Genomic DNA, 115,343 nt, shown 5'->3' on the forward strand with positions numbered 1-115,343 from the left:
AGGGCGCGCACCAGCCGGGGCCCCATCGTCAGCAGCGAGCTGTGGAACAGGTCGTCGGTCCACCCCTCCCACGTCGGCGCGTACAGCACGGTCCGGTACGGCACCGCGCCCTCGGAGTGCGGGCTGGTGCGCAGCACCTTCGCGAGCTGGGGGCGGCCCACCTCCACGATCGCCTCGTCCCGTACGCCGACCTGGGCCCGCAGGTACCGGTCGCGCCCGGCCGGCCCGGCCACCCACACCTCGTCGTACACCTTGGTGTACGGGTTGAAGGAGGCCTCCTTGTCGCTGTCGCCGTGGCCGATGAACACGCTCCTGATCCCCGGCACCCGCAGCATGTGGATGTTGTTGCCGACGTTGGCGGGGAACAGCGCCACTCGGGCCGAGCCGAGGCCACCGAAGTTCATCAGGTCCACCGACGACGGGATGCACACCACCGGCAGCGTCGTCGGCCCGAGGGCGGCGAGCAGCGCCCGCTCCCGCAGCACCACGAGGGTCGTCGGCGCGATGGCCTCCAGCGTGCCGAGCCACATGGTGGCCTGGTAGGCCGCCGTACGCGGGCCGGAGAAGTACAGCACGACCTGCGGCGCGAGGGCGCGGACGGCCTCGTCGACGGCCGCGACGACCAGAGAGCGGTCCAGCAGATGGGCGGCCCGGCGGACGTGGACCAGCAGGACGGCGGCGGCAGCCGCCTGCGCCGCGAGCACGGCGGCGGCGCCCGCGCTGCCCGCCCAGCCGGCGGACGCCGGGGCCGCGGCCAGCCCGACGGGCAGCGCGTCCAGGTAGAGCAGGCGCAGGCCCCGCCACGCCAGCAGCGTGCGCGGCGGCGCGGGCGGTATGCGCAGGGCCGGCAGGTCGAGGTTGCGCGTGGTGACCGGCATCTGGTGGTGGCAGCGGTCGAGCCGCGCGGCCAGCCAGGTCTGCGCGGCGCGGGCGCCGTGCATCAGGAAGAACCCCGCCGCGAGCAGCGCGTACCACCGGGGCTCGGCCGGGGCCGCCCGCGCGAGCAGCAGGACGGCGGCCGTCTCCCGGGTCAGGAACCGCAGCGTCGCGCCCAGGTGCGCCCTGGCGAGGGCGTCCGCCGCCTTGGCGGGCAGCGCGACCTCGGCGGCGTACGACAGCGGCACCAGGATCGCGAAGACCCACGGCAGCGGCCACAGCGCGGCGGCGAGCAGCGCCGGGTACGACGCGAGCAGCAGCGCGGTGAGCAGGGCGGCGCGCCCCCTGATCGACACCCTCATCCCCGTACGGCTCCCTTCACCGAGGAAGCCGCACGTCGACGACCTGACCGGTCAGCCGGGACAGCAGCACGTCGAGGCTGGTCCGGGCGACGGCGCCGGGGGACAGCAGCGTCCCCGCCGGTTCGTCGCCGAACGCGCGAAGCCGCATCGGCGTGGCGGTCCGCTCCGGGTTCACGCAGTTGACCCGCACGCCGTGGCAGGCCCATTCGTCGGCGAGGGCCTGCGTCAGGTTGACGACGGCGGCCTTGGAGGAGGAGTAGAGGCTGTAGTCCGCCCGGCCGCGCGTGTACGACGAGGAGGTGTAGAGCAGCAGGTGGCCGCGGGTCTCCATGAGGTACTTGATCGACGCGCGGGCGATGTTGACCGGTCCGAGGTAGTTGACGCCGATGGTCTCCTCGATGGTGTGCTGCCCAGACTCGCCCAGCTTGCCCATATGGAGCACCGCTGCGGTGTTGATGACGTAGTCGATCCGGCCCGTCTCGGCGTACGCGCGGGCCAGGGCGTCCTCCACGGCCGCGATGTCCTCGACGCGTACACCGTTCTGGCTGCGGGAGAAGGAGTGGACGGACGCGCCGTAGCCCCTGGCCAGCTCGACGACGTCGGCCCCGATGCCGTAGCTGCCGCCGAAGACCACGAGCGTCTTCCCGCGCAGGCCTTCCCGGTAGGCCTCCTCGGTGTGCGCGGGCGCGGCGCTCTCCGCGAGCTGGAACAGCTTGTCGGCGATGAAGACGTCGACCGGGTGGGTCACCTTCATGTTGTGCTCGCTGCCGGGCACGATGTAAATCGGCACGTCGGGCAGGTAGCGAAGCACCACGCCGCAGTCGTCGGTCGTGGGCAGCGCCGGGAAGCCCGGATCGGCGAAGGCCCGCTCGTAGGCCGAGCGGATCACCGACAGGCGGAAGCACTGGGGCGTCTGCCCGCGCCGTAGCCGCGAGCGGTCCGGGATGTCCCGGATGATCTCCCCGCGCGGTCCGGGCGCCGCCACCACGATGGTGTCGGCGGACGGGATCGCCACCTCCACCGCCTCGTACCGGCCGAGCGCGGCCACGCATTCGCTGATGATGCGCGGCTCCACAAGCGGCCGCACCGCGTCGTGCAGCAGGACGTCGCACTCCTGCTCGCCCAGGGCGGCCAGCGCCCGCCAGGTCGACTCGGTACGGCTCGCGCCTCCTTCGAGCACCCGGGTGACCTTGGTGTAGCCGTTCCTCCGCACCAGTTCCTCGGCGTCGGCGACGAAGCCGGGCGCCATCAGCACGACGACCTCGTCGATCTCCGGATGCCCGTCGAACACGTCGAGCGTGTGCTCCAGGATCGTCTTGCCGGCGATCTTCAAGAGCTGCTTCGGGGTGTTGAGGCCGACGCGCTGGCCGACGCCGCCGGCGAGCACCACCCCTACCCTGCGCAGACGCGATTCCGCGATCATGATCTCCTCCCCGCCACCGACCATACCTGTGCGGGAAGCCGGTGAAGGTGATTGCCACCATGTGATCACTCGGTTACGTTGCGAGGTGAGAACCGCGTGGCCGACGTGAAGCGGGATTCCATGGGGGCGGAGCCGAGCAAGCCCGGCGCAGTACGAGACACCGACACGGTGGTGGTGGTCCTGGCGACCTCGCCGTCGGCGGGTCTGCCGTGCCCCGGAGGAAGCCTCCTGGAGCGGCTGACCGCCCAGCTCGTCACGCTCCCCGTTCGCGAGCTGCACGTCGTGGCCCGCGGTGAGGGCCTGACCGGCGGATACGCCGCCTGGCGCGTCAGCGCCCCAGAGGAGCGGCGCGCCGACGGCCCCCCGCGCGACGTGCCGGACGCCTGGGCGCTTCCCTTGGTGGACGGCATGCGGCACACCCTGAGCACGAGCGACGGGCTCGCCGAGGACCTGCGGATCGTGGCGAAGTCCGCCCGGGCGTCCACGTCCGCCGTCGCGGTGCTGGCCGCCGACGTCGTCGCGCACACCGAGGCCCTCGCCACGCTGTTCGAGCATCCTTCGCGGCCGACGGGCGCCGTCGTCGCCGGCGGCGATCCCGGGCCGCTGCGCCCCCCCGTGCGCACCGAGTGGGGACGCGTCGTGTCGGCGGGCAACTCCTTCCACGAGGTCGAGTGGCCCAACGGCACCTTCCGCGGCGTCCTCCAGGTGGGGGAGGCCCACCTCGCGACGCTCGCCGACGTCGCCGAGGAGCTGGCCGACCTCGCGCAGCGCCGCGGCCTCGGGCGGGTGAGCGACACCGAGGTGCCCGACCTGCTCCTCACCGGGCTGGTCCGCGCCGGTGTGCCGGTCCAGGCCGCCGCGATCGGCTCACTGCACTGCTCCCGCGTGGCGGGCCGCACGGCGGCGGAGGACGCCGTACGCGACCTCGCCCGGGTGAACGAGCCGCAGGCCCGGCTGGAGGCGGCGGTCAAGAGCGGCGACGGCTTCTTCGCCACCTACGCCGTCAGCTCGTGGTCGCGCCACGTCGTACGGCTGGCGGCGCGCATGGGGCTGACCCCCAACGCGGTGACCGGCTTCTCGGTCGGCCTGGCCGCGATCGCGGCGATCTGGTTCTCCGACGGGCACCGGACGGCGATGGTCGTCGGGGCCGCCGCCCTCTACCTGTCGTTCGTGCTCGACTGCGTGGACGGCCAGCTCGCCCGGTATACCCGCCGGTTCTCGCCGCTGGGCGGCTGGCTCGACGCGATCTGCGACCGGCTCAAGGAGTACGTCGTCTATGTCGGGCTGGCCCTCGGTTACGCCCCCGGCGCGTCTGTGTGGCCGCTGGCCGTGTCGGCGATGATCCTGCAGAGCCTGCGGCACATGGTGGACTTCTCGTACGCCGGATGGGTGGCCGACGCCGCGCGCAGGGACGCCGGGCGGGTCCGGCCGCTCCGGTTGCTGGACGTGCCGTGGGACGACCCGCCGCGGCAGCAGAAGGCCGGGACGGTGCTCGCGCTGTCGCGGCGGCTCGACAAGGGCGCGGCGTACTGGCTCAAGAAGATCGTCGTGCTGCCCATCGGGGAGCGGATGGCGCTCATCGCGGTGACGGCCGCCGTGTCCGACGCCCGGGTGACGTTCCTCGCGCTGCTCGGCTGGGGCGGCGTCGCGCTCGCCTACACCACGGCCGGCCGGATGGCGAGGTCCTTCGCATGATCTCCGTGCACATGACGCCGGTCCCGCGCAGCGCGGTCGTGGCCTACCGCGACGACGGCACGCTGTCGAAGGGGATGGGCCTGCTGGTCTCCGGACAGCTCCCGCCGCTGCCGCCGGCGCTGGCGGGGGCCTTCGTGACCGCGGTCCTGCTGGGCCTGGGCGCGGCCGGCGCGGACGACTTCGCGGTCTTCGCCCCGGCCGTGGCCCTTCTGCTCGCCGGGGCGGGCAGCTCGCACCCGCACGACGGGCGGCTCGACTGGCTCGTGCCGCCGATCCTGCGGCTCACCGAGTACGGCTTCATCGCCTCGGCCGGCTTCGCCAGGGACGTCCCGCCCGTGCTCGTCTTCGCCCTGCTCGGCGCGATGGCCTTCCACCACTACGACACCGTCTACCGGTTGCGGCAGCATGTCTACGCGCCGCCCTGGCTGGCGCCGGCCGGGCTCGGCTGGGACGGCAGGATGCTCGTCGTCGCGCTGGGCGGCCTGCTCGGCCTGGTGGCCCCGGTGTTCGTGCTGCTCGCCGTCTACCTGTGGTGCCTGTTCGGCTGGGAGAGCCTGACCTGCTGGCTGGCCGCGCCACGCGCGGCGGGGGAGGCCGCCGAGGCCGGAGCGCCCGAGTGAAACGGCCGCAGTTAACATCCGGCCAACTCCGGATTACCCAACTGGGGCTAAAAGCCAACTAACCTTTGAGGTTATCGTCTGACGCTCGACCTCAAGGAGTGCGGGAAATTGCTCGGAATGGTGCTGGCCGCCGGAGCCGGACGCCGGCTGCGGCCGTACACCGACACGCTGCCCAAGGCGCTGGTGCCTGTCGACGGTGAGACCACGATCCTCGACATCGCGCTGCGCAACCTCGCGGCGGTGGACCTCCGCGAGGTCGTCGTGATCGTCGGCTATCAGGCGCAGGCCGTGCGCGAGCGCCAGGCGGACCTGGAGCGCCGGCACGGCGTCCAGCTGACGCTGGTGTTCAACGACAAGGCCGAGGAGTGGAACAACGCGTACTCGCTGTGGTGCGCCCGCGACCACTTCGGCCAGGGCGCGCTGCTGGTGAACGGCGACACCGTCCACCCGGTGTCGGTGGAGCGGACCCTGCTGTCCTCCGAGGACGGGGCCGACATCCTGCTCGCCGTCGACGACGTGAAGTCGCTGGCGGACGAGGAGATGAAGGTCACGCTCCAGGACGGCCGGCTGAAGAGGATCACCAAGCTGATGGACCCGGTGGAGGCCTACGGGGAGTACATCGGCGCGACGCTGATCCGTCCCGGCGCCGCCGAGCGGCTCGCCGACGCCCTGCGCGCGACGTTCGAGCGGGATCCGCAGCTCTACTACGAGGACGGCTACCAGGAGATGGTGGAGCGCGGGGAGAAGATCGCCGTGGCGCCCATCGGCAAGGTCGACTGGGTCGAGGTCGACAACCACGACGACCTGTCGAAGGCCCGTGAGATCGCATGCCGCTACTGACCCCCCTGTGCCGGACGGCCGCCCCCTCCGTCCGCCCCATCGCCGGGCCCCGCGCCGGCGCCGCCTGAGGAGTTCTGATGCCGATTTTGGCAAGGATGCTCCCCGCCCCCCTCACGATCGAGGTACGGCGGGGCGCGATCGCGCAGCTCGGCTCGCTGCTCGCCGACAGCCGGGTCGCCACCTCGGGCCGGGTCGCCGTGGCCGTCGGTGTGGGCCAGGGCGACCGGATCGCCGAGGTCATCTCCCCGTCGCTGGGGGAGGCCAAGGTGTTCCGCGTCCCCGACGGGACGGTCGACGCGGCCGTCTCCCTCGGCGCCGACCTCCGCAAGGGGAACTACGAGGCCGTGATCGGCGTCGGCGGCGGCAGGACCATCGACGCGACCAAGTACGCGGCGTCGCTCGCCGGCATCCCGATGGTCGCGGTGGCCACCAACCTGTCGCACGACGGCATCTGCTCGCCCGTGGCGTCGCTCGTCCACGAGGGGGGCAAGGGCTCGTTCGGCGTCCCCATGCCGCTCGCCATCATGGTGGACCTCGACTTCGTCCACGACGCGCCGGAGTCCCTCGTACGGGCCGGCATCGGCGACGTGATCAGCAATCTGTCCGCGATCGACGACTGGCAGCTCGGCAACGTCGAGCGCGGGGAGCCGATCGACGGGCTGGCGATCGCCATGGCCCGTACGGCGGCGGAGGCCGTGCTCGGGCGGCCGGACTCGATCGAGTCGGACCCTTTCCTGACCGTCCTGGCGGAATCTTTGATTCTTTCCGGTCTCTCTATGGTCATCGCGGGGTCAAGCCGTCCGGCGAGTGGCGGCGATCATGAGATCCTTCATGCCGTGGATCAGCTTTTCCCCGGAACGTCCAACCACGGCGAGCTCGCCGGCATCGGCGCGGCGTTCTGCTTCTTCCTCCGGGAGGACGAGCAGCGGCTCGCCCAGGTGACCGGCTCCCTGGGGCGTCACGGACTGCCCGTCACCCCGGGAGACGTCGGTCTCACGGCCGGCCAGTTCACCGAGGCCGTCATGCTGGCCCCCAGCACGCGGCCCGGCCGCTACACCATCCTTGAGCACCTCCGGCTGTCGGAGTCCGAGGTCCGGGCGAGAGTTGAGGATTATGTCCGCGCCGTCGGTAGCTGAACTTCGCGCGGTCGCCCAGCCGCAGACCACCATGGACCGCCGAAGCGGCGAGCACTGGGCCGGCCTGCTGTACATGCGGCGGCTGTCCATCTACGCCACCTGGGTGCTGGTCAAGACGCCCCTGTCGCCCAACCAGGTCACCGGCCTGATGATCGTGTCGGGGCTGGCCGCGGGAGCCGTACTGGCCATTCCAGGGATCTGGGCCGCGGTGGGCGCCGCCCTGCTGATCCAGCTCTACCTGCTGCTGGACTGCTCCGACGGCGAGCTGGCCCGGTGGACCGGCCGCACGTCGATCACTGGCGTCTACCTCGACCGGGTGGGGCACTACTTCGCCGAGGCGGCCCTGCTGATCGGCCTCGGCTTCCGGGCCTCCGAGGTGCTTCCCGACTGGTACACGGTGCTCGGCTTCGCCGCGGCCCTGGGCGCGATCCTCATCAAGTCGGAGACCGACCTGGTGGACGTCGCACGCGCCCGCTCCGGGCTGGTCGCGGCCACGGAGTCGTCGGCGGCGCAGTTCGCGTCCAGCCGGGTGGCCCTCGCCCGCCGGGTGGTCGGAGCCCTGCGGTTCCACCGGCTGATCCAGGCCGTCGAGCTGTCGCTGATCGTGGTGGTCGCCGCCGTGCTCGACCTGTGGTTTCCCGCCACGCGGGTGCTGGTCGTCGCCTGCGCCGTCGTGGCCGTCGTCCAGCTCGTGCTGCACCTGGTGAGCATCCTGGCGTCGCGGCGGCTGTCATGACGGCCCCCGGCCTGATGCCGTCGTCCCCGCTGGGGCGGTACATCACCCCTCGGCACATGCGCCGTTGGGTGGGGGTTTGCTGGCAGTTCCGATACCCTTATTTCACAGTAAACCAGGCAGACGTCGGATTGCCCCGCCATACAGACTCGGTGATCATGAAATCGTGTGTAGTGCGCCCCACGTCGAGGCGATGACGCGGTGAAGATTTCATGTGTCATCCTCACGATGGGCAACAGGCTCGCCGAGCTCGACCGGGCCGTCGAGTCGGCCCTGACACAGACGGACGGCGACGTCGAGGTGGTGATCGTCGGTAACGGCGCCGACGTGCCCCCGCTCGCGGCCGAACCGCTGCCGGGCTCCTCTGCCTCCATCAAGACCGTACGGCTCACGCACAACGCCGGCATCCCCGAGGGGCGGAACCGCGGCGTCCAGGAGTGCTCCGGCGACATCGTCCTGTTCCTGGACGACGACGGGTGGTACGCCAACTCGAAGGTCGCGGCGCACGTGCGCGACCGGTTCGCCCACGAGCCCGACCTCGCGGTCATCTCCTTCCGCGTCATGGACCCCGAGGGCGGCCTGGTGCAGCGGCGGCACGTGCCCCGGCTGCGCGCGGGCGACCCGGAGCGCTCCTCGCCGGTGACGACGTTCCTCGGCGGCGCCTGCGCCGTCAGGAAGTCCGCCTTCCTCCAGGTCGGCGGCCTCCCCGAGCGGTTCTTCTACGCCCACGAGGAGACCGACCTCGCCTGGCGGCTGCTGGGCGAGGGCTACCGCATCGAGTACGACGCCGAGACCGTGATGTACCACCCGCTCGTGCTGCCGAGCCGGCACACCGAGTTCTACCGGCTCAACGCGCGCAACCGGGTGTGGCTGGCCCGCCGCAACCTGCCCTGGCCCCTCGCCGGGCTGTACCTGCTGAACTGGGTCTTCCTCACGCTCGCCCGCGAGCGGTCGGCGGCATCGCTGCGGGCCTGGTTCCGCGGCTTCTCCGAGGGCCTGCGCGAGTCGGCTGGCGAGCGCCGTCCGATGGCCTGGCGCACCGCCTGGCGCATGCTCCGCCTCGGCCGCCCCCCCGTCATCTAGCGCTCTATCAGGCGTGTCCACGGGCGCGTGCCGACGGATTCGGTACGCAGCCGGGACCGTGCGTCCATGCGCGTCGAGTCACATGTCCAGTTGCGCGCGGATAAGCGTGTCGAGTCGCCGCCACGCCGGGGACGAGGCGTTGACCGCGCCCTGGATGAGGGCGGGGATCTCGGAGGCCGCATCCAGTTCGGTCACTTCGCCGGCTCCGTAGCGTTCCCGGGTCGCCTCGGTGATCCGGCGCGCGAGGTCGTAGACGCGGGGGTCGTCGGCGTCGAGATCGTACGCGTGGTCGTAGTCGAGGAAGAGCTGCCGTAGCGCCGGATCGGCCAGGATCTCGGCCTGGTCGTGAAACAGTGTGATCGCGCGGTCCGGGTGGGTGGCGAACACCAGGATCCACAGGTCACGTTGCAGGTCCACCCAGCGCGGGGTGAATCCCCAGCCGGCCAGGCGCTCCAGATGGGCGCCGACCTCGACGGGCAGCGGCGTCAGGTCCCCGGTGGCGAGCCGACGCAGACGGCGCTGCGCCGCCCGCAGGCCGCGGATGCGGGTGGTGAGCTCGTCGTCGATCTCGCGCAGCGCCCGCTGGAACTCTTCGCCGGTCGCTGTCCTCAGGTCCCGGATGCGGGCCAGGGGAACGCCGGCTTCGGCCAGTGTCCTGATCTTGATCAGGTCGATGGCGTCGTTCGCGCCGTACTGCCGGTAACCGGACGCGTCGCGGCCGGGCTCGGGGAGCAGCCCCTTGTCGTGGTAGACCCGGATGGTCTTGATCGACACGCCGACGTACCTGGCCAGCTGACCGATGGATATCACCAGGTCATCGTCCCACTTGACCTTTCCCCTGGGGCAAGGGTGCACCATGGCGTCATGGCGAACGTGAACATCGATCGGGATACCCTGCGCGAGCTGGCAGATCAGGGCAACGAGACCGCTCTGGACCGGTTGGCCGACCTCGCCGACGCGGCCGGCGACCTCGAAGAGCTGAGCGAGCTGTTGGACGAGGGGTCCATGCACGCCGGGTTCCTGCTCACCCGGCGCGCGGCCGCGAGCGGTGACGCGCGTGAGCTGCAACGCATCTGCGACGCAGGGTACGACGAGGCCGGGAGGGAGCTGGACCGGCTACTGAAGGCGCCTGCCGACTCATAGCCCGACAGTGACGACATCGTTTCTGTATACGGAAAGTCATCGACTAGTGACATATAGTGCGTGATTGCCTCTACGCTCTGGGCAGAGAAGCTGCGGGCTGTCGCCTGAGTCAGCTCGCGACCGGCGGGCCTCACTCGACGACGCGGGTCGTCCAGGCACGCTCGTCCCTGCCGAGCAGGGTGACCCGGTCCAGCAGCCCCAGCGGCCCGCCGATCGCGTCGAGTGAGGCGGACGTCCCGCCCTCCACCAGCACGCACAGCGTGAGGCCCTCCGCCTTTTCGCACTTGCTCTTCGGCAGCTTCGGAGCCGATCCCGGGGGTCCGACGGCGAACGTGACACGTGATCCGCCGACCGAGGCGAACATCTGGAGCTCCCATGCGCCGGTGCCACGTAGCGGTGGCCGCCAGAACTGCACCTCGTCGACGCGGAAGCCGGAGGGCAGGCCGCTGAGGCGCAGAGGCAGCGGCACCGCCCGGTCGCCGATGGTGACGCCGGCCGCGACGCGGAGAAGGACGTCCTGGGGATCGTCGACGTTCAGGTAGTAGGCGTGCAGCTCGGCCCATGGGCCCTGGGCGGTCCGCCAGCGCAAGTACGTGTCTCCCCCGTTCAGGGGGTCGTCGGCGTCATGGGTGATCCAGTACGCCGGGCGCCCGTCGACCGGCGGGGCGGGGACGGCGATCTCGTCACCGCCGTCGGCGAACGATTTCAGCACCGGCTCCGCGCTTGACGCGTAGAGGCTCAAGATGATGCGCGTGCCGAGGTCTCCGGCGCCGCGTGCCAGCATCTGCTTACTGTGAGCCCCCGCCTGGTAGCCGACTCCGTCGACGCCGGACGGCAGCCAGCCGAACGACGCGTGTGCGACCAGGAGGTCCGGGCCGGTGGACAGCGCCACGGTGGACATCGTCATGGGCGGGCCGGTGAAAAAAGGCCCGATCGAGGGAACCGCCAGGCCCAGAGCCAGGGCGACGGCGGCGGACGCGCCGGCGACGGTGAACCTCCGCCGGCGCAGCCGGCGCCGTCCGACCTCCCGGGCGGCTGTGATGTTCAGCCTCATGGGCGGGCCGGGCGCCCGCGAGAGCTCCTCGAGGCGGGCGGCCAGGGTGGGGATGTCGCCGGTCATGGTTCGCACCCTTCTGGCGAGGAGACGGCGTGGCGGGTCTGGAGCATCCGGCGCAACGTGTCGATGCCCCGCGCGGTCTGGCTCTTGACGTTGCCCGGGGAGCACCCCAGCGTCTGAGCCGCCTCGGCTACCGACAGGTCGCAGAAGTAGCGCAGCACCACGGTGGCCCGCTGTCCCGGCGGAAGCGCGGCGAGAGCCGTTCGCAGGTCGAGTGTGGCCTCGACGTCGCCATCCCGAGCCGGCGCCGTGTCCTGGGCGCCGCGTAACACCACCCATCGCGCCCACGGTGATCGCTGTTCGGCCAGGAAGGTGTTGACGAGCGTCGTCCGGGCGTAGCCGTCGATGTTGTCGGCCCGGACGGCGCGGTGCCAGTTGACGTAGAGCTTGGTGATGGCGGCCTGCACGAGATCGTCTGCGCCGTGCCAGTCTCCGCACAGGAGGTAGGCGACTTTGCGCAGCCACAGGGCCTTCGCCGTCACATACTCGGTGAACTCGGCGTCGCGCACGGGATCTGCCGCCATGGGCGTAGGCCTCCCTCCGGGTCGCCGGGCTCTACGTGCCGTCCGCCTCTCTGATGCGCGGATCACCGGTGGGGTTGCATGGCGAGTCGAATTCCGGAACGTCGGCGCCCGGAGTGGCGATCATTCGGCGGCCTCAGGCGTCCCGGGCCTCTTCGAAGGTCATGGAAACGCGGTCGGCGGAGGCCGTCATCAGGGCTCGCTTGGGGAGGCCCAGCTCGCTCAGCTCCTTGGCGATCGGATGGTTCCCCAGCCGGACGAGCGCGCCCCCCGGCCGCCAGCGCACCGCGCGGGGGCGGGTCGTCCACGGGATGCGCCGGGTGACCCCGTCGAGGTGTGAGTAGGCGTCCGGGATCACGCCGATCCCGCGACGGCCGCCGAACGGCAGGGCGACCCCCGGCGCCGGTATGCCGGGCCGGATCAGCAGGTCCACGACGAGCCGGCCGTCCTTGCGCAGCACGCACCGCTTGTACGGCGAGCTCAGCCGCAGGTCGATGTCGGCCAGCTCCTTGGGGAAGCCCCAGATGTCCCGGCCGGCCTCCAGCGTGAACGCCTGGTCGACCGGCAGCCAGTGGACGAAGGCCCCCGCCCCCCACCGGCGCAGGTCCTTCAGACCGGCCGTCGGGCCGCGGCGCGGCGGCGGGCCGGACTCGGGAGGCCTGACCAGGAACGCCACCCCGAACTCGTCGTACGCGCCGAGATCGGTGTCGCGATACCGGAGGAACACCAGAGTGCAGACGGCCTTGCCGGGCACCACCTCGGTCACGTCCATCCCCGAGTACGCCAGGACCGCCCGGGCCGCGTCGGCCCGGACGAGGTAGGTGGCGGCGCACAGCGAGGCGTCACGGACCTCCACCGGCAGCTCGACGCGGCGTCCCTGGATGAGATGGCGTGCCATGTCTCAAGTACAGCAAGCCGGAGCGCCGGACGACAGCCGTACCGGGGGCAAGGTTGTCTCCGGAGCCCGCCGCGGGCGGTCAGGCCCGGTCGGAGACGCCCAGGGCCCGGTGCAGGCGCCGCAGGGGAGCGGGGGCCCACCAGCTGGCCGGTCCTGCCAGGCGCATGACGGCCGGCAGGAGCACGCCGCGGATGAGCGTCGCGTCGACGGCGATCGTGAGAGCCATGCCGATCCCGAGCTGCTGGAGGAACACGACCCGTCCTGTGGCGTACGCGGCGAACGAGACGGCCAGGATGGCGGCGGCCGCGGTCACCAGGGGCGCGCTGCGGGCGATGCCGGCCGGCACGGACAGCACGGCGTCGTCCGTCCGGTCGTACTCCTCCTTGATCCGGGCGAGCAGGAAGACCTCGTAGTCCATCGACAGGCCGTAGGCCACGCAGAACATGAGGATCGGGACGCTCGGCTCGATCGACCCCGTCGGGGTGAAGCCGAGCAGGCCGGACAGGTGACCGTCCTGGAAGACGAACACCAGGGCGCCGAACATCACCGACAGGCTCAGCAGGTTGAGCGCCGACGCCTTCAGCGGCGCGACCACGCTGCCCGTCATGAGGAACAGGACGACGAACGTCACCAGCACGATCAGCAGGCCGATCAGCGGCAGGCGCGCGGTCACGCCGTCCCGGTAGTCGGCCAGCTCGGCCGGGTAGCCGCCCACCTCGACCGCGAACGGAGCCGGGAGCGCCCGCACCTGCCGCACCAGCTCGACCGCGCCGGAGTCGAGCCGGTCGCTCGAAGCCACCACCGAGACCCACGTGCCGCTGCCGGAAGCTCCTCCGGCCAGGGAACCGGAGGTGAAGTGGACCCCCTGCGGAGCCGGGACCGGCCCGCCGTGCGCGTAGGACCCGGCGGCCGAGTCCACCCGCACCACCCCGTCGATCCGCGACAGCGCGGCGGCGTACGGACCCGCCTGGGCGGGGCTGCCCTCCGGCGCGACCACATGGACGGCGTCGGCCTCCTCCTGCGCGAAGCCGGCCCGGATCTGGTCGTACATCTGCCGCACCGGGGCCGAGGACGGCAGCACGCGGTCGTCGGGCAGCCCGAAGCGGACGCCCAGGAAGGGTGATCCGAGCAGCAGCACGACCGCCAGCGCGGCGCCGCCGAACGCCCACGGCCGCCGCACGACCCGCAGGGCGACGCCGTGCCAGAAGCCCGGCGTCACCTCGCGCACCGGCCCGCGCCGCTCGACCCGACGGCCCAGCAGGACCAGCGCCGCCGGGAGCATGACGGTCGCGCCGGTCACGGCGGCGAGCACGACCGCGACCCCGGCGTACGCGAACGAGCGCAGGAACGGGAACGGGAAGGCGAACAGCGCCGACAGCGAGGCGGCGACGGTGACGCCGCTGAACAGCACCGTGCGGCCGGCCGTCCGCATCGTGCGGGTCACGGCCTCCGGCGCCGCCAGGCCGCGCCGCAGCTCCTCGCGGAAGCGGAAGATCATGAACAGGCCGTAGTCGACCCCGAGCCCGACGCCCATGACCAGCGCGATGTTCGAGGCGAACGTCGAGACCTCGGTGAACAGCACGACCCCCCGCAGCAGCGCCAGCGACCCGGCCACGGCGAACAGCCCTACGCCGAGCGTCACCAGGGCGGCGGGCAGCCGCCGGTACACCAGCCACAGCAGCAGCAGGGCCATCGGCAGGACGACCAGCTCGGCGCGGACGAAATCCCGGCGGGCCTGCTCCATGACCATGCGGAACACCTCGTCGGAGCCTCCTGCCCGCACGTCGATGACGGCGTCGCTCCGGGTGAAGCGCGGTGTCAGCGCCGGCAGCACCTCACGGCGCACCTTGTCGGCGTCGCCCGGCACCCAGGCGAGCACCATCGCCCGCCGTCCGTCGTCGGAGCGCAGTGTGACCGGCCCGCTCGCGGTCCCGCCACGTGTCCAGTACGACCAGGCGTCGCCAACGCCGGGGTGGGCCGCCAGCTCGCGGGTCAGCGCCCGCCCGGCGGCGGCGACCCGGGGGGTGTCGGCCGTGCCTTCCCGGGCCGTGACCAGCAGCGCCACGTTGGGGCTCCCGGTGCCGAAGAGCCGGGCGAGGTCGTCGCGCGCCCGCATCGACTCCGAGCCCGGCGCCTCGAAGCGGTTGAGGGACAGCGCGCTGATCGTCCCTGCGCCGACGACGGCGGCGAGCACCGTGACGAGCACGCTCACCGCGACCAGCCACCCCGCTCTCCGGACGACGAGTCTCCCCAGCATGAGCACCCCTGATAGTTTTACGAGTCATCAGTCGTGTTTAGATCGCAGACAATACGAGCAATCACTTGTATTTGCAATGGGGAGGTCCGGTGACGGTCGAGGAGACGCGGCCCCGGCGGCGGCAGGCACGCGGCGAGCGGCGGATGAGCGAGATCCTCGACGCGGCGGCGGAGGTGTTCGCCGACCTCGGCTACGAGAAGGCCACCACGAACGCCATCGCCGCGGCGGCCGGGATCTCCCCCGGTTCGCTCTACCAGTTCTTCCGCAGCAAGGAGGCCGTCGCGCAGGCGCTCGCCGACCGGTTCACCGCCCAGATGCGCGGCGCGCACGGGGAGGCGTTCGCCCCGGCCGATCTCGCCGCGGTGGACCTCGACGAGGTGATCGACCGCGTCGTCGACCCGCTGGTGGCGTTCAACGTCGCCAACCCCGGGTTCAAGGCGCTGTTCGCCCGCCCGGACATGCCGGCGGGCCTCGCCGCGGCGGCGGCGCCGATCCAGTCAGCGCTGCTCGGGAGGGTCGAGGCGATCCTCGCCGTGCGGGCGCCGGACCTGCCCCCGCCGGACCGGGCCCGCAGCGCGCGGGTCCTCGTGCAGATCTTCCAGGCGATGACGCCGGTCGTCGTGGCCGCCCCCGAGGAGGAGCGGGAGGCCGAGGTGCGTGAGCTCAAGAAGGTCCTGCGCGGCTACCTCGCCCCGCTCGAGGACTGACTTCCCCGCCTTCCCCGCGCTGACCCCCGCGCGGGGTCAGCGCGCGTGCAGGTGCCGTACGCCCGGTGTGACGACGGATGCGGAGACGGCGGCCGCCGGCTGCGCGGCGGTCACGGGGCTGGGCGCCCCGGCCCACCGCTCCAGCCGGGCGACGAACTGCTCGGCCGCCGTCGGCCAGTTGTAGTGGTTCAGGGCCTCTTCGTGGCCGCGGGCGCCCATCGAGGCCCGCCCCTCCCGGTCGTCCCGCAGGCGCAGCACCGCCTGCACCACCGCGCCTGCCACCTCGTCCACCTCCCCGAACGGCACGACCGTCCCGCAGCCGGCCCGGCCGACCAGCGTGGCGGCCCTGGGCAGCGGGGTGGTGACGACGGGGATCCCGTGCGCCATGTACTCGATGATCTTCGTCGGCGTGGAGTCGCGGTAGTTCGGGACGTCGTGCAGGAGCGACAGCCCGGCGAGCGCGCCCTCGGCCATCCGGAGGGCGTGGCGGTTCGGCACGTAGCCGAACCAGTCGAGCAGGCCCTCCCGCTGCGCGTCGCGCAGCATCGGCCGCACGGACGCGTCGGCCGGGCCGATCAGGTCCAGGCGGATGCCGTGCGGCTTGAGCCGGCGCGCCGCCTCGATCATCTCGGCCGCGCCGCGCGCCTCGGAGATGTGGCCCACGTACACCACGCGGTTGTCCCCGGGCGGCGGGGGCGGTGCCGCGGGCACGTACGTGTGGTTGGGTACGACGGGGTGGTCGCCCTTGAAACGGTCGCGGTAGGACTCCTCGGCCAGGATGAGGTGCAGCCGGCGCTCGGCGCGGTCCTCGACGGCGCGGATCAGCGGCGGCAGCACGCCGCGCAGCGCGTCCGGCAGGTACGCCTTGACCTCCAGGGCGCCCGCCGTGTCCTCGTGGACGTCCCAGACGGTCGGCGGCCTCTTGCGCGGCAGCGCCAGCAGCAGCTCGATGTCGTGGACGAGCAGCAGGTCGGCGTCCTTGACGCCCCTGCGCAGCGCCGCGTGGGCGGCCTTGATCGCCTTGCCACGGTGCAGGCCCGCGGCCCGGGGGACGTCGATGGCCCGGATCCCCTGCTGCGGCGTCACGTTGCAGTGGGTGAACGGCGCGAGGAAGGTCACCTCGTGTCCTGCCTCGAGCAGCGCCCGGATCTGCCGGTGCGTGATGCGCGCGTCCTCTGGATGATGGACGATCGTGGCGACACATACCCTCATAGAGGGAGGCTGACCTCCCGGTCCGAAATGACCGGATGCCCTGGGTGAATGCCCCCCGAATTGCCGCTGAACATCGGGTGGGCGGCTTCCCCTAGGACTGCTGAACCGGCTCGCGCGGCCTGCGGTAGAGCCAGGTGAGGCGCGGTTCGAGCAGCCACTTGAACACCGTCCTGGTGAACGGCATGCACAGCACGATCGCCAGGGCGAAGCAGGCGCTCGCGATGGCGGCCACACCCAGCGGGCCGTACAGCCAGGGCACGGACAGCCAGCCCATCTCCTTGGCGATCAGCACCGGAACGCCGTGCAGCAGGTAGCAGTACAGGGTGCGGGTGCCGAGGTCGGAGAACCACGTCTCCTTCCTGGGGATCAGCGACATCACGGCCGCCGACATGGCGAGCGCCGCGCACAGCAGGGCCGCCCGCATCGCCATGCCCTTCCACCAGATCAGGTGCAGGTCCTTGTAGCTGTTCTTGTAGTAGAACGGCCCGAGCTTGATGGAGTAGGTCTTGACGAGGTAGACGGCCGTGACCGCCGCGCCGGCCAGCACGAGCACCGACAGCGCCATCACCCAGCGGCGCTTGAGGAAGTCGAACAGCCCGGGCTTGATGACCAGGCCGATGACGAAGAACGGCATCAGGCCGAAGAACCGGTCCATGCTGAAGTCGCCGCTGAGCTCGGAGAAGCCCGCGAACATGTAGACGACCACCGCGATGACCGCCGGGTAGCGCATGCGCTTCCAGACGGGTGTGGAAAGCCGCCAGAACAGCAGCGCGAGCAGGTACCAGTTCAGCCAGGCCGGGTCGGTGATCGTGATGCTCAGCTTGTGCCCGAGGGCGACGCGGAGGACCGCGTATCCCACCTCGACGATCACGTACGGCACGAGGAACGTGTCGACCAGCTTGTTCGTCTTGGCGTTGGAGTTCCAGAAGTTCCTGGACAGGTAACCGCTGATGATCGTGAAGAGCGGCATGTGGAAGACGTAGATGTACACGTACGCCGCCCGGGACGAGTCGGCGGCCAGCGTCGGCACCAGCGAGTGCCCGGTCGCCACGAGGGCGATCAGGATGAACTTCACGTTGTCCAGGTACGGCTCCCGCGGCGGCTTGGGACGCGGCGCGGGCTCCGGCTCCTCATCCGGCGCCTCCCAACCGGCGTACCCCGCTTGGGCGGGCTGGCGGGACAGGTGCGCCCCGAACGGGTCGACGGCCGGGAGCATCTCCGCGGGAGCCGGCACCCAGGCGGGCACCGGCGGCGGCCCGCCGCCGATCCGCTCGATGGGCCCGGTCTCGTCGAGCGCCTGCGGGGAGCCGCCCTCCGGGCGTCTGCGCCGCCATGCGTCCCAGCCCCCCGTCGGCGCGCCGCCCTCGTCTGGCTCGGCCGCCGGGACGTCGCGGGGGCCGAGCGCGGACCGCGGGGACGCCATGGAGTCCGCCTGGGACCACGCGGCCTGAGGATGGCCGCCGGGCCGGGTCTCCGGCCGGCCAGGGGACGGCGGCGCGAAGGGGGCGGCGGGAGGGGCGTCCTGGGGCCGGGCCGGTGCGTCGCCACGGGCGGCGGAGAAGTAGTCGAACCCCTCCGTCCCGGAGGCGGCCGGCGCGGTCCCTGCGCCTCTGCGGGGGCCGGCCATGCCCGGCCTGCGCGGCTGGCGCACCGGCAGGGGCTGCTTGTCGTACGGCGTCCGCTGACCGTCATGCGGCGTCCGTTGACCGTCGTGCGGCGCGGCGGCGTCACCGGCCATGCCGGATGACATGCCGGATGACATGCCGGATGCCGTGTCCGCGGTGCCCGGGGTCGGCGCGCCCAAGGGCGCCGAGGCCGCCCAAGGCTCCGGGGCGGCCAGGCGATCAGTGGCGTCCTGGGGATCCCGGCCGGCGGGGCTCTGCCCGGCCTCGGGGAGGGCACCCGGCGCGGGATCGGTGGTTCCGGCGTCGCCGGCCGGTTTCTGCTGCGCGTTCTCCGGCGGGGGCCACTCTCCGGTGACCCGGCCGATCACGCCGGTGGGGGCTTCCTCGGCATCAGGCGTGGCGCCTGGCCGCGAGACGGGAACCGGAGGGTGACGGCGGGTGTCGCTCACGAGAGAAACGCTCTGCTATCTGTCTGGGTTCGGGGGTGGCCGCGTCCGGCGAATCCTCAAGACCCGCCCGCGTCCAGTTCGGACACTAGCGAAGGCGCCCCGGCGCATCAGCCCGAACGGGCGAACAGGGCGCGTTCGCCAGATCACCCACCCTAACGTTTTCAAGAACAACTGTCGCCTCAAGGACGAAACGTGACCGACGTGACACCTGTCGGGATCTCCGGTCAACTCCCGGGACGAAGGACGGGCCGGCGGCCCCCAAAGGTGCCACCGGCCCGCGAAACGCCGGTCAGCTGGCGCAGATGTCGGTGTCGGCGGTCACCGCGTTGTCGCCGACCTCCAGCGGGACGCGGACGCCCTTCCAGTCGGCGCCGACCACGAGCTGGATCACCGGCCCGGGGACCTTGCCCACCGGCGCGTCCGGCGGGGGAGAGGCGGGGGTGAACGGCGTGACCGGGCCGCCCGCCACCTTGCCGGTCTCGGGGGCCACCGTCGTCAGCAGCTTGCCGGTGAGGATCTTCGAGTAGTCCCAGCCCGGCCCGGTGTAGCGGACCAGCGTCTTGGGCTGGTCGGTGCCGTCCGGCTTGCGTGCGTCGCCGACTCCGACCACCTTGAAGCCGAGGCCGGCGAGCTGCTCGGCGACCTCCTTGCCCTTGCCCTGGGTGTTGGTGCCGTTGAAAACCTGGATCTTGACCTGCTGCGGCTTGGTGATCACCGGGCCGGTGGGCTTCGCCGCCGCGCCGGACGCGGAGGCGCTCGGCGACGGGGTGGCGGTTACCTCGGTGTCGCTCCTGACGGCGTTGAACAGGTTGCCCGCGTCCGGCTGCTTCCACACGACCCGTGCCTTGGGGTTGGCAGGATCGGGGATCCACGGCACCGTCGTGGCCTTGAAGCCCTTGGCGGTGAGCTTCTTGGCGCTCTGCGCGATCTGGAGCAGGGCCTCGGCGTTCAGCGCGTCGTCCATGGTCACCGACCGGGCGGCGGCGTCGATGAAGGCGTTGAGCCTGCCCACGTCGGTGAGCAGGGCACTGCTCGTCGCCTTCTTCACGACCTGGCTGATGAAGACCTGCTGCCGCCTGATCCGCCCGATGTCGCTGCCGTCGCCGATGCCGTGGCGCAGGCGGACATAGGCGAGCGCCTGCTCGCCCTTCACCACCTGCTTGCCGGCGGGCAGGTTCAGCTTGGACTGGCGGTCGTTGACGGCCTGGGGCAGGCAGATCTGGATGCCGTTCAGGGCGTTGACGATGTTCTTGAAGCCGGTGAAGTCGACCTTTACGTAGTGGTCGATGTGGATCTGGGTGAGCGTCTCGATGGTGCGTCGCGTGCAGATCATCCCGCCATCGGAGAACGCCGAGTTGATCATCCCCAGGTGTGGGGGCACGACGGCCTTGCTCTGGAGGTTGCGGCACTGGGGGATCATCACCATGGAGTCCCGGGGAAAGCTGAGCAGCGTCGCTCCGTCGCGGTTCGGCGACACGTGCAGCAGCATGATGGTGTCCGTGCGCTCGCCGTCGTTGACCAGGTGCTGACCGTACTTCTTGTTGTCCCCGGCACGGGTGTCGGAGCCGACGAGCAGCACGTTGATTGCCCCGGTCGCGTTCACGGGACGGCTCTTGTCCAGGTCGTCGGTTGAGGCGCCCCGGACGATGAGGTCGTACGCGTTTCGGTAGACCTTGTACGCGGTGAGCGTGCCGATCACGAGCACGGCGGTCAGCCCGACGCTGATCCAGCCCAGCACGCCGAGGCCGCGACGGCCGCCGCCTCCGCTCCGGCGGCGCTTGGACCCCTCGGTGGGCGGCCCGTCTCCGTCACCGTCCGGTATTGCCCGGGGAGCCGTAGGGCCGGTGTAGTCGTCCGCGTAGGGGGCGCCGGTCCCGTCGTGGCCTGGCTCGGCGCCGCCGCGCCTGCGACGGCTCGCCCGGGTCGGAGGGCCGTCGGCGTACAGGTCGACGTCGCCCGGAATGTGGGGGTAGGCGCCGGACGGCTCGTCGGCGGGCCGCCCGCTGCCGCGGCGCCCGCGTGAGCCCGCGTAGTCACCGGCCGGGTCGAAGCCCGACGGCTCCCCGCCCTCCCAGCCGGGGGTGGGCGGCCGCCGGCCGTCGCGGACCGGCGCGTAGCCGTTCCCGCCCGCGTCGTAGCCGTTCCTGGCGGGGGCCGGGCCGTTCACGCCTCGGCCGTAGCCGTCGAGGCCGGTTTCCGGCTCGTTCATGCCGGGTGCGTAGCCGTCACGGCCGGAGGATGCCCTGCGCCGCCCGCCGGGGAGCCCGCTGGGCTCGGCGGCGCCGTAGGGGAGGGGGGTGTCGGCCGGGCTCCAGACCTTCTGGTCGGTGGGGAGGGGGGCGGCGTCCTGGCCGCGGTCGGTGCCACGTCGGCGCGCGCTCACCTGCCACTCCTTCTCGCCCGGGCCGGGAGGAGGGCCCCGCCTGCGGACCTGCGGTGTGTGGGGTTACCGCCGCGCTCGCACACCTGTCCTCCTTGCCTGGCGATCACACGTCGCGCTCACGAGATTAGGTCACGGAAGCGCGTCGAGGCGCCGCGATTGCGTGGATCCCCGGCGCGACGCCGACGCGTCCGCCCTGCGATCCAGCGGCCGAGCATACCCAAACTCGGACATATCACGGTATGCCCATTACATGAGCTTTACATGCTCTTCACGAAAGAGGTCATACGCGCACGTCACACGGGCTCCTCCCGGTCGTCTCCCCGGCGTACGGCGAGGGCGGCGGCGAGGCATGCGAGCGGCACCACGGGCAGCGTGTAGCGGTAGTCGAACTCGGCCGTCGCCGGGGGGATGAGCAGCAGCGTCCAGGCCGCCACCCATGGCAGGGCCCACGGCCAGTGCCCGGAGGCCCCGGCCTCGTACGCCCGCCGCGAGCGGGCCCGCAGCGCCCACAGCCAGTGCCGGGACGCCCCCGGCCCCGACGAGCGCCTGGACCTGGCTCCCAGCGCCCACGCGACCGGCGGCGTCAGCAGGATGACCAGCAGCAGAGCTCCCGGCAGGTACGCCGGGCCCTGGTAGGCCCGGATCCAGCCGGCGTACGGCTCGGTGATCCGCAGCGTGATCGGCCCCTGCTCGTACCGCTGGGCGAGCTGGTTCCCCAGGATCGCCGGATGCCGTCCCGGCGGGGGCGGGACGCCGGCCGGGAACTCGTAGTAGCCGTAGGTCTCGGGGTCGGGGTAGACCGGCCGATTCCACGCGAACGACCGCATGAGCTCGCTCAGCGTCGTGGACAGGTAGTCGAGCGGCTGGCTGCGGATCGCGAGCGAGGCGAACCGCCCGGCGAGCGTGTCGGTGGCCTGGGTGAACGTGATCCCCGGCAACCGGACAATGGGGGCGTCGACCCCCCACACGTACTCCTGTGGCGCCGGCCGTTGTGAGGGGGGCCGCGGGTCGCACAGCACCGCCAGGTCGGCCGGCGGCCGCATCACCGCGCAGTCGGCGAACGCCATCGTCCGCGCGTAGAGGAAGACGCCGTTGGAGCCGATGAGCCCCACGCGGTCGTAGGTGGCCTGGAACCAGCCCGCGTACGCCGCGAGCGGCAGGAACGCGGCCACGAGGAACGGCCCGGTGAGCCGCGCGACCGTGCGCAACGGCGGCGCCGCTCCCGCCCGGCGGACGCCGTACGCGAGCACGAACAGCGCGAAGACGGCGATCAGCGGAAGCCCGACGGTCCTGGTGAGCGTGGCCGCGGCGAGCAGGAGCCCGAGGCCCGCGGTGGCGCGTGGGGTCAGGGGACGCCGCAGCGCGAGGCAGACCGCCGCCACGACGAGGAACGCGAACAGCGAGTCGGAGACGAGCAGGTGCTCCAGCTCGATCTGGTAGGCGTCCAGCAGGACGGGGGCGGAGGCGAGCGCCCCGGCCCAGGCCCGCCCGCCGCGGCGCAGCACGGCCAGGTAGACCATGACGCCGACGAGCAGCCCGAGAAGGTGCTGGACCAGCGCGACCGCCGCGAAGCTGTGGAACGGCTCCAGCGCCCGGAGGAACAGCGAGTAGCCCGCCGGGCGGACGAGATCCGGTCGCGGGCGCATGGCGGTCACGACGTACGTGTAGGAGTCGGGGAACCACAGCACCGGCCGGTAGCCCAGCATCGCGACGATCCGCAGCGCGGCTCCCACCCCGGCCACCGCGAGGAACCACCCGTGCCGCCGGAGCCCGCGCGGCGACCGGCTCTCAGACCGGATGTGGGGCCGGTTCAGGAACGGTTTCCCGATGCCCCGCCGAGGCTCCGGACGACCGGCCCACGGCGCGGCGTCCCGGATCTCCACCACTGCGCTCCCCCCTGCCCGCTCCCGGCGTACGCTACCGGCTTCCCGAGGTCCGGCCGGACTGTCCGGCCCGGGCTGGGGATAACCGCCTGACCGGCCCGGTCGGCGCGGGGATCGGCGCCGTGGGCGCTACGCTCGGCTCATTCCAGCGAACCGACTCCACCGCTCCCTGTGGCGAGCCCATGTGCCGTCGGCGGGCAGGGTGCTCGCCGTCGTGTCCGCCGTGCCCGCGCTCGCCCTCGCCGGGTGGCTGCTCGCCGGGCTGCCCCTGCTGCTGCTCGGCTGGTTCCGCCCGCTGCCCGCCGCGCTGCTGGGCGGCGGCCTCGCCGTCGTGCTGTGCGTCTTCGGCGTGCGGCGGCTCCCGGAGGCGTTCGAGTCGACGGCCTGGCGGACGGCCGGCGTGGTCGGCGTGGCCCTGGCCTCCGGAGTGTTCAACCTGCTGCTGCACGGTGAGCAGCTGATCGTCCGGCGGGATCCGTCGACCTACGCCCAGTACGCCGTCTGGCTGGCCGGGCACGGCTCGCTGCCGATCCCCAGGGGAGACCTCGGCGGCCCCGATCCCGCCCTGCGGTTCGACAGCATGGGCTTCTACGGGGTCGGGGACGCGATCGTCCCGCAGTTCATGCCGGGCCCTCCGATGATCCACGCGATCGGCCACTGGCTGGGGGGCGTCTCCGGGATGCTGCTGGTGCCGCCGGTCCTGGGGGCGCTGGCCGTGCTGGTCTTCGGCGGGACCGTGGCGCGGCTGGCCGGCTCCCGCTGGGCGCCTCTCGCGTCGCTCGTCTTCGCGGTGAGCCTGCCGATCCTCTACACGTCCCGGACGACGTTCAGCGAGATCCCGTCCCTGATCCTCGTCTTCGGCGGCCTGAACCTGCTGGCGGACGCCCGGCTCCGCCTGCGGGCGGGCGGCACGCCGTGGACGGCGGCGCCGGCGGGGCTGGCGTTCGGCCTCGCCCTGCTCGTCCGCGTCGACGGGTTGCGCGACGTGCTGCCCGTGCTCGCCTTCGCCGGGGTGCTCATCGCGCTGCACCGGCTTCCGCGGGCCTTCCCCGAGGGGCGGCTCGGAGTGCCCTTACTGGCCGGCTTCGCGACCGGGGCCGCCTGGGGGCTCGTCGGCGGCTACGTCCTCGCCCGGCCGTATCTCGCGTACCTGTCCGGCTCGCTCAAGCCGCTGTACGCGATCTGCGTCGCCGTCCTGCTGCTCACCGTCGCCGGCACGGCTCTCGCCCCCTGGATCGCCCGCCGCGCCGGTGGGCGTACGCGTCTGCCGCGATGGTCGCCCGACGCGGCCGCCGTCTTGGTGGTGCTGGTCATGACCGCCCTCGCCGTACGGCCGTGGGTGCAGACCGTGCGCCGCCCCGCGCTGACGCCGGAGGACAGGCTGACGGCGAGCTTCATCAAGGCCACCCAGACCGCCAATCATTTGCCGGTCGACCCGAATCGGCTCTACTACGAGAGCTCGCTGCACTGGGTGTTCTGGTACGTCGGCGTGCCCGTGGTCGTGCTGGCCACGCTCGCCGCGGCCGTGCTCGTGCGCCGGATGGGCCGGGGGAGGGAGTTCGGCTGGCTGCTGCCCCTGGCCGTCATCGGCTGGACGACCGTGACGACGCTCGTGCGCCCCGGGATCACCGCCGACCACCCCTGGGCCTCCCGCCGGCTCGTGCCGATCGTCATCCCGGGGCTGGTGCTGCTGGCCGTATGGGGCCTGGGATGGCTCCTTGGGCGGATTCCCGAGCGGTTCCGCCGGCCGGGGCGCCGCTCCCGGCTGCTGGCGGCGGCCGGAGCGGCGCTGCTCCTGGTCCCGGCGGCGATCACCTCGATCGGCACCGCGTTCACACCGGTGAACCGGGGCGAGGCGGCGGCGGTGGCGGGCCTGTGCGCGGCCATTCCCAGGGACGCCTCGGTGCTGATCGTCGAGAGGGTGACGGGCGACCGCTTCACCCAGGTGGTGCGGGGGGAGTGCGGCGTACCGACGGCCCGTGTGGTGTACCCGCGCGGCCGCGACGTGCCGGCCCCCGCCGACGTCAAGCGGCTGGTCGACGCCGTCAGGCGCACCGGCCGCCGTCCCGTGCTGCTCGCCGCCCAGGCCTCGCAGCTCCTGCCGTACGGCCCGGCGAGGCAGGTGCTGAAGCTGCGCAGCCGCCAGGACGAGCGCTCGCTGGTCGACGCGCCCGACGGCACCTGGTCGCTCAGCATCGACGTATGGATGGCCGTGCTCTGATCGCGGGGTTAATGTCGCGATTGTGTATGGGCCTACCGAAACGCCGGAGAGCGAGGAGCTGTCCTTCGAGGGACCGGAGCGGTGGTCGCGCTGGGCCGCGTGGGTGCGTGCGCATACGCGGCTCGCCGCCGCGGTCGGGGCCTCGATCGCCGTCCTGGCCGTCATCGCGGGCGGGCGGCTGCTGTACGAACGGTCCCGCCAGCCGCTCCCGCCCCCCGAGGGCTCCTCGCCGCAAACGGGCCACCTGTCGGTCTACCTCTGCGCGACCGAGCCCTTCTGGGAGAAGTGCCGCGGGCCCGCGACGGCCGCCGACAGGCGGAAGATCGAGGCCGCGCTCAGGAGCATTCCGGAGATCCAGAGCTTCCGTTTCGAGACGAGGGAGCAGTCGCTGGCGAATCTGCGCAAGACCGTGGTGCGCGCGTCGAACCCGGAGGGTCTGCCGGACCTGTTCGGCAGCCTGCGTCCCGAGGACGTGCCGGAGTCCTACTACGCCGCGCTGCGCCCCGGGGACTGGCCGGGCGTGCGCCAGCGGGTGGAGGCCCTTCCCGGCGTCTCCTACGTCCGGACCTTCCGCGACGACATGTGGTGGGGAAAGGCCGACGTGGCGATCACACTGTGTCCCAGAGCCTCAAGCCTGGAGAAGCGGTGCGCGCGCCGTGGCGCCGCCACCGAGGCGGAGAAGGCGGCGGTCCTGGACCGGATCCATTCGCTTCCCGGCATCGAGACGGTCTACTTCGAGGACAGGACGCACGCGGTGAAGGCGCTCGGCGACGTCTCGCGGCAGGGGCTGGACGCGAACGGAGACCTTCCCGGCCTGTCCGAGGTCTTCTACCTCAAGCTCGATCGGCCGGTGACGAAGGACCTCAGCCCCTCCTTCTCGGATCTGCCGGGTGTCGCCGGTGTCCGCCCCGTTTCAACGCCGTAGCCCGGCGGCTCGGTTAGTGTCCCGTTCATGGACGGGCGTCAGGAAGCTCCGGAAAGGGAGGAACTGTCCTTCGAGGGTCCGGAGCGGACGTCTCGGCGGGCGGGGTGGCTGCGGGCACACGCGCGGCTCGTGACCGCGCTGACGGTCTCGTTCGCCGTCCTCGCCGTCCTCGGCGCGGGTGAATGGTTCCTCCACGAACGCTCCCGGCAGCCGCTGCCGCCGCCCGACGGTCCCTGGCCGCAGACCGGGCACCTGGGGGTCTACCTCTGCGGGGAGAGCACCGACCAGTGGGAGCACTGCCGCGGCCGGGGAACCGTCACGGCGGTGGAACGGCGGCGGATCGAGGCGGCGCTGCGGGAAGTCCCCGAGGTCGCCGGTTTCCGGTTCGAGACCCGCGAGCAGGCACTCGCCGCATTCCGCGAGGGGGAGCCGCCGAACGCGCTGGAGCCCGGCCGCTCGGAGGCCCTGTTGAGGCTGACGCGGGCGGAGGACATGCCGGAGTCGTACGACGTCGTCCTGCGGCCGGGGGACTGGGCCGGGGTCCGGCGGCGGATCGAGCCGCTGGCGGGAGTGTCCAACGTCTACATCTTCCGCGACGCCTTCTGGTGGGGGAAGGCCGACGTGGTGATCAGGCTGTGCCCCAGGTCCAACCTGGCGAAGCGGTGCGCGAGCCGGGGAGCGGCCACGGAGGCGGAGAAGGAGGCGGTGCTCGACCGCATCCACTCCGTTCCGGGCGTCGAGGCGGTCTACTTCGAGGACCGGCCGCACGCGTTGAAGGTGCTCCGCCATGTGTGGTGGGAGGGGATCGACCTCGGCGGGGACCTGCCGGCGCTGAACGAGTCCTTCTACCTCAAGCTGGACCGGCCGCCGGTGATGCGCGACCTCGTCCCCTTCTTCACCGACCTCACGGGGGTGGAGGGGCTGAGCCGGGTCTCGAATGTGAGGTCGTGATTTGGCGGGGCAGAGTAACCTTGCCGGACGTGTCCACGCCTGAGACGACTGGAAGCGCCGTGACTCCCGCAGAAAACCCTTACGTCACGATTGTCCTGCCCTGTTACAACGAGCAGGATCACGTGATCGACGAGGTCGAGCGCATCTGCGCGGCCATGGACGCGAGCGGGTACAGCTACGAGCTGCTGGCCGTGGACGACTGCTCCACCGACGAGACGCTGGCGCGCCTGCAGGAGGCGGCGCCGCGCTACCCGAACATGCGGATCAGGGCGTTCCACCGCAATGGCGGCTCGGGCACTGTACGCAGGATCGGCAGCCAGGAGGCCCGCGGCGAGATCGTCGTGTGGACCGACGCCGACATGAGCTATCCGAACGAGCGCATCCCCGAGCTGGTCCAGATCCTGGAGAAGGACCAGACGATCGACCAGGTCGTGGGCGCCCGGACCACCGAGGAGGGCTCGCACAAGCTGCTTCGGGTGCCGGCGAAGTGGTTCATCCGCAAGGTCGCCGAGCGCCTCGCCGGGCAGAAGATCCCCGACCTCAACTCGGGCCTGCGGGCCTTCCGCAAGTCGGTCGCCAAGCCGTACCTGCGGCTGCTGCCCCCCGGCTTCTCCTGCGTCACGACGATCACGCTGGCGTTCATGTCGAACCAGCACGACGTCTACTACCTGCCGATCGAGTACGCGAAGCGGGCCGGGAAGTCGAAGTTCAACTTCGTCTCCGACGCCTACCGCTACATCCTGCAGGTGCTGCGGATGGTCATGTACTTCAACCCGCTCAAGGTGCTCATGCCGCCCGCGCTCTGGCTCATCGGGATCGGCCTGGTCAAGGGCGTGTACGACATGATCAGCCACCTGGCCTTCTACCTCACCAGCAACACCGTCGTGACCTTCCTGTCCGGGCTGCTGATCGGCTCGCTGGCCCTGCTGGCCGACCTGATCGTCCGGTCCAGGGCCGAGTAGTGCGGATCGCGATCGTCGGCCCGACCTACCCCTACAAGGGCGGCGGGGCCCACCACACGACCGAGCTGGCGCGCCGCCTGCGAGGGCAGGGGCACGACGTCGTCATCGAGTCCTGGCGGGCGCAGTACCCGGCGTTCCTCTACCCCGGGCAGCAGACGATCGACAGCCCTGAGGGCGAGCCGTACCCGCAGACCCGCCGCGAGCTCGACTGGCGGCGTCCGGACGGATGGTTCCGGTGCGGCCGGCGGCTCCGCGAGGCCGACCTCGTCGTCCTCGCCGTGCTGAGCCCGGTGCAGGTGCCCGCCTACCTCGGCATCCTGGCCGGCCTGCGCCGCCGGACCCCGGTCGTGGCGCTGTGTCACAACGTGCTACCGCACGAGCGGAAGCCGTACGACCGGCCGTTGATGAAGGCCCTGCTCACGCGGGTCGACGCGGTGCTGGCGCACTCGGAGGAGCAGTCGGCCCTCGCGCGGACGCTGACGGACGCGCCGGTGCGGGTCGCCGCGCTCGCGCCGCACCTGCCGTCCCGCGGCGCGGTGGCCTCCCGGGAGGCCGAGCCGTACGGCAGGCTGCTGTTCTTCGGGATCGTCCGCCCCTACAAGGGCCTCGACCTCCTCCTGCGGGCTCTCGCCCAGGTGCCGGACGTGAAGCTGACCGTGGCCGGCGAGTTCTGGGGCGGGCTGGAGGAGACGAAAGCCCTGATGGCGGAGCTGGGGCTGGCCGGCCGCGTCCACCTGCGGCCGGGGTACGTGGCGGCCGGCGAGGTGCCGGGGCTGTTCGCCGAGGTGGACGCGCTGGTCCTGCCGTACCGTTCGGCGACGGCGAGCCAGAACGTCTGGCTGGGCCACGAGCACGGCGTGCCGGTGATCGCCACCCGCGTCGGAGCGCTGGCCGACGCCGTTCGCGACGGCGTCGACGGGCTGCTGGCGGAGCCCGGGTCCGCCGGGGCGCTCGCGGAGGCGCTCAAGCGCTTCTACGAGCCCGGCGAGCCGGAACGGCTCCGGGCCGGGGTCGCACCCGTCGACCCCGAGCCCCACTGGGCCGCCTACCTGGAAACGCTGCTCGCCGGTTAGGCGGGCTCGCTCGCGGGTGGGCGGCGCGGGCCGGGGCGCTCGGGGTGTCCAGCACGGGGGCGAGCGTGATGACCAGCGCGCCCTCCCGCACGCCGATCCCCGCCGGCGCCACGACGGCCAGGGTGCGTGCCGCATCCGGAGACGGGAGTGCGGCGGGCGAAGGTACTGTTGGGCACCGTGGAACGGAACCCAGGCATGCCGGCGGTGATCGCCCGGTGAGCGTCCAGCGGGCCGCGCAGCTCGAGTACTCCGAGCTCCAGGCGGCGATGCTCGACGAGGGCAAGCGCCGCCGGAAGGCCGCCAAGATCATTGCTGTCCTCGCGCACTTCCTCGGCAGGGACGCCGCCGAGCCCGGCGACGTCCTTTCCGGGCTCACCGTGGCCGACGTCGGGTGCTCGGCCGGCTTCATCGCCGACGAGCTGGCCGCGGCGGGCGCGAGCCGTACGCTCGGGGTCGACATCGACGTCCCCGGGCTGAGGAAGGCGGCGGAGCGCTTCGGCTCCCGCGTCGGCTTCGTCTGCTCGGACGGCGGGGCGCTGCCCTTCCCGGACGGCTCGGTCGACGTGCTGGTCTTCAACCACATCTACGAGCACGTGGTGGACCCGGACGCGGTCATCGCGGACATGCACCGGGTGCTGTCCGACGACGGCGTGCTCTACCTGGGCCTCGGCAACAAGCTCGGCGTGATGGAGCCGCACTACAAGTTGCCGTTCCTGTCCTACCTGCCGCCCGCCGCGGCGGACCGGTACGTCCGGGCGTTCGGCCGTGCCGACAACTACTACGAGCGCTTCCGCACCCGCGCGGGCCTGCGCCGGATGCTCGCGGACTTCCACGTATGGGACTACACCTTCCCCGTGCTCGCCTCGCCGGAGCGGTTCGCCGGGGGGGAGCTGTTTCCCGGGCCGGCCGGCCGCGCCGCGAAGGGCGCCCTTGAGCGCACCCCGCGCCCCGCGCTCAAGGCGCTCCTGCCGGTGGTCCCCACCTACCTCTGGGTCGCCACCAAGACGCCCCGGCGCCCGCTCGGCGCCGGTCTCCCGCAGCCGCCGGAAGCCGTCCCCACCCCATGAGCACCTCCCTGAGCACCTCCCTGAGCCCCGCGTGAACCGGCGCAAGGCCGTCCGCACCCTGTTCCTGCTCGTCGCGCTCGGCTTCGGCGTGTGGGCGGTGGCCGGTCAGTGGTCGAAGGTCTCCGCCGGTCTCACCCGGCTGACCTGGCCCGAGCTGACCGGTTCGCTGGTCGCCGTGCTGGCGGCGCTGTCCGCGGGGATGATGATGTGGCGGGCGCTCCTGGCCGATCTCGGCTCACCGCTGGCCCTCCCCGACGCGGCGAAGATCTTCTTCGTCGGGCAGCTCGGCAAGTACATCCCCGGGTCGCTGTGGCCGGTCCTCGCGCAGATGGAGATGGGCCGCGACCACGGCATCCCCCGGTCGCGCAGCGCCGCCGCGTTCTTCCTGACCTACCCCATCTACCTGGGCAGCGGCCTGCTGGTGGCCGTCTTCACGCTGCCCGTGCTCGCCGGGCAGTCCGTCGCGCGGTACGCCTGGCTGCTGCTGCTCGTCCCCGTGCTCGCAGTGGCCCTGCACCCCCGTGTGGTCAACGCCGCGATCGGCTTCGGATTGAGGCGGCTGCGCAAGCCTCCGCTCGAACGGCCGCTGAGCCGCCGCGGCGTGCTGACCGCGCTGGGCTGGGCGCTCGCGGGCTGGGCGGCGTACGGCGCGCACCTGGCCCTCATCGTGCACGGGCTAGGGGCCACCGGGGCCGACGCCGTGATCTTGAGCTTCGGCGCCTTCTCGCTGGCCTGGTGCCTGGGCTTCCTCGTGGTCATCGCCCCGGCGGGCGCGGGCGTCCGGGAGGTCGCCATGTACGCCGCGCTGGCCCCCGTGCTCGACCAGTCGTCGGCCGTCGCCGCGGCCCTGTGCTCCCGGCTCGTCGTCTCGGTCGGCGACCTGGTCTGCGCCGGCCTGGCCGGGCTCGCGTCCCGCCGCGTGGTGGACTCCGAAAGGGAGCCCGCGGCGAAGGGCTGACTTTTCCGGCTAAACGGAAGATCATGCAAACATCTGGTGATAGTCCGCGATTACGTGGAATAGCCGCGAAATTCGCAGTGGCGACATGGTCGTACATGTGACTTCCCTCACTTTTGCGGGGAAGTCCGCAATAGAGTGAAGGTGGAGGGTGCCCGGGGGAGGACGTCCGTTCACGGGCGCGCGCCCCCAGGAGAGCCCTCGCAGGACGACAACGGGACGACCGAGTCCACGCGAGCGCGGCACCACCGCCGGCGGGGCTCACCGAGGGGAGCGATCAACTTGACACCCCGAGTGCTCATCGACGCCGCCGCCGTCCCCGCCGACCGCGGGGCCCTGATCAGGTACGTCGATGGACTGGTCGCCGCCCTTCACGAGGCGGGCGCGGACCTCGCGGTCGTCTGCCAGCGGGCGGACGCGGAGCGGTACGGCAAGATGGCCCCCTCGGCGACGATCCTGTCGGGCCCGGCCACCCTCACCAACCGGAGCAAGCGCCTCGTCTGGGAGCAGACCGGGCTGCCTCTCCTGGCCCGGCAGGCCGGCGCCGAAGTGATCCACGCTCCCTACTACTCGATCCCCCTGCGGTCGGGCCTGCCCACCGTGGCCACCGTGCACGACCTCACCTCCTTCACCGACCCCGACCAGCACGACCCCGCCAGGGCCTCGTTCTTCCGCTCCGCCACCCGTACGGCCGTGCGGTACGCCAACCGGGTGATCGTGCCGTCCAAGGCGACGAGGGAGGAGCTGGTCCGGGTGCTGGGGGCCGATCCCACCCGGATCGACGTGGCCTACCACGGCGTCGACCCCGCGCTGTTCCACCCGCCGTCGGACCGGGAGGTGCGGCGGGTCGCCGACCGCGTCGGCCTGCACGGCCACCCGTACGTCGCGTATCTCGGCCTGCTGGAGCCGCGCAAGAACGTGGCGAACCTGATCCGCGGCTTCGGCGGCGCGGTGGCGCACCTCGCGTCACCACCGGCGCTGGTCCTGGCCGGCGGTCCGGCGTGGGACGAGGAGGTGAACGCCGCGTTGGCCGCGCTGCCGCCGAAGGCCAAGGTGCTACGCCCCGGCTACCTGCCCTTCTCCGACCTGCGGGGTTTCCTCGGAGGCGCGCTCGTCGTCGCGCTCCCGTCCCGGGGCGAGGGGTTCGGGCTGCCCGTGCTGGAGGCGATGGCCTGCGGCGCGCCGGTGCTGACCACCCACCGGTCCTCGCTGCCCGAGGTGGGAGGCGAAGCGGTGGCGTACACCGAGCCGGACATCGACGGCATCGCGGCGGCGCTGCGCGCGCTGCTGGAGTCGCCGGACCGGCGCGCGGCGCTGTCGGAGGCCGGTGTCGACCGGGCCCAGGAGTTCACCTGGCAGCGCTCGGCCGAGGCCCATCTCGTGTCATATCAGCGGGCGGTGGGCGGGTAGCGCTAACCTCTCGCTGTGAGGGACAGTTCATTGCGTTCGTCCGAGGGACTCGAGGCGATCCTGCTTGTGGGAGGCCAGGGCACTCGCTTGCGACCCCTGACGCTTCACACGCCGAAACCACTGCTGCCGACGGCGGGGGTTCCCTTCCTCGCGCACCAGCTCGCGAAGGCCCACTCCTACGGCGTACGACGCGTTGTCTTCGCCACCTCCTACCGGGCCTCGATGTTCGCCGATGCGTTCGGCGACGGGTCCGCTTTCGGCCTCGAGATCGTCTACATGATCGAGGACAGCCCGCTCGGCACCGGCGGCGCCATCCGCCACGCCGCCGACGCGCTGACCTGCCCGCCCGGCGCCCCCGTGCTCGTGCTGAACGGCGACATCCTGTCCGGCCACGACATCGCCGCGCAGGTGGACCTGCACGTCTCCCGTGGCGCCGCGGTGACCCTCCACCTCACCGAGGTCGAGGACGCGTCGAGGTTCGGGTGCGTCCCGACCGGCGAGGACGGCCGGGTGACGGCGTTCCTGGAGAAGATGCCCCACCCTGTCACCAACCGGATCAACGCCGGCTGCTACGTGTTCCAGCGCTCCGTCATCGACTCGATTCCCTGCGGGACGGTCGTCTCGGTGGAGCGGGAGACCTTCCCCGGCCTCATCGAGGCGGGCGAGCCGGTGCTGGGCTACGCCGACACGTCCTACTGGCTCGACGTCGGCACTCCGGCGGCGTTCGTCCAGGGCTCCGCCGACCTGGTCCTCGGCAGGCTCGACTCGCCCGCCCTCCCCGGGCCGGCGGGGGAGTTCCTCCTGCTCGACGGCGCCGTCGTGTCACCCGAGGCCAAGGTCACCGGTGGCACGGTCGTCGGCCGCCGCGCGGTGGTGGAGGCCGGAGCCAGCGTCCGGGGCAGCGTCCTCGCCGACGACTCGGTGGTGGCGTCCGGCGCCGTCGTCGTGAACTCCGTGGTGGGCAGCGGCGCCCAGGTGGCCGGCGGCTCCGTGCTGCGCGAGGTGGTCGTCGGTGACGGCGCCCGCATCGGGCCAGGCAACGAGCTCACCTCCGGCATGCGCGTCTGGCCGGGCGTCGTCCTGCCCGAGTGCTCCGTCCGCTTCTCCAGCGACGCCTGACCCGGTCCGTACGGCTCCCACGTCGCGGCAGACTTGGTGGGTCGCGGCAGACTGGTGGGGGAGGCGAGCACGATGCCACTGGGCGGGAACGGCGCAGGAGCCACGCCGCGCGAGCGCGGGTGGCGGCCCGCCACGCCGGTGGACGCGGCGCTGACGCTGTCGCCCCACCGCCGCGGCGGCGGCGATCCCGCGTGGCGGCGCACGCCCGACGGCGCCATCTGGCGCACGTGCCGCACACCCGAGGGCTCGGGCACCTTACGGGTCGTGACGGCCGGGGCCGAGGTCCGCGCCCAGGCGTGGGGGCCCGGCGCGCAATGGCTGCTGGAGACGCTGCCGCGCCTGCTGGGGGCGGACGACGACGTGGCGGGCTTCGCCGCCCTGCTGGCCGAGCTCGCGGGAGCCGCCCGCCGCGACCCCGGGGCGGCGCGGGCCGCCGCGTTCGTGGCCGGCCTCGCCGCTCGCCATCCCGGGCTGCGGATCGGCAGCTCGCTGCGGGTCTTCGAGGCTCTCGTGCCCGCCGTTCTGGAGCAGAAGGTCGTCGGCCGGGAGGCCTGGCGCGCCTGGCGGTGGCTGATGCGCAAGTACGGCGAGCCGGCTCCCGGGCCGGCGCCGGAGGGGATGGCCGTCGCGCCGCCCCCCGAGGTGTGGCGGGCGATCCCGTCGTGGGACTGGCATCGGGCCGGAGCGGAGGCCGTACGGGCTCGCACGATCGTCAACGCCGCCCGGCACGCCGGCAAGCTGGAGACGACCGCCGGGTCCGGCGAGGCGGACCGGCTGCTGCGCGCCCTGCCGGGAGTCGGCGTGTGGACCTCCGCCGAGGTGCGGCAGCGGGCCCACGGCGACCCGGACGCGCCCAGCGTGGGCGACTTCCACCTGCCCTCCATCGTGGGGTGGGCGCTCACGGGCCGGAAGACGGACGACGCCGGGATGCTCGAACTCCTGGAGCCGTTCCGGGGGCACCGCCACCGCGTGGTCCGGTTGATCGAGCTCAGCGGCGTCCGGCCCCCCGCTCGCGGCCCCCGGATGGCGGCCCGGGACTACCGTTCCTTCTGATCCCGCCCCGATCCCGGCGTCTCCCGGCCTGATCCGGCGCCTCCCCCGGCGATCATGAAAACGTGACCGCGGGGGCTGGGCGCGCCTGCCGTACCCACGGGTCGTAGGGTGCGCCTATGACGGCAGACCAGGCCCCCGACGGCAGCAGCGCCGGTCACAGCGGCGACTTCGCCCCCCGTAACAGCTCTGATCATGCCGCCGGCACCGGCGGTGATCGCGATACTCCGAGGGCCGCCGCGTCCGGTTCCGGTGCTCCGAGCGCGGACAGCGGGACGCGCCGCGCCCTCGCCAGAGCGAGGGACGGCAAGACGCTCGACGTGGCCGAGGCCGCGATCCTTCTGCGGGCCCGCGGCGACGACCTGGAGACCTTGCTCGCCCACGCCTCCCGGGTCCGGGACGCGGGGATCGCCGCCGCCGGGCGGCCGGGCGTCATCACCTACAGCCGCAAGGTCTTCATCCCGCTGACCAGGCTGTGCCGGGACCGCTGCGGCTACTGCACGTTCGCCACCGCGCCGCACCGGCTCCCCGCGGCGTACCTGTCGCCCGACGAGGTGCTCCAGATCGCCCGCGACGGCGCGGCGATGGGCTGCAAGGAGGCCCTGTTCACGCTCGGCGACCGGCCCGAGGACCGCTGGCACCAGGCGCGGGAGTGGCTGGACGCGCACGGCTACGACGACACGCTGTCGTACGTCCGGGCCATGGCGATCCGCGTGCTGGAGGAGACCGGCCTGCTGCCGCACCTCAACCCGGGGGTGCTGACCTGGCGCGACCTCCAGCGGCTCAAGCCGGTCGCGCCGTCGATGGGCATGATGCTGGAGACCACGTCCGAGCGGCTGTTCACCGAGAAGGGGCAGCCTCACCACGGCTCGCCGGACAAGGACCCGGCCGTACGGCTGCGCGTGCTTGAGGACGCCGGGCGGTCGAACGTGCCGTTCACCACCGGCATCTTGATCGGCATCGGGGAGACGATCGAGGACCGCGCCGAGTCGATCTTCGCGATCCGGCGGGTGGCCAGGGAGTACGGCGGCGTCCAGGAGGTCATCGTCCAGAACTTCCGCGCCAAGCCTGACACGGCGATGCGCGGCATGCCCGACGCCGACCTGCATGAGCTGGCCGCGACCATCGCGGTGACCCGGCTCGTGCTCGGGCCGAAGGTGCGCGTCCAGGCCCCGCCGAACCTGATCGGCGACGAGTTCGCCCTGATGCTGCGGGCCGGCATCGACGACTGGGGAGGCGTCTCCCCGCTCACCCCCGACCACGTCAACCCCGAGCGCCCCTGGCCGCAGATCGACGACCTGGCCGCCCGCACCGCGGCGTCCGGGTTCGACCTGCGGGAGCGCCTCACGATCTACCCCGAGTACGTCCTGGCGGGGGAGCCGTGGCTGGACCCCCGGCTGCGCGACCACGTGGCGGCCCTCGCCGACCCGGAGACCGGGCTGGCGCGGGAGGACGCGACGCCCAAGGGCCTGCCCTGGCAGGAGCCGGACGGCGGTTTCGGGGCCGGGCTCCGGACGACCGGCCGGGCCGACCTGCACACCGCCGTCGACACCGAGGGCCGTACGGCCGACCGGCGTGACGACTTCGACAACGTCTACGGCGACTGGGAGGCCCTCCGGGACCGCCTGCCGCGCGAGAGCCGTACGGTCCGCGGCGGTGTTGCCGGCGGTGTTGCCGGCGGTTTTGGCGGCGGCCTTGGCGGCAGGATCGACGGCACGGTGCGCGCGGCCCTCAAGCAGGCGGAGAGCGACCCCGCCCGGTTGAGCGACGATCAGGCGCTCGCGCTGCTCGACCTCGCGGGCGACCCGTCCGGCGCCGGAGCCGATGACGCCGGGCTGGACGAGCTGTGCCGGATCGCGGACGGCCTGCGCCGGGAGGTAGCGGGTGACGACGTCACCTACGTGGTCAACCGGAACATCAACTTCACCAACGTCTGCTACACCGGCTGCCGGTTCTGCGCGTTCGCCCAGCGGCGCACCGACGCGGACGCGTACACGCTGTCGCTGTCGGAGGTGGCCGACCGCGCCGACGAGGCGTGGGAGGCCGGCGCGACCGAGGTGTGCATGCAGGGCGGCATCCACCCGGACCTGCCGGGAACGGCCTACTTCGACATCGCGAGGGCGGTCAAGCAGCGACGGCCCGAGATGCACGTCCACGCGTTCTCCCCGATGGAGGTCATCAACGGCGCGAGCCGGACGAACCTGTCCATCGCGGACTGGCTGCAGGCCGCCCGGGAGGCGGGAGTCGACTCGCTGCCGGGCACGGCGGCGGAGATCCTCGACGACGACGTCCGGTGGGTGCTGACCAAGGGCAAGCTTCCCACCCGGGAATGGGTCGAGGTGATCACCACGGCTCACCGGGTGGGCCTGCCCACCACCTCCACGATGATGTACGGCCATGTGGACACCCACGAGCACTGGGTGAAGCACATCCGGCTGATCCGTTCGATCCAGGAGGAGACCGGCGGGTTCAGCGAGTTCGTCCTGCTGCCGTTCGTCCACCACAGCGCGCCCATCTATCTCGCCGGCGTGGCCCGCCCCGGGCCGACCGCCCGGGAGAACCGGGCCGTCCACGCTCTGGCCCGGATCCTGCTCCACGGGGCGATCGGGAACATCCAGTGTTCGTGGGTCAAGCTCCAGGACGGCCTGTGCCGCGACGTCCTCGACGGCGGCGTCAACGACCTCGGCGGGACGCTGATGGAGGAGACCATCAGCCGGATGGCCGGGTCCGAGAACGGGTCGTACAAGACGATCAGTGAGATCGCCGCGATGGTCGCGCCGACCGGCCGGCCGCTGCGGCAGCGCACGACGGAGTACGGCAAGCCCTCGGCGGAGCGGGTGGCGGCGGCGGCCGCGAGCGACGGCGTCTGCCGGAGCGTGCGCAGGAGCATCCCCCTGACCTCGCACTGACGGCGCGGGGCCCTCCCGCCGCCTCACCGCGGCGGGTGGCCTCGGGCTTGTCGGAGCAGGCTGCCAGACTCGTCGGCATGACTGACTCGGATCCGAAAGCGGATCTTCATCGATATTTGAGAACCGCCCGCGAAGCCCTGCTGCGGAAGCTGGAGGGGCTCTCCGAGTACGACGCCCGGCGGCCGCTCACGCCAACCGGCACCAACCTTCTGGGGCTGGTCAAGCATGTGGCCAGCGTTGAGCTCGGCTACCTTGGCGATGTCTTCGGCCGGCCCTCCGGCGAGCCGTTGCCCTGGTTCGACGAGGGTGCGGAGCCCAACGCCGACATGTGGGCGACTCCCGACGAGTCGCGCGAGCAGATCATCGCGCTCTACCACCGGGCCTGGGCCCATTCGGACGCCACCATCGAAGCCCTGGAGCTGGACGCGATCGGCCAGGTGCCGTGGTGGCCCGAAGAGCGGCGGCAGGTGACCCTGCACCGCATCCTCGTGCACATGCTCTCGGAGACCGAGCGGCACGCCGGGCACGCCGACATCGTGCGAGAGCTGATCGACGGCTCCGTCGGCCTCAGCTCAGAAGGTGACAACCTCCCCGAGATCGATCAGGGCTCGTGGGAGGCCTATCGCGAGCGCCTGGAGAACGCCGCGCGCGAAGCGGCCGGCGCACCCTGACGCGTGTTCTTTTGGATCTCCTCGCCTGATGCGGTCACCCAGGTGGCGCCTCGCCGCATTGCCGCCCCGTAGTGAGTTCGTGATCTCCGCCGGGGCCGGGGTGCTCGCCGGTGGAACGTGCTGTGGGTGCGTAGTTCCTGTGCTTCAGGTAGACCAACCGGCGAGATACCTCACTGGTCCCGCTCACGCCTCCCGGTTGCCGCTCCGCGCTCCGCCGGGACGCGTGAGCACCCAGGGCAGCGAACGTGCCTATGCCGCTCGCCTCGCAGGGGATCAGCGATGCGACTCGTCGAACCGGCTCGTGTTCGTGCCGAAGTGGCGGCGTTTGGGGTGGTGGAGGAGGGTCCAGGTGCCGTCGGGGTTGCGGTGGGTGGTGTAGCGGTGGGGGTGGTGGAATTTGTCGCGGTTGTGGTGGGTGCAGGCGGGGGCGAGCAGGTCGAGGTCGGTGGTGCCGTCGTCGATCCAGCCGTGGACGTGGTCGACTTCGGTCATGTCGGCGGGGATGGGGCAGCCTTGGCAGTAGCAGGTGGTGTAGCGGGCCAGCAGGGCGCGTCGTTGGGCGGGGGTGGCCAGGCGGGTGGTGCGGCCCATGTCGAGGACTTGTCCTTGGGCATTGATGACCAGACGGGTCAGGCGTGAGGTGCGGGCCAGCCGGTGGATGTCGCTGATCGGCAGCAGATGCCCGGTGGCGATCAGCAACCCAGGCGCGAGCCGATCCGGGGCATGCCCACACGTCCGACACGCATCCGCAGACGCCCCGGCATCCGCGGACGCCCCGGTACCCGCTTGGGTGCCCCGGTCTGCGCGTCCCCCGCTGCCCGCACCGGTGCCCATGTCCATGCGCGAGCCTGCGCCTGTGCGCATGCCGGTGTCCGCGCCCACACCCGCGCCCGTGTCTGTGCGCGGGCCGGTGCGCGTGCTGGCGCCCACGCCGGTGCCGGTGCCCGCGCGTGTGCTTGTGTCCGGTTGTGGGTGATGGTGGCCGGGCGGGGATGTCCCGCTGGGTGGGGCCTGCTGGCGGGAGTGCTCCTTGGGTGGCCGGGGGTGTCCGTGTTCGGGTTGGTGGGGTGTGGTGTCCGGCTGGAAGGTCGGGGTGGGGATCGGTTCGGCGGGCTGGCCGGGTTCGGCGGAGCGGGTGGGGTCGGCGGGTCCGGTGGCCGGGTCGCGGGGGCCGGTGGCCGAGTTGGGGGTGGTCGGGTCGGGGGTGGCAGTGGTCGGCTCGTCCGGGGTGTGGGCGTTGCAGGCAGTCTCCTGCCGGAGGTCGGCGGCCCGTCGGAGGCCGTCGTCCTGCCAAGTGCCGTCCTCGTCCTGCTGTTGGGGGGCGTCCTCATCCTGCCGGGGGTCGGTGTCGCTGCTGTTGTCCGTGTCGGGTGCGGCAGGTACGTCAGCGGGCATGGATTCGGCGCGGACCAGGACGAGGAGTTCGGTGGAGACCTTCTTGGTGAGCAGGGCGGCGAAGGCGTCGGCTTGGCGGACTCGCAATGGGCGGTCGTCGTCTTTGTCTTTGGGGCGGGCGTAGGCGGTCATGAACTCCACCAGCGCGGCGGCCGCCTCCCGCGGCAGGCGGAACTCTCCCTCGACTCCGCCGGTGTGGGACTGGCGGAGCTGCAGGAACCGGGCGGCGTAGTCGTCGTCGCATTCCTTGTCCAGCGTCCCCGGGTTCAGCAGCTCCCGCAGATACCGGCCGGCCTTGGCCACCTCGGCCGGTGAGGCGGTGTCGGCCAGCTCCGCCAAGATCGGCTCGGCCTGCGCGGCATGTTCGTCGCTCAACTTGGCGGTGACCGCCGTGATCGCCTCCACCGACCCCTCCGACAACAAGCCGGCGGCGAACCGCTCCCGCACCAAAGGCAGACGACCCAACTCCATGGCGATCCGCTTCATCCGAGCCGCACCAGCCCTGGTCATCCCCGGACCGACCCTCCCGACCCGGACTCCACCAGGACCCGCCGCATAGAGACCGCCTTCCTCAGGGCCGACCCCAGAGGAGTCGGCCGCAGGAGAGCCGACTGTGTCACTCGGGTCGGTCGCCCCAGAATCGGCGGTCGCCGGGTCGGTGGTTCCCGGGTCGGTGGTGGCCGCCGGGGGTGAGGTGGTTTGCCACCGTAGCCAGGTGCTGGTGGAGGCATGGCCATGCGCCTTGACCTCACCGGTGACATGCACCCGCTCCACCCGAGCGGCCAACGCGCAGGTCACCAGATCCCGCGCCCGCACCAACATCTCCGCCTCATCCAGACACACCGCAGCACTGTCAGGCAACACAGCGACCGCCAACCGAGCGGCGATCGCCAGCAACTCACCCGCCAACACACCCGACACATCGGCGGTAGCGCCATCGCTGTGCATGCGCCCCATATGGTCGTCATCCGACGGGTCGCCACTGGGGACCTCGCCACCGGAAACATCGTCGCTGACGACATGCCGCCGCGACCGGGTGGCATCCGGATCGAGCGGGGTGCCTCTGAGCAACTCAGGAACGGCGGCGCCGAAGGCGCGAGCGCCCCCGGTGATAGGGAAGGGCGGCAGGCTCGGGCGTTCCCCAGCCGAAGACTCGTCGACAAGAAAAGCCGCCACTGGAACCACCCCTTTCACCTGCCGTCAAGCGATCCAACTCCCCTCACGTTAATGGCCGCCACCGACAAAAACGGGTGGCGAACTTCTCATAACCCCAGCTCAGCGGGCTGAGATAAAGATCTACCTTAGGGGCTGGACTGATTGCGCCGACAAATTCCGACGCTCCCATGAGGTTCGGTGGAAGAGGCGTCGTAGCCGCATCTGGGCGCCGGTATGACCCGTTCGAGTGAGGCGGGAAAAGGCCTTCAGCCACGCAGGAAGGCGACCACCGCGAGGACACGGCGGTGGTCGTCCTCATCGGGGGGCAGGTCCAGCTTGGTGAGGATGTTCCCGATGTGCTTGCCGACGGCGGCCTCCGACACCATGAGAGCCCGGGCGATCGCCGTGTTCGACCTGCCCTCGGCCATGAGGGCGAGGACCTCTCCCTCTCTTGGGCTGAGGCGCCGCAGCGGGTCACGGCGGCGGCGCAGCAACTGCCGCACCACCTCGGGATCGACGACGGTCCCGCCGCCCGCGATGCCGGTCAGGGCGGTCATGAACTCCTCGACATCGCCGATCCGGTCCTTGAGGAGATAGCCGACCCCGGTGCCGTCGCCCGAGTCGAGGAGCTCGCTCGCGTAGGTCTGCTCGACGTACTGGCTGAGGACCAGGACGCTGAGGCGGGGGTGCGCTTCGCGCAGCGCGACCGCCGCGCGCAGGCCCTCGTCGGAGAAGCCGGGCGGCATCCGCACATCCGTCACGACGATGTCGGGGACGTCCCGCCCGACCGCGGCCGCCAGCGCCGTCGCGTCGCCCACAGAGGCGACCACCTCGTGGCCGAATCGGGTCAGCAGCGTGGACAGCCCCTCGCGCAGCAGCACGCTGTCCTCGGCGATGACCACTCTCAGCGGACGGTCGACGGGCACGCGATCTCCACACGTAGCAGGGTCGGGCCGCCGGCAGGGCTCGACAGCATCAGTCTGCCGTCGACCACCGAGACCCGGTCGGCCAGCCCGGCGAGCCCCGTCCCGGCCGAGGCGTCGGCGCCGCCCACGCCGTCGTCCCTGATCTCCACCGTGAGCAGCCGGCCGTCGAGGCGGCCGTTCACCCACGCGTGCTCGGCCTCGCTGTGCTTGGCCACGTTCGCCAGGCCCTCGCTCACGACGAAGTAGGCGACAGACTCCAGGACCTCGGGCAGCCGGCGGGGAATGTCCACACTGACCTCGACGGGCACCGGCGACCGGTCGGCGAGCTCCGCGACCGCGGCGGGCAGCCCGCGGTCGACGAGGATGCGCGGATGGATGCCGCGGATGAGGTCGCGGATCTCCGCCAGCGCGAGCTTCGCCTCCGCGTGCGCCCTGGAGACCAGCTCGTCTGCCTCCTCGCCCTGGGAGACCTTCGCCAGGCCCAGTGTCATGGTCAGCGCGACCAGCCGCTGCTGGGCGCCGTCGTGCAGGTCGCGCTCGATGCGCCGCCGTTCGACCTCGAACGCCTCGACCAGGCGGGTGCGCGAGCGGGTCAGCTCGGCGAGCCGTTCGCCGGATTCGGCCCGCGTGGGAGCGAGGAGCATGCGCGCCAGCGTGGCGTGTCCCAGCGCGAGGGCGGTCAGCGGGTAGGCCGCCAGGACGAGGATCACGACCCCGAGGGCCGCCGCCGCGAAGGCCTCGGGAAACGTCTCCAGCGGCCAGAACTTCAGCAGCGTGACGTCTCCGGTCTCCGCCATGCTCAGCGGGGCGCAGATCATGACGAGGGGCACGACGAGTCCGTACGTCACGGCGATCAGCTCGACGGGGCCCAGCACGGTGGCCAGCAGACCCGTGTAGGCCAGGGCCCGCCACGTCGCCTGCTCGCGGAGACGGGTCAGGGCCCATGCGCGCGGCCCCGGCCCGGCCGGGCGGTGCGGGGTGGCGACCGGCTCCGGATCGACGATCCGCAGTCGCCTGCGTTCGAGCGCGCCCACCGGGAGGCCGGCGAGCGCCACGGCCGCCAGCAGCGGGACGCCCACCAGGACGAGGGTGAGCACCGCCGACGTCACGAGCGCGGCCACCAGCAGCACCAGCACGACCGCGCCGATGCCCGCGCCCGTCACCAGGTAGGCCAGGGCGCGCCAGGGCAGGGAGGTCGCCGGCAGGTCGCGTCGCAACACGGCCTGCCAGGCGTTCTGTGGACGCACCCGACGACCCTACGGGGGTGCGGACGGACGCCTGAAGACGGCCCGGCATACCTCCTGGGGTAGGGCCAGGCATACCCCCTGACGTATGCCGTGTCTCCTGGTGGCCCGGGTCCCCACGGCGGTCTGATGGGGGTCATGAACGAGACACTGCACCTCAGCCCGGGGCGAAGCACCCGGGATGTCACCGACCTGCGGGCGTTCGCGGCCGTCGCGCTGCGCAGGCAGGGGGTCGTCGGGGCGGTGGCGCCGAGCTCGCCCGCCCTGGCGAGGGCGCTCACCGCCGTGGTGCCCACGACCGGCAGTCCGGTGGTCGTGGAGCTGGGCCCGGGCACCGGCTCGATCAGCGAGGCCATCCGGAGCAGGCTCGCACCAGGTGGCCGCCATCTGGCCGTCGAGATCGACTCCGGGATGGTGGCGCACCTTCGCCGGGCCCGGCCCTGGCTGAGCGTCATCCATGGCGACGCGGCCGACCTCGGCGTGATCCTGGCCGGGCAGGGGATCGACCGGGTCGACGCGGTCGTCAGCACGCTGCCGTGGTCGCTCTTCCCGGCGGAACGGCAGGAACTGATCCTCGGCGAGATCGGGCGGGTGCTCCGCGTCACGGGGGCGTTCACGACGGTGACCTATCTCCACGCCGTGCCGCTGGCGCGGGCGAGGGCCTTCCGGCGCCGCCTGCGGGGCACCTTCGACGAGGTGCTGACGACGGGGCCGGTGTGGCGCAACATGCCGCCGGGCCTCGCGTACGTCTGCCGCAGGCCGGTGGGCGATGTCTGAGCTGCTCGGACAGCTCCCGCCGCCGCTTCTGCTGGCCGTCGCCTGGCTGCTCATCGTGGCCGAGGCCGGGACCATGATCGGTGTCGTGCTGCCGGGGACCAGCGCGCTGGTGGCACTCGGCTACTTCACCCACCTCGGCGTGCTGCCGCTGGGCGGCACCGCCGCAGTGGCCGCCTCGGCCGCGGTGGCCGGGACCCACCTGTCCTACCTGTGGGGACGCAGGCGCAGGGGCGCCGCCTCCATCCACCGCCTCGCCGGCAGGATCGGGCCCGGAGCCTGGCGGCGCGGACGCCGGATGGTGGCGAGGCGGGGTGTGTGGGCGGTGGCGGCCGGCCAGTGGATCGGCAGCGCCCGCACGCTGGTCCCCCGGCTCTCCGGCTGGTCGGGCATGCCGTACCGGAGGTTCGCGATCGCGAGTGTGCCCACCGCCGCCGCATGGGCGGTCACGCTCGTGACACTCAGCCACCACCTGGCCCCTGAAGTCATCGGGCAGGTGACCGCCCACATCGGCGCGGCGGGGCCGGTCGTCGTGGGGGCCGCCCTGGCCGTCGCGTACGCGCGCCATCGCGGCCGCGGGCCGCGGGACGGCTCGCCGCCCGCGACGGTCTCGCTCCAGGGCACCTGCGCACGGTTATAACAAGTTCTATATGTTCTCCCGGGGCCCGATCCTCGTGGACGTGGCGTCCGCCGTGGACATCGCGCCGCCCGTGATGGAGGCCGCCGAGCGGTTCAACGCGAGTGGCGCCGGCGCGGCGGGCAGGTGCGTGAAGGTCCAGGTGGTCGAGCAGCCGCCGGCTCCGGTGCTGCGTACGCTGCGGGACAGATCATCGACGTCTCCTGCCCGACCTCGCCAAGCGCCTGTGCCACCCCACCTGCCCTCGTGCGTGAGCGCGTGTGTTCAGCGGACGACGAGGAAGTCCGCCGGGTCCCTCGGCGGCCGCTCCCTCGGCGGCGCGGCGGGGTGGCCGACGGCGACGGCGCCCATAGGGTCCCAGCCGTCCGGCAGGTCGAGCACCTTGCGCACCACGTCCCGGCAGAACATGGTGGACGACACCCAGGCCGAGCCCAGGCCCTCGACGGCGAGCTGGACCAGCAGGTTCTGCACGCCGGCGCCGGTCGCCACCACGAACATCTCCCGCTCGGACGCGTTCCTGCGCTCGTCGCGGTAGGTGTGCGAGCCGTCCATCACCATGCAGGGAACGACCAGGTAGGGCGCTTCGCGCAGCACGTCACCCCGCCGGACCCGCCGGGCGATCGACTCCTCAGAGAAGCCGTCGGACCGCAGGTCCTCCACCCAGGCGTCCCGCATGGCGTCGAGCAGCGCCGTACGCGCCGGAGCCGTCTCCAGCAGCACGAACCGCCAGGGAGTCGTGTGATGAGGGGCCGGAGCCGCGATCGCCGCCGCCACCGCCCGACGTACCGCGCCGGAGTCCACCGCCTCGCGGGAGAACTCCCGGATCGTACGGCGGGCGAAGACGACGTCGGCGGAGCCGTACCGGAACATGTCCTCGTCGGCGGGCCTGACCAGCACGCGGGCGCCGGGCCCGTCCTCGGCCGTCACCAGGTCGCCCAGCCCGCGTACGACGGCCACGGGAACGCCCGACAGCTTGCCCTTGGCCAGCTCGGCCGCCCCCGCGATCTCGTCGAGCAGCGCGGTGACGGTCGCGCTCAGCGGGTTGCCGTACGGGTCGGACCTGCCGCGGAAGTCGTCGAGCGGCCGGACGCCGGCCGCGCCGATCGCCACATCGGTCAGCCCGTGCCGCCAGGGACGCCCGAACGTGTCCGAGACGATCACCCCGACCTGGACGCCCAGCCGGGTCCGCAGACCCCGGCGGATCTCGCGGGCCGAACGGTCCGGGTCCTCGGGGAGCAGCAGGACGGTCCCCGGGGAGGTGTTCGAGGCGTCGACCCCGGCGGCCGCCATCACGAAGCCGTGCCGCGTCTGCGCGATCACCGTCTCGCCGCGGCGCGCGACGACGCGCGCCGTCTCCTCCTCGATCGCCGCCGTACGGCTGTCGCCGGCCCGGACGCGGCCCTCCGCTTTGCTCACGATCTTCGAGGTGACGACGAGGACGTCGCCGTCCTCCAGGCCGGGCGCGGCCAGGGCCAGCAGGCCGGCGAGGTCGTCACCGGGTTGGATCTCCGGCATTCCGGGCACGCCGGTGATGGTGATGTGGGGCACGGGAGTCGTCGTCACTGGTGAGCCGTCCTTACGGGGCAACGGGGCCCGACAGGGCCTGGGCGAGCGCGACCGCCGCCGCCGCGATGTCGGCGGTGGCCTCGGGGGAGCTCATCAGGAGCGGGCGGGCCTCCACGGTGACGCCGTCGAGAGCCACGTCCTTGTCCTCCTCCGCCACGAGCCATCCGTCGATCAGGCGGGAGCCGTACAGCTCAAGGACGGCCTGGGCGCTGGTCTCCACGCCGATGGCGGTCAGGCAGGCGTCGGCCATGCCGCGTACGGGGGCGCCGCCGATGATCGGCGAGACGCCGACGACGGTCTTGCCCTCCACCGCCTCCCGGATGCCGGGGATCTGGAGGATCGTGCCGATGCTGACCACCGGGTTCGACGGCGGGAGGATCACGAAGTCGGCCTCCTGGACGGCCTCCAGGACGCCAGGCGCCGGGGCCGCCTCGTCGGCGCCGACGAGGGCGATCTGCTCGGCGGGCACCGAGGCCCTCAGCCGGACCCACCACTCCTGGAAGTGGATCGCCCGCCGCCCGTCGGCGTCCGAGACCACGACGTGGGTCTCGGTGCGGTCGTCCGACATGGGCAGCAGCCGCACGCCAGGCCGCCACCGCTCGCACAGGGCCTCGGTCACCTCGGAGAGGGGATAGCCGGCCGCCAGCATCTGCGTCCGGATGATGTGCGTGGCGAAGTCACGGTCGCCGAGACCGAACCACTGCGGCTCCATGCCGTGGGCGGCCAGCTCCTCCTTGACCGTGAAAGTTTCACGGGCCCTTCCCCACCCCTGCTCCTCGTTGATGCCGCCCCCGAGGGTGTACATCACGGTGTCGAGATCGGGGCAGACACGGAGGCCGAAAAGCGTGATGTCGTCTCCGGTGTTGCCGATCACGGTGATCTCGGAACCGGGGGCCGCCGCCTTGAGACCTCGGAGGAATCGGGCGCCGCCGATTCCGCCGGCGAGGGACACGATGCGCATGCCGCCAGTCTTCCACCGGTCCTTGACCGCTCCGCCGGTGGGCCGCCAGGGGTTCATCTGATGTCGGTGTTATTCGTACTTACATACGAGGTTGAAGATTCTACGGTTCAAGGCTGTGCCAACACCCAAGTCGGGCATGTGCGAAACTTCCCCGAGTGCCGATTGGTCCGATGGGGGTAATTGTGATCAAGGTCGATACCGCGCGGCTGCGGGAGCCGGCCGCGTGGATCATGCTCGCGGTGGTGTCCACCGGCATTCTCGTCGGCGTGGCACGGCTGCTCATCGGCCCGGCCTCAGGGGGCGATCTCGCCTTCGGGGTCCGCGCGGTCTCCGGTCTGCGCACGTTCGTTTCGCCGTTGTCCACCGTGCTCGCCGTGATCGCGGTGCTGCTGGTGACGAAGGCGGGCGAGCCGACCCGGCGGGCCCGCCTCGTCGCGCTCGGCTCCGCGGGAGCGCTCGCCCTCGGCGTCGTCTTCGGCGTCGTCAGCGTCCTGGGCGTTCTCATCGGCGACACGCTGACCTTCCGCGACAAGTTCGAATCCCTCATCATCGGCCTTCCGGTGCTTGCCCTGGCCGCTCTGGGCGCCGTCTACTCGCTGAACGTCGCCCTGTCTCTCCAATCACGGCCCCTCCAGTCACGCCGCGAGCCCGCCCGCAGCGGCGAGGGCTTCTTCGGCGGGCCGCAGGGTGAGGCCCACCCGCCGCAGGGCTACGCCCCCGCCCTCCCGCAGGGGTACGGCGACCCGCAGTCGCCGATGGGACAGACGCCGATGGGACAGAACGGCCAGGCGGGCGGCCAGCACGCCGCCTCCGGTGTCAACGGAATGGACGGCGGCAACGGCTTCACGGGTCAGCCCGCCCTCCCGGGTCAGCACGGCCTGCCCGGTCAGAACGGCGTGCCGACCCAGAACGGCGTGCCGACCCAGAACGGCCTGCCGGGCACCGGCCAGCACAGCCTTCCAGCCCAGCACAGCCTTTCCGGCCAGAACGGGCAGGGCGCGGGGGAGGGGCAGCCGGGGGCCCCGGTCAACGGCTCCACGTACCCGCAGCTCCCGGCCCCTGTGGAGCGCCAGTTCGACCAGGAGCGCTCCGGCGCGTACGGCCAGAGCGCCGACCAGGGCACGTTCGGCCAGGACGGGGGACAGGCGGCCTTCGGCCAAGGGTCCTTCGGACAGGAGAGCGGCCAGCCGTCCTTCGGCCAGGGCGCCTTCACGCAGAACGGCGCCGCCGGCCAGGGCGCCTTCGCGCAGAACGGCGGCCAGAACGCTTCCCCCCAGGATCGGCCGCAGGACCCGTTCGGCCAGGATCGCGGTCAGGGGGCTTTCGGCACTCAGGACCTCGGTCAGGGGCCTTTCGGCCAGGACCATTCCCGCGAGCCGTACGGGACGGCGCCCGGTCAGGGCGACGCCTATCCCGGGCAGCCGTCCTTCCCCTCCCAGGCCGGAACCGCGCCCCAGCACGCGGCGCCCCCGTCCTCCCCGCACACTCCCCAGCACGGGGCGCCCCAGCCGCTCGCGCCGGCGCAGCCCTGGCCCGGCGAGCAGCAGCAGGGCGCGGGGCACGCCCAGCCCTACGGCCAGAGCCCGCCGCCCCAGGGCCGGCCGGGGCCGCAGGAGTTCCAGACCGGGGCCTACTACACCGACCCGTACGCGGCGCCCGGGAACCCGGCCGACCGGCCGCAGGGGTTCGGCGCCGAGCCGGGCGCGGACTCGTTCGGCCGGCAGCCGGACTCCGCCTCCGGCGCGCACCCGGGGCACCGGGCCGGCTCGCAGCCCGACGCGTACTCCAAGCTGCCGCAGGGCCCGGTGTTCAACCGGTACGGCTACGCGGGCCAGCAGCCGGAGGCCACCGACCACGGCCGCTCGTCCTACATCGCCCCGCCCGACGTTCCCGCCTTCCCCCCGCCGTCCGTGGCCGAAGGGCTCGGCCAGGGCTCCTTCGGCGGGCCCGCCTCCCCGCCCGCGGAAGGAACCCCCGCGGCCGGGCCGTACGACCAGCAGAGCTCGCCGTTCGCCGGCTACTCGGGCTCGCAGTTCGCCCGGCACGCCGCCGAGCAGCCGATGGACGAGTCCCCGTCCTACGAGGGCTCGGCCGACCCGAGGGAGCAGCAGCTCGCGCAGGCCTACCAGCAGGCGCAGAGCTACCAGATGACGGTCAGGCCCGCCGAGGTCCCGACCGGCCCGCAGGACTTCCCGGAGTATTACGACAACCCGCTGGGCCACCCGCAGAGGCCCGCGTCCTCCCCGTACCAGCCGTCCGCCGTGGAGCCCACCGCGGACCAGACCCTGCGCTTCGACCCCGCCTCCTACCCGGGTGACCCGCTGAGCGACCCCCGGAGGCAGGAGCCGCTGGACCCCACCGCGATCTACACGCCCGAAAGGTCGCAGGCAAAGTATGAGGAAGGTTCCGCCCCTGATCAGGCAGGCCGCGGAAACGACCCCGATCTCCCTTGGTATGGTTCCGAACGCTGACAAGGACCGAAGATCGGGGCAATGCGAACCGGGGCGAGCAGGTCTTTCCCCGGGTATCGTTATGCCGCTTGACGCCACACGCGCCACGCGCGTGTAATTACACACATGTTGTTACGCCTTCCCGAGGGCGGGTAGAGGGCAGGCGTTTTTATGGGGGGCTCCATTGTGGGCGGGCGAGCGACAGGGAGGTGTGCAATGACCGATCCGGTCATGGCACAGGCGCTCGATGGGGAAGATCTTGGGTGGCAGGAACGCGCGTTGTGCGCGCAGACCGACCCGGAGGCGTTCTTTCCGGAGAAAGGCGGCTCCACACGGGAGGCCAAGAAAGTCTGCCGTTCGTGTGAAGTGCGCGCCGAGTGCCTTGAATACGCGCTGGAGCACGACGAGCGCTTCGGCATCTGGGGTGGGCTGTCGGAGCGTGAACGGCGCAAGATGAAGCGCCAGGCCGGCTGAGCCTGGGGCGGGGCGCGCCCCACGCGGCCCGCCCTCCGGTGCGGGCCGTCGCCTGCCTGACCATATTGTCTGGCCAGACTGCCTGATCAGACTGCCTGTTCAGGGGTGTCCTCCCGTGGCTGTCCACCCGTTTCGTCTGGGTGTGATCGAGCGCGTCCGGTGTGCCGTATCGTGGTCGGCGCTCAGCCGGACGACCCACCAAGGACTCGACGTTGCACTCGGTCACCGCGATCGTCGTCGCTCATGACGGCGCCCGCTGGCTCAAAGAGACGCTGACGGCGGTGCTGCGCCAGACGCGGCCCCTCGACCGTCTCGTCGGCGTCGACAACGGCAGCCGGGACGGCGGCGGACGGATGCTGTCCGAGGCGTTCGGCTCGGGCAACGTCTTGACCCTGAACCGCTCCACCGGGTTCGGCGAGGCCGTGCACGAGGCGCTGCGCCGCCTGCCGGCCGCGTCCGGGCAGGAGTGGGTCTGGCTGCTGCACGACGACTCCGCCCCGGACACGGGCGCGCTGCAGGCTCTGCTCTGGGCGGCCGACCAGGATCCGAAGGCCGCGATCCTCGGGCCGAAACTGCTCGACTGGCTCGACCGGCGCGTGCTGCTGGAGCTGGGCGTCACGGTCGGCAGGTCGGGGCGGCGCGACACCGGCCTCGAACCGAGGGAGTACGACCAGGGCCAGCACGACGGGATCCACGACGTGCTGTCGGTCTCCACGGCGGGCATGCTGATCCGGCGGGACGTTTGGGATGAGCTGTCCGGGCTCGACCCGGATCTCCCGCTGTTCCGCGACGACCTCGACCTGTGCTGGCGTGCCAGGGTGGCCGGGCATCGCGTGATCAGCGTGACCGACGCCGTCGCCTGGCACGCCGAGGCGTCGGCCCGGCGACGCCGGCGGATCTCCACGAGCGACGACCATCCCCGCAGGCTCGACCGGCGCAACGCGCTGTTCGTCATCATGGCGAACCTGCCGTTCTGGGCACTGGTCCGCTCGATCGTGCGCAACGTCTGCGGGTCTCTGGTCAGGACGCTGCTGTTCCTGCTGGCCAAGCAGCCGGCGAACGCGCTGGACGAGGTGGCCGCGCTCGGCTCGGTCCTCCGCCATCCCCTGCGGCTGCGGCGGGCCCGCAAGGCACGCAGGAACGGCAGGAAGCAGGGCTATCCGGCGGTCGCGCGCCTGCTGACCCCGCCGGGCGCGGCCATGCGCCGGCTGGCCGACATGGTGCAGAGCTTCCTGGCCGGGGAGGGCCCCGTCGACTCGGCGGGCCGCCACCACGCGGCGGCGGAAGGCGCGTCGGAGGACGACGGCGACGAGCTGCTCGCCGACTCCGGCGTCTTCCAGAGGGTCTTCTCCAGACCGGGTGTGCTGCTCTGCCTCGCCCTGGCCGCCGTCACCGCCGTCGCGGAGCGGTCGCTGCTGGCCGGAGACCTTCTGGGCGGTGGCGCCCTGGTGCCGGTCACCGGCGGCGCGGCCGACCTGTGGCGGCTCTACACGGAAGGCCACCACGTCACCGGGCTCGGCTCGGACACCTGGGCGCCGCCGTACGTCGCCGTACTGGCGGGGCTGTCGGCGCTCTCGTTCGGCAAGACCTGGGCCGCCGTCTCCGTGCTGCTGCTCGGGTGCGTGCCGCTCGCGGGGCTGTCCGCGTACATCTCGACCAGGAGGATCATCCGGTACGGACCCGCCCGGGTGTGGCTGGCCGCCACGTACGCGCTGCTGCCGGTCGCGACCGGCGCGGTGGCGGGCGGCCGGTTCGGCACCGCCATCGTGCTGGTCCTGCTGCCCGTGTACGCGGCGCTGGCCACCCGCGTGATCGCCGGATCCCGCCGGGCGGCCTGGGGCCTCGGCCTGCTGCTCGCGGTCGGCACGGCGTTCGTCCCCCTCGTCTACCCGCTGGTCGCGATCCTGGGCGGCCTCGCCGCCGTGTCCTTCGCCGGCGTACGCCGGGGGGTGGGCCTGTCGCTGGCGATCGGCCTCGGCACCCCGATCCTGCTGCTGTTCCCCTGGCTGGCGGAGCTCGCCAGGGACCCGGGGCGGATCCTGCTGGAGGCGGGCCTTCAGGACGTCGCGCTCGCCGACCCCCGCCTGGGGGCGGAGTCCCTCCTCATGCTGAGCCCGGGCGGACCCGGCGTGCCCCCCGTGTGGGCCACGGCCGGGCTGGTCGCCGTCGCGCTGGCCGCGCTGCTGCTGCGCCGCCACCAGATGATGGTGGCGATCGGCTGGGGCGTGATGCTGTTCGGCGTGCTCGTCGCCATCGTGGTCAGCAGGATCACGGTGCACGCCGGTGAGGCCTCCGTCCCGGTCTGGCCCGGGGTTCCGCTGGCGTTCGCCGCGACCGGCCTGCTCGTCGCGGCGGCGCATCCCGCCCACCGGATCACGCAGTTCCGCGCGGCGGGGGGCCTGCGGCGCGCCGCCACCCTGCTGGTCGTCGCCGTCGCCTTCGCCACCCCCGTGGCGGCGGCGGCCATGTGGGTCGTGGCCGGCGCGGACGGACCGCTCAAGCGCGGTGTCCCCGACCCCGTGCCGATGCTGGCCGCGCTCGGGACCTCGGGCGGCGACGGCACGCTGCTGCTGCGGGCGAAGGACGGCCGTGTCGTCTACACGGTCCTCCACCGTGAGGCCCCGCTGATCGGGGAGTCCGACCTGCGGTCGCCGGAGGACGCCCGGAAGCGGTTCGGCGCCGCGGTGGCGGGGCTCGCCTCCGGCCGCGGCGGGGTCTACGCCCAGACGCTGGCCTCTCTCGGCGTGCAGTTCGTGACCGCGCCGGGGCCGCTCGACGCCGGCCTGCGGCGCGCGCTCGACTCCGACCCGGCACTGGTCCGGATGAGCCTGTCGGAGGCGGGCGGGTTGTGGCGGATGGCCGGGCCTGTCACGCCTCCCACCCCGCCGCGCGGCACCGATTCCCCGCACACCTGGTGGCTGTGGGCGCAGGGAGTCCTTGTCGTGCTCGTGCTCATCCTGGCCGCGCCGGGTGCCCGTACGCCGGGTGCGGAGGAGGAGTACGCGGACGCCGTGGTGGAGGAGGCCCCGCGAGGGCGCCGCCGCGCCAGGGGAGACAACCGGGGGGACAGGGTGCCCGCGTGAAGGGACTGATCGAGAACCGGTTCGGACTGCTCGCCCTGGTGATGGTCGCGGTGGCCGCGTTGTACGGCGTGGCGTTCGCCACCCGCCCGGCGCCGGTGACCGTCAGGCCGCCCCAGGCGGTGAAGGCGCCGGTGGAGTCGGTGTCCGCCGTATGCCCGGCCCCCGGCGGCACGCGGCTCAGCGTCGTGACGCCGCCCGGCGGCCAGGGCCCCGGCTCGGCCGTCGTCGCCGGGCTCGCCGGCGCGGAGGGCGGCGACGGGAAGGGCGGTAACGGGAAGGGCGACGGGAAGGACGCGCGGCCCGTGTCCACCGTCGACCAGCCCGGCCTGCTGTGGCAGAAGGAGATCCCGGCCGGCGGCATCCCGCTGGCGGTCGACGCCACGGGGTCGATGGCCGCGGGGCTGGAGAGCGCGCAGACCGCCAGGGAGACCTCCGGCCCGCAGCGGGGGCTCGCGGGAGTGCGCTGCGTCGAGCCGGGGGCGGACGCGTGGTTCGTCGGCCCCGGCCCCGCCTCCGCCGACGTCACGCTCTACCTCGCCAACGCCGACGGGGCAGCCGCCGACGTGTCCATCTCGATGTACTCGGGCGAGGGCCCCGTGCTCAGCGAGCGGGGGAGCGGCATGATCCTCCAGCCGGGCGAGCACCGGGCGATCCAGCTTCGCGATCTCGCGCCGTCACCGCTGGTGATGGGCCTGGAGGTGAGCACCGCCACCGGACGGGTGGCCGCCGCCATCAGGACCGTCTTCGGCAAGGGGAGGGGCGTCGACTGGCTGCCCGTCGCCACCGCCCCCGCGACCAGCGTGGTCGTCCCGGGCATCCCCGGCACGGCCGGCCAGCGCGAGCTCTACGTCACCGCCCCCGGCGAGCAGGACACGGTGGTCAACGTCAAGGCCGTGCTCAAGGATGGCTCGTACGCGTTGAAGAACAAGGAGACCCTCGACGTGCCGGCGGGGTCCACGGCCGTGCTCGACCTGTCCACGGGCATCGGCGGCCAGCCGGCGGCCCTCGTGCTGACCTCGGACGTGCCGGTGACGGCCGGGCTGAAGATCACGGGTACGGGGTCCAGCCAGGACGTCGCCTTCACGGCCGGCGCCCCGTCCATCGACCTCGGCAGCGTGGTGGCGGACGGCCGCGCGGCCCGTAAGCAGACCTCGCGCCTGGTGCTGTCCGCCCCCTTCGCGCAGGCCGCGGTGAAGGTCCAGCTCCTGCCCAAGGAGGGGACGGCGCCTCCGCCGGTCGAGGTGCGGCTGCCTGCCGGCCGTACGAGGGAGATGAAACTGACCCCTCCGCCGGGCGGCGGGACGGGGTTCAGCGTGGTCGTGCAGCCCGAGCCCGGTTCCGGGCCCGTGTACGGCGGGCGCGTGCTCGACGAGACGACCACGGACGGCCAGATGGTCACCGCCCAGCCGCTGGCCCTGGCGCGGACCTGGGCCCTGGTCCCCCCGACGGCCGACTCCCCGAGCGCGGTCCTTCCGTAGACGCCGCTCAGTGGCGGTCGTCGTACCCGGGGTCGATGGTCTCGGGGGTCAGCCCGAGGAGGCTGGCCACCTGCTCGACGACCACGTCGAAGACGAGCGCGCCCAGCTGTTCGCGATCCCGCGACCTGGCCTCCAGCGGCCGGCGGTACACGATGACCGCCGCCGGATCCTCTCCGGCCGCGGACTCCGCCCGCCCCAGCGGGATCGGCTCGGAGGCGAGCCGGGCCGGGCCGTCCGTCAGCTCGCTCGCCGGGGGCACCTCCTCGACGGCGAACTCCACCGAGGCGAGCTGGGTGCCCCAGCGGGGCTTGAGCCGGTCCACCGCGTCGAGCACCAGGTCGTCGAAGCGCTCACCGCGCGACTTGGCGATGGGGACGTGGGAGGGCGCCAGCGGCCCGCGCATCCCGCGGCCGTGCCGGTCCCGACGGCGCACCCGCCGCCTCGGGGGTTCCGGCCTGTCGCCGTGCTGGCTCCGCTCGCTCACGCAGCCAGCTTAGAGCGCCTCCCGTGACCACGGTGGACCCCGCGCGGACTGTCCGGAATGTGGCGACACGATCGATAAGAGTGGCGGGGTGGTGGCAATGTGAACGCGGACCGGATACGGTCCCTCCGTGAGCCCCGTCCGCAGCTGTTCCCGTACCGCCTGCAGGCAGCCTGCCGTCTTCACACTCACGTATGTCTACGCCGACTCGACCGCAGTTCTGGGCCCTCTGGCGACGTACGTCGAGCCGCACTGTTACGACCTGTGCGCGGAGCACGCGGAACGGCTCACCGCGCCGAGGGGCTGGGAGGTCGTCCGCCTTCCGTCGGAGGCGGTCTCGCCCAGCGGGGACGACCTGGAGGCGCTCGCCAACGCGGTCCGCGAGGCGGCCCGTCCCGCCCCCGTCGCCGGGGAGCCGGTCGGCCAGGCGGTCGAGGTCGGCAGGCGGGGCCACCTGAGGGTGCTCAAGTCCGCCCAGCCCAACCGGGAGCGGTGAGTCCGGCCGCACCGCGTTCGAGGGCCGTCGGCCAGGGCAACCAGGCGCTATAGGCTCAGGTGCGAAGACAACGACTTTATTAGGGGCTGCAGTGGCCGACCTCACCAGGATCTTCAAGGCGTACGACGTGCGCGGCGTCGTCCCGGACGAGCTCAACGAGGAGATCGCCGAGGCCGTCGGGGCCGCCTTCGTGGAGGTGACCGGAGCGGAGTCGGTGGTGATGGCGCATGACATGCGCACGTCGTCCGGCCCGCTGGCCGCGGCGTTCGCCCGTGGCGCGACCTCCCGCGGAGCCGACGTGATCAACGCGGGGCTCGGCTCGACGGACCTTCTCTACTACGCCAGCGGCAGCCTGAACCTGCCCGGCGTGATGTTCACCGCCAGCCACAACCCCGCCCAGTACAACGGCATGAAGATGTGCCGGGCCGGGGCCGTCCCCGTGGGGACCGACACCGGGCTGCTGGACATCCGCGACCGCGCGTTCGCGCTGCTCGACAGCGGGCTGGGCGGCACTCCCGGCGCGGGCAAGGTGACCGAGCGGAACCTGCTGGAGGGCTACGCCACGCACCTCAAGACACTGGTCGACCTGTCGGGGATCCGGCCGCTCAAGGTCGTGGTCGACGCCGGCAACGGCATGGGCGGCTACACCGTGCCCGAGGTGTTCAAGGGCCTGCCGATCGAGCTGACCGCGCTCTACTTCGAGCTGGACGGCAGCTTCCCCAACCACGAGGCCAACCCGATCGAGCCGGAGAACCTGCGCGACCTGCAGAAGGCGGTCGTCGAGCAGGGTGCCGACATCGGCATCGCGTTCGACGGCGACGCCGACCGGTGCTGGGTGATCGACGAGCGGGGCGAGTCGGTTCCGCCGTCCACGATCGCCGCCCTGGTCGCCGTACGGGAGCTGGTCAAGCACCCGGGCGCCTCGATCATCCACAACCTGATCACCTCCAGGGGCGTGCCGGAGATCGTCGCGGAGAACGGCGGCGTACCGGTCCGCACGCGCGTCGGCCACTCCTACATCAAGGCGGAGATGGCCCGCACCGGCGCGGTGTTCGGGGGCGAGCACTCGGCCCACTACTACTTCCGCGACTTCTGGTTCGCCGACTCCGGCATGCTGGCCGCGCTCCACGTGATGGCGGCGCTGGGCGAGCAGGACCGGCCGCTGTCGGAGGTCCTGTCCCAGTACGCCCGCTACGCCCCGTCCGGGGAGATCAACAGCAAGGTCGGCGACCAGACGGCCGCCCTGGAGCGCGTGCGCGCGGCCTTCACCGGCCGTGAGGGTGTTACCTTCGACGAGCTGGACGGGCTGACCGTCAGCGGTCCGGACTGGTGGTTCAACCTGCGGCCGTCCAACACCGAGCCCCTGCTTCGGCTCAACGCCGAGGGGGCCGACGAGCAGACGATGGCCGCCGTCCGGGACGAAGTGCTCGCCGTCGTAAGGAGCTGACGAATTGAAGATCGACGACTGGCTGCTGGAGATCCTCGCGTGCCCGGCGTGCAAGTCCCCGCTCCACGCCGCCGCCGACGCGGACGAGCTGGCGTGCACGTCCGAGTCCTGCGGGCTGATCTACCCGGTGCGTGACGACATCCCCGTCCTCCTCGTCGACGAGGCCCGCAAGGCATGACGGGCGCCGCAGGGGCGCGGTTCGATCCGGACAGGCTCGACGACCAGGCCCACCTGACGGACGCCGACCCCTCCGGGATGCTGAGGTCCGTCGCGTCCTCGGCCGCCCAGGTGCGCGCGGCCCATCGCGCCGCGCTGGAGGCCGGGGTCGGACGGCTCGGCGAGGGCGGGCGGCCCCGGGCGATCGTGGTCGCCGGGATGGGGCCCTCCGGCACGGCCGGCGAGGTCCTGGAGGCCGTCTGCGGCAACGGCGCCCCGCTGCCGATCGTGACCGTGCGGGGCTACCGGCTCCCGGGCTGGGTCGGCGCCGCCGACCTGGTGATCGCGATCTCCCGCTCGGGCCGTACGGAGGAGACCCTCGCCCTCGCAGCCGAGGCCGTACGGAGGGGCTGCCCCATCCTCGGGGTGGGCGGCCCCGGTTCGCCGCTTGGCGCCCTGGTGACGCGGGCCGGCGGGCCGTACGTGCCGGTCGGAGGGGTTCCGGGCCAGCCGAAGGCGACGCTGTGGGCGCTGGCGGTCCCGCTGGTCGTCGCCGCGGCCGCGATGGGGCTGGCCGAGGCGGACGAGGAGCTGTTCGAGACGGTGGCCACGCGCCTGGAGGACATCGCGCACCGGTGCCGGCCGTCGAGCGACTCGTTCATCAACCCGGGCAAGACGCTGGCCACGGAGCTGGCCGGCAGCATCCCGATGATCTGGGGCACCTCGCCGATCGCTCGGACCGCGGCCTACCGGCTGGCATGCCAGCTCGGGGAGAACGCGAAGTATCCGGCCATCTGGGGGGAGATCCCCGAGGTGAACCACAACCAGATCGCCGCGTTCGACGGGCCGCTGGCCGGGCGCGACATCTTCGCCGACCCGTTCGCCGACGAGCCGGGGGAGCCGGCCGCCCGGCTGCGCCTGGTCCTCCTGCGGGATCTGGACGAGCATCCGCAGGTCGTCAAGCGCAGGGGGGCCTCGGTCCGGCTGGCCGAGGACCGCGGCGTCCCGGTGTCGGAGATCCTCGCCGAGGGTGTCCATCCGCTTGAGCGGCTGGCCTCGCTGGTCGGGCTGGGCGACTACGCCAGCGTCTACCTCTCCCTCGGGTACGGCCTCGACCCGACCTCGGTGTCGGCGGCCACGGAACTTGTCGCCCGTATTTCCCAATAGGATCGCACTGGCCGAAATATTGAGGAGTGTCACGTGAGTGCGGGTGGCGGTAGCAAGGCGATCCTCGCGGCGCTCGGCGCGAATCTGGCGATCGCGGTGGCGAAGTTCGTCGCGTTCGTCTTCACCGGGTCGTCGTCGATGCTCGCGGAGTCCGTGCACTCCGTGGCCGACTCCGGGAACCAGGCGCTGCTGATGCTCGGCGGCAAGCGGGCCCAGCGGCGAAGCAACCGTGAGCACCCCTTCGGCTACGGCCGGGAACGCTACTTCTACGCCTTCGTCGTCTCCGTCGTGCTGTTCACGATCGGCGCCCTGTTCTCCCTGTACGAGGGCTGGCACAAGATCGCCGACCCGCACAAGGTCGAGGCGCCGCAGTGGGCTTTCGGTGTGCTGATCTTCGCGATCGTGGCCGAGGGGTTCTCGTTCCGCACCGCCATCAAGGAGTCGCGGGAGACCAAGGGCGACCGCTCGTGGGTGTCGTTCATCCGGCGTGCGAAGGCCCCCGAGCTGCCCGTCGTGCTGCTTGAGGACCTCGGCGCCCTCCTCGGCCTGGTGTTCGCGCTTTTCGGCGTGACGATGGCCGTGGTCACCGGCAACGGCGTGTGGGACGGCCTGGGCAGCCTCGTCATCGGCATCCTGCTCGCGGTGATCGCCGTCATCCTGGCCGTGGAGACCAAGTCGCTGCTCATCGGCGAGAGCGCGACGCCCGAGGTGGAGGACAAGATCTGGGCCGCCCTGGAGGGCGCCCCCGAGGTGGTCAAGGTCATCCACATGCGCACGATGCACCTCGGCCCCGAGGAGCTGCTGGTCGCCGTGAAGATCGCGGTGGACCACGACGACACCGCGGGCGAGGTGGCCCGGGGGATCGACGAGGCGGAGCGGCGCATCCGGGACGCCGTTCCGATCGCCCGCGTCATCTACCTGGAGCCAGATCTCTACCGGCCCGGCGCGTCGACCGATGCCACGAGCGGCAGCCGCCGTTCCGACGCCTGATCTTCTCCGCGTTCTCGCGGCGGTCGTTCCTCCCGGAGCGGCCGCCGTTCGGCGTTTTCAGGTGCCCGTCTGGGGCGCTTGTCGTCTTCGGCCGCATTCGATGGTGCCGCACCGTCACCGGCTGAGACCGAAATGTAACCGGCTCTCCCTTCAGACCCACGGTACCCATGGGTAACTTTACGTTTACATTGCGAGTAAAGACGCCTGGGGAGGTTGGCCATGGCCGAGCAGGGACGCGTGCGCTGGAAACGCTTCGCCATCGTCTTCGTTCCCGCGCTCGCGGTCGCGTCGGTGCTAGTGGGCGCCACCGCCGAAGGAGCGATCGGGGCGTCGTTCGTGGTCTCGGGCGACACGTTCAAGGTCGCCGCCGACAGGCTCCAGGGTCAGGGCTTCGTGCAGTACGGCAGCCTGGTCGAGAACAAGCAGGGGCAGAGGATCCCGGTCGCGGTCTCGGGTATCAGGCACGCCACCCTGACGAACATGTGTCAGACCGTCCTGATCAAGTCGCCGGTCGGCGCGGTGACGCTCAAGATCACCGCCGGCACGGGCAAGACCCCGGTGACCGCAGAGAACATGATCGTCGATGCCTCGCAGATCGAGGGCAACGCCGTCTTCACCGGCATCGAGGCGGGCCGCGACGCGAGCACGCTCGACGCGGTGCCCGGCGGCGCGGGCGCGGCGGGCATGTTCGGGCAGCAGGCCACATCGGTGTCGATCAAGGACTTCAGGCAGGTGTCGTGGTCGGTCAACGCGGCGACCTTCAAGCTTCCCGGGCTCAAGCTCACGGTCGAGCCCGGCCGGCACGAGTGCTTCTGATGGCGGGCCGCGACGTGACGGCAGCCGGGCCGGGCGGCCGCTCGTGAGCGGGCGGGCGTCCTGGCGGGGCTCCCGCCCGTTCTGGGGTGGTCTCCTGACGCTCCTCGCCGGTCTCGAACTGCTGAGCATCCCGTTCGCGACCAAAGCCTTGCCCCTGGTCATCCAGTCGGGGACGGTCGGGGGGACGTACCTGATCGGGCTCCTGATGGTCATCGTCGCCCTGTTGCTGTGGCTTCAGCCCGGCCAGCGGGTCTTCCTGGGCGTGGTCGCCGTACTGGTCTCCATCGCGTCGTTCGTCTACGCCAACCTGGGCGGCTTCCTGATCGGCATGCTCCTCGGCCTGGTCGGCGGCGCCCTCGCCGCCGCGTGGACCCCCGTCGGTTCCCCCGGCGACGGTACGGCTCCCGCCGACCCGGGCTCCGGGGCGACGTTCACCGGGCGGCGCGTCGTACGAGCCGGCGAACAGGCGGAGCCGCCGGCGAGGCGACCGGCGGCCGGTGACAGCCCGCGCGTGCTCGTCGCCCGCCTGCGCGACAACGATGAGACGCCTCCCACCGAGCGGACCGGCCGTGGAGACGAGCCCACCGATGACAACCCGGACGGCGAAGGTGATGCCGGCGGCGGCCCGGGAGGCATGGGAGGCCCGAAAGATCCGAAGGGCCCGGGAGTCCCGGGGGGCCCGGGGGGCAAGGTCATGGCGATGGCCGTCCTGCCCGCCGTCCTGCTGGCCGGAGGAGGCACCGCCGGCGACGGGCCCCGGCCGGTCGACCCGCTCGCCCCAGTCGAGGCTGTCGCCACTGCCCTCCCTCCGGCGCTTCCCCCGCTGCTCCCCTCGGCCATTCCATCCATTCCCCGGGTGCTGCCGTCCGTACTGCCCTCGGCGCTCCCCGGTGCGGGCGGCGCCGGTACGCCCGGCCCCTCCCCGTCCGGAGACGCCGCCGTTCCCGAGGGCGCCGCGCTGTCGCCGCGGGCGGTCGCCGTCGAGGCGGCCTCCGTACGGGCGCCGTCCCTCACGATGACCGGCATGAAGTTCCAGGGCGTCGTCGAGATGCCGACCGCGTCGGGCACCGTGAAGATGCTGCGCTTCACCATGGACAGGGCCGTGCTCGACCGGCCTCAGCAGACGATGGGCCGGGCCACGCTCACCGGCATGTCGTTCACCTTCGAGGGCGATGTGGTGATCTGCACCACCAGGATGACCGGCAAGCTGCTCGGTCTGCCGCAGGAGTTCACCGCCGAGCACCCGAACGTCCTCGTGCGGGCGCTCAAGCTCGTGCCGTCGCTCAGCGTCCCGCTGACCATGACCGACATCGTGAGCGAGCAACCGTACGTGTCGGCCGACTCACTGCGCGCCGACGACCTGCGGCTCGTCGTCTCCTGAGCCCGGTTCCATGGCGTCACTCCGGGAGGCCGTCGCGCCGGCCCGCCTGGACGAGCCCCGTCTCGTAGGCGTGGATGACGGCCTGGGTGCGGTCCCGCAGGCCCAGCTTCCCGAGCATCCGGGCGACGTGGGTCTTCACGGTGTGCTCGCTGACCACGAGGGATGAGGCGATCTCCGCGTTCGACAGCCCCCGGGCGATGAGCCGGAGCACCTCCGACTCCCGAGGTGTCAGAGGCGACGGCGAGGGGACGCGGCGATGCCGGGTGAACTCCGCGATCAGCCGCCGCGTCACCCCCGGTGCCAGCAGCGCGTCGCCCCGCGCGACGACCCGTACGGACTCGGCCAGCTCCCCGGCCCTGATGTCCTTGAGCAGGAAGCCGCTCGCCCCCGCGAGGAGCGCGTCGTAGACGTACTCGTCGAGGTCGAACGTCGTGATCATCAGGGCTTTCGTCCCCAGCGCGGTGATGGCCCGCGCGGCCTCGATGCCGTTCATCACCGGCATGCGCACGTCGAGCAGGGCGACGTCGGGCCGCGTCTCCCGGGCGAGCCGCACGGCCTGCGCGCCGTCGGGGGCGGCGCCCACGACGGTCATGTCCGGCTGGGCGGCCAGCACGGCGGTGAACCCCCTGAGCACCACCGGCTGGTCGTCCGCCACGAGCACCTTGATCTCGGTCATTCGGCGATCCCGGTCATTCGGTGGGGAGCCCCGCCCTGATGAGGAAGCCCCCGGCCGGCCCCCGCTCGGCGACGAACCAGCCGCCGAGCGCCGTCGCGCGCTCCCGCATGCCGATCAGCCCGTGCCCCCGGCCCTCGTCCGCGCCCTCCGGCGGTGTGGGGGGAGGCCCCGGGCCGTCGTCGGCGATCCTGAGGGCGAGCAAGGTCGGCCGGTAGGCGATCTCGATCGATACCCGGGCTCCGGGCGCGTGCGTCCTGGCGTTCGTCAGGGCCTCCTGCACGATCCGGTACGCCGAGACGTCCACGGCCTGAGGCAGCTCGTGCTCCTCCCCGACGACGTCCAGATCCACCTCGCCGTCGTGCTGGGCGATCAGCTCGGGCAGCCGCGCCAGCCCCGGCTGTGGCGCGGTCTCGGGCGGCACGTCGGCGCGCAGGACGCCCAGCAGCCGCCGCATCTCGGTGAGCGTGCCGCGCGCCGCGGCCGCGATCTGCGCGAACTCCCGCGCCGCGTCGCCGCTCAGGTCCTTGACCGTGTACGGGGCGGTCTCCGCCTGCACGGCCACCATGGAGATGGAATGGGCCACGATGTCGTGCATCTCCCGGGCGATCCGCGCCCTCTCCGCCATGGCGGCCTGCTCCCGCAGGGTCTCCAGGGTGTCGGTCCGGGCCTGTCTGACCTCCGTACGGCTGCGCCCGGCGTCGGCGAACAGCGTGATGCCCCAGAGCAGGACCGTCACGCCGGCGGCCGCCGCGACCGTCTCGGGAAGCACTCCGGAGCGGGCCCACAGGGCGAACACGACGACGCCGAGGGGGGCGAACGTCAGGACCGCCGCGAACACCCAGGCAGCCGGGCGGTCGAGCTGCCGCTGGATCGTGTGGAAGGAGAGCGCCCCGGACAGCAGCACCGGGACCAGCCAGACGTCCGGCCGGGAGGGGAACATGACGAGGAGGACCGCGCCGGCGAAGGTGAGCCCGACGGTCACCCACGGGTAGGTGCGGCGCAGCACCTGCGGCGCCGTCGCCAGCAGGAGGCCCGGCGCGATGGCGGGGTCCTTCGTGGTCACGGCGGCGCCGAGGAGCGCGGAGGCGGCCAGCGCGAGGCCGATGAGGAGATCCACCGGCGAGCCGAAGGTGCTTCGGAGGTCGAACGAGGCGATGTCCCGCTTCGCCTGGTCGAGTCGTGTCGTCAGGTCCACGCCGGAATTGTCCGCCGTGCCGCCGTCATCTGTCGTCACTCCTGCGAGCGACCTCCGAACGCTGGCGCAGCAGGCGCAGGGCCTTCTCCTTCTCGAAGTCCAGCGCCCGCCGGGGCACCGCGATCCGGCCGATCCGCACGCCCAGGTCCCGTACGGCCTGGGCGACGGCGGGCTCTGACAGCGCTCGCAGGGCGAAGGCCAGCTCGGAGGGGGAGACGTCGAAGCGGCGTTCGATCTCCATGGCCTGGCTGACCGCCGCAAGCTCCTCGGGGCCGAAGCGCCGGTGGGCCCCCTGATCGCGGACGGGCGGCAGCAGGCCAAGGGCCTCCCGGTAGCGCAGCATGCGCGGGGACAGGCCGAGCAGCCGAGCCGCCTCAGTGATGCGCATCGACACCTTTTCCCGCCCTCGAAACCGGTCTTTCCCGCCCACAGTAGGCACTTGAGAGGGTGGACGGAGAGCCTGGACCCTGATTCTTACATTCTTGTGTGAGGTTCCCCGGCTGGCGCATGCGTCGGGCGGACAGTCCCGCCTAAACTCGCATCGACAGGACAACGGAGGGACACACCTATGGACTTCAAGGTCGCCGACCTTTCCCTTGCGGGCTTCGGCCGCAAGGAGATCCGCCTCGCTGAGCACGAGATGCCCGGCCTGATGGCGACCCGTGAGGAGTTCGCCGCCACGCAGCCCCTCCGGGGCGCCAAGATCATGGGCTCGCTGCACATGACGATCCAGACGGCGGTGCTGATCGAGACCCTGGTCGCGCTGGGCGCCGACGTCCGATGGGTGAGCTGCAACATCTTCTCCACCCAGGACCACGCCGCCGCGGCGGTCGTCGTGGGCCCGGACGGGACGGCGGACGACCCCAAGGGTGTGCCGGTGTTCGCCTGGAAGGGCGAGACGCTGGAGGAGTACTGGTGGTGCACCGAGCAGGCCCTGCGCTGGCCTGACGGCTCCGGCCCCAACATGATCCTCGACGACGGCGGCGACGCGACCCTGCTCGTGCACAAGGGCGCCGAGTTCGAGAAGGCCGGCGCCGTGCCGACCGCGGGCGAGGACGACCCCGAGGAGTGGGCGATCATCCTCGACACGCTCCGCCGTACGATCACCGGCGACAACTGGTGGACCACGGTCGCCGAGGGCATCAAGGGCGTCACCGAGGAGACCACGACCGGCGTCCACCGCCTGTACGAGATGCACCGGGACGGCGGGCTCCTGTTCCCGGCCATCAACGTCAACGACTCGGTGACCAAGTCGAAGTTCGACAACAAGTACGGCTGCCGCCACTCGGTCATCGACGGCCTGAACCGCGCGACCGACGTGCTGATCGGCGGCAAGGTCGCCGTCGTCTGCGGCTACGGCGACGTGGGCAAGGGCTGCGCCGACGCGCTGCGCGGCCAGGGCGCCCGGGTCATCGTCACCGAGATCGACCCGATCTGCGCGCTCCAGGCGGCGATGGACGGTTTCCAGGTCACCACCCTGGAGGACGTCGTCGGCACCGCGGACATCTTCATCACGACCACCGGCAACTACGGCATCATCACCGCCGACCACATGTCGCGGATGAAGCACCAGGCGATCGTGGCCAACATCGGCCACTTCGACAACGAGATCGACATGGCGGGCCTCGCCCGCATCCCGGGCATCGAGAAGGACGAGGTCAAGCCGCAGGTCGCCACCTGGACCTTCCCCGACGGCCGTTCGATCATCGTGCTGGCCGAGGGCCGCCTGATGAACCTCGGCTGCGCCACGGGCCACCCGTCGTTCGTGATGTCGAACTCGTTCACCAACCAGGTGATCGCGCAGATCGAGCTGTTCACCAAGACCGAGGACTACCCCGTCGGCGTCTACGTGCTCCCCAAGCACCTGGACGAGAAGGTGGCGCGGCTGCACCTCGACGCGCTCGGCGTCAAGCTCACGACGCTGACCAAGAAGCAGGCCGAGTACATCGGTGTGGACGTCGAGGGCCCGTACAAGCCGGACCACTACCGCTACTGAGCCCGTACACGGGCCCGGTGCCTGATCGCGCGGCCCGGCGACGCCAGGCCGCGCGATCGACGAGGGGAAGGATGCCGGGTGGCCGTCTCTGACATGGTCGACGCCGGAGAGCGGCGGATCGACTGGGCGGCCCGGTCGATGCCCGTCCTCGAGGCCATCGGCGCGGGCTTCGCCGGGGACCGGCCCTTCGCCGGTCTGCGCGTCGCCGCCTGCCTGCACGTGACCGCCGAGACGGCCGTGCTCATGGGCGCGCTCAAGGCGGGCGGCGCCGACATCGCGCTGGCCGCCTCCAACCCGCTTTCCACCCAGGACGACGTCGCGGCGGCGCTGTCGGAGTACGGCATCGCCGTGCACGCCCGCGCCGGGGTGGACAAGGCCACCTACTACCGGCACATCCACCAGGCGCTCGACGTCGGTCCCCACCTGGTGCTCGACGACGGATGCGATCTGGTCAACATCCTCCACACCGAGCGGGTCGAGCTGCTCGACGGCGTCATGGGCGGCTGCGAGGAGACCACCACGGGCATCATCCGGCTGCGCCAGATGGCCTCCGAGGGCGCCCTGCGGTTCCCCATGGTCGCGGTCAACGACACCCGGACGAAGCGGATGTTCGACAACCGCTACGGCACCGGCCAGTCGACCCTCGACGGCATCATGCGGGCCACCAACGTGCTGCTCGCGGGCCGTACGGTGGTCGTCGCCGGCTTCGGCTTCTGCGGCCGGGGCGTGGCCGAGCGCGCCAAGGGCCTCGGTGCCCGCGTGGTGGTCACCGAGATCGACCCGGTCAAGGCGCTCGACGCCCTGCTCCAGGGGTACGAGGTGCGGCCGATGAGCGGGGCGGCGGAGATCGGCGACGTGTTCATCACGGTCACCGGCAACCGCGACGTCATCCGGGCCGAGCACCTGGCGGCCATGAAGGACGGCGCGATCCTCGCCAACGCGGGCCACTTCGACGTCGAGATCGACGTCCGCGCGCTGGAGCAGATGGCGCGTGACGTGCGCTTCGGCGTCCGGCCCAACACCGACGAGTACGTCCTGGAGGACGGCAGGCGGCTGCTCATGCTGGCCGAGGGCCGCCTGGTCAACCTGACCGCGGCCGAGGGCCATCCCGCCGCCGTCATGGACATGTCGTTCTCGGCCCAGGCCCTCGCGGTGGCGTGGCTGGCGCGGGAGTCGGCCGTGCTCCCGCCGGGGGTGTACGACGTCCCGGCGGACATCGACGCCGAGGTCGCCCTGCTCAAGCTGGCCGCGACGGGGATCGCCATCGACGCGCTCACCGCCGACCAGGAGGACTACCTCCACTCCTGGCGGCTCGGCTCCTGACACGCCGCCGCCTGGGGATGTCCTATAAGGAAGCGGGCGGGCGCCGCGGGTGCGGCCTCTCCCTCCGCCCCTGCGACGCCCGCCTCAACCCCACTGCAGGTATGCCCCATGACCTGCAAGAACCAAAGGTGCCCCACGATTCGGGGTCTACACCTATATGGGTGGAACAAATCCTCCAGGAGTGGTCTGCGGGGCGGTGGGCGGAGTGTGCGACGCCGGTGGCCGGGACGGCTCGGCGGGCCGCGGCGGCGGGCTCCACGAGGCCGGCCCGGGGGTGGCGGCCGCGCCCGCGCTCCCAAAGCCGTACGGCACGGCCTGCCCGTACGGCGTGAAGGGACGGGCTCGGGCCAGCCGGATCTCCTCGCGGCGGCGGCGCTCGGCCAGGACGGCGGCGAGGTAGGCGTGCGGCGGCACGCCGGGCGGCGGGGGAGGCGCCACAACGGCGCTGACCTGCCCCGCGACACGCACCCCCATCTCGTCGCGGAGCTGGGGTGACAGCTGGTGCCACCGCGACAGGTACTGCCGGGCGGTGTTCGCGAGCTCGTCCCGGAGCTGTGACAGCTCCAGCGTGGCCGCCCACGAGGCGAGCTGCGGCGGCATCTGCGGCGGCGGGATCTGGCGCGGCCCCCGCTCGCCGATGACGATCGTTCCGGCGAAGACGTCGCCGAGGCGCTTACCCTGCTGGTTGACCAGCGACGTGATCAGCGCCGGGGCGCCGAACAGGAGCCAGAACTCCGCGAACCCGGCGAGCCCACGGAAAAGGGCCTGCCGAAACCTCTCCGGGCCGCCGTCGTCGCCGACGACCCGCAGCCCCAGCGCGAGCTTGCCGAGCGTCCGCCCCCGGCTCACGGTCTCGAAGATCACGGGATATCCGACGATGACGAGCACGGTGAAGAGGATCAGCAAGCCGGTGGACAGGGCGTCGTCCGCCACCAGCGAGGCACGGGTCACCAGCATGTACACGCCGATGAGCACGCCCCACTGGAGGATCAGGTCGATCAGGAGCGCTACGGCGCGGCTGGGAAGCTGGGCCACCCGCACCTCTAGGACGACGGCCTCGCCGGTCACCACTTCGGACACACTGCGCACCCTACTGCGCGGTGGCGGATAGGGTCCGATCCGTGGACATCGATGCGTTCGTCGCCGCGCACACGCCGGTGTGGGACCGGCTCGACGATCTGGTGCGGCGGCATCGCTCGCTGAACGGCCCGGAGATCGACGAGCTCGTCGAGCTGTACCAGCGGACCGCGACGCACCTGTCCGTCGTCCGCTCGGGTCCGGTCGACCCCGTCCTCGCCGGGCGCCTGTCGTCGCTGGTCGCGCGGGCGCGCTCCGCGGTCACGGGGGCGCACACCCCCGCCTGGCGGGAGGTCGTCCGCTTCTTCGCGGTCTCCTTCCCCGTGGTGGCCTACCGCGCCTGGCGATGGTGGCTCGGGGCCGCGTTCGCCTCTCTGGCCGTGGCCTACGTCCTGGCCGTGTGGGTGGCGCGCAATCCCGACGTCCAGGCGGCCCTCGGCACCCCGCAGGAGATCAGGCAGATCGTCGAGCACGACTTCGCCGACTACTACTCCGAGCATCCGGCCGCGTCGTTCGCCGGGCAGGTGTGGATCAACAACGCGTGGGTGGCGATGCAGCTCGTCGGCTCGGCGATCTTCCTCGGCCTGCCGATCCCCTGGATCCTGTGGCAGAACGCCGCGAACCTGGGCCTGATGAGCGGCATCATGCACGCCAACGGCAAGGCCGGCGTGTTTTGGGGGCTGATCCTGCCGCACGGCCTGCTTGAACTGACCGCCATCTTCCTCGCTGCGGCCGTCGGCATGCGGCTCGGCTGGACGGTGATCGACCCGGGGCCGCGGCGGCGCGGGGAGGCGCTCGCCGAGCAGGGCAGGGCCGTGATGAGCGTCGCCCTCGGGCTGATCGCCGTGCTGTTCGTCTCCGGGCTGATCGAGGCCGGGGTCACCCCCTCCGGGCTGCCCACGTGGGCGCGCGTCTCGATCGGCGTGCTGGCCGAGGCGCTCTTCCTGACGTACGTCGTCGTCTTCGGCCGCCGGGCCGCGCGGCGGGGCGAGACGGGGGACATCCGGCACGCCCCCGACCTGGCGCCCACCGCATAACCCCGAGCCGGCCGGTCAGAGCCGGCCGGCCGCCTTGAGGGCGAGGTAGGCGTCGGCGAGCGCGGGGGCGATCTGGTCCGGCAGCGCGTCCACCACCTCGACTCCGTGCCGGCGCAGCAGCGAGGTGATCCTCCGCCGTTCGCCCCGGAGCCGCTCGGCGGCCGCCGCGTCGTAGACGAGCTCCGCCGTGCCCCGGCCGGACGCCATTTCCGCGACCCGGGGGTCGGCGACGGCCGCGACCAGGACGAGGTGGCGTGACGACAGCTGGGGCAGCACCGGCAGCAGGCCCTCCTCTATGGCGGACGCGTTGAGATCGGTGAGCAGCACGACCAGGCAGCGGCGCCTCGCCCTGGCGAGCACCGCGGCGACCATGCCGGGGGCGTCGGCCTCCACCAGCTCCGCCTCGATCGGCGCCATCACGTTGACCAGGGACGACAACAGCTCGGTGCGGGCCGCCCCGGACACCCAGGCGCGTACGGCCCGGTCGTGGGCGAGGAAGTCGACCCGGTCGCCGGCCCGCGCCGCGAGGGCGGCCAGCAGCAGCGCCGCGTCCATCGACCAGTCGAGCCGGGGCCAGCCCGCTCCCGGAGCGGCGCCCGCCGAGGGCAGGGGCGAGGCGCCGACCCGCCCCGCGGACGTGCGCCCGGTGTCGAGCACGATCAGCACCCGGCGGTCGCGCTCGGGCCGCCAGGTGCGGACGACCACGTCGTCGCGCCGGGCCGTGGCCCGCCAGTCGATCGACCGGACGTCGTCGCCCACCACGTACTCGCGCAGCGAATCGAACTCGGTGCCCTGCCCTCGCACGAGCGCGGGGTGCCGGCCGTCGAGCTCCCTCAGCCGGGCCAGCCGGGCCGGAAGGTGCTTGCGGCTGAGGAACGGCGGCAGCACCCGCACCGACCACGGCACCCGGTGCGTCCCCTGGCGTGCGGCGATGCCCAGCGGGCCGAGCGACCTGACGGTCACCGCCACCGACTCCCGGTCGCCTCGCCGGCTGGGGCTCAGCGTCGTGACCAGCCGCCTGCGCTCGCCCGCCGGCACGTCGAGCCGCAGGTGCCGGGGCGCGGCCCCCGCCGAGGGCGGCCAGGCGTCCCGCAGCACTCCGCGGACGCGGCGCGGGCCGGGGTTGTCCACCACGAGCCCGACCGTGACGGACTCCCCGAGCCGGACCAGCCGTTCGCCGTCCCGCTGGAAGCGCAGCCCCCGTACGCCGCCCGCGAACAGCAGGTCGACCACGACCAGCGCCGCGAGCAGCAGCGCGACGCCGGCGACGGCGGGCCCCGGGCGGGGGGCGAGGAGCACCGCGACCGCGCCGAGGGCGGCGAGCAGCCCCGCGCGTCCGGTCAGCGCCACCGGGCCGCACTCCCGTGACGTACGTCCGCCGTGCCGGCCTTCATCGTGTCGGTCTCCACTCCTCGCAGGTCCATCGGGAACGGGTCGTCAAAGACGGGTCATCGGGAACGGGTCATCGGGGCACGGGGACGGAGGCCAGCAGGCCGTCCAGGACGCCGTCGGCGGTGACGCCCTCCAGCTCCGCCTCCGGCCTCAGCTGCACGCGGTGGCGCAGGGCGGGCCGGGCGAGGGCCTTCACGTCGTCAGGGGTGACGTATCCGCGGCCGGACAGCCACCCCCAGGCCCGCGCGGCGGCCAGCAGCGCCGTGGCCCCTCGCGGCGAGACGCCCAGCTGGAGCGAGGGGGACTGCCGGGTCGCCCTGGCCAGGTCGACGACGTATCCCAGCACCTCGTGGCCCACGTGCACCCGCGCCACGGCGCTCCGGCCCGCCGCCAGGTCCGCCGCCGACGCCACCGGCTTGATCTCCGACAGGTCGCGCGGGTCGAAGCCGAGCGCGTGCCGTTCCAGCACCGCGATCTCCTGATCGCGCGGCGGCAGCGGCACGGTCAGCTTGAGCAGGAACCGGTCGAGCTGCGCCTCGGGGAGCTGGTAGGTGCCCTCGTACTCCACGGGGTTCTGGGTGGCCGCGACGATGAACGGGTCGGGCAGCGGCCGGGCGGTGCCCTCCACGCTGACCTGCCGCTCCTCCATGGCCTCCAGGAGCGCCGCCTGCGTCTTCGGCGGCGTGCGGTTGATCTCGTCGGCCAGCAGCAGGTTGGTGAAGACCGGCCCCTCGCGGAACTCGAACTCGGCCGTGCGCGCGTCGTAGACCAGCGAGCCGGTCACGTCGCCCGGCATCAGGTCGGGGGTGAACTGCACCCGCTTGAAGTCCAGTGACAGCGTGGCGGCGAGCGTGCGCACCATCAGCGTCTTGGCGACCCCGGGCACGCCTTCCAGCAGCACGTGGCCCCGGCACAGCAGGGCGATGACCAGGCCGGTGACGACGGCGTCCTGCCCCACCACGGCCTTGGCCACCTCGGCCCGCAGCGCGGCGAGCGCCTGCCGCGCGGCGTCCTCGCCCGGCATCGCCGCGCCGGATCCAGGAGATCCAGGTGTGGTCACGAGTCTCGTACCTGCCTTTCCAGTGAATCGAGGTAGTCGGCGAGGGCCACCAGCCCGGCGTCGCCGGAGGGCGCCGGGCCGTACAGTGCCGAGCGCACGTGCTCCATCTCCTGCCCGGTCCGTACGGCGACCGCCGCGACGATCTCGTCGGGCGAAGCCGTGCGGGGCAGCCCCAGGCGCGGAGTGAGGCGGTCGGCGGCGGCGGCCCGCAGCGCCCATGAGGCCAGGTCCCGGGCCCGCCTGGACCGGTAGAGGCGGCCGCGCCCCTCCACGGTCTCCGCTGCCCGTACGACGACAGGGAGACGCTCGGCCACGACGGGGCCGAGCCGGCGCCCCCGCCACAGGGCGAGGACGGCCACCGCGACGGCGAGCTGGAAGACCGCCCAGGGGACCCCGGACGGGATGAGGTCGCCGAAGCTGGAGCCGCCGTGACCGCCGGCGTCGATGTCGGACAGGGCGGGCGGGACGATCCAGACCAGTGTCCGCTTCGCGCCGGCGAGGTTGACCGCCAGGGCGGCGTCGCCGTCCTCGGCCAGCCGGCGGTTCGTCAGGAACGCGGCGTCGCCGACCACGGTGACCGTACGCGCGCCGTCGGCGTAGCGGACCAGCGTGGGGAGGCCGTCAGCCTGGTAGCAGCCCGTCGAGCCGGGCGGCGCCGTGAACGACACCCCGCCCATGCGTGCGCTGCCCGCGTGTACGGCCTCCCGCAGGCCGCAGCCCGGCTCGCGCGACCGGACACGCGTCCCCTGCCTCTTGACGGTGACCTTGGCAGCCAGCACGTCCAGATACGAGGTTCCCAGGATCAGCCGGTCGGCCCCGGAGGCGGCGAGCCGTGTGGCCTCGTCGCGGCTCAGCATGCTCGCGTCGGTCACGAGGAGCTGGCTGCCGGCGTCCGCCACGGCCAGGGCGTCGTCGGCGTCGTCCACGCGGGCGACCTTGACTCCGTGAGCGTCCAGCAGCCGGGCGAGGGCCAGCGCGCCGTCGAGGGAGGCGTCGGCCGGGTCCGCGAAGCGGCCCTCCGTCCGCGGAGCCATCAGCGCCGGCACCAACGCGGCGGCCAGCACGAGCAGCCCGACCACCAGGATTCCGCGCAGCCGCCGCCAGAGCCCCGGCGCGCGGGGCGGAGCGGGGGCCTGGCGCCCGGCCGCCTGGAGGCTCATGCCGGGGACTCCAGCGTGACCCTGGCCTGCCGCAGCCGCTCGTCGAGCGCCGTCAGCGACAGATAGTGGTCGCGCGTCCCCGGCGTCTCGCCGTACGTGACGTCGTCGAAGACGCGTGCCGCCGTACGGAGCTCGGCCGCGTGGGAGGGCAGGGGCCGTCCGGCCGCCTCGGCCAGCTCCGTCGCCGTACGACCGGGCAGCGGGCTGACGATCGCACGCTCCTCCAGGTCGCGGGCGATCGCGCGCAGCCGCTCCTGGACGGCGGCGGTCCAGTTGCCCTCGGCGGCGAGGCGCTCGGCGGCCGCCCGGTGCTCCGCCGCGGTGCGCTCACCCTGCCCGAAGACCGCTCCCGTGGCGGCATGCCCTCGCGACATGCGGCGCAGCGCCCACACCAGCAGGGCGGCCAGCACGACGAGGATCACCGCGATTCCGGCGAGCGAGGCCGCGCCGCTCACCGAATCGGCCCCCGCGTCGAGGAGGTCGCCCAGCCACTGCGTGAACCCGTTCCACAGCCTGTCCACCAGGGACTCGTGCTGGTAGCCCGCCCTGCTCAGCTCACGCGCCGCCTCGCGCTGGGCCTCGTCACGGCCGAGGTCGACCGGCGGCTCGGCCAGGAAGGCGGCGAAGACACCGGCCAGGCCTCCGGTCGCGGCCGCCGTCACGGCTGGGGCCCGTACGGAGGCGACCCGGGCCCGTTCTGCGACCCGCTCTGGGGCCCGCTCTGGGGCCCGCTCTGGGGGCCGTACGGAGGTGTCCCGTACGGGGATCCGTACTGCGTCCCGTACGGCGATCCGTGTGGCGTCCCCTGCGGAGGGCCGTATTGGGGCCCGTATTGGGGCCCGTATTGGGGCCCGTATTGAGGCCCGTTCCGGGGGCCGTTCTGCGGCCAGGTGCCCTGGCCGGGGGCCTCGGGGGAGGGAAGCCACAGGTCGTCGACGCTGGCGTGAACCCATCCCTGCGTGTGGTTGCGCGCGGCCGCCGTCTGGAGCACGAGGTCGAACGCCTCGGCCCGCATCCGCCGGTCGGCGTACAGCAGGCCGTTGACCCCGGCCTGCAAGGGGTAGGTGATCATCGCGCTCAGCACGCTGCCCACGGACAGCAGGATCGTCGCGCCCACGACGGCGCCGGGCTCGCCCCTCCCCGACGCCCCGATGAACGAGCCGACGAACGAGAACGGCACCGACAGCACGCCGCCCACGATCGCCGCGATCAACTGGGTCAGCGTCAGGATGCCGAACACCCGCCAGCTGTCGCCCCTCACGAGGCGCCACGAGCGCCGCATCGACTCCGTCACGCCACGGCGCTCCAGCACGATCGAGGGCGCGGCCAGAGCGAGCTTCGTCTGGAAGAACGCTGCGTATGGGATGTACAGCAGCAGGTAAAGCGTGGTCAGGACGATGAATCCGTACATGCCATCACCGACGCCCCCGTCGTCCAGAGCCCCGGAGAGCTCCAGACCGATGAAGACGGCCACGGCCAGGAGCGCCGGCAGGAGGAGGACGAGCCCCTGGAGCAGCACGAGCCCGAACAGCGCCGGGACCCGCGAGCGAGCCAGAGCCCAGGCCTCGCCGACCGTGATGCGCCCGCCGAAGACCGCCCGGCCGAGCACCCGGGTGAGCACGCCGGTGAGGATCGTGGTCGCGACGAACGTCATGACGAGGGAGATGAGCGTCCCCACGAACGGCCCGGCCAGGCTGCCGATGGGTGAGCCGGCCGCGGCCGAGGGGTCGTCGAGCGCGGCCCCGATCGAGCCGGAAGCAAGCGCCTGGGCGATCGCCACCGGGATCGTGGTGATCGCGGCGAGAATGGCGGACAGGCCGAGCGTCGCCCTGGGGTTGGAGCGGATCAGCTTGATCGTGCCGTCGAGGATGTCGCCGAGGTTCAGAGGGCGCAGCGGGATGATGCCCGGACGGGGCGCCTCCGGCGGCGGCCGGTAGCCCCCCGGCGGGTAGGGCGCGTACCCCGGAGCGGCCGGGTACCCCTGCTGACCGGGGTGCGTCGCCGGCATCGGGCCGAAGTTCCCCGGCGCGCCGGAGGGGCCGCCGTACCCCTGCGGCCCCTGGCCGGGCGGGATCGCCGGGCCGGGGCCCTGCCCGGGAGTGCCCTGTCCTCCCGGGGAGGCCCACGAGCCTGAGTCGCCGCCGTACGGCGGGGGCTGCTGGGCGGCCCAGCCTGAAGGCACGTCGGGGGAGGATCCGGGGCCGTCTGTCATGTCCCAATCCTGGCATGATGTACGGCCCGGCGGCGCGAAGCGCCCGGGACCGGGGACCATGGGCACGTGCCGCCGCTCGCCCACGGCCTCCGCAGCAGGGGCGACCGGGGATGAGGGTGCGCCGCGAGCGTCGCAGGGGATGGCCGAAACGGCGGGTGCGGGCGCACACTTGGAACGTGGCCTCACCAAGGGATTCCCGGCGGTGTGACCGCATCTGGCCAGATAATCGCGCGTTCGCCGACGTGCGCCTAAACTCCATCCACTGTCCTGGTCGTGTAACACCAAAGGGACGGCCCCCGGTAGCCTTCGGGGGAACCCGCGCCAAACGCCTGAATAATCCCCTCCCTGCGTAGAACGAATGAGGAGCCATGAAAGGACGCGTGCTGGTCGTCGACGACGACGCCGCTCTCGCCGAGATGCTCGGCATCGTCTTGCGCGGTGAGGGCTTCGAGCCGTCGTTCGTGTCCGATGGCGACAAGGCGCTCGACGCCTTCCGGGACACCCGCCCCGACCTCGTCCTGCTCGACCTGATGCTCCCCGGCGCCGACGGGATCGACGTGTGCCGCCGCATCCGCGCTGAGTCCGGCGTCCCGATCGTCATGCTCACGGCCAAGAGCGACACGATCGACGTGGTCCTCGGCCTGGAGTCGGGCGCGGACGACTACATCGTCAAGCCGTTCAAGCCGAAGGAGCTCGTCGCCCGCGTCCGGGCGCGGCTGCGCCGCACCGACGAGCCCACTCCCGAGATCCTGCAGATCGGCGACATCACGATCGACGTGGCCGGCCACTCGGTGAAGCGCGGCGAGGAGACGATCAACCTCACGCCGCTGGAGTTCGACCTGCTGGTCGCGCTCGCCCGCAAGCCGCGCCAGGTGTTCACCCGCGAGGTGCTGCTGGAGCAGGTCTGGGGCTACCGGCACGCCGCCGACACCCGCCTGGTCAACGTGCACGTGCAGCGGCTCCGGGCGAAGATCGAGAAGGACCCGGAGCACCCGGAGATCGTGGTGACGGTCCGCGGGGTGGGGTACAAGGCCGGGCCCGCGTAGACCCCCATGCCGGCCCCCGCCAGGAAGCCCCGCCGCACCCCGGGCCAGATAGCCCGGGGCGTCCGCAGGCGCGCGCGCCGCGCCGCGGGGCGGCTGCGGAGGGTCTGGCGGCGCTCCCTTCAGCTCCGCGTCGTCACCAGCACGCTGGTCCTGTCGGTGACCGTGGTGGCCGTGCTGGGGGTCTTCCTCATGCAGTCGATCCAGACCTCGGTGCTGGACGCCAGCCGGCAGTCCGCCATCGAGGAGTCGCGGGCCAACATCGCGACGGCGAGCGGCTACCTGACCCCTCCGCCGGTCGAGGTCACCGACGGCACGCAGGACGGCGCGCCGGCCGCGCAGAACAGCAATCCCGTCTCGGAGGCCGCGCAGGCCCTGGCGACGCGCTCCGGCGGACGTTACGACGTGGTCATCCTCAACGAGGGCAGCATCGGTGAGGGACGCGCGACCGGCACGATCGACCCCTCCAGCATTCCCGCCGCCATGCGCGCCAAGGTCCTGAGCAGCGATGAGCGCGAGCTCGTCCGGCAGTACGTGACGCTCCAGTACCTGGGCAACAGGCCTCCGGAGATCGGCATCGCGGTGGGCGCCCGCGTCAACGGAAGCTACGAGATCTACCATCTGTTCCCCCTCGGCACCGAGGAGGCGACGCTCTTCGTGGTCCAGCGGATGCTGATCGGCGCCGGGGCCGCGCTGGTGCTGCTGCTCGCCGGCGTCGCGTCGATCGTCACCCGGCTGGTGGTCACCCCCGTACGGCTGGCGAGGCAGGCGGCCGAGCGCCTCGCGGCCGGACGGCTGGAGGAGCGGCTCAGGGTCCGGGGCGAGGACGACCTCGCCCGGCTGGCCACGTCCTTCAACGAGATGGCGTCCAACCTGGCCGTGAAGATCCATCAGCTTGAGGAGCTGTCGCAGGTCCAGCGGCAGTTCGTCTCCGACGTCTCCCACGAGCTGCGCACCCCCCTGACGACCGTCCGCATGGCCGCCGACCTGCTGTACGAGGGCCGCGACGGGTTCGACCCGGCCTCGGCCAGGTCGGCCGAGCTGATGCAGAACCAGCTGGAGCGGTTCGAGTCGATGCTCGCCGATCTGCTGGAGATCAGCCGGTACGACGCGGGCGCCGCCACCCTCGACCTCGAGCCGGTCGACATGCGTGACGTCGTCCTGCGCGCGGTCGGCGACTCCGAGGCCCTGGCCGAGCGGCAGGCCACCCGGTTCGAGCTGCGGCTGCCGAGCGAGCCGTGCATGGCCGAGGTGGACAGCCGCCGGATCGAGCGCATCCTGCGCAACGTGCTGTTCAACGCCATCGAGCACGGCGAGGGCAGGGACGTCGTGGTCACGCTCGGCGCCGACCGCGACGCCGTCGCGGTCGCCGTACGCGATCACGGGGTGGGGCTCAAAGCGGGGGAGGAGAACATGGTCTTCGACCGGTTCTGGCGGGGCGACCCGTCCCGCGCGCGGACCATCGGCGGCACCGGGCTGGGGCTGGCCATCTCCCGTGAGGACGCCATGCTGCACGGCGGCTGGCTCCAGGCGTGGGGATCGCCGGGAGAGGGCAGCCAGTTCCGCCTCTCGCTGCCCCGGGTGGCCGGCGCCTCCCTTCGCGGCTCACCGCTGCCGCTGGTGCCGCCGGAGGTCGAGATGCGGCGCACCTGGCGCGGGCACGGCACGCCGGTCCTCATGCCGGCCGTCGGGCTCACCCAGGCCGTCGGCGCGATCTCCGAGCCGGGCCAGCGCATGAGGGAGAACGTTGACGCGGGCGGCTTCGATGCGGACTGACCCGCGTCCCGAGCCCGTGACGCCGCTCCGGCCGCCGCCGCCGAGCGGCCCGCGGGCAGGGCGCGTACGGCCGCGCCGGTCGCGCCGGTACGCCGCGGCCGCCATGGCGCTGGCTCTGCTGTCGGGCGGGGCGGGATGCACCATGGTGCCGACCAGCGGCGGCCCCCGCCTCGCCGAGGAGGACAGCGGCGGGGACACGCTCAGCCAGCCGTACGTCCGGATGATCGCCTCGCCGCCGAAGAAGGACGCCCTTCCCGAGGACGTGGTCAAGGGCTTCCAGTCGGCGATGGCCAGCTTCGACGACTCCAGCCTGGCCGTCGCGCGCAAATACCTCACTCCCGCCTCCGCCACGAGGTGGAACCCCTGGCGGCAGACCAAGGTGTACGACGAGGGAAAGATCGCCAGCCTGACCGGCATGGACGCGCTGAAGGACGCGCCGCAGGCCACGGTCACGCTCAAGGGCACGGCCGTCGCCACCATCGACTCCGAGGGCAGGTACACCCCCGCGACGGGCACGACCGAGGAGCTGTTCACGCTCGTCAGGGTCCAGAACCAGTGGCGGATCGACTCGCCGCCCGACGCCCGGCTGCTGTCGGCCGACGACCTCGACCGGGCCTACCGGCCGATCGATCTGTGCTACCCGCCGGCCACTCTCGCCGCCGGTCTCGTGGTCGACAGGGTGTGGGTGCCGATCGAGCCCAGCAGGGGTGTGGCGGAGAGCCGGATCCGCCGGCTCCTCGCGGGACCGACCACGGCGATCAGGGAGGCGGTCACGAGCGCCTTCCCCGCCGGCACCGACCTCAACCAGATCACCGTCGAGGGCGACACGGTCGTGGTCGACTTCACCCCCGCCGTGGAGTCGGTGTCCGCCGACCGTCTGGAGGAGATGAAGGCGCAGCTCGCCTGGACGCTCGGGGATCTCGTCACCGGCAGGACCGTCGAGATCCGGGTGAACGGGGAGCGGTTCGGGGAGTCGGGGCTGCGGTTCAAGCCGGCCGACTACTCCACGTACGACCCGGACGTCCTGACCGGCTCGGCGCAGGGCTACTACATGCAGGGCGGCAAGCTCTTCCGGGCCAAGGACAAGGGCGGCGACCTGGTCGCGGGCCCGGCCGGCGAGCAGACCACCCCGTTCACGGCCCCCGCGGTGTCGGGGGAGTCCCAGCCCCGGGTGGCGGCGCTCGTGAACGGCAACGGCGTCTACGTGGCCGACATGATCCAGGGCCACCAGTGGCAGCGCTGGATCGCCGGCAAGAAGATGACGCCGCCGTCCTGGGACCGCTACAGGGCCGTGTGGTCCGCCGAGACGGCACGTTCGGGGGACACCCGCGTGTGGCGGGCCGTGGAGGGCCGTGCCACCCGGGTCCAGATCCCCAAGGAGCTGCAGCAGGCCGACATCACCGCGCTGCGCGTCTCCCGGGACGGCGCCCGCGTCGCGGCCGTCGTGGACGACGGCAAGGGGACCTCGGTCGTGATCGGGACCATCGTCAGGAGCGGGGAGCAGGTGACCATCGACGACCTGCGGACCCTGGTGGGGCCGCGCGACGAGCAGAAGATCGACGGCATCGCCTGGCAGAACGCCGCGGAGCTGCTCGTGCTCTCCGAGGGCAAGGGCGGCCAGAAGCTCGTCACCTGGTCGATCATGGAGGGGATGGTGGTCACCCGTCCGGAGGCCGCCATCACGCTCGACGCGCAGGCCAAGATCAGCTCCATCGCCGCCGCCCCCGACCACGTGCTGGCGGGCGCCGACGGCGGTGAGGTGCTCACGTACATCATGGAGAAGCGGGACTGGACCACCATCGCCAAGGACGGCGCGGTCCAGCCCGCCTACCCCCTCGGCTGACCGGGCCGCCTGTCCGGCCCCCGGATTGTCGGTGCCGGCAGGCATGGTGGCGGTGTGCTGGCGGCGCTGCTCGACATCCTCCTCCCGCCCCGCTGCGCCGGTTGCGGCGAGCCGGGCTCCCAGGCCTGCCCCCGCTGTACGGCGGAGCTGCTGCGGGACCCCGCTCCCCGGCGGCCCGATCCGCCGCCGCCGGGGCTGCCGGAGTGCTGGTCGGCGACGACCTACGACGGCGCCGCCCGCCGCATGATCCTCGCCTGCAAGGAGCGGGGACGCACGGCCCTCGTGCCGGTGCTGGGAGCCTGCCTCGCAGAGGCGGCGGTCTCCGCGCTCGGCCCGGGGGAGGGGCCGGTGCTGCTGGTCCCCGTCCCGAGCGCGCGGCCGGCCACACGGCGGCGGGGCCATGATCCGATCCGTGCCATGGCGGCCGCCGCCGCTCGCGAGCTGTGCGGCCGGGGGCGCCCCGCGGTGCTCGCACCCGCGCTGCGGCAGGCCCGGCGCGTGGCCGACCAGGTGGGGCTGAGCTCGGCGCAGCGCGCCGCGAATCTGGCGGGCGCGTTGGAGGCCGTTCCAGGCGCCGCGGCCCTGCTACGGCCACCTCACGCCGCCGTGACACCCGTTCCCGCGCGCTCGCCTCGCCCTGAGGCGGGCGTGCCGGAGAAGGTCGCCGTCGTCCTGGTCGACGACATCGTCACCACCGGCACGACCCTGGCCGAGGCGGCCCGGGTGATCCGCGCCGCGGGCGCGGAGGCGACGCTGGCGGTGACGGTCGCCGCGACACGCAGGAGGAGCGCGACACGCCGACGGTCTCAATAAATGATCATTACCCAGCGTAAAGATGGGGATAAATCGCTCACACTCTCCCACATGCCCTCGTGACCCCCTGCGAGGAAGTCTTTCCTGGTGGGGGCCGTGTTCCGGGTCCTGCTTCGGGGGTGCCGCGAAGATGACCGCGAATTTTGCCCCGGTCCATCCCTACCCACATCACGCAAAGTGATCGTTTGGTCGATCTCCTGGCTGACATTCGAGCCGGTAGGGACTAGCGTTCAGACATGGCACCCGTTCGGGTCCGTGGTTGCGCCGGACCGACCCCGACTCGGGGTCAGGCCTGGCTAGCCGATGCCAGCCGCAGGCGAAACGGCCCACGTAAGGCGACTCTTGGTCGACCGATCACGGTGCGGCTTAGAGGTAAGTCCTGCCCTCCCGGGGGTCCAGATGTCCCCCGCCAGAGGAGAAGGGCAGTAGTGGCGAGTGAGCTGCGAACCCCTCAGCAGGCGGATGTGGGGACGAAGACCAGGTCGGCCGGACGGGTGCTTTTCGAGCGTCGTATACCACAGTCGATGTGAGTAGGGGGGCTTTGCGTGGAGATCATCGTCAAGGGACGGCACACCGGAGTTAGTGACCGGTTCCGCGATCATGTGACTACCAAGCTGGCCAGGATCCAACGACTGAACAACCGGCTCATCCGGGTGGACGTGGAGGTCTCCAAGGAGCCCAACCACCGGCTGAGCGGTCAACGTGAACGGGTGGAGCTGACCATCCACTCCCGCGGTCCTGCGATACGCGCGGAGGCCTCGGCCGACGACAGGTTCTCGGCGATGGACATCGCCCTCGGCAAGCTGGAGGAGCGCCTGCGGCGGCTGAACGACCGCCGCAAGATCCATCACGGGAAGAGCTGCCCTCCCTCCGTCGCCGAGCTGACGGCCGTGACGGAGGAGGCCGAGCCGATCGTCCCGCTCGCCGAGCCGGAGCCGGTGGCCGACTTCGAGGTCGACGCCGCGGAGGACCAGGCCGAGTACTCCACGCCCATCGTCCCCATCGAGATGGACGGGGACGGGCCGCTGGTGGTCCGCGAGAAGTTCCACAACGCCGATCCCATGACGATCGACCAGGCGCTCCTTGAGATGGAGCTCGTGGGCCACGACTTCTACCTCTTCCGTGACAAGGAGGGGGGCCAGCCCAGCGTCGTCTATCGGCGCCGGGGCTACGACTACGGCGTGTTGAGGCTCGTGGAGGGCTGATGCCCGCAGCCGGTCCGGCCCATGGGAACGCCGTGGGCCGGGCCGCCTCGCCGACGAAGATCCTCACGCACTCTGGAACCCGTGTAATGATGGCGATCCAGCGTCCTTGGCCCCCGCAAGGAGGTTCCGTGACCCGACCCGACGAGGCGGTCTCACCGGCCGGCAGAGGCGAGCCCATCCGCGTGCTGATCGTCGACGATCACGCGCTGATCCGGCGGAGCCTGGAGCTGGCGCTGGCCGCGGAGGCGGACATCGAGGTGGTCGGCGAGGCGAGCGACGGCCAGGAGGCGGTCGGCCTGGCCGACCGGCTAATGCCGGACGTGGTCCTCATGGACGTGCGGATGCCCAAGCAGGACGGGATCGAGGCGACCCGGAAGATCAAGGCGTCGGTGCCGAGCACCCGCATCATCATGCTGACGGTCAGCGACGAGGAGGAGGACCTCTTCGAGGCGATCAAGGCGGGCGCCACGGGATACCTGCTCAAGGACGTCCAGATCGACGAGGTGCCCGACGCCGTGCGCGGGGTCCACGAGGGGCAGTCGCTCATCAACCCGGCCATGGCGGCCAAGCTGATCAGCGAGTTCGCGAACATGAGCCGCAAGGAGGCCGAGCGGCCTCCTCAGCTCCCGGTCCCCCGGCTGACCGATCGCGAGATGGAGGTCCTCCGCCTGGTCGCGAAGGGCATGAACAACCGCGAGATCGCCAAGGATCTGTTCATCTCCGAGAACACCGTGAAAAACCACGTACGCAACATCCTGGAGAAGCTCCAGCTCCACTCCCGGATGGAGGCAGTGGTCTACGCCGTACGGGAGCGTCTGCTGGAGATCACCTGATCTCCGGCGTCGCCGCGCTCCCGGTCGGCGAGCGCTGCGGGCCGTGCCGGTCAGCGCGCCGTCGTCCCCCGGTCGGCGGCGCGCGGCGGCGCGCTTCGGGTCAGCGCCCGGCGGCCAGGGCGGCGCGCAGCGGGGCTTCCAGCTCGGGCGTGCCGACCCGCTCCACCCGGATGCCGGTGCAGCCGACCCAGCTCGCGGCCTCCCATAACGCGTCGCGCATTCCCTCCACCGCCTTGGCCGCGCTGCCGCCCGGTTCGAAGCCGACCTGGCGGGCGACGAGCGTCGCGCCGTCGCGGGCCGGGTCCACCCGGCCGATGATCCGCCCGCCGGACAGCACGGGCATCGCGAAGTAGCCGTGCACGCGCTTGTCCTTGGGCACGTAGGCCTCCAGACGGTGGTTCAGCCCGAAGACGCGCTCGGCCCGGGCCCGCTCCCAGATGAGCGAGTCGAAGGGCGACAGCAGCGTGGTGCGGTGCCGGCCGCGCGGCTCGCCGTCCAGCGCCGCCGGATCGGCCCAGGCGTTCGGCAGCGTCGAGACGGCCGGCCCCCGCGCGCCGCGTGCGGCCGGCCAGCCGGAGACCCGTACGGGCACCAGCCCGGCGGCCCCGCTCAGCAGCGCTTCGTCCAGCAGCGCGGCGTACCGGCCCTTGACGCGGGTGAAGTCGACGAGGTCGGCCCTGGTCGCCACGCCGAGCGAGCGTCCGGCGATCCGCGTCAGACCGGCCACCCCCTCGGCGTCGGACAGGTCCTCCGCCAGCAGGCCGGCGGGGACCACCCGCTCGGCCAGGTCGTAGACGCGCCGCCATCCGACGCGGCGGGCGCAGACCACCTCGCCGATGTCGAGCAGGAACTCGATGGCGATCTTGGAGTCCGACCAGTCCCACCACGGGCCGCCCTTGCGCGCCCCGCCGATGTCGGCCGTGGTGAGCGGCCCGTCGGAGCGCACCCGCTCCAGGACCTTGTCGACGACGGGCGGCACCTCGTGCCAGCGGTACCGCCGCTCCCGGTAGGCCCGGCGGCGGAAGCCGTACAGGGGCCACTGCTCGACGGGGAGGATGCAGGCGGCGTGGCACCAGTACTCGAAGGCCCGGGCCGGGTCGTCCCAGTAGGCCCGCTCGACCGCGGCTCTGCCGACGGCGCCCAGCCGGGCGTACGCGACGAGCTCGTGGGAGCGGGCGAGGACGGAGATGGTGTCGAGCTGCACCGCGCCGACGCGGCGCAGCATGGCGGGGACGCCGCCGGTCCGCGCGCCCGCGCCGAGGAAGCCCTGGGCCCGCAGGATGATTCTGCGGGCCTCGTCGGCGCTCAGGTCGGTCCTCAGGTCGGTCCTCAGGTCGGTCACGGCACTGATGCTAAACGGCGTGACCGACAAAACGCGTACGGCGGTTCGCGGCTCCGGCGGACGCGTCCGGCGAGGCGCTCAGGAACGGTGCTCCAGCGGGGAGTGGTGCTCCTGGACGGCGATCTCCCGGGGAGAGTCCACGATGACGTCCGAGAAGATGTCGAACGCGAGGGCGAGCAGGGCGCCGACCGCGCAGATCCCGACGCCGACCCAGAAGAACAGCCAGTTGGGGCCTGCGGTCAGGGCCACCCCCCCGACCATGAAACCGATGAGGATGGTGGTGACGGCCAGCCAGGATTTGGCGCTTCCCGCGTGGCTGCCTTGGTGTGCGCTCTGTGCCATACCCCGTTTTCTACCTGATGGGGGCGGTGGTCGGCACATCGGGGACGCCTTGTGCCCGTTTTTCGCCTTATGAGTTATGTGATTGTGGCGCGCCGCTCCGTGGATTGCCGGTGGCTGTGTCTGGTGATGGAACCGCCTACGATGGCTAGCGGGGAAGTATGTCTCGTCCTCAGACCCCGGCGATCCGCCGGGGTGGACCTGCGAGGAGCTTTACTAAAAGTGGCTGCCATTCTCGACAAGATCCTTCGCGCCGGCGAAGGCAAGACTCTGCGGAAGCTCAAGCGAATCGCCGAGCAGGTCAACAGCATCGAAGAGGACTTCAAGAGCCTGTCCGACGCCGAGCTGCGCGCGATGACCGCGGAGTACAAACAGCGTCACGCCGACGGCGAGTCCCTCGACGACCTGATGCCGGAGGCGTTCGCGACGGTACGCGAGGCCGCCCGCCGGGTTCTCGGGCAGCGCCACTTCGATGTCCAGCTCATGGGCGGCGCCAACCTCCACATGGGCAACATCTCCGAGATGCGCACCGGTGAGGGCAAGACGCTTACCTGTACGTTGCCCGCCTACCTGAACGCCATCTCCGGCAAGGGCGTTCACGTCGTCACGGTCAACGACTACCTGGCCAAGCGCGACGCCGACACGATGGGCCGCGTCCACCGCTTCCTCGGCCTCGAGGTCGGCGTGATCCTCGCCAACATGCCGCCGGAGGAGCGCCGCAAGCAGTACAACGCGGACATCACGTACGGCACGAACAACGAGTTCGGCTTCGACTACCTGCGCGACAACATGGCGTGGTCGAAGGAGGAGTGCGTCCAGCGCGGCCACAACTTCGCCGTCGTCGACGAGGTCGACTCGATCCTCATCGACGAGGCCAGGACCCCGCTGATCATCTCCGGCCCCGGCGAGCAGTCCGGCAAGTGGTACGCCGAGTTCGCCCGCATCGTCCCCCGGCTCCGGCGCGGCACCGAGGGCAAGGAGGGCGAGGAGAGCACCGGCGACTACGTCGTGGACGAGAAGAAGCGCACGGTCGGCATCCTGGAGGCCGGCGTCGAGCGGGTCGAGGACTGGCTCGGCATCGACAACCTCTACAAGCCCGAGCACACCCACCTGGTGCAGTTCCTGAACAACGCCCTCAAGGCGAAGGAGCTGTTCAAGAAGGACAAGGACTACATCGTCGTCGACGGCGAGGTCCTGATCGTCGACGAGTTCACCGGGCGCGTGCTGCACGGCCGGCGGTACAACGAGGGCATGCACCAGGCCATCGAGGCCAAGGAGGGCGTGAAGGTCAAGGACGAGAATCAGACCCTCGCCACCATCACGCTGCAGAACTACTTCCGCCTGTACGACAAGCTCTCCGGCATGACCGGTACGGCCGCGACCGAGGCCAACGAGTTCCACCAGACCTACAAGCTCGGCGTCGTGCCGATCCCGACCAACCGCCCGATGATCCGCAAGGACCAGGCCGACGTGGTCTACAAGTCCGAGGACGCCAAGTTCCAGGCCTGCGTCGAGGACATCAAGGAGCGGTACGAGAAGGGCCAGCCGGTGCTGGTCGGCACCACCAGCGTGGAGAAGTCCGAGAAGCTCTCCCGGATGCTCAAGCGCCAGGGCGTGCCGCACGAGGTGCTGAACGCGAAGAACCACGCGCGTGAGGCCACGATCATCGCCGAGGCGGGCCGCAAGCACGCCGTCACCGTGGCCACCAACATGGCCGGCCGCGGCACCGACATCATGCTCGGCGGCAACCCCGAGTTCCGCGCCGACCTGGAGCTCCAGCAGCGCGGCCTGACGCCGTCGGACACGCCGGAGGAGTACGAGAAGGCCTGGGCGGAGGCCCTGGACAAGGCCAAGGAGGCCGTGCGGGCCGAGCACGAGGAGGTCGTCGGCCTCGGCGGCCTGTACGTGCTGGGCACCGAGCGGCACGAGTCCCGCCGGATCGACAACCAGCTCCGCGGCCGTTCCGGCCGCCAGGGCGACCCGGGTGAGTCGCGGTTCTACCTGTCGCTCGAGGACGACCTGATGCGGCTGTTCAACTCCGCCAGGGTCGAGATGATCATGACGCGGCTCAACATCCCGGACGACGTGCCGATCGAGTCGGGCATCGTGTCCAAGGCCATCGCGTCCGCCCAGCACCAGGTCGAGCAGCAGAACTTCGAGATCCGCAAGAACGTCCTGAAGTACGACGAGGTGATGAACCGTCAGCGAACGGTCATCTACGCCGAGCGCCGCCGCGTCCTGGAAGGCGCCGACCTGCACGAGCAGGTCCGCACCTTCGTGACCGACGTGCTCGACGACTACGTCAAGGGCGCCACGGCCGAGGGGTTCGCCGAGGAGTGGGACCTCGACAAGCTGTGGAAGGCGTTCGGGCAGCTCTACCCGATCTCGCTCACGCTGGACCAGCTCGTCCAGGAGGCGGGCGGCCACCGCGAGGACCTGGACGCCCAGTTCCTGGCGACGAAGATCAAGGAGGACGCCCTCCGGGCGTACGACCAGCGCGAGGAGCAGCTCGGCGCGGAGGCCATGCGCGAGCTGGAGCGCCGGGTGATCCTCTCGGTGCTCGACCGCAAGTGGCGCGAGCACCTCTACGAGATGGACTACCTCCAGGAGGGCATCGGCATGCGCGCCTATGCCCAGAAGGACCCGCTGATCGAGTACCAGCGGGAGGGCTTCGAGATGTTCAGCGCGATGCTGGAGGGCATCAAGGAGGAGTCGGTCGGGTACCTGTACAACCTCGAGGTCGAGGTGCAGGCCAACCCCATCGTCGAGGAGAACGCCGAGGAGGACGCGGCGGTCAGCGAGGCCGGGTCGATCATCGCACGGGCGCTGCGCCAGCCGGCCAGGCCCACCGAGATGGTCTACACCGCGCCAGGTGAGGGCGGCGACGTCGAGGTCAGCCGCGTGCGCTCCACGCCGGAGCAGCGGGCCTCCTACGGAGACGTCGAGCGCAACGCGCCCTGCCCCTGCGGCTCGGGCAAGAAGTTCAAGCGCTGCCACGGCGACCCCAGGCACACCGAGTAGAGTCAGCCGATTCGCAGCGGAACCCCTCGCCGGAGCCTCCGGCGGGGGGTTCCCGCGTTCCGTCACGGCCTCTGGGTCGGGGCCGGCCCCACCGCCTCGCGCGACGGCGGCCACGGTTCACGGACGGAGCCCTCAGGCGGTCTCGAACTCCGTGACGAGCCACTGCACGCCCTGTCGTTCCAGCCGTACGGCGAGCACCCGGCTGCGCTCCCCGCAATGCACCAGCATGCACATCTCCACCACGCCGTCGCCGGGGCGCTGCACGTGGGGCAGGCCCACCAGGGGCGGCCGCGCGGCGTGGATCATCTTCCCGGCCCGGACCAGCTCGCGGTACGCCCGCGGGGAGAGCCTGTCCTGCACGGTCTGCGGCGGCCGCCGGCCCGCGAGGATCTCGGCGAGGGCCTGGCCGAGCCCGCGCAGCCGGCGCTCGTCCGGCAGCCCCGGCGGCCGGCGCGGCGACAGGGGTCCCGGCAGCCCCGGAAGCTCCGCCGGCCTCTCGGGCGGGGGAGCGAGCGGGCCGAGCGGCTCGGGGGCCAGCGCGAGCGAGCCGTACGTCGCGGGCGCTCCGCTCTCGGGCCCGCGCTCGTCGTCGTACGGCGGTTCCGCCGGAGGGACGGACGCGAGCCTGGGCAGGGGGATCGGCTGGGGCATCGGAGCTCCCTGGGGTGGGTGCGGACCTGACGCCTAATAGAGGTTCCGGCTCACCGGCCTGATACGAAGTCCGCCAACTTTGCCGATCACCTGGTGCTATTCACCCGCTTAGCGGGGATATGTCCTTCGTGGTTGGAGGGGGCCGCATGCCATTCCGGCCTGTGGCGGACGGCATATAGCGGCCTCCGTAACGAGGGGAAACGCGACAGGGGTGCCCGGGATCGCCGGGCACCCCTGTCTCCCTGAGAGGGGTGTGTCAGTCAGATCAGGCGCGGGCCGCCTTGGTGTCGGCGGCCTCTCCGGAGTCCACGTCCGGCTCGGGCTCGCGGCCCGGGGTCATGAGGTTCATCTTCTTGATCAAGAAGGTGAACACGAAGTAGTAGACGAAGAAGTAGATGACGCCGATCAACATGATCAGCAGGAAGTTGTGCGTGTTGTCCTTCGTCGCGTTCAGCCCGGCGTCGATCGCGCCCGCCGAGAACCCGAAGCCGAGCCGCCCGTCGAGGGCCGCGACCAGGGCCATCGAGATGCCGGTGAGCAGCGCGTGCGCCACGAACAGCACCGGCGCCACGAAGATGAACGCGAACTCGATCGGCTCGGTGATGCCCGTGACGAAGGAGATCAGCGCGGCGGAGATCATGATGGAGCCCACGGCCGCCCGGCGATGCACCGGAGCGGCGCGCCAGATGGCGAGCGCGGCGGCCGGCAGGCCGAACATCATGACCGGGAAGAAGCCCGCCATGAACGCGCCCGCGCCGTCCTGGCCCGCGAAGTAGCAGTTCAGGTCGCCGGCGGCGTGGGTGGCGCCGACCGTGCACTCGGGGACCGTGAACCAGACGATCGAGTTGACGAAGTGGTGCAGGCCGAAGGGGATGAGCCCGCGGTTGACGACGCCGTAGATGCCGGCGCCGACGGTGGAGTTGTTCGCGAGCCAGTCACCGAAGTTCGTGAGCCCCTGGCCGATCGGCGGCCAGATCAGGCCGAAGATCACACCCAGGACGAGCCCGGCCAGGGCCGTGAGGATCGGCACGAAGCGGCGGCCGCCGAAGAAGGCCAGCCAGGCGGGCAGCTTGGTCCGGTAGTACCGCTGCCACAAGATGGCGGTGACGATGCCGATCAGGATGCCGCCGAGCACCCCCGTGGGGTTGGCGGAGGCGAAGTTGAGCGCCTCGGCCGGCTTGCCGTCGGCTCCGGCGATGGTCTGGGCGACCTTCTTGTGCACGGCGGAGTCGGCGGCGGCGTCGAAGAACATCAGGTGCGTGACCCGGTCCCAGACGAGGTAGCCGACCACCGCCGCGAGCGCGGTGGAGCCGTCGGAACGCCGTGCGAAGCCCACCGCGACGCCGATCGCGAACAGCAGCGGCAGCGCGTCGAACAGCGCGCCGCCGGCGCCGCCGATGATGTGGGCGATCTTGTCGAGCGTCGCGTTGTCCGTACGGCCGAGCAGGTCGTCCTGGCCGAACCGGAGCAGGAGGGCCGCGGCGGGAAGGGCCGCGATCGGGAGCATGAGGGAGCGGCCGATACGGGACAGCACGGCCATGACCGGTGACTGCTTTGCGGGTGCCGCGGGCAGGCCCGCGTCGGCGGAGGTGGAACTCATCGGTGTTCCTCCAGGAACGGGGGAGATCGGGAGGATCGCTTACACGCGTCTGGTGGGCATCTCGAGCAGCGTCCGCAGCTGGTAGCGGTCGGCCCGGTACGTCGAGACCCCCAGTTCGGCGCACACCCCGCCGGCGAAGGACCGGCGCTGCAGCAGCAGCACGGCCCCGCCCCGGGGCAGCTTGAGCAGGTCGGCGTCGCTTGGGTCCGCGACGCCGCCGTCGATGGTGAGCTCCCCGGCGTCCGGCACGAGCCCGTAGTGCGACTCGAGCAGGGCGTACAGGGATCGGCCGGTCAGGTCGTAGGCATCGAGGTCCGGCGCGAGCGCGACCGGGATGTGGGCGCGCTCGATGCTCAGCGGTTCCCCGTCCGCCGTGCGGAGCCGCTCGATGAAGTGCACGGCGTCGCCCGGCTGGATGCCGAGCTGCCTGGCGAGGTGGGCACTGGCCCGTACCACCCGCCGGTCCAGGTCGCGGGAGCCCGGCTCCATGCCGCGCGCCCGCATGTCGTCGGTGAAGGAGGTGAGTTGGAGTGCCAGCTCGATCTTCGGTCGTGCCACGAACGTGCCCTTGCCGGGGACCCGGTGAAGCCGGCCCTCCGACACCAGGTGGTCGACGGCCTGCCGTACCGTCATGCGTGACAGGCCGAAACGCTGGCACAGGTCGCGTTCGGAGGGGATGGCCGCGCCGATGGGCAGCTCGTTGCTCTCGATGAGGTCGAGCAGGATCTCCCGGAGCTGGAAGTACTTCGGCACCGGGCTGTCCGGGTCGATCTGGGCCACTGATCCCTCCCCTCTCGATCTGATCAACGGAATAAAGTATGGTTCGTACTGGTCTAGTCCGGACTAGACCACAGCCGGGAAATGCGTGTCAACGGACGGGCCGGCTTCGGATTCGTAACGACAAATTCCGAGTTCGTAACGACAAACTCCGAGCAAGGATGATCGAATGACGACCAGGATGCGCGGCGAGATCGCCGAGCAGCCCGCCGCGATACGCGCCACGCTCGACGCGCTGCTGCCCAGGACCGGCGAGGTCGAGGCGGTCGCGCGGGGCACCCGGCAGCTGCTGTTCATCGCCCGGGGCACCTCGGACAACGCCGCCGTCTACGGCCGCTACCTGGTCGAGGCCCACGCCGGCCGGCTGGCCGCGCTGGCCGCCCCCTCGATCGCCACGACGTACCGGCGCAGGCTCGACCTCGGCGGCGTCCTCGCCGTGGGCCTGTCCCAGTCCGGCCGTACGGAGGAGATCGTCGAGACCCTCCAGTGGGCCCGCGACTGCGGCGCGCGAACCGTCGCGATCACCAACGGCGGCGAGGAGTCGCCGCTGGCCCAGGCCGCCGACCTCGCCCTGTGCACGCTCGCCGGCGAGGAGAAGGCCGTCCCGGCCACCAAGACCTACACCACCCAGCTCGCCGCGCTGGCCGTGCTCGCCCTCGGCCTCGGCGCCGACGTCGACCGCGACGACCTGCGGCGCGTGCCGGACGCCGTCGAGAAGCTCGTCTCCGACCCCGGCGACCTGGAGGCCGTCGTCGAGGGGCTGGCCGACAAGCCCGGCGTCGTCGTCTCGGGCCGGGGCCTGGCGTTCTCGACGGCGCTCGAGCTGGCGCTCAAGCTCAAGGAGGCGTGCTACCTGCACGCCATGGGCCTGTCGTACGCCGACCTGCTGCACGGCCCCATCGCGGTCGTCGACGCCGACACCCCGGCGCTGCTCGTCACGGCGGGGGAGGGCCCGACGCTCGCGGGCACCATCGCGCTGGCCCGCCGGGTGACCGGCGCCGGAGCCTCCGCGTTCGGCGTCGGCGGCGGCACGGAGCTCGCCGCCGCCTCGACCGCCGCACTCAACGGACCGGATCTGCCCGAGTGGGTGGCTCCGTTGGGACTCATCGTCCCCGGGCAGTTGCTCACCGAGGCGCTCGCGCGCAGGCTCGGTATCGACCCCGACGCTCCCCGTGGTCTGAACAAGGTGACTCAGACCGACTGAACTGGAGGACCCCCATGGCTGCAGACGCCGAAGCGATCATCGCCGGGCTCGGTGGCGCCGACAACATCATCGAGGTGGAGCCGTGCATCACGCGGCTCCGCACCGAGGTGCACGACGCCTCGAAGGTCGACCAGGCCGCGCTGAAGGCGGCCGGTGCCCACGGCGTGATGGCGGCCGGCAACGTCGTCCAGGTCGTGGTGGGCCCGGAGGCCGACACCATCGCCAGCGACATCGAGGACATCATCGGCTGACCGGCCCGGCGGACGTCCGGCCGGCCCCCCGGCCGGGCACGCCGGGATCTGGAGGAAAGGCGCTCCATTGACGACTGTTCTCGCCCCGGTCGCGGGGGCGGCCATCGGGCTGCCCGCGGTGCCGGACCCGGTGTTCTCCCAGGCCATGGTGGGCCCGGGGACCGCGATCGATCCCCTGCGCGAGCCCGGTGAGGCCATCGCGCCGATCGACGGCACGATCGTCAAGCTGCATCCGCACGCCTATGTCGTGGTGGGAGACGACGGCAGGGGTGTGCTGGTGCACCTGGGCATCGACACGGTCCAGCTCAAGGGTGAGGGGTTCACGCTCCTGGCCGCCGAGGGCGACCGCGTCAGCGCCGGCCAGCCCGTCGTCGCGTGGGATCCGGCGGCCGTGGAGGCCGGGGGCCGCTCGCCGGTCTGCCCCGTCGTCGCCCTGGACGCTCCGGCGGACGCGGTGGGTGGGCTGGCCGTGGGCGCGGTGAACGCCGGCGACCGGCTGTTCCAGTGGGCATGATGGAGGCGGCGCTCTTCGACCTGGACGGCACGCTGATCAACTCCGAGCTCCGCAGCATGGCCGTGTGGCGGATGCTCCTGGCCAGGCACGGGGTCGACCACGACGACGCCGTGCTGCGGCGCTTCATGGGCCGCCGGGGCTCGGACGTCCTGCCCGAGGTGATGCCCGGCGCCGACGTCAGGGCGCTCATCGCCGAGATCATGTCCTACTATGACAGCCCTGACCTGCCGGACATCGTGCCCGTTCCGGGCGCCGCTGAGCTGGTGCGCCGGGTGGCCGACCACGGCTCACCGCTCGCGCTGGTCACGTCGGCGCACCGCGAGTGGGCCGAGGAACGGCTGGCGGATCTCGGGGTCGCGGACCTCGTCCGTACCATCGTGTCCGCGGAGGACGTGGTCGTGGGCAAACCGGACCCCTCCGGCTACCTCGCCGCCGCGCGGCTGCTCGACGTCGAGCCGGTGAGGTGCGTGGTCTTCGAGGACTCTCTCGCGGGCGTCGCGGCGGCACGGGCGGCGGGCATGGCGTGCGTCGCGGTGGCGACCACGCACGATCCGGGCGAACTCGCGCACGCGGATCTAGTGATCCCCGACATGTCGGGTATTGATTGGCCGTTGACAGAGCTGAGGGTGGTCTAGACCACCCGTGAAGAAGGAGGAACCGTGGCTGAACGCAAGGTCAGCGTCACGTCCGAGGTAGGTCTGCACGCCCGCCCCGCGGCGACGTTCGTGCAGGCGGCGGCGAAGGCGCCCTTCGACGTCACCATCGCGAAGGCGGGGGGCCGGCCGGTGAACGCCAAGAGCATCCTGTCGGTGCTCTCCCTCGACGTACGGCAGGGGGAGTCCATCGTCATCACCGCCGACGGCGAGGGTGCCGAGGAGCTGCTCGACCAGCTCGCCCAGATCGCGTCGGCTCCCTGACACCCGTGGAGCCGCACGAGACGGAACGGCGCGAGGACCCGGCGGGTCCGGGCGGGGCGATCCCCGTCCGGACGCTGACGGGCGCGGGGGTCAGCCCCGGCGTCGGATACGGCCGGGCGCACGTGCTGACGGCCGAGATCCCCGAGCCCGACAAGGACGCCCGGCACGACGGCGACGCCACCGCCGAGCGGGCCAGGGCCGTGCGGGCGCTGGACGAGGTGGCCGCCGACCTGGAGGCGCGCGGCGACAGGGCGGGCGGCGAGGCGCGGGAGGTGCTCGGCGCGCAGGCCATGATGGCCCGCGACCCGGGGCTGGCCGACGAGGTGGCCGCGCTGATCGACGACGGGGTCGCCGCCCCTCGTGCGGTGTTCGACGCTTTCGGTAAATACCGTGACCTGCTGGCCGCGGCCGGGGGATACCTCGGCGAGCGCGTGGCCGACCTCGACGACATCCGCGACCGCGTCGTCGCGCTGCTGTCCGGCCTTCCGATGCCGGGTGTGCCGGCGACCGCCGCCGAGCCGTTCGTGCTGGTCGCCAGGGATCTCGCGCCCGCGGACACCGCGCTGCTGTCCCGGGACGTCGTCGCGGCGTTCGTGACCGAGCAGGGCGGGCCGACCAGCCACACGGCGATCCTCGCCCGCTCGATGGGCGTGCCCGCCGTCGTCGGCTGCGCGGCCGCGGCCGCGATCCCGCCCGGCACCGCCGTCCTGGTCGACGGCGCGACCGGCCGTGTACGGCTCGCGCCTCCTGAGGCGGAGGTGGCCGAGGCCCGCGCCGCGGAGGAGGCGAGGCGGGCCGCGCTGTCGGCGACCACAGGCCCCGGCGCCACCGCGGACGGCCACGCCGTGCCGCTGCTGGCCAACGTCGGCGGCCCGCGCGACCTGGAGTCCGCGCTGGAGAACGGCGCTGAGGGCGTCGGTCTCTACCGCACCGAGTTCCTCTTCCTCGACCAGGAGACCGCACCCTCCGCCGAGGAGCAGGTGGCCGCCTACCGGGCCGTCTTCGAGGCCTTCCCCGGCGGGCGGGTCGTGGTCAGGACGCTGGACGCGGGCGCGGACAAGCCGCTGGCCTTCCTGCCGCCGCCCGAGGAGGAGCCGAACCCGGCGCTCGGGGAGCGCGGGGTCCGCCTGTTCCGCCGCTATCCGGAGATCATGGCCGTCCAGCTCGGCGCGCTCGCGGACGCGGCGGCGGGGACCTCGGCGAAGGTGCAGGTCATGGCGCCGATGGTGGCCACCGTCGAGGAGGCGGAGTGGTTCGCGGCCGCCTGCCGTACGGCGGGGCTGGAGAGCCCGGGGATCATGATCGAGGTGCCGTCGGCGGCGCTGCGCGCCGCGGACCTCGTCAAAGCCGTCGACTTCTTCTCGATCGGGACCAACGACCTCACCCAGTACGCGCTGGCGGCCGACCGTCAGGTCAGCGCCGTCGCCGGGCTGCAGGACCCCTGGCATCCCGCCGTGCTCGACCTCATCGCGCTGGCGGCAGCGGCGGCGTCGGCCGAGGACAAGGGGTGCGGGGTCTGCGGCGAGGCGGCGGCCGACCCGGCGCTCGCGTGCGTGCTGGTCGGCATGGGCGTCACCTCGCTGTCCATGGGCGCTCCCGCCATCGGCTGGGTGCGCGCGGCGCTGGCGCGCCACACGCTCCGCCAGTGCGGGGAGGCCGCCGCGGCCGCCCGCGCCGCCACCTCGGCGGCCGGAGCGCGGGCCGCCGCGCGGGCCGAGCTGCCGGGCCTCGACGTCCTGAACCTCTGAACCCGCGGAACATCGGCGTACGAGGAGTGGGCGGGGGAGTTCGGGAGCGAGTGGTGCGGCCGCGCCGTTACGGTGAACAGGTGTCAGGACTGCGACGCGGTGCCATGGGGCTGCTGGCTCTCCTCGTGGCCGGGTGCTCGGCCGGCGCGGGGGGCGCGACGCGTCCCACCGCCTCTTCGTCGCGTCCGGCGCCGTCCCCGCCGCCCGTCGTCACGCCGTCCGCCGTGCCCTCCGCCGTGCCCTCCCCGAAAAACACTCGCGCGGCTTCCGGCGACCCGGCCGCCGCCCTCGCGGGCATGAGCGTCGAGGACAAGGTCGGTCAGCTCTTCATCCCGGTCGTGTACGGCTCCCGCGCCGGGGCGTCCAGCCAGGAGAACCGGGCGCGGTTCGGCGTGGACACCCCGGCCGAGGTGGTGCGCAAGTATCACCCCGGCGGGATCATCCTGTTCCCCTGGGCGGGCAACATCTCCAGCGCCAAGCAGGTCGCCGCGCTGACGACCGGGTTACGCGAGGCCTCGTCGACGACCCCCCTGCTGATCGGCGTCGACCAGGAGAACGGCCGGGTCGCGCGGCTCGGCTCGCTGGTGACCCGGCTTCCGGGGGCCGGCGCCATCGGCGCGACCGGCGACACCCGCAACGCGCGCGACGCCGCCCGGGTGACCGGTGAGGAGTTGCGTGCGCTCGGCATCTCGCTCGACTTCGCCCCCGTGGCCGACGTCAACGTCAACCCGCACAACCCCGTCATCGGGCCCCGCGCGTACGGGGCGGACCCGGCGAAGGTGTCCGCCATGGTGGGGGCGGCCGTCGACGGTTTCCACGCCGCCGGGATCGCCTCGGTGGCAAAGCACTTCCCCGGGCACGGCGACACGTCGGTCGACAGCCACACCGGCCTCCCGGTCATCCGGCACACCATGGAGCGCTGGAAGCGGCTCGACGCGCCGCCGTTCCGGGCCGCCATCGAGCATGGGGTCGACGCGATCATGACGGCGCACGTCGTCATGCCGGAGCTGGACCCCTCGGGCGACCCGGCGACGCTGTCCCACCGCATCGTCACCGGCCTGCTCCGGGGCGAGCTGGGCTTCGACGGTGTGATCACCACGGACGCGCTGGACATGGCGGGCGTCCGGAAGAAGTACGGCGACGCCGAGGTGGCCGTGCGGGCGATCCTCGCCGGGGTCGACGTGCTCCTCATGCCGCCCGACCTCGACAAGGCGTACGGGGCCGTGCTCAAGGCGGTGAAGTCGGGGCGCATCACCGAGCGGCGGCTCGACGAGTCGGTCACGCGGATTCTCCGGCTGAAGGACAAGCGCGGCGTCTTCGAGCCGGTCCGCACCGATCCCGGCTCGCTGAAGTCCGCCGAGCACCTGAAGGTCGCCGAGCGCGTCGCCGCCGGAGGGCAGGCCCGCGCGCAGTCGCTGGAACCGCGCCCGATGTGAGCCACGGCACTCCGGCGGGGAGGAGCGCAAGGCGAGACGCGGCCCGGGACGGGGTACCTATATTTGAGCGACGGCGGCGGGAGGTCCGGGTGCTACAGGGTGTGCTGATCGACTGGGGCGGGGTCCTCACGACGAGCCTGGCCGAGTCCGTGGCCGAGTGGATCGAGGCGGACCGGATCGACCCCGCGCACTACCGCGAGGTGATGCGCGAGCTGGTGTTCCACGCGTACCAAGGCGGGCTCGGGCCGGGGACCGGGAACCCGATCCACGCCCTGGAGCGGGGCGAGCTCGCGGTCGCGGAGTTCGAGCGGCAGGTCGCCGCCCGTCTCCGGACGCTCGACGGCGTCCCACCCGAGGCCGATGGCCTGCTGACCCGGATGTTCGCCGGGTTCCGGCCCGTCGAGGAGATGTACGAGATGCTCCTCCTGGCGCGGTCGGCCGGGCTGCGCACCTGCCTGCTGTCCAACTCGTGGGGCAACGACTACCCCAGGGACCGCTGGGACGCGACCTTCGACGCGGTCGTCATCTCGGGCGAGGTCGGCATGCGCAAGCCGGAGGAGCGCATCTTCCGCCACGCGCTCGGCCTCGTCGGGCTGGAGCCCGCGCAGTGCGCGTTCGTCGACGACATCGAGGCGAACATCGACGCGGCGCGTGCGCTCGGCCTGGTGGGGGTGCACCACACGAGCCCGGCCGGCACCCTCGACGAGCTGGAGCTCCTGTTCGGCCTGCCCTTACGCCCGCTGGGCGAGGCCCGGGACGGGCTCTCCCGCCCGGCCTGAGATGAGAAGCTGGTCACCAACGCAAAGGGTGGTGAGCCCGCGGCCCCGCCGGGCCGGCGAGCGCCATCCGGCACCCCGTACCGGGGGCCGCCCACCGGAATATCGTGAGTCGAGGAACGCATGCGCGTGTATCTGCCGTGCACACTCCCGGCGCTGGCCCGCGTGGTCGCCGCCGGGGAGCTGGGACCGGCCCCGCTGACCGGCTACGCGGTGACGCCCGCGCTGGTCGAGTGGTACGTCTCGGGCGACACCGAGGAGCTGGAGTACGTCGCGCTGACCGAGGCGGCCCGTGCCTCCCTGCGCATGCTGGCGGCCGACCGCGCCGACGGCGTCGAGGTGGCGGCCCGGCGGGTCGTCGTCGCCGCCGAGGTGCCGGACGAGATCGTCAAGGCCGGCGCCGAGCTGGAGGAGCGCGCCCGCGTGCGGGTGTTCGAGCCGATCCCGGTCGCGCTGCTGGCCGCCGTCCACCTCGACGACTTCGCGGCCGTTCCCGACGTCGAGGCCGCGCTCGCCGCCCTGCCGGCCGCCGACGCCGGAGACGACGACGCGCGGTTCGTCGTGGACGGCGCGGAGGACCACGAGCTCATGTGGTACGCCACACAGGAAATCCCCGATCTGCTGGTCTGACCGTCGGGGTTAACGATTTCGTCACAGGCCGCGTCTACGCTTCGGAGTCATATGACACACATAGTTTGGGACTGGAACGGCACCCTCTTCCACGACATCGACGCCGTCATCGGCGCCACCAACGAGCTCTTCCAGCCGTACGGCCTCGGGCCGTACGACATCGAGGGCTTCCGCGAGGTGTACACGCGCCCGATCTGGGTGGCCTACGAGCGGATGCTCGGCCGCCCGCTCAGGGAGGGCGAGTGGGAGCAGCTCGACGTCGGGTTCCACGACCACTACCACCGCCTCATGGAGCTCTGCCAGCTCGCCGAGGGGGCGCAGTCGAGCCTGCGGGCCTGGGACCAGACCGGGCGGACCCAGTCGCTGCTGTCGATGTGGGGCCACGAGCGGCTCGTCGGCAAGGTGGGGGACTTCGGCATCGACGGGCACTTCATCCGCGTCGACGGGCTGCGCTCCGCCTCCGGCGGCACGAAGGCCGAGCACATGGTCGCGCACCTGCGGGCGCTGAACATGGACCCGGCGAAGGTGGTCGTCATCGGCGACAGCGTGGACGACGCCCACGCCGCCCAGCACGTCGGCGCCCGCGCCATCCTCTACACCGGGGGCATGACCAGGCGGTCGGAGCTGGAGCTCATCGGCGTCCCCATCGTGGACTCGCTCGGCGACGCCCTCGACCTGGTGTGACGGCGCGGCCGGTGAGCCGATCCGACCGCTCGCGCTCACGCCTGGTGTGACGGCGCGGCCGGTGAGCCGATCCGGGCGCGCGGGGCACGGCCGCCGGCCTCCCATGCGGCTTCACGCTGCGCGCTCGGCATCGGTGGCTGTTCGCGACGGGTGCGGGCCGTACGCTGGGCACGAGCCCAGCCGCATCCCCACGGAGGTCGCGATCAACCGCCTCGTTCTCTGGAACGTCGACCTCACACTCGTCGACGTCACCATCGTCGCCCGCGAGGCATACGCCGCCGCGTTCCGGATGGTCACCGGGCGGCCACTGGTCAAGCTCGCGCCGGCCATGGGCCGGCCCGACTCCGAGATCATCTTCGAGACCCTCGCCATCAACGGCATCGTCGTCGACGACCACCACCTGCCGAGGTTCATCGACGCGCTGGCCGTGGCCTTCGGCGACAGGCACAAGCGGCTGGCGAAGGAGGGGCGCGCCATGCCCGGGGCCAAGGACGCGCTCAAGGCCGTCTCCCGCCTCGACGGCGTCGTCCAGTCCGTGCTCACCGGCACCATCAAGAGCAACGCGGTGCACAAGCTCGCCGCGTTCGGCCTGGACAAGTGGATCGACTTCGAGGTGGGCGGCTACGGCGAGGAGGTCTACCCCAAGGCCACGCTGCTCCAGGTGGCGCAGGGCAGGGCCAAGGCGAAGCACGGCCATGCCTTCGCCGTCGGAAACACGGTGCTGGTGGGCGACTCGACCAGGGACGTCCAGGCGGCCCGGATCGGCGGCGCGGCGATGATCGCCGTCGCGTCGGGCCGGTCGACGGCCGCCGAGTTGCAGGAGGCGGGGGCGGACATCGTCCTGCCCGACCTGTCCAACGCCTCCGAGGTCGTCGCCGCCGTCGCCCGCCTCACCTCCTCCGCCACCACCGGCCGCCGTGCCGGCTGACAGACCGCGCCCACCCCGCATCGCTTCGACAAGGCCGTGCCGTCAGGTCAGGGCGGTGAGGAAGCGGGCCGCGACGGGTGCGGCCACGGCGGCCCCGGTGCCGCCGCCCTCGACCACGACCGCGAACGCGAGATCCCCCCGGTAGCCGATGAACCACGAGTGCGTGGGCGGCTCGTCGCCCGAACCGTACTCGGCGGTGCCCGTCTTGCCCGCCGTACCGGCCGGGAAGGAGATCCCGCGCGCCGTGCCCTCGCTGACCACGGCGGGCATGAGGCGGCGCAGCGCCGCCGCCACACCCGGCTCCAGCCGCCGCGGCGGGGAGCCGCCCCCGGGCACGTCGGCCGCGGGGACGAGCCGGGGCGCCCGCCACGTGCCGTCGGCTATCGCACCGGCGACGGCGGCCATGTTGAGCGGGCTCGCGAGCACGCGGCCCTGCCCGATGGCCGCGGAGGCGAGGTCGGTGTCGTCGCGCGGCGCGGGGAACGCCGCGTCCACGGCCGGTACGCCGATCTTGACGCGTGCCCCGAAACCGAAGGCGGCGGCCACGTCGGCCAGTCTCCTGGCTCCGAGTCGCTCGACCGCCATGGCCGCGAACGTCGTGTTGCACGAGTGGGCGAAGGCGTCGACGAAGCGGAGCGTGCCGTAGTCGTGGAACTCGGCGTTGTGGAACGGGAAGCCGCCGATCGTCTGCTCGGGCGGGCACCGCACAGTCCGCTCCGGCGTCACCCCGCCCGCGACCAGCGCGGACGCGGTGACGATCTTGAAGGTGGACCCCGGCGGGTAGGCGCCGAGCAACGCCCGGTTATAGCCGCCCGGTTTGTTCACCACGGCGAGGATCTCCCCGGTGGAGGGCCGCAGCGCGACCAGTGAGGCGGGTTTGTCCACGCCCTCCAGCGCCTGCGCCCCAGCCCGGTGGACGCCGAGATCGAGCGTGGTCGCCAGCGGCCGGCCGGCCCTCGACCGTCCGGTGGCGAGGGTCTGGACCCGTCCCCCCGTCCGGGCGTTCACCACGTCCACCCGGGCCGAGGCGGTGCCGATGAGGCGGTCGCCGTACTCCTGCCGCAGGCCGTCCACGAGCTGCCGCACCGATCCGGGCGCGTCCGGCGTGTCGATCCGCGTCCCGTCCGCCGCCGTCACCGGCGCCTGCCCGGCCGGCTCCACGACGAGGCGCAGGCGCCGGTCGGCGGTCAGGGCAGGATGAATCGCCGCCGGGGTCCAGGCCACCCGCCAGGCCCGGTCGCGCTCCACCAGCCGCAGGCGTCCCTCGTACGACAACGGCACCGGCCCCTTGAGCGCGGCCCGGAAGCGGGCCGTCCCCCCGTCGGTGACGTCCGTCACCGTGAAACTCTGGCCGGTGAGCCTGAGGTCCGCGCGCAGCCGGCGGTAGGCGTCCTCGAAGCCGGTGGGCGGCTCCGCGGTCAGCCCCCGCATGGCCGCGTAGTCCGACCGGCTCCACGCCGCGAGGAACAATCGCGCGGTCTCCTCCGGTGACCCTTTAGTGCGCAGCGCCCAGATCGTCCCGCCCGCGACCACGAGCGGCACCACGACCCCCGCCGCGACGACCGCCCGTAGCCGGGCCCCCCTTTGCCGGTACTCCCGCATCCGTTCCCCCGTCCGTTCGTACGCAGGCTCAGGGGACCAGAGGCCTACCCGTTCTGTCCAATATCGATATCAATCAAGATATATGTACGTTTCCGATATAGTCGCTGGTCATGGACATCGTCCGGCATCTCGCGTGCTTCGTCGCGGTCGCCGAGGAGCTGCACTTCGGCGACGCGGCGGCCCGCCTCGGAATGGCGCAGCCGCCGCTGAGCCAGCGCGTCCGGCGCCTGGAGAGCGAGCTGGGCGTCCGGCTGTTCGACCGGTCGAGCCGGCGGGTGGCGCTGACGGACGCCGGCCGTCTGCTGCTCCCCGAGGCGCGCGAGATCGTCGCCCGGGTGGAGCGCCTGCCCGACCTGCTCGCCGGGACGGGCGGGGGCGGCGCCGCGACCGTGCGGGCCGGCGTCCCCGGCGACGTCGGCCCGGCGGTCCTCGCCGCGTTGTTCGCCGGGTTCCGCGCCGAGCACCCCGGCGTACGGCTGGTGCCCGCCGCGATGGGCACGGCCGCGCAGGTGACCGCGCTCCTGGACGGCACGCTCGACGTGGGCCTGGTGCACCACCCGGTGACGATCGCCGGGCTCGGCTTCGGCCCGGTGCTCGTGCGGCATCCGGGGGTGCGGCTCGCGGCCGGGGACGAGCTGGCCTCCTGGTCCGCCGTCCATCTGGCCGACCTGGCCGGGCGGGAGCTGGTCCTGGTGCCCCGGGAGGCCGAGCCCGGGCTGCACGACGAGACGCTGGCCGCCTGCCGCCGCAACGGTTTCGTCCCTGCCCGGATTCACCCGGCGGCCGACGAGGGTTTCGCGCTCGGGCTGGTGCTCTCCGGCACTGCCGTCGCCTTCGGGCCGCCCGCCGAGACGCCGGGCACCGTCTGGCGGCCGCTCGCCGGGGCCCCGCTGGCCTGGCGCAGCTCGACCGCGTGGCGGGGCGAGCCGGGCCCCCATGTCACGGCGTTCGCCGCGCTCGCCGTACGGGTGCTGCGGGAGGATGCGGGCATGACGGACGACGGCGCGACCCCCGCGCGGCGGGTGGCACCGCGCCCGGCGACGGGGTTCCTGGCGTGAAGGCGATCGAGCAGGTCTTCCGCTCAGCCGGGGTGGCCGGATGGCTGCACGTGGCCGACGTCGACGGCGACGGCGAGGTGGCCCTGGGTGCGGACGAGCCCGTCGTCCTCGCGTCCGTCTTCAAGGTGCCGCTGCTGCTGGAGCTGCACCGGCAGGCCGATCGGGGCCTGCTCGACCTGGCTGCGCCGGTGCCGCTCCCGGCCGGAGCACGTACGCCCGGGGGGACCGGGCTGTCGGCCATGCTCGACGAGGTGACGATGTCGCTGCGCGACCTCGCGTACCTGATGATCGCGGTGAGCGACAACACGGCGGCCGACGCGGTGCTCGCCCACGTCGGCATTGACGGGGTCAACGCCCTGCTCGACGACCTCGGGCTGGCGGAGACCCGGGTCGTGCACGACTGCCGGGACCTGTTCGCGGGCATGCTCGCCGACACGGGCGCCGGCGACCTGACCGCCCTCGCAGAGGCGTGCGCCGACCCTGCCATGACCGCACGCCTGGCCGCCCTCGCTCCGGCTCGCACCAACCGGAGCACGCCCCGGGAGATGACCCGGCTTCTCGGCATGGTGTGGCGCGACGAGGCCGCCTCGCCCGCCTCCTGCGCGGCCGTACGGCGGCTGATGGGGCTCCAGGTCTGGCCGCACCGGCTGGCATCGGGGTTCCCCTTCGACGACGTCGCCGTCAGCGGCAAGACCGGCACGCTGCCGACGGTCCGCAACGAGGTGGGCGTCGTCGAGTACCCCGACGGCGGACGGTACGCCGTGGCCGTGTTCACCCGTTCCTGGAGCACGGCGCAGAACCAGCCGCGGGCCGACGCGGCCGTGGGAGCGGCGGCGCGGATCGCGATCGACCACCTCCGGGCCCACATATGACAGGCCCCGTCTATGTGGGCGGCGAGGGTGACATGCGCGGGGAGCCTCGCGAAGATGGGCACATGGTCGAGGAAGGCGCGCTGCTCTGGGAACCGTCCGCCGAGGTCGTCCGGGACGCCCGGATCACCCGATACCTGGAGTGGCTCGGGCGTTCGGGGGATTACCAGGACGCGTGGGAGTGGTCGGTCGGGTCTCCGGCCGACTTCTGGACGTCCATCTGGGACTACTTCGGCGTGGTCGGTGAGCGTGGCGACGGGCCCGTCATCAGTGGGACGATGCCGGACGCCGAGTGGTTCGCGGGATCGACGCTCAATTACGCGGAGAACGCGCTGCGCGGTCATCCCGGCCGTACGGCCATGATCTTCCGGAACGAGTCGGGCGGCCGTTGGCAGTACTCGCTCGGCGAGCTTCGCGAGGAGGTCGCCCGCGTGCGCGCGGGGCTCGTCCGTCTCGGCGTCCGGCGCGGTGACCGGGTCGCCGCCTATGTCCCGAACGTTCCTGAGGCCCTCATCGCGTTCCTGGCCACGGCCTCGCTGGGGGCCGTCTGGTCCTCCTGCTCGCCCGACTTCGGCGGGCCGAGCGTGACCGACCGGTTCACCCAGATCGAGCCGAAAGTGCTGGTCGCGGTGGACGGCTACCGCTACGGCGGCAAGCGGTTCGACCGGTCGGAGGTGGTGCGCGAGATCGCCGCCGCGTTGCCCTCGCTCACGGCGACGGTCTGGATTCCCGCCATCGGCCTCGACGTACCGGAGTCGGCGCTGAGCTGGGACGATCTGCGTGCCGAGACCGCGCCCCTGGAGTTCGAGCGGGTGCCGTTCGGCCACCCGCTGTGGGTGCTGTACTCGTCGGGGACCACCGGGCTGCCGAAGCCGATCGTCCACGGGCACGGCGGCATCGTGCTGGAGCACCTCAAGTCGCTCTCCTTCCACCAGGACCTGGGGCAGGGAGATGTGTTCTTCTGGTACACCACCACCGGCTGGATGATGTGGAACTACCTCATCGGCGGCCTGCTGGTGGGTGCCACCGTCGTCCTGTACGACGGCAGCGCCGCCCATCCGGGCACCGACGCGCTGTGGCGCCTGACGGCCGAGGAGGGGGTCACCTACTTCGGCACCGGCGCGCCGTACATCATGGCGTCGCTCAAGGCGGGGGTGAAGCCGGAAGGGCTGGAGCGGCTGCGCGGCATCGGCTCGACCGGCTCGCCGCTTCCCCCGGAGGGCTTCGCCTGGGTCTACTCCGACGTCGACCCGGGCGTCCAGCTGGGCTCGTTCTCCGGCGGCACCGACGTGTGCACCGGGTTCGTGGGGGCCGTGCCGCTGCTGCCGATCCGGGCGGGCGTCATCCCGTGCCGCTGCCTGGGCGCGCGGGTGGAGTCCTTCGACCCGTCCGGACGGCCCGTCATCGGCGAGGTGGGGGAGCTCGTGGTGACCGCCCCCATGCCGTCCATGCCGGTCATGTTCTGGAACGACCCCTCCGGCGACCGCTACCGCGAGTCGTACTTCGCCGACTATCCGGGCGTGTGGCGTCACGGCGACTGGATCAAGATCCTCCCCGACGGGGGCTCCGTCATCTACGGCCGCTCGGACTCCACCCTCAACCGGGGCGGCGTACGGATGGGCACGAGCGAGTTCTACCGGGTGGTCGAGCGGTTCGGCGAGATCGCCGACAGCCTGGTGATCGACACCGGGCGGCTCGGCCAGGAGGGCAGGCTGCTGCTCTACGTCACCCTCGCCGGCGGTTTCTCGCTGGACGACGACCTCGTCTCCCGGCTCCGTACGGCCCTGCGCACCGAGCTGTCACCCCGCCACGTGCCCGACGAGATCCACGAGGTGCCCGGAATCCCGCGCACCCTCTCGGGCAAGAAGCTGGAGATCCCGGTACGGAAGATCCTCCTCGGCACGCCGGTCGAGCGGGCCGCCAACCCCGACGCCATGGCCAACCCCGAGGTCCTCGGCCATTTCGTCCCCCTGACCGAGTCCCAGACGGACATGTGAGCCGTCGTCTCCCGTCGTCGTCCTCGCAGGACTCTTTAAGGTTGTCCGAAATTTACTTTAAGGTTCCACGTATCGGTAAACTCTCGCGGCGTGATTGATCAGGAACTTCCTCAGCAAGACACCGCCGGCACCGCGCTTCCCGGCACACCGGGCGAGCCGGAGGCCGGCGGCGGCGGTGTCATAGAACTGCTCGAACGCATCGCCTCGGTCGTCATCCCGATCGGCGTCGCGCTCTACGCGGTCCTCTACATCGGCATCGAGGAGGTCTACGCGGTCTTCGGCATCAACCCGCAGCAGGCCGGCATCGACCAGTCGGTGCTGTTCGGCCGGCTCCTCGGCACGCTGGTACTGGTGCTGCTGTTCGCCATCCCGGCCCTGGGCCTGATCATCGGGCTCGGCTGGCTGACCGACAGGGTGACCGGAGGTGCGGCGGGCAGGCTCGTCCAGGGGATCAGGCGGCGGCCCTGGGTCGCCGCGCTGATCGCCGCCCTGTGGTGCGGGGCCACCTACTGGGGCTTCCTCAAGTTCTTCGGCGACTTCGGCGCCACCGTCATGGTCGTCATCGCGGTGGTTCTGGGTGTGCTGACGTTCCTGGTGCCGTTCCGGCTGCTTCGCCGCAAGCCCGTGGGGCGGGCCGGGTTGAAGGTGCTCGTCGGAGGGCTGACCGGGCTCGGGCTCGGATTCCTGCTCATCCAGCAGCTCTCCTTCGGCGCGGAGGAGGTGGCCAGGACCGGGCAGGCCAACCTCCTCCTGGACACCGTCGGCTTCCAGGACCAGTGGGCCGTCCTGAAGAACGCCGAGAACGACAAGCCCCTCTACGACGGCCGGTGGATGATGCTGCTCGGCGAGAGCGACGGCACCTACATCTTCTACGACTGCGACAAGCAGGAGACGATCCGCCGTCCGATGGAGACCACCAATCTGGGCCAGTTGCAGCTCGACCCCGACCGTGACGAGGGCTTCACCTGCGGCGGCCTCGCCGAGCAGGATTCCGCCGGGCAGGGATAGCCCGGGCGGCCACATCGCGGGGATCGGCTGCTGCGCCATCGCGCCGCCACTTCACACCACACTGACCGCGAGGCGCCTCTTATAAGTACACCTCTTCGAAGTACGCTTCTTAGAAGTGTACTTATAAGGGGAGGTGGATCTTGCGGAAGCCGGATGACGTGTTCGATCGTGAGCGGGAGTGGGCTGCCCTCACGCGGTTCGCTGAGGACCCCGATGACGAGATGCGGCTTGCCGTGGTGAGCGGCCGCCGCAGGCAGGGCAAGACGTTCCTCCTGCAGGCGCTCGCGGACATGGTCGGCGGCTTCTACTTCGTGGCGGTCGAGTCCACTTCGGCCGACGCGCTCCGGCAGTTCGGCGCGGCGGTTGCGAGCTATCTGGGCGTGCAGGGCACGATGGCGTTCACGAACTGGGACGAGGCCATCACGTACCTTCTGGATCACTGCAGGGACCGGCTGGTCATCCTCGACGAATTCCCGTACCTCATGAAGGCCGATCCCTCGATCCCCTCGATCCTGCAGCGGGAGATCGACGCACGGGGTGCGCCCCGGGGGGGCGGGGGCCGGGTCCGTCTGGTCCTCGCCGGCTCGGCGATGTCGGTGATGGGCAGGCTTCTGGCCGGTCAGGCGCCGTTGCGCGGACGGGCCTCGCTCGACGTGGTGGTCCAGCCGTTCGACTACCGCGTCGCCCGTCAGTTCTGGGGCATATCGGACCCTCGGCTCGCAGTTCAGGTCAATGCGATCCTTGGTGGCACCCCGGCCTATCGGACCCGGTTCGTGGACAATGAGGCGCCCGGCGACGATCTCGACGACTGGGTGACCAGACGGGTCCTCAGCCCCGAGACTCCCCTCTTCCGGGAGGCTCGTTACCTGTTGTCGAACGAGATGGAGATTCGGGACGAGGCGCTCTACCACGCCGTTCTGGGGGCGATCGCGGCGGGGAACAACACCCGGGGCGGCATCGCGAGCCACATGGAACGCAAGTCGACGGACATCGCCCATCCCCTCGCCGTACTCGAGGACTGCCGGCTGATCCGCAAGGAGATCGATCCGATACGGAAACGCTCGATCTATCGCGTCGCGGAGCCGCTCGTGACGTTCTACGAGGCGATCATGAGGCCGGCATGGAGTCAGCTGGAACGGGGCTGGGCGGACCGGGTGTGGCAGGGATCCAGGGCCCGGTTCGCCTCGCAGGTCGTGGGCCCGCACTTCGAGCACGTGTGCCGGGAGTTCGCGCTCGACTTCGACTGGGATGGCGAGCTCGCGGCAGAGGTGGCGGCGGGCATCGCCTCCGGAAGCGGTAAGGGCCCGAACATCGAGGTCGATGTGATCGCACTTGCGCCGCAGGACAGCAACAAGCGACGGCTTCTCTCGGTCGGCGAGGCCAAGTGGTCCGAGACAATGAGCCTCGGTCACCTGAGGCGGCTGGAGCAGGCAAGGGACCAGCTGCACATGCGCGGGCTGGACACCCGTGACACCGTGCTCGCGCTGTACGGCGGAGCCGGGTTCGACACCGCGCTCACCGAGGTGGCCGCCCGCGACCCGCGCGTCCTCCTGGTCGACCTCCCCATGCTGTACGGCTGAGCGGGAGACCGGGCGGTTTGACCCTGACACGGTGTGAGGCCATAGACCGGAGGCGTCATGTTAACCATTGGAGATTTCGCCCGTCTTGGCCGGGTGTCCGTACGCATGCTGCGGCACTACGACGCGCTCGGACTGCTCCGGCCCGCCTGGACCGACCAGGTCTCCGGCTATCGCTACTACGAGGCGGGGCAGCTTTCCCGCCTCAACCGCCTGATCGCGCTCAAGGACCTCGGCCTCACACTCCAGCAGGTCGGGCAGGTCCTCGAGGAGAAGGTCGGCCTGGAGGAGCTGCACGGCATGCTGCGCCTCCGCCGTGCGGAGCTGGAGGCTCAGGTGGCCGGTGACACGGCGCGGCTGGCCAGGGTGGAGGCGAGGCTCCGAATGATCGAAACGGAGGGTGTCATGCCTGCGGACGTCGTGATCAAGAGTGTTCCCGCGATCCGCCTCGCCGAGCTGAGCGGCATGGTGGAAGGCTACGAGTCAGACAAGATCAGCCCGGTGATCCAGCCTTTGTACAAGGAGCTGATGAAGCGCCTCCACGAGGCCGGAGTCCAGATCACGGGCCCGGCGGTCGCCTACTACGAGCAGACCGACGAGGGCGTGCTGGTGCATGCCGGAGCCCCGGTGAATGTGGAGCAGGGGAAGACCTATGACTTCGAGGTCGTCGACCTGCCCGCCGTCGAGCAGGCGGCCACCGTCATCCACCACGGTCCCATGGACCACGTGGACGTCTCGTTCCAGCGGCTCGCCAAGTGGATCGAGGACAACGGCTACCGCAGCACCGGCTCCTCCCGCGAGGTGTATCTGAACTGCGCCGACGGCGAGCCCGCGACCTGGGTGACCGAGTTGCAGGAAGTGATCACGCGTTCCGCGTAAGGGCGGTCCCGTTCATTTCCGGGCCGGTCACCCGAAGTCCTGTCCCGGCCCGTGTGTACGGGTGTCCGCGTGAGGCCTGAGAAGCCGGCCTAAAGCAGCGGCGACGACGTGCGGCTGTTCGGCCTGGATGAAATGCCCGGAGTCGATGACCTCGCAGCGCCCGTCGGGCAGGCTCTCGGCGTAGCGGCGCTGGTGCTCCCGGATCCCCGTGTAGATCTCCGCCTTCCCCTTCGGGGTGTGGCCGGCCGAGAGCACCAGCGCTTCGCACCGCGGCAGGGCGGGCGGCCGGGCCCGGAACCGCGGGATGGCCGCGGCGACCGCCTTCACCTCCGACCTGGTCTGGGCGATCCCCGCCGGGGTGAGGTTCTCGGCGAGCATCGCCTCGTAGGTGTCCGGCGGGAACAGGCGCCTCATGTTTCCGGACGCCAGACGCCGGAACGGCCTGAAGCGGGTGAGCACCTGCGCGACGGCCAGCCCTTTATCGATCTTCGCGGTCGTCCGGTCCCAGGTGTCGTACACGGGGGCGGTCTCCGGCGTCGGGTCGATCAGCAGCAGTCCGCTCAGCCGTGACGAGAGGCTTTCGGCGGCACGCCGCGCGACCAGCCCGCCCATGCTGTGCGCGACCAGCACGAGCTTCCCCGGGACCACGGTTTCCACCATCTGGACCAGGTCCGCGGCCATGTCGTCGATGCTCAGGTCCCCGGCGACGCGGCCGCTGCGGCCGAAACCGGCCCGGTCGTACGCCACCAGGCGCGCCTGGTCGTGGAGAAGGGGCAGCAGTGCGTCCCAGCATGTCCGGCCACAGCCCTGGCCCGCCTCGAAGACCACCCACTCGGATCCCGTGCCCGACTCCTCGACATACACGTTCCGGCCGTTGACGCCGACGTTCCGCCCGGATGCCTGCCTCATGCTTCCTCCACCGTGTCATTGTTCTCAATTTCGAGAATGGTATCGCATCTGAGACCATAGGGAAATGGACACGGTCGACCTGCTCCTTCACCCGGTGCGGCTCCGCGTCGTGCACGCGCTTTCCGGTGGGCGGACGCTCACCACCACGCAGTTGTGCGCGCGCATGCCCGATGTCCCGAAGGCGACCCTGTATCGGCACGTCGGCCTGCTCGCCGCGGGGGGCGTCCTCGAGGTGGACGGCGAGCAGCGGGTGCGCGGCGCCGTGGAGCGGCGGTACCGGCTGAGCAGGGAACGGCCCGTGATCGACGCCGACGCGGCGGCGGCCATGACGCTCGACGAGCACCGCCGCGGCTTCGGTGCCGCCATGGCCGCACTGCTCGCCGAGTTCGAGGCGTACCTCGACCGGGACGGCGCCGACCCGGTGGCCGACTCCGTGTCCTACCGGCAGTTCACCCTCTGGCTCGACGAGGAGGAACTCGCTGGCATGATCAAGGACATGACCGCCGCGCTCATGTCCCGGGCACGCAACCAGCCCGCGCCCGGCCGCACACCGCATCTGCTCGGCACGATCCTGTTCCCCACCGATGGACCGCACTCCCAGCAGTAGGCGGCGCGGCGCCTTCCCGGGATCCTTTGACACGCGGGGAAAATGTCGGGGCCGCGGGATACGGTCGTGTCGTCATGCGAAGCGCCGAGGCGACCACCGGGCTGATCGGCAGGGACCATCCTGCCGCGTTGTTGCGCGCCGAGATCGTACGGGCGGCCGGCAGCCATGGCGGTTTGGTGCTGGTCACCGGTGAGGCGGGAATCGGCAAGACGACACTCGTCACCAGTGCGGCGGAGGAGGCCCGGCGCCTCGGCGCGCTGGTTCTCGGCGGGTCGTGCTGGGACTCCGGCAGCGCCCCGGGCTACTGGCCGTGGGTGCAGGTCCTCCGCGGGCTGCGGCGCGGCGCCGCACCGGGAGAGTGGGGGGCGGCCGAAGAGGCCGCGGGCGGCAGCCTGGCCGCCCTCCTCGGCGAGTCGCCGGGCGCGGACACGGTCGACGGCTTCCGCCTGTACGACGCGGTGACCAGCGCCCTGGTCTCGGTCTCGCAACGCCGTCCCGTGGTCGTCCTCCTGGAGGACCTGCACTGGGCGGACACCGCGTCACTGAGGTTGCTGGGGTTCGCGGCCCAGCACACCTGGTTCGAGCGGGTGTTGCTGGTGGGCACCTACCGCGATGTCGAAGTGGCGGCGGCGGACCATCCACTGCGGTCGCTCGTGCCGCCGCTGGAAGCGCGGGCGACGACGATCACACTCACCGGTCTCGAACGGGACGAGGTCGGCGCGCTGATCGCCCGCACCGCCGGCCGCGATCCCTCCGCCGGCCTGGTCGCACAGGTGCACCGGCGCACCGGCGGCAACCCGTTCTTCGTCGAGGAGACCGCGCGGCTGTGGCGCAGCGGCGGTTCCGTCACCACGGTGGCTCCCGGCGTCCGCGACACCCTGCTGCGCCGGCTCTCCCTGCTGCCCGGCCCGGTCGTGGAACTTCTCACCACCGCGGCGGTGCTCGGCCGCGAGTTCCACCGCCAGGTGCTGGCCGCCACCGCTCCCATGCTCAACGTGGACCGGCTGCTCGACCAGGCGATGACCTCCCGGCTGGTCGTCGCGCGGGAAGGGGAGGTGTTCGCGTTCGCCCACGACCTGGTCCGCGAGACCCTTTACCGGTCCATCGAGGACGAGGAGGTGCCCGGCCGGCACGCCGCGGTCCTCAGCGCCGTGGACAGGTCTCCCGATGCCGCGGACCACGTGCTTCCCGCCGACCTCGCCCGCCACGCCTACCTCGCCGGCCACCGCGTCGAGCCGGCCCGCGCGGTGGATCACCTGCTGGCCGCGGCCCGGGACGCGGTCAGGCGTCTGGCGACCGAGGAGGCGATCGGGCACTACCGGAGGGCGCTCGAGCTGGCCGTCGCCGACGCGCCGCGCCGGCGGGTCGTCATCGCGCTCGAACTCGGACGCGAGCTGTTTCACCAGGAGGACCGCGACGCCGGGATACGGGTCTTCCAGGAGGCGGTCGCCTGCGCTCACGAGATGGGCGATCCCGAGCTGCTGGCTCGTGTCGCGCTGTCGATCCATGGAGACTGGGGCGGCGACACGGGGGAGATCGGCGCCGGCCTGCTGAGGGAGGTGCACGCGAAACTGCTTCCCGGCGATTCGCCGGATGAGCCTTCCCTCGACCGTCTCGCGCGGGACCTCGCCATCCATGCCGCCGGGCTGGCCCGGGAGGGCCGGGACGACGAGACGCTGGCCGTCAGCCTGTGGGCCCACCACAACACCATCTGGGGCCCGGGGACCGCCTCGGAGAGGGTGGCCCTCACCGGCGAGCTGATGACCGTGGCCCGCCGGACCGCCGACCCGGAGATGGAGGGCTTCGCCGCGTCCCTGCGCTGGGTGGCCCTGCTGGAGCAGGGCGATCCCCGGTATCTCGACCAGTTCCACACCTACGTCGCGCTGGGTGAGCGCGGCGACCTGCCGCGCATGGGCATGGCCACGGTCGTCGACCGCAGCATCGTCGCCGCTTTCATGGGCCGCTTCGACGAGGCGGAGAGTCTTCTCGACCAGGTGACCGCGCTCGACGGGCGGCTGGCGCACGACCAGTGCGGATACTGGCTGGACCACCATCGCTGGGCGATGCGGATGCTTCAGGGCCGGTTCGACGACCTGGACGAGCTTCACGGCAGGCTGCTCAGGAGCAGGCACCCCTGCCCCGGGCTGCTCCGCGCCATGACGGAGCTCCGGCGAGGCGACGTCGACGCCGCGATGCGCCATCTCGCCGACGCCGTGGCCAGGGGCGAGGCGCACGACCGCTCGCTGCAGCCGCTGTGGCTGAGATTCCAGGCCATGGTCGCCGTTTCCGCGCGGGACATGCGGCTGTGCGAGAAGGCCCGCGCCGAGATCGAGCCGTACGCCGGGACCTGGGCGGTGTCCATGTACGGCTGGGACATCGGCGGCCCCATGGTCTTCTGGCTCGCCCTCCTCGACGCCGGTCAGGAGCGGTGGGATGAGGCGATCGACGGGTTCCGTCTCGCCGGGCGCTCCGCCGACCTCCTCGGGGCGCGTCCCTGGTCGATCGAGGCGAGGTCGCATCTGGGCGAGGCGCTGCTGGCGCGCGGCAGCCCGGGAGACGCGGAGCAGGCCGTCACCCTGCTGGACGACGTGGAGCGCGAGGTGGCCCAGATCGGCATGCGCCACATCGCGGAGCGCGTCGGCCGGGCACGTCTGCGAATGCGGCCATCGGCAGCCGGCCTGGCTCCCGGCACGGCGTCCGACCAGGCTTCCGGCACGGCGTCCGGCCCGCCGCACGAGTTCCGGAGGGACGGCGCCGTCTGGTCGCTCGGGTTCGGCGGCCACACGGTTCACCTGCCCGACGCCAAGGGACTGCGTGATCTCCACAGCCTGCTGAGCCGTCGCGGAGTTGACGTGCCCGCCGTACAGCTCCTCGATCCTGAAGGGGGGCGGCTCGTGGTCGCCGCCCGGCAGATGGGCGGCGACGCGCTTCTCGACGAGGAGGCCAAGACCCGGTACCGGCGCCGGCTCGCCCAGCTGGACGAGGAGATCGACCGGGCGGCCGAGCTGGGCGACGACGACAAGGCGGCGGAGTTCGACCGGGAGCGCGAGGCGCTGCTGGCGGAGTTGCGCCGGGCCTCCGGGCTCGGCGGGCGCGACCGCCGCCTGGGCGACGAGGCCGAGCGGGCCCGCAAGGCGGTCACCGCCCGGATCCGTGACGTCCTGCGAAAGCTCGACCGGCTGCATCCCGCCCTCGCCGCCCATCTGCGTGCCGGCGTCTCCACCGGCGCCAACTGCCGCTACCAGCCGGACCAGGAGATCCACTGGCGACTGTGAGGTGTCACTTGCGGTTGTAGAGGCGCATCGTCAGTGTGCCGAAGACCGCGATCAGCACGGCGCCGGAGACCAGCACCCAGGTGATCTCTCCGGTGTCGGCGCTGCCCGCCATCAGTGAGCGTGCCGCGGTGACCAGGTGCGAGATGGGGTTGACGGTGACGAACGCCTGCAGCCAGCCCGGCATGGTCGCCGGATCCACGTAGACGTTGCTGAGGAAGGTGAGTGGGAACAGCACCAGCATGCTGACGCCCATCACCGACTTCTCGCTGCGCAGCATCAGCCCGAACATCGTCCAGACCCACGAGAACGCGAACGAGAAGGCCAGCAGCAGCGCGATCGCGCCCAGCACGCCGGCGACGCCGCCCTGCGGCCGGAACCCCAGCACCAGGCCGACCACGAGGATGACCGTGGAGGCCATCGTGTAGCGCAGCATGTCGCCGAGCAGGTATCCGACCATGGTCGACGGTCGCCAGATCGGCAAGGTACGGAAGCGGTCGAACACCCCCTTCTCGATGTCCTTGTTGACCTCCACCCCGGTGTACATGGTGATCATCACGACGCTCGTCACCATGATGCCCGGCAACAGGAACTGCAGATACTCCGTCGGCGAGCTGGCGAGCGCACCCCCGAACAGGTAGGTGAACATCAGCGTCATCATGATCGGGAACGCCGTGACGTCGAACAGCTGCTCGGGGACATGCTTGATCTTCAGCATCGCCCGCCACCCGAACGTCAGTGAGGCCGAGACGGCGCTCGGGCGCGGGGGCCGGGCGCCGGGCGTAAGGACCGCGGCCAGGGTCTCGGCCGCGGGGACGTAGGACGTGCCGGTCTCGGTGGTCGTGGCGGTCATGCCGCTGTCTCCTGCTCGGTCGAGGGGCGGTCGGGGAGGGCGGGGTCGTCCCCGGCGGGTGCGCCCGTCAGCGCGAGGAACACCTCGTCGAGGCTGGGCTGGCCGAGGGAGAAGTCGTCGACGACGATGCCGGACGCGGCGAGCGCCGCCAGGGCGCGGGAGGCCCGCTCGGCGGCGGCGCTCTCCGCGTCCTCGGTGATTCGGCTGGTCAGGGCCACAGGATCGGCCTCCAGGTGGACCGGCGCGTCCAGTTCCTTGGACAGCACGCGCTCGGCCTCCGGCCGCTGCGCCGCGTCCCGCAGCCGTACGTGCACCGACCCAGCGCCGACAGAGGACTTCAGCTCACCCGGGGTCCCTTCGGCGATGACCTTGCCGTGGTCGATGACCGCGATGCGGCCGGCGAGCCGGTCGGCCTCGTCGAGGTACTGCGTGGTGAGCAGCACGGTCGTGCCGTGGGCGACCACGATCCGGATGATGTCCCAGACCTGGTTGCGGCTGCGCGGGTCGAGGCCGGTGGTGGGTTCGTCCAGGAAGAGCAGGTCGGGTGTGTTGAGGATGCTGGCCGCGATGTCCAGCCGCCTGCGCATGCCGCCCGAATAGGTCTTGACCTGCCGCCCGGCCGCTTCGGTCAGCCCGAAGGCGTCCAGCAGCCGCATCGCCCTGTCCTTGGCGGCGGGCTTCTTGTGGCCCAGCAGCCTGCCGAGCAGGACCAGGTTCTCCATCCCGGTCATCTCCTCGTCCACCGAGGCGTACTGACCGGTCAGGCTCACCCGGCCGCGTACGGCGTCGGCCTCGCGCAGCACGTCGTGGCCGAACACTCTGGCCTCACCGCCGTCGGGGCGCAGCAGGGTCGCCAGCATCTTGACCACGGTGGTCTTGCCCGCCCCGTTGGGGCCCAGCACGCCGTAGACGGTGCCCGCGGGCACCCTGAGATCCACGCCGTCCACCGCGCGGTTCTCGCCGAAGGCCTTGACCAGGCCCGATGTATCGATGGCCAGGTCCGTTATCCGGTCACTCATGAAGTCGTCTCCTAGTCGTGCGTCATCACCCCCAAGGCGCGAGACCGCCCGCTAGATCCGATCTAGCGGGCGGTCTCGGTCATCGCTTTCCTTGACCTGTGATCTAGCGCGGCCCCATCGCAGGGAACGGCTGCTGTGCCATCACGTCGCGACGGTCCTCCTGCAGCCGGGTGATCATCAGGACGACCGCGATGGCCAGTGCGGCCGCGAGGATGCTGAGGGCGTTGGCCACGACGTCGAACGCAGCCGCATCCCGCATGTCCGGTAGCTCGTCGGCTCGCGTGAGAGACCGGCTCACCAATTGCGACACCCAGGTGCTGAGCAGCCAGGTGAGCCACCACGCCCATATGAGACCGGAACGGGGAGCGGTCGCGAGACTGCCGATCCGCGCGATGACACCCGGCTTGGACGAGGTCCAGATGTCGTCCATGATCTGCTTGGGGAACCAGAGGCTGACAATCGGGACGCCCCATCCGAAGATCAGCCACGGCTTGGCGCGCCGGTGGGGCCACGGGCTGAGCGACTCGGCGTTCGCGCGGGCGCGGAACAGCCAGACCAGGAACACGACGGCGGTGGCGACGTAGACGAGGAACTCCACGACGCCGGAGACGGCGTACAGCTGATCGCTGGCCTCGGCGTCGGCGAGGTCGAAGGACTCTCCGTCGGAGATGAAGGACTCGATGAGAGTGGCACGCTGCGCACTGATGCCGGCGGCGATCAGATCCACCACAGAGTCGACGATCAGCATCACGACGGCCGCCGTCCCCAAGCCGCGTATCGGACGCAGGGGTGCGGGGACTGCTGGGGGGTACATGGAAGACTCCTCGGAAAAGGGTGTGGAGCCAGTATGTGAGGCTCGCCCAAATCCCGTCACTCCGGTT

Annotated in this window: 98 protein-coding genes (1 of these 98 cut by a window edge); 62 read left to right on the forward strand and 36 right to left on the reverse strand. The window is 72.1% G+C overall.

Annotation, left to right across the window (positions count from 1 at the left end; all coding sequences use genetic code 11):
* Positions 1–1,238: the 5' portion of a CDP-glycerol glycerophosphotransferase family protein gene (locus AB0B72_RS01000; protein WP_367736199.1), read on the reverse strand. It extends 535 nt beyond the left edge of the window; 1,238 of the gene's 1,773 nt are visible here — the first part of the coding sequence; its start codon is at positions 1,236–1,238; its stop codon lies off the left edge, out of view.
* 16 nt (positions 1,239–1,254) lie between these two features.
* The gene (locus AB0B72_RS01005) at positions 1,255–2,661 is read right to left on the reverse strand and encodes an SDR family NAD(P)-dependent oxidoreductase (protein ID WP_367736200.1); all 1,407 of its coding nucleotides are present in this window, start codon (positions 2,659–2,661) and stop codon (positions 1,255–1,257) included.
* A gap of 96 nt (positions 2,662–2,757) precedes the next feature.
* On the opposite strand from AB0B72_RS01005, the gene AB0B72_RS01010 reads away from it, so the two are divergent.
* The 6 genes from AB0B72_RS01010 (at position 2,758) to AB0B72_RS01035 (ending at position 8,768) form a co-directional block, all read left to right on the forward strand.
* The gene (locus AB0B72_RS01010; RefSeq protein ID WP_367736201.1) at positions 2,758–4,356 is read left to right on the forward strand and encodes a CDP-alcohol phosphatidyltransferase family protein; all 1,599 of its coding nucleotides are present in this window, start codon (positions 2,758–2,760) and stop codon (positions 4,354–4,356) included.
* Entirely contained in the window at positions 4,353–4,976 is a 624-nt protein-coding gene (locus AB0B72_RS01015) for a DUF5941 domain-containing protein (protein ID WP_367736202.1), read from the forward strand. The genes AB0B72_RS01010 and AB0B72_RS01015 overlap by 4 nt, the downstream gene beginning before the upstream one ends.
* A 108-nt stretch (positions 4,977–5,084) precedes the next feature.
* The gene (locus tag AB0B72_RS01020; protein ID WP_367736203.1) at positions 5,085–5,816 is read left to right on the forward strand and encodes a sugar phosphate nucleotidyltransferase; all 732 of its coding nucleotides are present in this window, start codon (positions 5,085–5,087) and stop codon (positions 5,814–5,816) included.
* 95 nt (positions 5,817–5,911) lie between these two features.
* Positions 5,912–6,952 (forward strand): iron-containing alcohol dehydrogenase family protein, encoded by a 1,041-nt coding sequence (locus tag AB0B72_RS01025; RefSeq protein WP_367736472.1) that lies wholly within the window; start codon positions 5,912–5,914, stop codon positions 6,950–6,952.
* Positions 6,930–7,688 carry a CDP-alcohol phosphatidyltransferase family protein gene (locus tag AB0B72_RS01030; protein ID WP_367736204.1) on the forward strand — a complete coding sequence of 253 codons (759 nt, stop codon included), beginning with the start codon at positions 6,930–6,932 and terminating at the stop codon, positions 7,686–7,688. The genes AB0B72_RS01025 and AB0B72_RS01030 overlap by 23 nt, the downstream gene beginning before the upstream one ends.
* Before the next feature lie 198 nt (positions 7,689–7,886).
* Positions 7,887–8,768, forward strand: a complete 882-nt coding sequence (locus AB0B72_RS01035) for a glycosyltransferase family 2 protein (protein ID WP_367736205.1) — start codon at positions 7,887–7,889, stop codon at positions 8,766–8,768.
* Between the two features lie 78 nt (positions 8,769–8,846).
* Here AB0B72_RS01035 and AB0B72_RS01040 read toward each other — a convergent pair whose 3' ends face one another.
* Entirely contained in the window at positions 8,847–9,578 is a 732-nt protein-coding gene (locus tag AB0B72_RS01040) for a MerR family transcriptional regulator (RefSeq protein WP_367736206.1), read from the reverse strand.
* A 54-nt stretch (positions 9,579–9,632) separates the two neighbouring features.
* On the opposite strand from AB0B72_RS01040, the gene AB0B72_RS01045 reads away from it, so the two are divergent.
* Positions 9,633–9,911 carry a hypothetical protein gene (locus tag AB0B72_RS01045; protein WP_367736207.1) on the forward strand — a complete coding sequence of 93 codons (279 nt, stop codon included), beginning with the start codon at positions 9,633–9,635 and terminating at the stop codon, positions 9,909–9,911.
* A gap of 130 nt (positions 9,912–10,041) precedes the next feature.
* Here AB0B72_RS01045 and AB0B72_RS01050 read toward each other — a convergent pair whose 3' ends face one another.
* The 4 genes from AB0B72_RS01050 to AB0B72_RS01065 form a co-directional block, all read right to left on the reverse strand.
* The gene (locus tag AB0B72_RS01050) at positions 10,042–11,031 is read right to left on the reverse strand and encodes a hypothetical protein (RefSeq protein ID WP_367736208.1); all 990 of its coding nucleotides are present in this window, start codon (positions 11,029–11,031) and stop codon (positions 10,042–10,044) included.
* Positions 11,028–11,552 carry a SigE family RNA polymerase sigma factor gene (locus AB0B72_RS01055; protein WP_367736209.1) on the reverse strand — a complete coding sequence of 175 codons (525 nt, stop codon included), beginning with the start codon at positions 11,550–11,552 and terminating at the stop codon, positions 11,028–11,030. Before AB0B72_RS01055 ends, AB0B72_RS01050 begins: the two co-directional genes overlap by 4 nt.
* Before the next feature lie 133 nt (positions 11,553–11,685).
* A complete protein-coding gene (locus AB0B72_RS01060; protein ID WP_367736210.1) occupies positions 11,686–12,447 on the reverse strand; it encodes an acetoacetate decarboxylase family protein in 762 nt (253 codons plus the stop codon).
* Positions 12,448–12,526: 79 nt separating this feature from the next.
* Complete coding sequence (locus AB0B72_RS01065) at positions 12,527–14,704, reverse strand: MMPL family transporter (RefSeq protein WP_367736211.1); 2,178 nt, start codon at positions 14,702–14,704, stop codon at positions 12,527–12,529.
* Positions 14,705–14,793: 89 nt separating this feature from the next.
* Between AB0B72_RS01065 and AB0B72_RS01070 the strand changes: the two genes are divergently transcribed.
* Positions 14,794–15,411: a TetR family transcriptional regulator gene (locus AB0B72_RS01070; RefSeq protein ID WP_367736212.1), complete on the forward strand. Its 618-nt coding sequence runs from the start codon at positions 14,794–14,796 to the stop codon at positions 15,409–15,411.
* A 36-nt stretch (positions 15,412–15,447) separates the two neighbouring features.
* On the opposite strand, the gene AB0B72_RS01075 is transcribed toward AB0B72_RS01070, so the two are convergent.
* From AB0B72_RS01075 to AB0B72_RS01090, 4 genes are all read right to left on the reverse strand, one after another.
* On the reverse strand, positions 15,448–16,623 hold the full coding sequence (locus AB0B72_RS01075; protein ID WP_367736213.1) for a glycosyltransferase: 1,176 nt from the start codon (positions 16,621–16,623) through the stop codon (positions 15,448–15,450).
* A 91-nt stretch (positions 16,624–16,714) separates the two neighbouring features.
* Complete coding sequence (locus AB0B72_RS01080; RefSeq protein WP_367736214.1) at positions 16,715–18,697, reverse strand: acyltransferase family protein; 1,983 nt, start codon at positions 18,695–18,697, stop codon at positions 16,715–16,717.
* A gap of 289 nt (positions 18,698–18,986) precedes the next feature.
* Positions 18,987–21,080: an LCP family protein gene (locus AB0B72_RS01085; RefSeq protein WP_367736215.1), complete on the reverse strand. Its 2,094-nt coding sequence runs from the start codon at positions 21,078–21,080 to the stop codon at positions 18,987–18,989.
* Between the two features lie 293 nt (positions 21,081–21,373).
* The gene (locus AB0B72_RS01090; protein WP_367736216.1) at positions 21,374–22,963 is read right to left on the reverse strand and encodes a phospholipid carrier-dependent glycosyltransferase; all 1,590 of its coding nucleotides are present in this window, start codon (positions 22,961–22,963) and stop codon (positions 21,374–21,376) included.
* Between the two features lie 214 nt (positions 22,964–23,177).
* Here AB0B72_RS01090 and AB0B72_RS01095 point away from each other — a divergent pair, with 214 nt between their 5' ends.
* The 12 genes from AB0B72_RS01095 to AB0B72_RS01150 all read left to right on the forward strand — a co-directional run bounded on the left by AB0B72_RS01095 (position 23,178) and on the right by AB0B72_RS01150 (position 38,276).
* On the forward strand, positions 23,178–25,184 hold the full coding sequence (locus tag AB0B72_RS01095) for a hypothetical protein (RefSeq protein WP_367736217.1): 2,007 nt from the start codon (positions 23,178–23,180) through the stop codon (positions 25,182–25,184).
* Between the two features lie 22 nt (positions 25,185–25,206).
* Complete coding sequence (locus AB0B72_RS01100; protein ID WP_367736218.1) at positions 25,207–26,109, forward strand: permease-like cell division protein FtsX; 903 nt, start codon at positions 25,207–25,209, stop codon at positions 26,107–26,109.
* Positions 26,110–26,136: 27 nt separating this feature from the next.
* Positions 26,137–27,060, forward strand: coding sequence for a permease-like cell division protein FtsX (locus AB0B72_RS01105; RefSeq protein WP_367736219.1), 924 nt, complete (start codon positions 26,137–26,139; stop codon positions 27,058–27,060).
* 59 nt (positions 27,061–27,119) lie between these two features.
* Complete coding sequence (locus AB0B72_RS01110) at positions 27,120–28,022, forward strand: glycosyltransferase family 2 protein (RefSeq protein WP_367736220.1); 903 nt, start codon at positions 27,120–27,122, stop codon at positions 28,020–28,022.
* Positions 28,022–29,095 (forward strand): glycosyltransferase family 4 protein, encoded by a 1,074-nt coding sequence (locus AB0B72_RS01115; protein ID WP_367736221.1) that lies wholly within the window; start codon positions 28,022–28,024, stop codon positions 29,093–29,095. The genes AB0B72_RS01110 and AB0B72_RS01115 overlap by 1 nt, the downstream gene beginning before the upstream one ends.
* A gap of 215 nt (positions 29,096–29,310) precedes the next feature.
* Complete coding sequence (locus AB0B72_RS01120; RefSeq protein ID WP_367736222.1) at positions 29,311–30,162, forward strand: methyltransferase domain-containing protein; 852 nt, start codon at positions 29,311–29,313, stop codon at positions 30,160–30,162.
* Between the two features lie 31 nt (positions 30,163–30,193).
* Positions 30,194–31,120 (forward strand): lysylphosphatidylglycerol synthase transmembrane domain-containing protein, encoded by a 927-nt coding sequence (locus AB0B72_RS01125; RefSeq protein WP_367736223.1) that lies wholly within the window; start codon positions 30,194–30,196, stop codon positions 31,118–31,120.
* Between the two features lie 279 nt (positions 31,121–31,399).
* Complete coding sequence (locus tag AB0B72_RS01130; RefSeq protein ID WP_367736224.1) at positions 31,400–32,527, forward strand: glycosyltransferase family 4 protein; 1,128 nt, start codon at positions 31,400–31,402, stop codon at positions 32,525–32,527.
* Between the two features lie 30 nt (positions 32,528–32,557).
* Positions 32,558–33,646, forward strand: coding sequence for a sugar phosphate nucleotidyltransferase (locus tag AB0B72_RS01135; protein ID WP_367736473.1), 1,089 nt, complete (start codon positions 32,558–32,560; stop codon positions 33,644–33,646).
* A 72-nt stretch (positions 33,647–33,718) separates the two neighbouring features.
* A complete protein-coding gene (locus tag AB0B72_RS01140) occupies positions 33,719–34,699 on the forward strand; it encodes a DNA-3-methyladenine glycosylase (RefSeq protein WP_367736225.1) in 981 nt (326 codons plus the stop codon).
* Positions 34,700–34,815: 116 nt separating this feature from the next.
* On the forward strand, positions 34,816–37,605 hold the full coding sequence (locus AB0B72_RS01145; RefSeq protein ID WP_367736226.1) for a bifunctional FO biosynthesis protein CofGH: 2,790 nt from the start codon (positions 34,816–34,818) through the stop codon (positions 37,603–37,605).
* A gap of 116 nt (positions 37,606–37,721) precedes the next feature.
* Positions 37,722–38,276: a DinB family protein gene (locus AB0B72_RS01150; protein WP_367736227.1), complete on the forward strand. Its 555-nt coding sequence runs from the start codon at positions 37,722–37,724 to the stop codon at positions 38,274–38,276.
* A gap of 273 nt (positions 38,277–38,549) precedes the next feature.
* Here the strand turns inward: AB0B72_RS01150 and AB0B72_RS01155 are convergent, their stop codons facing one another.
* The 3 genes from AB0B72_RS01155 to AB0B72_RS01165 all read right to left on the reverse strand — a co-directional run bounded on the left by AB0B72_RS01155 (position 38,550) and on the right by AB0B72_RS01165 (position 42,999).
* Positions 38,550–40,628 (reverse strand): DUF222 domain-containing protein, encoded by a 2,079-nt coding sequence (locus AB0B72_RS01155; RefSeq protein WP_367736228.1) that lies wholly within the window; start codon positions 40,626–40,628, stop codon positions 38,550–38,552.
* A gap of 464 nt (positions 40,629–41,092) precedes the next feature.
* The gene (locus tag AB0B72_RS01160; protein ID WP_367736229.1) at positions 41,093–41,752 is read right to left on the reverse strand and encodes a response regulator; all 660 of its coding nucleotides are present in this window, start codon (positions 41,750–41,752) and stop codon (positions 41,093–41,095) included.
* A complete protein-coding gene (locus AB0B72_RS01165; protein WP_367736230.1) occupies positions 41,731–42,999 on the reverse strand; it encodes a sensor histidine kinase in 1,269 nt (422 codons plus the stop codon). The genes AB0B72_RS01160 and AB0B72_RS01165 overlap by 22 nt, the downstream gene beginning before the upstream one ends.
* Before the next feature lie 135 nt (positions 43,000–43,134).
* Here AB0B72_RS01165 and AB0B72_RS01170 point away from each other — a divergent pair, with 135 nt between their 5' ends.
* Together AB0B72_RS01170 and AB0B72_RS01175 are read left to right on the forward strand one after the other, a co-directional pair.
* Positions 43,135–43,773 carry a class I SAM-dependent methyltransferase gene (locus tag AB0B72_RS01170; RefSeq protein WP_367736231.1) on the forward strand — a complete coding sequence of 213 codons (639 nt, stop codon included), beginning with the start codon at positions 43,135–43,137 and terminating at the stop codon, positions 43,771–43,773.
* Positions 43,766–44,410 (forward strand): DedA family protein, encoded by a 645-nt coding sequence (locus AB0B72_RS01175; protein WP_367736232.1) that lies wholly within the window; start codon positions 43,766–43,768, stop codon positions 44,408–44,410. The genes AB0B72_RS01170 and AB0B72_RS01175 overlap by 8 nt, the downstream gene beginning before the upstream one ends.
* A gap of 261 nt (positions 44,411–44,671) precedes the next feature.
* On the opposite strand, the gene AB0B72_RS01180 is transcribed toward AB0B72_RS01175, so the two are convergent.
* Both AB0B72_RS01180 and cofD read right to left on the reverse strand, forming a co-directional pair.
* Positions 44,672–45,970: a coenzyme F420-0:L-glutamate ligase gene (locus AB0B72_RS01180; protein ID WP_367736233.1), complete on the reverse strand. Its 1,299-nt coding sequence runs from the start codon at positions 45,968–45,970 to the stop codon at positions 44,672–44,674.
* Positions 45,971–45,983: 13 nt separating this feature from the next.
* The gene (cofD, locus tag AB0B72_RS01185) at positions 45,984–46,934 is read right to left on the reverse strand and encodes a 2-phospho-L-lactate transferase (protein WP_367736234.1); all 951 of its coding nucleotides are present in this window, start codon (positions 46,932–46,934) and stop codon (positions 45,984–45,986) included.
* A gap of 182 nt (positions 46,935–47,116) precedes the next feature.
* Here cofD and AB0B72_RS01190 point away from each other — a divergent pair, with 182 nt between their 5' ends.
* From AB0B72_RS01190 to AB0B72_RS01205, 4 genes are all read left to right on the forward strand, one after another.
* The gene (locus AB0B72_RS01190; RefSeq protein WP_367736235.1) at positions 47,117–49,405 is read left to right on the forward strand and encodes a hypothetical protein; all 2,289 of its coding nucleotides are present in this window, start codon (positions 47,117–47,119) and stop codon (positions 49,403–49,405) included.
* Positions 49,406–49,600: 195 nt separating this feature from the next.
* Positions 49,601–49,858, forward strand: coding sequence for a WhiB family transcriptional regulator (locus AB0B72_RS01195; RefSeq protein WP_367736236.1), 258 nt, complete (start codon positions 49,601–49,603; stop codon positions 49,856–49,858).
* A gap of 212 nt (positions 49,859–50,070) precedes the next feature.
* Complete coding sequence (locus tag AB0B72_RS01200; RefSeq protein ID WP_367736237.1) at positions 50,071–52,941, forward strand: glycosyltransferase; 2,871 nt, start codon at positions 50,071–50,073, stop codon at positions 52,939–52,941.
* Positions 52,938–54,419, forward strand: a complete 1,482-nt coding sequence (locus AB0B72_RS01205; protein WP_367736238.1) for a DUF5719 family protein — start codon at positions 52,938–52,940, stop codon at positions 54,417–54,419. Before AB0B72_RS01200 ends, AB0B72_RS01205 begins: the two co-directional genes overlap by 4 nt.
* A 7-nt stretch (positions 54,420–54,426) precedes the next feature.
* On the opposite strand, the gene AB0B72_RS01210 is transcribed toward AB0B72_RS01205, so the two are convergent.
* Positions 54,427–54,903, reverse strand: coding sequence for a metallopeptidase family protein (locus AB0B72_RS01210; RefSeq protein WP_367736239.1), 477 nt, complete (start codon positions 54,901–54,903; stop codon positions 54,427–54,429).
* Between the two features lie 127 nt (positions 54,904–55,030).
* On the opposite strand from AB0B72_RS01210, the gene AB0B72_RS01215 reads away from it, so the two are divergent.
* The 7 genes from AB0B72_RS01215 (at position 55,031) to AB0B72_RS01245 (ending at position 61,353) form a co-directional block, all read left to right on the forward strand.
* Complete coding sequence (locus AB0B72_RS01215; protein ID WP_367736240.1) at positions 55,031–55,396, forward strand: DUF3499 domain-containing protein; 366 nt, start codon at positions 55,031–55,033, stop codon at positions 55,394–55,396.
* Between the two features lie 91 nt (positions 55,397–55,487).
* Complete coding sequence (locus AB0B72_RS01220; protein WP_367736241.1) at positions 55,488–56,843, forward strand: phosphomannomutase/phosphoglucomutase; 1,356 nt, start codon at positions 55,488–55,490, stop codon at positions 56,841–56,843.
* A 4-nt stretch (positions 56,844–56,847) separates the two neighbouring features.
* Positions 56,848–57,021, forward strand: coding sequence for a Trm112 family protein (locus AB0B72_RS01225; protein ID WP_367736242.1), 174 nt, complete (start codon positions 56,848–56,850; stop codon positions 57,019–57,021).
* Entirely contained in the window at positions 57,018–58,166 is a 1,149-nt protein-coding gene (locus tag AB0B72_RS01230) for an SIS domain-containing protein (protein ID WP_367736243.1), read from the forward strand. The genes AB0B72_RS01225 and AB0B72_RS01230 overlap by 4 nt, the downstream gene beginning before the upstream one ends.
* 33 nt (positions 58,167–58,199) lie before the next feature.
* A complete protein-coding gene (locus AB0B72_RS01235) occupies positions 58,200–59,156 on the forward strand; it encodes a cation diffusion facilitator family transporter (RefSeq protein WP_367736244.1) in 957 nt (318 codons plus the stop codon).
* A 219-nt stretch (positions 59,157–59,375) separates the two neighbouring features.
* Positions 59,376–59,972 (forward strand): DUF6230 family protein, encoded by a 597-nt coding sequence (locus AB0B72_RS01240; RefSeq protein ID WP_367736245.1) that lies wholly within the window; start codon positions 59,376–59,378, stop codon positions 59,970–59,972.
* Between the two features lie 43 nt (positions 59,973–60,015).
* Positions 60,016–61,353, forward strand: coding sequence for a DUF6114 domain-containing protein (locus AB0B72_RS01245; protein ID WP_367736246.1), 1,338 nt, complete (start codon positions 60,016–60,018; stop codon positions 61,351–61,353).
* A 16-nt stretch (positions 61,354–61,369) separates the two neighbouring features.
* On the opposite strand, the gene AB0B72_RS01250 is transcribed toward AB0B72_RS01245, so the two are convergent.
* Genes AB0B72_RS01250 through AB0B72_RS01260 form a run of 3 tightly spaced genes read right to left on the reverse strand, consistent with a single transcriptional unit; the run spans position 61,370 to position 63,612 of the window.
* Complete coding sequence (locus AB0B72_RS01250) at positions 61,370–62,029, reverse strand: response regulator (protein ID WP_367736247.1); 660 nt, start codon at positions 62,027–62,029, stop codon at positions 61,370–61,372.
* A gap of 13 nt (positions 62,030–62,042) precedes the next feature.
* The gene (locus AB0B72_RS01255) at positions 62,043–63,263 is read right to left on the reverse strand and encodes a histidine kinase (protein WP_367736248.1); all 1,221 of its coding nucleotides are present in this window, start codon (positions 63,261–63,263) and stop codon (positions 62,043–62,045) included.
* Positions 63,250–63,612, reverse strand: a complete 363-nt coding sequence (locus AB0B72_RS01260; protein WP_367736249.1) for a MerR family DNA-binding transcriptional regulator — start codon at positions 63,610–63,612, stop codon at positions 63,250–63,252. The genes AB0B72_RS01255 and AB0B72_RS01260 overlap by 14 nt, the downstream gene beginning before the upstream one ends.
* Positions 63,613–63,792: 180 nt before the next feature.
* Here AB0B72_RS01260 and ahcY point away from each other — a divergent pair, with 180 nt between their 5' ends.
* Positions 63,793–65,220 (forward strand): adenosylhomocysteinase, encoded by a 1,428-nt coding sequence (gene ahcY, locus AB0B72_RS01265; RefSeq protein ID WP_367736250.1) that lies wholly within the window; start codon positions 63,793–63,795, stop codon positions 65,218–65,220.
* A gap of 93 nt (positions 65,221–65,313) precedes the next feature.
* Complete coding sequence (locus tag AB0B72_RS01270; protein ID WP_367736474.1) at positions 65,314–66,543, forward strand: adenosylhomocysteinase; 1,230 nt, start codon at positions 65,314–65,316, stop codon at positions 66,541–66,543.
* A 153-nt stretch (positions 66,544–66,696) separates the two neighbouring features.
* On the opposite strand, the gene AB0B72_RS01275 is transcribed toward AB0B72_RS01270, so the two are convergent.
* On the reverse strand, positions 66,697–67,623 hold the full coding sequence (locus AB0B72_RS01275) for an RDD family protein (protein WP_367736251.1): 927 nt from the start codon (positions 67,621–67,623) through the stop codon (positions 66,697–66,699).
* A 41-nt stretch (positions 67,624–67,664) separates the two neighbouring features.
* On the opposite strand from AB0B72_RS01275, the gene AB0B72_RS01280 reads away from it, so the two are divergent.
* Positions 67,665–68,657 carry a stage II sporulation protein M gene (locus tag AB0B72_RS01280; protein WP_367736252.1) on the forward strand — a complete coding sequence of 331 codons (993 nt, stop codon included), beginning with the start codon at positions 67,665–67,667 and terminating at the stop codon, positions 68,655–68,657.
* 15 nt (positions 68,658–68,672) lie between these two features.
* Here AB0B72_RS01280 and AB0B72_RS01285 read toward each other — a convergent pair whose 3' ends face one another.
* From AB0B72_RS01285 to AB0B72_RS01305, 5 genes are all read right to left on the reverse strand, one after another.
* Complete coding sequence (locus AB0B72_RS01285; protein ID WP_367736253.1) at positions 68,673–70,007, reverse strand: DUF58 domain-containing protein; 1,335 nt, start codon at positions 70,005–70,007, stop codon at positions 68,673–68,675.
* Between the two features lie 112 nt (positions 70,008–70,119).
* Positions 70,120–71,073, reverse strand: a complete 954-nt coding sequence (locus tag AB0B72_RS01290) for an AAA family ATPase (protein ID WP_367736475.1) — start codon at positions 71,071–71,073, stop codon at positions 70,120–70,122.
* A gap of 32 nt (positions 71,074–71,105) precedes the next feature.
* Complete coding sequence (locus AB0B72_RS01295) at positions 71,106–72,269, reverse strand: DUF4350 domain-containing protein (RefSeq protein ID WP_367736254.1); 1,164 nt, start codon at positions 72,267–72,269, stop codon at positions 71,106–71,108.
* Positions 72,266–72,931 carry a DUF4129 domain-containing protein gene (locus tag AB0B72_RS01300; RefSeq protein WP_367736255.1) on the reverse strand — a complete coding sequence of 222 codons (666 nt, stop codon included), beginning with the start codon at positions 72,929–72,931 and terminating at the stop codon, positions 72,266–72,268. The genes AB0B72_RS01295 and AB0B72_RS01300 overlap by 4 nt, the downstream gene beginning before the upstream one ends.
* On the reverse strand, positions 72,928–74,481 hold the full coding sequence (locus AB0B72_RS01305) for a glycerophosphoryl diester phosphodiesterase membrane domain-containing protein (protein WP_367736256.1): 1,554 nt from the start codon (positions 74,479–74,481) through the stop codon (positions 72,928–72,930). The genes AB0B72_RS01300 and AB0B72_RS01305 overlap by 4 nt, the downstream gene beginning before the upstream one ends.
* A gap of 368 nt (positions 74,482–74,849) precedes the next feature.
* On the opposite strand from AB0B72_RS01305, the gene mtrA reads away from it, so the two are divergent.
* From mtrA to AB0B72_RS01335, 6 genes are all read left to right on the forward strand, one after another.
* The gene (gene mtrA / locus AB0B72_RS01310; RefSeq protein WP_030509347.1) at positions 74,850–75,527 is read left to right on the forward strand and encodes an MtrAB system response regulator MtrA; all 678 of its coding nucleotides are present in this window, start codon (positions 74,850–74,852) and stop codon (positions 75,525–75,527) included.
* Between the two features lie 6 nt (positions 75,528–75,533).
* Complete coding sequence (mtrB, locus tag AB0B72_RS01315; protein WP_367736257.1) at positions 75,534–77,300, forward strand: MtrAB system histidine kinase MtrB; 1,767 nt, start codon at positions 75,534–75,536, stop codon at positions 77,298–77,300.
* Complete coding sequence (locus tag AB0B72_RS01320) at positions 77,290–79,143, forward strand: LpqB family beta-propeller domain-containing protein (protein WP_367736258.1); 1,854 nt, start codon at positions 77,290–77,292, stop codon at positions 79,141–79,143. Before mtrB ends, AB0B72_RS01320 begins: the two co-directional genes overlap by 11 nt.
* 54 nt (positions 79,144–79,197) lie before the next feature.
* Positions 79,198–79,956 (forward strand): ComF family protein, encoded by a 759-nt coding sequence (locus tag AB0B72_RS01325; protein WP_367736259.1) that lies wholly within the window; start codon positions 79,198–79,200, stop codon positions 79,954–79,956.
* A 545-nt stretch (positions 79,957–80,501) separates the two neighbouring features.
* Positions 80,502–81,161, forward strand: coding sequence for a ribosome-associated translation inhibitor RaiA (gene raiA, locus AB0B72_RS01330; RefSeq protein WP_367736260.1), 660 nt, complete (start codon positions 80,502–80,504; stop codon positions 81,159–81,161).
* A gap of 128 nt (positions 81,162–81,289) precedes the next feature.
* A complete protein-coding gene (locus tag AB0B72_RS01335) occupies positions 81,290–81,994 on the forward strand; it encodes a response regulator (protein ID WP_367736261.1) in 705 nt (234 codons plus the stop codon).
* A 100-nt stretch (positions 81,995–82,094) separates the two neighbouring features.
* On the opposite strand, the gene AB0B72_RS01340 is transcribed toward AB0B72_RS01335, so the two are convergent.
* Positions 82,095–83,336 carry a winged helix-turn-helix domain-containing protein gene (locus tag AB0B72_RS01340; protein WP_367736262.1) on the reverse strand — a complete coding sequence of 414 codons (1,242 nt, stop codon included), beginning with the start codon at positions 83,334–83,336 and terminating at the stop codon, positions 82,095–82,097.
* 78 nt (positions 83,337–83,414) lie between these two features.
* Positions 83,415–83,678, reverse strand: coding sequence for an HGxxPAAW family protein (locus tag AB0B72_RS01345; protein WP_367736263.1), 264 nt, complete (start codon positions 83,676–83,678; stop codon positions 83,415–83,417).
* A gap of 219 nt (positions 83,679–83,897) precedes the next feature.
* On the opposite strand from AB0B72_RS01345, the gene secA reads away from it, so the two are divergent.
* Complete coding sequence (gene secA / locus AB0B72_RS01350; protein ID WP_367736264.1) at positions 83,898–86,696, forward strand: preprotein translocase subunit SecA; 2,799 nt, start codon at positions 83,898–83,900, stop codon at positions 86,694–86,696.
* Positions 86,697–86,828: 132 nt separating this feature from the next.
* Here secA and AB0B72_RS01355 read toward each other — a convergent pair whose 3' ends face one another.
* The 3 genes from AB0B72_RS01355 to AB0B72_RS01365 form a co-directional block, all read right to left on the reverse strand.
* Positions 86,829–87,347 carry an Rv3235 family protein gene (locus tag AB0B72_RS01355; protein ID WP_367736265.1) on the reverse strand — a complete coding sequence of 173 codons (519 nt, stop codon included), beginning with the start codon at positions 87,345–87,347 and terminating at the stop codon, positions 86,829–86,831.
* 265 nt (positions 87,348–87,612) lie between these two features.
* Positions 87,613–88,947 carry a PTS transporter subunit EIIC gene (locus AB0B72_RS01360; RefSeq protein ID WP_367736266.1) on the reverse strand — a complete coding sequence of 445 codons (1,335 nt, stop codon included), beginning with the start codon at positions 88,945–88,947 and terminating at the stop codon, positions 87,613–87,615.
* 39 nt (positions 88,948–88,986) lie between these two features.
* Entirely contained in the window at positions 88,987–89,727 is a 741-nt protein-coding gene (locus AB0B72_RS01365; RefSeq protein ID WP_367736267.1) for a GntR family transcriptional regulator, read from the reverse strand.
* A gap of 166 nt (positions 89,728–89,893) precedes the next feature.
* On the opposite strand from AB0B72_RS01365, the gene AB0B72_RS01370 reads away from it, so the two are divergent.
* From AB0B72_RS01370 to AB0B72_RS01420, 11 genes are all read left to right on the forward strand, one after another.
* On the forward strand, positions 89,894–90,928 hold the full coding sequence (locus AB0B72_RS01370) for an SIS domain-containing protein (RefSeq protein ID WP_367736268.1): 1,035 nt from the start codon (positions 89,894–89,896) through the stop codon (positions 90,926–90,928).
* Between the two features lie 14 nt (positions 90,929–90,942).
* Positions 90,943–91,179, forward strand: a complete 237-nt coding sequence (locus AB0B72_RS01375; RefSeq protein ID WP_030509331.1) for a glucose PTS transporter subunit EIIB — start codon at positions 90,943–90,945, stop codon at positions 91,177–91,179.
* A 67-nt stretch (positions 91,180–91,246) separates the two neighbouring features.
* Entirely contained in the window at positions 91,247–91,693 is a 447-nt protein-coding gene (locus AB0B72_RS01380) for a PTS glucose transporter subunit IIA (RefSeq protein ID WP_367736269.1), read from the forward strand.
* A complete protein-coding gene (locus AB0B72_RS01385) occupies positions 91,690–92,328 on the forward strand; it encodes an HAD family hydrolase (protein ID WP_367736476.1) in 639 nt (212 codons plus the stop codon). The genes AB0B72_RS01380 and AB0B72_RS01385 overlap by 4 nt, the downstream gene beginning before the upstream one ends.
* A gap of 24 nt (positions 92,329–92,352) precedes the next feature.
* Positions 92,353–92,610: an HPr family phosphocarrier protein gene (locus AB0B72_RS01390; protein ID WP_367736270.1), complete on the forward strand. Its 258-nt coding sequence runs from the start codon at positions 92,353–92,355 to the stop codon at positions 92,608–92,610.
* A gap of 74 nt (positions 92,611–92,684) precedes the next feature.
* Positions 92,685–94,358: a phosphoenolpyruvate--protein phosphotransferase gene (ptsP, locus tag AB0B72_RS01395; RefSeq protein ID WP_367736477.1), complete on the forward strand. Its 1,674-nt coding sequence runs from the start codon at positions 92,685–92,687 to the stop codon at positions 94,356–94,358.
* Between the two features lie 80 nt (positions 94,359–94,438).
* Complete coding sequence (nagZ, locus tag AB0B72_RS01400; RefSeq protein ID WP_367736271.1) at positions 94,439–95,794, forward strand: beta-N-acetylhexosaminidase; 1,356 nt, start codon at positions 94,439–94,441, stop codon at positions 95,792–95,794.
* An 89-nt stretch (positions 95,795–95,883) separates the two neighbouring features.
* Complete coding sequence (locus tag AB0B72_RS01405) at positions 95,884–96,573, forward strand: HAD family hydrolase (protein WP_367736272.1); 690 nt, start codon at positions 95,884–95,886, stop codon at positions 96,571–96,573.
* A gap of 120 nt (positions 96,574–96,693) precedes the next feature.
* Positions 96,694–97,200, forward strand: coding sequence for a hypothetical protein (locus tag AB0B72_RS01410; protein ID WP_367736273.1), 507 nt, complete (start codon positions 96,694–96,696; stop codon positions 97,198–97,200).
* Between the two features lie 51 nt (positions 97,201–97,251).
* Positions 97,252–97,884, forward strand: a complete 633-nt coding sequence (locus AB0B72_RS01415; protein ID WP_367736274.1) for an HAD family hydrolase — start codon at positions 97,252–97,254, stop codon at positions 97,882–97,884.
* A gap of 202 nt (positions 97,885–98,086) precedes the next feature.
* A complete protein-coding gene (locus AB0B72_RS01420) occupies positions 98,087–98,812 on the forward strand; it encodes an HAD family hydrolase (RefSeq protein ID WP_367736478.1) in 726 nt (241 codons plus the stop codon).
* Between the two features lie 42 nt (positions 98,813–98,854).
* On the opposite strand, the gene AB0B72_RS01425 is transcribed toward AB0B72_RS01420, so the two are convergent.
* Entirely contained in the window at positions 98,855–100,414 is a 1,560-nt protein-coding gene (locus AB0B72_RS01425; RefSeq protein ID WP_367736275.1) for a penicillin-binding transpeptidase domain-containing protein, read from the reverse strand.
* 110 nt (positions 100,415–100,524) lie between these two features.
* Here AB0B72_RS01425 and AB0B72_RS01430 point away from each other — a divergent pair, with 110 nt between their 5' ends.
* From AB0B72_RS01430 to AB0B72_RS01455, 6 genes are all read left to right on the forward strand, one after another.
* Positions 100,525–101,472, forward strand: coding sequence for a LysR family transcriptional regulator (locus AB0B72_RS01430; RefSeq protein WP_367736276.1), 948 nt, complete (start codon positions 100,525–100,527; stop codon positions 101,470–101,472).
* On the forward strand, positions 101,469–102,344 hold the full coding sequence (locus tag AB0B72_RS01435; protein ID WP_367736277.1) for a serine hydrolase: 876 nt from the start codon (positions 101,469–101,471) through the stop codon (positions 102,342–102,344). Before AB0B72_RS01430 ends, AB0B72_RS01435 begins: the two co-directional genes overlap by 4 nt.
* 62 nt (positions 102,345–102,406) lie before the next feature.
* A complete protein-coding gene (locus AB0B72_RS01440; RefSeq protein WP_367736278.1) occupies positions 102,407–104,338 on the forward strand; it encodes an acetoacetate--CoA ligase in 1,932 nt (643 codons plus the stop codon).
* A gap of 90 nt (positions 104,339–104,428) precedes the next feature.
* Positions 104,429–105,346: a hypothetical protein gene (locus AB0B72_RS01445; RefSeq protein WP_367736279.1), complete on the forward strand. Its 918-nt coding sequence runs from the start codon at positions 104,429–104,431 to the stop codon at positions 105,344–105,346.
* A 140-nt stretch (positions 105,347–105,486) separates the two neighbouring features.
* A complete protein-coding gene (locus AB0B72_RS01450) occupies positions 105,487–106,926 on the forward strand; it encodes an ATP-binding protein (RefSeq protein WP_367736280.1) in 1,440 nt (479 codons plus the stop codon).
* Between the two features lie 57 nt (positions 106,927–106,983).
* Positions 106,984–107,802 (forward strand): MerR family transcriptional regulator, encoded by an 819-nt coding sequence (locus AB0B72_RS01455; RefSeq protein ID WP_367736281.1) that lies wholly within the window; start codon positions 106,984–106,986, stop codon positions 107,800–107,802.
* A 27-nt stretch (positions 107,803–107,829) separates the two neighbouring features.
* Here AB0B72_RS01455 and AB0B72_RS01460 read toward each other — a convergent pair whose 3' ends face one another.
* Positions 107,830–108,711: an alpha/beta fold hydrolase gene (locus AB0B72_RS01460; RefSeq protein ID WP_367736282.1), complete on the reverse strand. Its 882-nt coding sequence runs from the start codon at positions 108,709–108,711 to the stop codon at positions 107,830–107,832.
* Between the two features lie 64 nt (positions 108,712–108,775).
* Here AB0B72_RS01460 and AB0B72_RS01465 point away from each other — a divergent pair, with 64 nt between their 5' ends.
* The gene (locus tag AB0B72_RS01465; protein ID WP_367736283.1) at positions 108,776–109,318 is read left to right on the forward strand and encodes a helix-turn-helix domain-containing protein; all 543 of its coding nucleotides are present in this window, start codon (positions 108,776–108,778) and stop codon (positions 109,316–109,318) included.
* 74 nt (positions 109,319–109,392) lie between these two features.
* On the forward strand, positions 109,393–112,593 hold the full coding sequence (locus tag AB0B72_RS01470) for an AAA family ATPase (RefSeq protein ID WP_367736284.1): 3,201 nt from the start codon (positions 109,393–109,395) through the stop codon (positions 112,591–112,593).
* 4 nt (positions 112,594–112,597) lie between these two features.
* Here the strand turns inward: AB0B72_RS01470 and AB0B72_RS01475 are convergent, their stop codons facing one another.
* The 3 genes from AB0B72_RS01475 to AB0B72_RS01485 form a co-directional block, all read right to left on the reverse strand.
* The gene (locus AB0B72_RS01475; RefSeq protein ID WP_367736285.1) at positions 112,598–113,443 is read right to left on the reverse strand and encodes an ABC transporter permease; all 846 of its coding nucleotides are present in this window, start codon (positions 113,441–113,443) and stop codon (positions 112,598–112,600) included.
* Positions 113,440–114,462 carry an ATP-binding cassette domain-containing protein gene (locus AB0B72_RS01480; protein ID WP_367736286.1) on the reverse strand — a complete coding sequence of 341 codons (1,023 nt, stop codon included), beginning with the start codon at positions 114,460–114,462 and terminating at the stop codon, positions 113,440–113,442. Before AB0B72_RS01480 ends, AB0B72_RS01475 begins: the two co-directional genes overlap by 4 nt.
* 103 nt (positions 114,463–114,565) lie before the next feature.
* Entirely contained in the window at positions 114,566–115,276 is a 711-nt protein-coding gene (locus AB0B72_RS01485; RefSeq protein WP_367736287.1) for a DUF4328 domain-containing protein, read from the reverse strand.
* Positions 115,277–115,343 lie beyond the last annotated feature (67 nt).

Source organism: Microbispora sp. NPDC049125 (genome assembly GCF_040802045.1).
GTDB lineage: Bacteria > Actinomycetota > Actinomycetes > Streptosporangiales > Streptosporangiaceae > Microbispora.

Bases quoted from the DNA above. Each gene is read 5' to 3' on its own strand.
- AB0B72_RS01005 (WP_367736200.1), bottom strand. From the start codon at position 2,661: ATGATCGCGGAATCGCGTCTGCGCAGGGTAGGGGTGGTGCTCGCCGGC.
- AB0B72_RS01015 (WP_367736202.1), top strand. From the start codon at position 4,353: ATGATCTCCGTGCACATGACGCCGGTCCCGCGCAGCGCGGTCGTGGCC.
- AB0B72_RS01025 (WP_367736472.1), top strand. From the start codon at position 5,912: ATGCTCCCCGCCCCCCTCACGATCGAGGTACGGCGGGGCGCGATCGCG.
- AB0B72_RS01030 (WP_367736204.1), top strand. From the start codon at position 6,930: ATGTCCGCGCCGTCGGTAGCTGAACTTCGCGCGGTCGCCCAGCCGCAG.
- AB0B72_RS01045 (WP_367736207.1), top strand. From the start codon at position 9,633: ATGGCGAACGTGAACATCGATCGGGATACCCTGCGCGAGCTGGCAGAT.
- AB0B72_RS01050 (WP_367736208.1), bottom strand. From the start codon at position 11,031: ATGACCGGCGACATCCCCACCCTGGCCGCCCGCCTCGAGGAGCTCTCG.
- AB0B72_RS01055 (WP_367736209.1), bottom strand. From the start codon at position 11,552: ATGGCGGCAGATCCCGTGCGCGACGCCGAGTTCACCGAGTATGTGACG.
- AB0B72_RS01060 (WP_367736210.1), bottom strand. From the start codon at position 12,447: ATGGCACGCCATCTCATCCAGGGACGCCGCGTCGAGCTGCCGGTGGAG.
- AB0B72_RS01065 (WP_367736211.1), bottom strand. From the start codon at position 14,704: ATGCTGGGGAGACTCGTCGTCCGGAGAGCGGGGTGGCTGGTCGCGGTG.
- AB0B72_RS01075 (WP_367736213.1), bottom strand. From the start codon at position 16,623: ATGAGGGTATGTGTCGCCACGATCGTCCATCATCCAGAGGACGCGCGC.
- AB0B72_RS01105 (WP_367736219.1), top strand. From the start codon at position 26,137: ATGGACGGGCGTCAGGAAGCTCCGGAAAGGGAGGAACTGTCCTTCGAG.
- AB0B72_RS01140 (WP_367736225.1), top strand. From the start codon at position 33,719: ATGCCACTGGGCGGGAACGGCGCAGGAGCCACGCCGCGCGAGCGCGGG.
- AB0B72_RS01145 (WP_367736226.1), top strand. From the start codon at position 34,816: ATGACGGCAGACCAGGCCCCCGACGGCAGCAGCGCCGGTCACAGCGGC.
- AB0B72_RS01155 (WP_367736228.1), bottom strand. From the start codon at position 40,628: ATGGGGCGCATGCACAGCGATGGCGCTACCGCCGATGTGTCGGGTGTG.
- AB0B72_RS01170 (WP_367736231.1), top strand. From the start codon at position 43,135: ATGAACGAGACACTGCACCTCAGCCCGGGGCGAAGCACCCGGGATGTC.
- AB0B72_RS01175 (WP_367736232.1), top strand. From the start codon at position 43,766: ATGTCTGAGCTGCTCGGACAGCTCCCGCCGCCGCTTCTGCTGGCCGTC.
- cofD (WP_367736234.1), bottom strand. From the start codon at position 46,934: ATGCGCATCGTGTCCCTCGCCGGCGGAATCGGCGGCGCCCGATTCCTC.
- AB0B72_RS01195 (WP_367736236.1), top strand. From the start codon at position 49,601: ATGACCGATCCGGTCATGGCACAGGCGCTCGATGGGGAAGATCTTGGG.
- AB0B72_RS01230 (WP_367736243.1), top strand. From the start codon at position 57,018: ATGACGGGCGCCGCAGGGGCGCGGTTCGATCCGGACAGGCTCGACGAC.
- AB0B72_RS01240 (WP_367736245.1), top strand. From the start codon at position 59,376: ATGGCCGAGCAGGGACGCGTGCGCTGGAAACGCTTCGCCATCGTCTTC.
- AB0B72_RS01250 (WP_367736247.1), bottom strand. From the start codon at position 62,029: ATGACCGAGATCAAGGTGCTCGTGGCGGACGACCAGCCGGTGGTGCTC.
- AB0B72_RS01260 (WP_367736249.1), bottom strand. From the start codon at position 63,612: ATGCGCATCACTGAGGCGGCTCGGCTGCTCGGCCTGTCCCCGCGCATG.
- ahcY (WP_367736250.1), top strand. From the start codon at position 63,793: ATGGACTTCAAGGTCGCCGACCTTTCCCTTGCGGGCTTCGGCCGCAAG.
- AB0B72_RS01270 (WP_367736474.1), top strand. From the start codon at position 65,314: ATGGTCGACGCCGGAGAGCGGCGGATCGACTGGGCGGCCCGGTCGATG.
- AB0B72_RS01290 (WP_367736475.1), bottom strand. From the start codon at position 71,073: ATGCCGGGCGAGGACGCCGCGCGGCAGGCGCTCGCCGCGCTGCGGGCC.
- AB0B72_RS01295 (WP_367736254.1), bottom strand. From the start codon at position 72,269: ATGAGCCTCCAGGCGGCCGGGCGCCAGGCCCCCGCTCCGCCCCGCGCG.
- AB0B72_RS01305 (WP_367736256.1), bottom strand. From the start codon at position 74,481: ATGACAGACGGCCCCGGATCCTCCCCCGACGTGCCTTCAGGCTGGGCC.
- mtrA (WP_030509347.1), top strand. From the start codon at position 74,850: ATGAAAGGACGCGTGCTGGTCGTCGACGACGACGCCGCTCTCGCCGAG.
- mtrB (WP_367736257.1), top strand. From the start codon at position 75,534: ATGCCGGCCCCCGCCAGGAAGCCCCGCCGCACCCCGGGCCAGATAGCC.
- AB0B72_RS01320 (WP_367736258.1), top strand. From the start codon at position 77,290: ATGCGGACTGACCCGCGTCCCGAGCCCGTGACGCCGCTCCGGCCGCCG.
- AB0B72_RS01345 (WP_367736263.1), bottom strand. From the start codon at position 83,678: ATGGCACAGAGCGCACACCAAGGCAGCCACGCGGGAAGCGCCAAATCC.
- AB0B72_RS01355 (WP_367736265.1), bottom strand. From the start codon at position 87,347: ATGCCCCAGCCGATCCCCCTGCCCAGGCTCGCGTCCGTCCCTCCGGCG.
- AB0B72_RS01360 (WP_367736266.1), bottom strand. From the start codon at position 88,947: ATGAGTTCCACCTCCGCCGACGCGGGCCTGCCCGCGGCACCCGCAAAG.
- AB0B72_RS01370 (WP_367736268.1), top strand. From the start codon at position 89,894: ATGACGACCAGGATGCGCGGCGAGATCGCCGAGCAGCCCGCCGCGATA.
- AB0B72_RS01375 (WP_030509331.1), top strand. From the start codon at position 90,943: ATGGCTGCAGACGCCGAAGCGATCATCGCCGGGCTCGGTGGCGCCGAC.
- AB0B72_RS01385 (WP_367736476.1), top strand. From the start codon at position 91,690: ATGATGGAGGCGGCGCTCTTCGACCTGGACGGCACGCTGATCAACTCC.
- AB0B72_RS01410 (WP_367736273.1), top strand. From the start codon at position 96,694: ATGCGCGTGTATCTGCCGTGCACACTCCCGGCGCTGGCCCGCGTGGTC.
- AB0B72_RS01415 (WP_367736274.1), top strand. From the start codon at position 97,252: ATGACACACATAGTTTGGGACTGGAACGGCACCCTCTTCCACGACATC.
- AB0B72_RS01425 (WP_367736275.1), bottom strand. From the start codon at position 100,414: ATGCGGGAGTACCGGCAAAGGGGGGCCCGGCTACGGGCGGTCGTCGCG.
- AB0B72_RS01430 (WP_367736276.1), top strand. From the start codon at position 100,525: ATGGACATCGTCCGGCATCTCGCGTGCTTCGTCGCGGTCGCCGAGGAG.
- AB0B72_RS01440 (WP_367736278.1), top strand. From the start codon at position 102,407: ATGGTCGAGGAAGGCGCGCTGCTCTGGGAACCGTCCGCCGAGGTCGTC.
- AB0B72_RS01455 (WP_367736281.1), top strand. From the start codon at position 106,984: ATGTTAACCATTGGAGATTTCGCCCGTCTTGGCCGGGTGTCCGTACGC.
- AB0B72_RS01460 (WP_367736282.1), bottom strand. From the start codon at position 108,711: ATGAGGCAGGCATCCGGGCGGAACGTCGGCGTCAACGGCCGGAACGTG.
- AB0B72_RS01465 (WP_367736283.1), top strand. From the start codon at position 108,776: ATGGACACGGTCGACCTGCTCCTTCACCCGGTGCGGCTCCGCGTCGTG.
- AB0B72_RS01470 (WP_367736284.1), top strand. From the start codon at position 109,393: ATGCGAAGCGCCGAGGCGACCACCGGGCTGATCGGCAGGGACCATCCT.
- AB0B72_RS01475 (WP_367736285.1), bottom strand. From the start codon at position 113,443: ATGACCGCCACGACCACCGAGACCGGCACGTCCTACGTCCCCGCGGCC.
- AB0B72_RS01480 (WP_367736286.1), bottom strand. From the start codon at position 114,462: ATGAGTGACCGGATAACGGACCTGGCCATCGATACATCGGGCCTGGTC.
- AB0B72_RS01485 (WP_367736287.1), bottom strand. From the start codon at position 115,276: ATGTACCCCCCAGCAGTCCCCGCACCCCTGCGTCCGATACGCGGCTTG.